This window comes from Neobacillus sp. D3-1R (assembly GCF_052180215.1).
GTDB lineage: Bacteria > Bacillota > Bacilli > Bacillales > Cytobacillaceae > Pseudoneobacillus.
Genome location: NZ_CP197471.1, coordinates 4,439,024 through 4,554,366, shown reverse-complemented (window position 1 = coordinate 4,554,366; position 115,343 = coordinate 4,439,024). Strand labels below are relative to the sequence as shown.

General features: G+C 37.9%; 107 protein-coding genes, 6 tRNA genes, 6 rRNA genes, 1 other RNA gene and 1 other annotated feature (2 of these 121 running past the window's edge). Of the genes, 40 read left to right on the top strand and 80 right to left on the bottom strand.

Annotation, left to right across the window (positions count from 1 at the left end):
• The 10 genes from cysK to spoIIE all read right to left on the bottom strand — a co-directional run.
• On the bottom strand, nucleotides 1–584 hold the 5' portion of the coding sequence (gene cysK / locus ACSBPO_RS22890) for a cysteine synthase A (RefSeq protein WP_442597404.1). Its footprint begins 346 nt before the window's first position; only the first 584 of its 930 coding nucleotides appear in the window; its start codon is at nucleotides 582–584; the stop codon falls past the left edge of the window.
• Nucleotides 585–777: 193 nt separating this feature from the next.
• Nucleotides 778–1,677, bottom strand: coding sequence for a peptidyl-prolyl cis-trans isomerase (locus tag ACSBPO_RS22885; RefSeq protein WP_442597402.1), 900 nt, complete (start codon nucleotides 1,675–1,677; stop codon nucleotides 778–780).
• A gap of 27 nt (nucleotides 1,678–1,704) precedes the next feature.
• Complete coding sequence (gene hslO, locus ACSBPO_RS22880) at nucleotides 1,705–2,583, bottom strand: Hsp33 family molecular chaperone HslO (protein WP_442597400.1); 879 nt, start codon at nucleotides 2,581–2,583, stop codon at nucleotides 1,705–1,707.
• Nucleotides 2,584–2,607: 24 nt separating this feature from the next.
• The gene (locus ACSBPO_RS22875; protein ID WP_442597398.1) at nucleotides 2,608–3,396 is read right to left on the bottom strand and encodes a type III pantothenate kinase; all 789 of its coding nucleotides are present in this window, start codon (nucleotides 3,394–3,396) and stop codon (nucleotides 2,608–2,610) included.
• A 102-nt stretch (nucleotides 3,397–3,498) separates the two neighbouring features.
• Complete coding sequence (gene ftsH / locus ACSBPO_RS22870; protein ID WP_442597396.1) at nucleotides 3,499–5,460, bottom strand: ATP-dependent zinc metalloprotease FtsH; 1,962 nt, start codon at nucleotides 5,458–5,460, stop codon at nucleotides 3,499–3,501.
• 156 nt (nucleotides 5,461–5,616) lie between these two features.
• On the bottom strand, nucleotides 5,617–6,162 hold the full coding sequence (gene hpt, locus ACSBPO_RS22865) for a hypoxanthine phosphoribosyltransferase (RefSeq protein ID WP_442600437.1): 546 nt from the start codon (nucleotides 6,160–6,162) through the stop codon (nucleotides 5,617–5,619).
• 25 nt (nucleotides 6,163–6,187) lie between these two features.
• On the bottom strand, nucleotides 6,188–7,576 hold the full coding sequence (gene tilS / locus ACSBPO_RS22860; protein ID WP_442597394.1) for a tRNA lysidine(34) synthetase TilS: 1,389 nt from the start codon (nucleotides 7,574–7,576) through the stop codon (nucleotides 6,188–6,190).
• Nucleotides 7,577–7,747: 171 nt separating this feature from the next.
• Complete coding sequence (locus tag ACSBPO_RS22855) at nucleotides 7,748–8,746, bottom strand: protein kinase domain-containing protein (RefSeq protein WP_442600436.1); 999 nt, start codon at nucleotides 8,744–8,746, stop codon at nucleotides 7,748–7,750.
• Nucleotides 8,715–9,452 carry a VWA domain-containing protein gene (locus ACSBPO_RS22850; RefSeq protein ID WP_442597392.1) on the bottom strand — a complete coding sequence of 246 codons (738 nt, stop codon included), beginning with the start codon at nucleotides 9,450–9,452 and terminating at the stop codon, nucleotides 8,715–8,717. The genes ACSBPO_RS22855 and ACSBPO_RS22850 overlap by 32 nt, the downstream gene beginning before the upstream one ends.
• A 95-nt stretch (nucleotides 9,453–9,547) precedes the next feature.
• Nucleotides 9,548–12,019 (bottom strand): stage II sporulation protein E, encoded by a 2,472-nt coding sequence (gene spoIIE / locus ACSBPO_RS22845; protein ID WP_442597390.1) that lies wholly within the window; start codon nucleotides 12,017–12,019, stop codon nucleotides 9,548–9,550.
• A 315-nt stretch (nucleotides 12,020–12,334) separates the two neighbouring features.
• On the opposite strand from spoIIE, the gene ACSBPO_RS22840 reads away from it, so the two are divergent.
• Nucleotides 12,335–12,408 (top strand) — tRNA-Met (locus ACSBPO_RS22840).
• Between the two features lie 142 nt (nucleotides 12,409–12,550).
• On the opposite strand, the gene ACSBPO_RS22835 is transcribed toward ACSBPO_RS22840, so the two are convergent.
• The 26 genes from ACSBPO_RS22835 to metG form a co-directional block, all read right to left on the bottom strand.
• Complete coding sequence (locus ACSBPO_RS22835; RefSeq protein ID WP_442597388.1) at nucleotides 12,551–13,024, bottom strand: S1 domain-containing RNA-binding protein; 474 nt, start codon at nucleotides 13,022–13,024, stop codon at nucleotides 12,551–12,553.
• Between the two features lie 86 nt (nucleotides 13,025–13,110).
• A complete protein-coding gene (locus tag ACSBPO_RS22830) occupies nucleotides 13,111–13,497 on the bottom strand; it encodes an FtsB family cell division protein (RefSeq protein ID WP_442597386.1) in 387 nt (128 codons plus the stop codon).
• 11 nt (nucleotides 13,498–13,508) lie between these two features.
• Nucleotides 13,509–14,141 carry a spore cortex biosynthesis protein YabQ gene (gene yabQ / locus ACSBPO_RS22825; protein WP_442597384.1) on the bottom strand — a complete coding sequence of 211 codons (633 nt, stop codon included), beginning with the start codon at nucleotides 14,139–14,141 and terminating at the stop codon, nucleotides 13,509–13,511.
• Nucleotides 14,138–14,440, bottom strand: a complete 303-nt coding sequence (gene yabP / locus ACSBPO_RS22820; RefSeq protein WP_442597382.1) for a sporulation protein YabP — start codon at nucleotides 14,438–14,440, stop codon at nucleotides 14,138–14,140. Before yabP ends, yabQ begins: the two co-directional genes overlap by 4 nt.
• Before the next feature lie 86 nt (nucleotides 14,441–14,526).
• On the bottom strand, nucleotides 14,527–14,796 hold the full coding sequence (locus tag ACSBPO_RS22815; protein WP_442597380.1) for an RNA-binding S4 domain-containing protein: 270 nt from the start codon (nucleotides 14,794–14,796) through the stop codon (nucleotides 14,527–14,529).
• A 29-nt stretch (nucleotides 14,797–14,825) separates the two neighbouring features.
• A complete protein-coding gene (gene mazG / locus ACSBPO_RS22810) occupies nucleotides 14,826–16,292 on the bottom strand; it encodes a nucleoside triphosphate pyrophosphohydrolase (protein WP_442597378.1) in 1,467 nt (488 codons plus the stop codon).
• 6 nt (nucleotides 16,293–16,298) lie between these two features.
• Nucleotides 16,299–17,915: a putative polysaccharide biosynthesis protein gene (locus ACSBPO_RS22805; protein WP_442597376.1), complete on the bottom strand. Its 1,617-nt coding sequence runs from the start codon at nucleotides 17,913–17,915 to the stop codon at nucleotides 16,299–16,301.
• 106 nt (nucleotides 17,916–18,021) lie between these two features.
• Complete coding sequence (gene spoVT, locus ACSBPO_RS22800; protein WP_442597374.1) at nucleotides 18,022–18,558, bottom strand: stage V sporulation protein T; 537 nt, start codon at nucleotides 18,556–18,558, stop codon at nucleotides 18,022–18,024.
• A gap of 971 nt (nucleotides 18,559–19,529) precedes the next feature.
• Entirely contained in the window at nucleotides 19,530–23,069 is a 3,540-nt protein-coding gene (gene mfd / locus ACSBPO_RS22795; protein ID WP_442597372.1) for a transcription-repair coupling factor, read from the bottom strand.
• 167 nt (nucleotides 23,070–23,236) lie between these two features.
• Nucleotides 23,237–23,467 carry an anti-sigma-F factor Fin family protein gene (locus ACSBPO_RS22790; protein WP_442597370.1) on the bottom strand — a complete coding sequence of 77 codons (231 nt, stop codon included), beginning with the start codon at nucleotides 23,465–23,467 and terminating at the stop codon, nucleotides 23,237–23,239.
• A gap of 119 nt (nucleotides 23,468–23,586) precedes the next feature.
• Entirely contained in the window at nucleotides 23,587–24,144 is a 558-nt protein-coding gene (gene pth / locus ACSBPO_RS22785; protein WP_442597368.1) for an aminoacyl-tRNA hydrolase, read from the bottom strand.
• 116 nt (nucleotides 24,145–24,260) lie between these two features.
• The gene (locus ACSBPO_RS22780; RefSeq protein WP_442597366.1) at nucleotides 24,261–24,893 is read right to left on the bottom strand and encodes a 50S ribosomal protein L25/general stress protein Ctc; all 633 of its coding nucleotides are present in this window, start codon (nucleotides 24,891–24,893) and stop codon (nucleotides 24,261–24,263) included.
• Nucleotides 24,894–25,051: 158 nt separating this feature from the next.
• Nucleotides 25,052–26,008, bottom strand: coding sequence for a ribose-phosphate diphosphokinase (locus ACSBPO_RS22775; RefSeq protein ID WP_442597364.1), 957 nt, complete (start codon nucleotides 26,006–26,008; stop codon nucleotides 25,052–25,054).
• A gap of 15 nt (nucleotides 26,009–26,023) precedes the next feature.
• Entirely contained in the window at nucleotides 26,024–27,397 is a 1,374-nt protein-coding gene (gene glmU / locus ACSBPO_RS22770) for a bifunctional UDP-N-acetylglucosamine diphosphorylase/glucosamine-1-phosphate N-acetyltransferase GlmU (RefSeq protein WP_442597362.1), read from the bottom strand.
• A gap of 367 nt (nucleotides 27,398–27,764) precedes the next feature.
• A complete protein-coding gene (gene spoVG / locus ACSBPO_RS22765; protein WP_003347151.1) occupies nucleotides 27,765–28,055 on the bottom strand; it encodes a septation regulator SpoVG in 291 nt (96 codons plus the stop codon).
• A 149-nt stretch (nucleotides 28,056–28,204) separates the two neighbouring features.
• Complete coding sequence (gene ridA, locus ACSBPO_RS22760; protein ID WP_442597360.1) at nucleotides 28,205–28,579, bottom strand: 2-iminobutanoate/2-iminopropanoate deaminase; 375 nt, start codon at nucleotides 28,577–28,579, stop codon at nucleotides 28,205–28,207.
• Between the two features lie 15 nt (nucleotides 28,580–28,594).
• Nucleotides 28,595–29,416, bottom strand: a complete 822-nt coding sequence (purR, locus tag ACSBPO_RS22755; protein ID WP_442597358.1) for a pur operon repressor — start codon at nucleotides 29,414–29,416, stop codon at nucleotides 28,595–28,597.
• Nucleotides 29,417–29,472: 56 nt separating this feature from the next.
• Nucleotides 29,473–30,342: a 4-(cytidine 5'-diphospho)-2-C-methyl-D-erythritol kinase gene (gene ispE, locus ACSBPO_RS22750; protein ID WP_442597356.1), complete on the bottom strand. Its 870-nt coding sequence runs from the start codon at nucleotides 30,340–30,342 to the stop codon at nucleotides 29,473–29,475.
• 425 nt (nucleotides 30,343–30,767) lie between these two features.
• A complete protein-coding gene (locus ACSBPO_RS22745; RefSeq protein ID WP_442600435.1) occupies nucleotides 30,768–30,947 on the bottom strand; it encodes a small, acid-soluble spore protein, alpha/beta type in 180 nt (59 codons plus the stop codon).
• A gap of 135 nt (nucleotides 30,948–31,082) precedes the next feature.
• Nucleotides 31,083–31,346 (bottom strand): biofilm formation stimulator Veg, encoded by a 264-nt coding sequence (gene veg / locus ACSBPO_RS22740; protein ID WP_442597354.1) that lies wholly within the window; start codon nucleotides 31,344–31,346, stop codon nucleotides 31,083–31,085.
• A 252-nt stretch (nucleotides 31,347–31,598) separates the two neighbouring features.
• The gene (gene yabG, locus ACSBPO_RS22735) at nucleotides 31,599–32,462 is read right to left on the bottom strand and encodes a sporulation peptidase YabG (protein ID WP_442600434.1); all 864 of its coding nucleotides are present in this window, start codon (nucleotides 32,460–32,462) and stop codon (nucleotides 31,599–31,601) included.
• A gap of 374 nt (nucleotides 32,463–32,836) precedes the next feature.
• On the bottom strand, nucleotides 32,837–33,715 hold the full coding sequence (gene rsmA, locus ACSBPO_RS22730) for a 16S rRNA (adenine(1518)-N(6)/adenine(1519)-N(6))-dimethyltransferase RsmA (protein ID WP_442597352.1): 879 nt from the start codon (nucleotides 33,713–33,715) through the stop codon (nucleotides 32,837–32,839).
• A complete protein-coding gene (gene rnmV / locus ACSBPO_RS22725; RefSeq protein WP_442597350.1) occupies nucleotides 33,708–34,268 on the bottom strand; it encodes a ribonuclease M5 in 561 nt (186 codons plus the stop codon). Before rnmV ends, rsmA begins: the two co-directional genes overlap by 8 nt.
• A gap of 202 nt (nucleotides 34,269–34,470) precedes the next feature.
• A complete protein-coding gene (locus tag ACSBPO_RS22720) occupies nucleotides 34,471–35,649 on the bottom strand; it encodes a ubiquitin-like domain-containing protein (protein WP_442597348.1) in 1,179 nt (392 codons plus the stop codon).
• A gap of 237 nt (nucleotides 35,650–35,886) precedes the next feature.
• Nucleotides 35,887–36,654 (bottom strand): TatD family hydrolase, encoded by a 768-nt coding sequence (locus tag ACSBPO_RS22715; RefSeq protein ID WP_442597346.1) that lies wholly within the window; start codon nucleotides 36,652–36,654, stop codon nucleotides 35,887–35,889.
• A gap of 186 nt (nucleotides 36,655–36,840) precedes the next feature.
• Complete coding sequence (metG, locus tag ACSBPO_RS22710) at nucleotides 36,841–38,805, bottom strand: methionine--tRNA ligase (protein ID WP_442597344.1); 1,965 nt, start codon at nucleotides 38,803–38,805, stop codon at nucleotides 36,841–36,843.
• A 503-nt stretch (nucleotides 38,806–39,308) separates the two neighbouring features.
• Here metG and ACSBPO_RS22705 point away from each other — a divergent pair.
• Nucleotides 39,309–39,593, top strand: a complete 285-nt coding sequence (locus tag ACSBPO_RS22705) for an AbrB/MazE/SpoVT family DNA-binding domain-containing protein (RefSeq protein ID WP_442597342.1) — start codon at nucleotides 39,309–39,311, stop codon at nucleotides 39,591–39,593.
• Between the two features lie 37 nt (nucleotides 39,594–39,630).
• On the opposite strand, the gene rsmI is transcribed toward ACSBPO_RS22705, so the two are convergent.
• The 23 genes from rsmI to tadA all read right to left on the bottom strand — a co-directional run bounded on the left by rsmI (nucleotide 39,631) and on the right by tadA (nucleotide 58,794).
• Complete coding sequence (rsmI, locus tag ACSBPO_RS22700) at nucleotides 39,631–40,509, bottom strand: 16S rRNA (cytidine(1402)-2'-O)-methyltransferase (protein ID WP_442597340.1); 879 nt, start codon at nucleotides 40,507–40,509, stop codon at nucleotides 39,631–39,633.
• Between the two features lie 53 nt (nucleotides 40,510–40,562).
• Nucleotides 40,563–41,309: a tRNA1(Val) (adenine(37)-N6)-methyltransferase gene (locus ACSBPO_RS22695; RefSeq protein ID WP_442597338.1), complete on the bottom strand. Its 747-nt coding sequence runs from the start codon at nucleotides 41,307–41,309 to the stop codon at nucleotides 40,563–40,565.
• Nucleotides 41,310–41,373: 64 nt separating this feature from the next.
• A complete protein-coding gene (gene yabA / locus ACSBPO_RS22690; protein WP_442597336.1) occupies nucleotides 41,374–41,748 on the bottom strand; it encodes a DNA replication initiation control protein YabA in 375 nt (124 codons plus the stop codon).
• 12 nt (nucleotides 41,749–41,760) lie between these two features.
• The gene (locus tag ACSBPO_RS22685) at nucleotides 41,761–42,588 is read right to left on the bottom strand and encodes a PSP1 domain-containing protein (RefSeq protein WP_442597334.1); all 828 of its coding nucleotides are present in this window, start codon (nucleotides 42,586–42,588) and stop codon (nucleotides 41,761–41,763) included.
• Nucleotides 42,581–43,537, bottom strand: coding sequence for a DNA polymerase III subunit delta' (holB, locus tag ACSBPO_RS22680; RefSeq protein WP_442600433.1), 957 nt, complete (start codon nucleotides 43,535–43,537; stop codon nucleotides 42,581–42,583). Before holB ends, ACSBPO_RS22685 begins: the two co-directional genes overlap by 8 nt.
• 61 nt (nucleotides 43,538–43,598) lie before the next feature.
• The gene (locus ACSBPO_RS22675) at nucleotides 43,599–44,039 is read right to left on the bottom strand and encodes a YaaR family protein (RefSeq protein WP_442597332.1); all 441 of its coding nucleotides are present in this window, start codon (nucleotides 44,037–44,039) and stop codon (nucleotides 43,599–43,601) included.
• Between the two features lie 17 nt (nucleotides 44,040–44,056).
• A complete protein-coding gene (locus tag ACSBPO_RS22670; RefSeq protein ID WP_377877188.1) occupies nucleotides 44,057–44,386 on the bottom strand; it encodes a cyclic-di-AMP receptor in 330 nt (109 codons plus the stop codon).
• A 111-nt stretch (nucleotides 44,387–44,497) separates the two neighbouring features.
• The gene (tmk, locus tag ACSBPO_RS22665) at nucleotides 44,498–45,127 is read right to left on the bottom strand and encodes a dTMP kinase (protein ID WP_442597330.1); all 630 of its coding nucleotides are present in this window, start codon (nucleotides 45,125–45,127) and stop codon (nucleotides 44,498–44,500) included.
• 25 nt (nucleotides 45,128–45,152) lie between these two features.
• On the bottom strand, nucleotides 45,153–46,586 hold the full coding sequence (locus ACSBPO_RS22660; RefSeq protein WP_442597328.1) for an aminotransferase class I/II-fold pyridoxal phosphate-dependent enzyme: 1,434 nt from the start codon (nucleotides 46,584–46,586) through the stop codon (nucleotides 45,153–45,155).
• Nucleotides 46,587–46,747: 161 nt separating this feature from the next.
• On the bottom strand, nucleotides 46,748–48,133 hold the full coding sequence (gene hemG / locus ACSBPO_RS22655) for a protoporphyrinogen oxidase (protein ID WP_442597326.1): 1,386 nt from the start codon (nucleotides 48,131–48,133) through the stop codon (nucleotides 46,748–46,750).
• Nucleotides 48,134–48,447: 314 nt separating this feature from the next.
• Nucleotides 48,448–48,666: a sigma factor G inhibitor Gin gene (locus ACSBPO_RS22650; RefSeq protein WP_442597324.1), complete on the bottom strand. Its 219-nt coding sequence runs from the start codon at nucleotides 48,664–48,666 to the stop codon at nucleotides 48,448–48,450.
• Nucleotides 48,667–48,907: 241 nt separating this feature from the next.
• A 5S ribosomal RNA gene (gene rrf, locus ACSBPO_RS22645) occupies nucleotides 48,908–49,023 on the bottom strand.
• 116 nt (nucleotides 49,024–49,139) lie between these two features.
• Nucleotides 49,140–52,077, bottom strand: a 23S ribosomal RNA gene (locus ACSBPO_RS22640).
• 134 nt (nucleotides 52,078–52,211) lie between these two features.
• Nucleotides 52,212–52,287 (bottom strand) — tRNA-Ala (locus ACSBPO_RS22635).
• A 19-nt stretch (nucleotides 52,288–52,306) separates the two neighbouring features.
• Nucleotides 52,307–52,383, bottom strand: a tRNA-Ile gene (locus ACSBPO_RS22630).
• A gap of 107 nt (nucleotides 52,384–52,490) precedes the next feature.
• Nucleotides 52,491–54,040: ribosomal RNA gene (locus ACSBPO_RS22625) — 16S ribosomal RNA — on the bottom strand.
• Together the 16S, 23S and 5S rRNA genes with 2 tRNA genes alongside form the textbook arrangement of a ribosomal RNA operon.
• 297 nt (nucleotides 54,041–54,337) lie before the next feature.
• Nucleotides 54,338–54,601 (bottom strand): pro-sigmaK processing inhibitor BofA family protein, encoded by a 264-nt coding sequence (locus tag ACSBPO_RS22620; RefSeq protein WP_442597322.1) that lies wholly within the window; start codon nucleotides 54,599–54,601, stop codon nucleotides 54,338–54,340.
• Between the two features lie 75 nt (nucleotides 54,602–54,676).
• Entirely contained in the window at nucleotides 54,677–54,895 is a 219-nt protein-coding gene (locus ACSBPO_RS22615) for a YaaL family protein (protein WP_442597319.1), read from the bottom strand.
• A gap of 23 nt (nucleotides 54,896–54,918) precedes the next feature.
• Entirely contained in the window at nucleotides 54,919–55,515 is a 597-nt protein-coding gene (recR, locus tag ACSBPO_RS22610) for a recombination mediator RecR (protein WP_442597317.1), read from the bottom strand.
• 14 nt (nucleotides 55,516–55,529) lie between these two features.
• Complete coding sequence (locus tag ACSBPO_RS22605) at nucleotides 55,530–55,856, bottom strand: YbaB/EbfC family nucleoid-associated protein (RefSeq protein WP_442597315.1); 327 nt, start codon at nucleotides 55,854–55,856, stop codon at nucleotides 55,530–55,532.
• A gap of 15 nt (nucleotides 55,857–55,871) precedes the next feature.
• On the bottom strand, nucleotides 55,872–57,572 hold the full coding sequence (gene dnaX, locus ACSBPO_RS22600; RefSeq protein WP_442597313.1) for a DNA polymerase III subunit gamma/tau: 1,701 nt from the start codon (nucleotides 57,570–57,572) through the stop codon (nucleotides 55,872–55,874).
• A 361-nt stretch (nucleotides 57,573–57,933) separates the two neighbouring features.
• Nucleotides 57,934–58,197: signal recognition particle sRNA large type (gene ffs, locus ACSBPO_RS22595), an RNA gene on the bottom strand.
• A gap of 75 nt (nucleotides 58,198–58,272) precedes the next feature.
• Complete coding sequence (tadA, locus tag ACSBPO_RS22590) at nucleotides 58,273–58,794, bottom strand: tRNA adenosine(34) deaminase TadA (RefSeq protein WP_442597311.1); 522 nt, start codon at nucleotides 58,792–58,794, stop codon at nucleotides 58,273–58,275.
• Nucleotides 58,795–59,059: 265 nt separating this feature from the next.
• On the opposite strand from tadA, the gene ACSBPO_RS22585 reads away from it, so the two are divergent.
• From ACSBPO_RS22585 to ACSBPO_RS22570, 4 genes are all read left to right on the top strand, one after another.
• Nucleotides 59,060–59,614 (top strand): isochorismatase family cysteine hydrolase, encoded by a 555-nt coding sequence (locus ACSBPO_RS22585; protein WP_442597309.1) that lies wholly within the window; start codon nucleotides 59,060–59,062, stop codon nucleotides 59,612–59,614.
• Between the two features lie 63 nt (nucleotides 59,615–59,677).
• Complete coding sequence (locus ACSBPO_RS22580) at nucleotides 59,678–60,961, top strand: LysM peptidoglycan-binding domain-containing protein (RefSeq protein WP_442597307.1); 1,284 nt, start codon at nucleotides 59,678–59,680, stop codon at nucleotides 60,959–60,961.
• Between the two features lie 271 nt (nucleotides 60,962–61,232).
• Nucleotides 61,233–61,886, top strand: coding sequence for a deoxynucleoside kinase (locus ACSBPO_RS22575; RefSeq protein WP_442597305.1), 654 nt, complete (start codon nucleotides 61,233–61,235; stop codon nucleotides 61,884–61,886).
• Complete coding sequence (locus ACSBPO_RS22570; protein ID WP_442597303.1) at nucleotides 61,870–62,538, top strand: deoxynucleoside kinase; 669 nt, start codon at nucleotides 61,870–61,872, stop codon at nucleotides 62,536–62,538. The genes ACSBPO_RS22575 and ACSBPO_RS22570 overlap by 17 nt, the downstream gene beginning before the upstream one ends.
• A gap of 210 nt (nucleotides 62,539–62,748) precedes the next feature.
• On the opposite strand, the gene ACSBPO_RS22565 is transcribed toward ACSBPO_RS22570, so the two are convergent.
• The 6 genes from ACSBPO_RS22565 to guaB all read right to left on the bottom strand — a co-directional run bounded on the left by ACSBPO_RS22565 (nucleotide 62,749) and on the right by guaB (nucleotide 69,380).
• Nucleotides 62,749–62,841 (bottom strand) — tRNA-Ser (locus ACSBPO_RS22565).
• Between the two features lie 64 nt (nucleotides 62,842–62,905).
• Nucleotides 62,906–64,183, bottom strand: a complete 1,278-nt coding sequence (gene serS, locus ACSBPO_RS22560) for a serine--tRNA ligase (RefSeq protein WP_442597301.1) — start codon at nucleotides 64,181–64,183, stop codon at nucleotides 62,906–62,908.
• 52 nt (nucleotides 64,184–64,235) lie between these two features.
• Nucleotides 64,236–64,451 (bottom strand) — a binding site (T-box leader).
• A gap of 123 nt (nucleotides 64,452–64,574) precedes the next feature.
• Nucleotides 64,575–65,150 carry a pyridoxal 5'-phosphate synthase glutaminase subunit PdxT gene (pdxT, locus tag ACSBPO_RS22555; protein WP_442597299.1) on the bottom strand — a complete coding sequence of 192 codons (576 nt, stop codon included), beginning with the start codon at nucleotides 65,148–65,150 and terminating at the stop codon, nucleotides 64,575–64,577.
• 12 nt (nucleotides 65,151–65,162) lie between these two features.
• Nucleotides 65,163–66,047, bottom strand: a complete 885-nt coding sequence (gene pdxS, locus ACSBPO_RS22550) for a pyridoxal 5'-phosphate synthase lyase subunit PdxS (protein ID WP_442600432.1) — start codon at nucleotides 66,045–66,047, stop codon at nucleotides 65,163–65,165.
• A 180-nt stretch (nucleotides 66,048–66,227) separates the two neighbouring features.
• Nucleotides 66,228–67,535, bottom strand: a complete 1,308-nt coding sequence (locus ACSBPO_RS22545; protein ID WP_442600431.1) for a D-alanyl-D-alanine carboxypeptidase family protein — start codon at nucleotides 67,533–67,535, stop codon at nucleotides 66,228–66,230.
• 375 nt (nucleotides 67,536–67,910) lie between these two features.
• Nucleotides 67,911–69,380 carry an IMP dehydrogenase gene (gene guaB, locus ACSBPO_RS22540; protein ID WP_442597297.1) on the bottom strand — a complete coding sequence of 490 codons (1,470 nt, stop codon included), beginning with the start codon at nucleotides 69,378–69,380 and terminating at the stop codon, nucleotides 67,911–67,913.
• Between the two features lie 117 nt (nucleotides 69,381–69,497).
• Here guaB and ACSBPO_RS22535 point away from each other — a divergent pair, with 117 nt between their 5' ends.
• The gene (locus tag ACSBPO_RS22535; protein WP_442597295.1) at nucleotides 69,498–70,457 is read left to right on the top strand and encodes a YaaC family protein; all 960 of its coding nucleotides are present in this window, start codon (nucleotides 69,498–69,500) and stop codon (nucleotides 70,455–70,457) included.
• Nucleotides 70,458–70,536: 79 nt separating this feature from the next.
• Here ACSBPO_RS22535 and ACSBPO_RS22530 read toward each other — a convergent pair whose 3' ends face one another.
• From ACSBPO_RS22530 to dnaA, 14 genes are all read right to left on the bottom strand, one after another.
• The gene (locus ACSBPO_RS22530; protein WP_442597293.1) at nucleotides 70,537–70,665 is read right to left on the bottom strand and encodes a hypothetical protein; all 129 of its coding nucleotides are present in this window, start codon (nucleotides 70,663–70,665) and stop codon (nucleotides 70,537–70,539) included.
• A gap of 200 nt (nucleotides 70,666–70,865) precedes the next feature.
• Nucleotides 70,866–70,981, bottom strand: a 5S ribosomal RNA gene (gene rrf / locus ACSBPO_RS22525).
• 116 nt (nucleotides 70,982–71,097) lie between these two features.
• Nucleotides 71,098–74,035: ribosomal RNA gene (locus tag ACSBPO_RS22520) — 23S ribosomal RNA — on the bottom strand.
• 135 nt (nucleotides 74,036–74,170) lie between these two features.
• Nucleotides 74,171–74,246 (bottom strand) — tRNA-Ala (locus tag ACSBPO_RS22515).
• A gap of 18 nt (nucleotides 74,247–74,264) precedes the next feature.
• Nucleotides 74,265–74,341: transfer RNA gene (locus ACSBPO_RS22510), tRNA-Ile, on the bottom strand.
• 132 nt (nucleotides 74,342–74,473) lie between these two features.
• Nucleotides 74,474–76,023, bottom strand: a 16S ribosomal RNA gene (locus ACSBPO_RS22505).
• A gap of 390 nt (nucleotides 76,024–76,413) precedes the next feature.
• Nucleotides 76,414–77,502 carry an HD-GYP domain-containing protein gene (locus ACSBPO_RS22500; protein WP_442597291.1) on the bottom strand — a complete coding sequence of 363 codons (1,089 nt, stop codon included), beginning with the start codon at nucleotides 77,500–77,502 and terminating at the stop codon, nucleotides 76,414–76,416.
• A gap of 186 nt (nucleotides 77,503–77,688) precedes the next feature.
• Nucleotides 77,689–80,232 carry a DNA gyrase subunit A gene (gene gyrA / locus ACSBPO_RS22495; protein WP_442597289.1) on the bottom strand — a complete coding sequence of 848 codons (2,544 nt, stop codon included), beginning with the start codon at nucleotides 80,230–80,232 and terminating at the stop codon, nucleotides 77,689–77,691.
• A 122-nt stretch (nucleotides 80,233–80,354) separates the two neighbouring features.
• Nucleotides 80,355–82,283, bottom strand: coding sequence for a DNA topoisomerase (ATP-hydrolyzing) subunit B (gyrB, locus tag ACSBPO_RS22490; RefSeq protein WP_442597287.1), 1,929 nt, complete (start codon nucleotides 82,281–82,283; stop codon nucleotides 80,355–80,357).
• Between the two features lie 85 nt (nucleotides 82,284–82,368).
• On the bottom strand, nucleotides 82,369–82,617 hold the full coding sequence (gene remB / locus ACSBPO_RS22485; protein WP_442597285.1) for an extracellular matrix regulator RemB: 249 nt from the start codon (nucleotides 82,615–82,617) through the stop codon (nucleotides 82,369–82,371).
• Nucleotides 82,618–82,626: 9 nt separating this feature from the next.
• Nucleotides 82,627–83,745, bottom strand: a complete 1,119-nt coding sequence (recF, locus tag ACSBPO_RS22480) for a DNA replication/repair protein RecF (protein WP_442597283.1) — start codon at nucleotides 83,743–83,745, stop codon at nucleotides 82,627–82,629.
• 19 nt (nucleotides 83,746–83,764) lie between these two features.
• Complete coding sequence (gene yaaA / locus ACSBPO_RS22475) at nucleotides 83,765–83,977, bottom strand: S4 domain-containing protein YaaA (RefSeq protein ID WP_442597281.1); 213 nt, start codon at nucleotides 83,975–83,977, stop codon at nucleotides 83,765–83,767.
• A 176-nt stretch (nucleotides 83,978–84,153) separates the two neighbouring features.
• Entirely contained in the window at nucleotides 84,154–85,290 is a 1,137-nt protein-coding gene (dnaN, locus tag ACSBPO_RS22470; RefSeq protein WP_442597279.1) for a DNA polymerase III subunit beta, read from the bottom strand.
• 182 nt (nucleotides 85,291–85,472) lie between these two features.
• Nucleotides 85,473–86,819, bottom strand: coding sequence for a chromosomal replication initiator protein DnaA (dnaA, locus tag ACSBPO_RS22465; protein WP_442597277.1), 1,347 nt, complete (start codon nucleotides 86,817–86,819; stop codon nucleotides 85,473–85,475).
• Nucleotides 86,820–87,618: 799 nt separating this feature from the next.
• Between dnaA and rpmH the strand changes: the two genes are divergently transcribed.
• The 11 genes from rpmH to ACSBPO_RS22410 all read left to right on the top strand — a co-directional run bounded on the left by rpmH (nucleotide 87,619) and on the right by ACSBPO_RS22410 (nucleotide 98,306).
• The gene (gene rpmH / locus ACSBPO_RS22460) at nucleotides 87,619–87,753 is read left to right on the top strand and encodes a 50S ribosomal protein L34 (protein ID WP_007084526.1); all 135 of its coding nucleotides are present in this window, start codon (nucleotides 87,619–87,621) and stop codon (nucleotides 87,751–87,753) included.
• A gap of 157 nt (nucleotides 87,754–87,910) precedes the next feature.
• Nucleotides 87,911–88,264, top strand: a complete 354-nt coding sequence (gene rnpA / locus ACSBPO_RS22455) for a ribonuclease P protein component (RefSeq protein WP_442597275.1) — start codon at nucleotides 87,911–87,913, stop codon at nucleotides 88,262–88,264.
• Between the two features lie 203 nt (nucleotides 88,265–88,467).
• Nucleotides 88,468–89,244, top strand: coding sequence for a YidC family membrane integrase SpoIIIJ (gene spoIIIJ / locus ACSBPO_RS22450; protein ID WP_442597273.1), 777 nt, complete (start codon nucleotides 88,468–88,470; stop codon nucleotides 89,242–89,244).
• Nucleotides 89,241–89,861 carry an RNA-binding cell elongation regulator Jag/EloR gene (gene jag, locus ACSBPO_RS22445; RefSeq protein ID WP_442597271.1) on the top strand — a complete coding sequence of 207 codons (621 nt, stop codon included), beginning with the start codon at nucleotides 89,241–89,243 and terminating at the stop codon, nucleotides 89,859–89,861. The genes spoIIIJ and jag overlap by 4 nt, the downstream gene beginning before the upstream one ends.
• A 459-nt stretch (nucleotides 89,862–90,320) precedes the next feature.
• Nucleotides 90,321–91,706: a tRNA uridine-5-carboxymethylaminomethyl(34) synthesis GTPase MnmE gene (mnmE, locus tag ACSBPO_RS22440; protein ID WP_442597269.1), complete on the top strand. Its 1,386-nt coding sequence runs from the start codon at nucleotides 90,321–90,323 to the stop codon at nucleotides 91,704–91,706.
• 53 nt (nucleotides 91,707–91,759) lie between these two features.
• Nucleotides 91,760–93,640 carry a tRNA uridine-5-carboxymethylaminomethyl(34) synthesis enzyme MnmG gene (gene mnmG, locus ACSBPO_RS22435; RefSeq protein WP_442597267.1) on the top strand — a complete coding sequence of 627 codons (1,881 nt, stop codon included), beginning with the start codon at nucleotides 91,760–91,762 and terminating at the stop codon, nucleotides 93,638–93,640.
• A 31-nt stretch (nucleotides 93,641–93,671) separates the two neighbouring features.
• Nucleotides 93,672–94,388: a 16S rRNA (guanine(527)-N(7))-methyltransferase RsmG gene (gene rsmG / locus ACSBPO_RS22430; RefSeq protein WP_442597265.1), complete on the top strand. Its 717-nt coding sequence runs from the start codon at nucleotides 93,672–93,674 to the stop codon at nucleotides 94,386–94,388.
• A gap of 169 nt (nucleotides 94,389–94,557) precedes the next feature.
• Complete coding sequence (gene noc / locus ACSBPO_RS22425; protein ID WP_442597263.1) at nucleotides 94,558–95,451, top strand: nucleoid occlusion protein; 894 nt, start codon at nucleotides 94,558–94,560, stop codon at nucleotides 95,449–95,451.
• A 190-nt stretch (nucleotides 95,452–95,641) separates the two neighbouring features.
• The gene (locus ACSBPO_RS22420; protein WP_442597261.1) at nucleotides 95,642–96,403 is read left to right on the top strand and encodes a ParA family protein; all 762 of its coding nucleotides are present in this window, start codon (nucleotides 95,642–95,644) and stop codon (nucleotides 96,401–96,403) included.
• Nucleotides 96,396–97,253, top strand: coding sequence for a ParB/RepB/Spo0J family partition protein (locus tag ACSBPO_RS22415; RefSeq protein WP_442597259.1), 858 nt, complete (start codon nucleotides 96,396–96,398; stop codon nucleotides 97,251–97,253). Before ACSBPO_RS22420 ends, ACSBPO_RS22415 begins: the two co-directional genes overlap by 8 nt.
• Before the next feature lie 330 nt (nucleotides 97,254–97,583).
• On the top strand, nucleotides 97,584–98,306 hold the full coding sequence (locus tag ACSBPO_RS22410; protein WP_442597258.1) for a DUF554 domain-containing protein: 723 nt from the start codon (nucleotides 97,584–97,586) through the stop codon (nucleotides 98,304–98,306).
• Nucleotides 98,307–98,333: 27 nt separating this feature from the next.
• Here the strand turns inward: ACSBPO_RS22410 and yyaC are convergent, their stop codons facing one another.
• The gene (yyaC, locus tag ACSBPO_RS22405; protein WP_442597256.1) at nucleotides 98,334–98,951 is read right to left on the bottom strand and encodes a spore protease YyaC; all 618 of its coding nucleotides are present in this window, start codon (nucleotides 98,949–98,951) and stop codon (nucleotides 98,334–98,336) included.
• Nucleotides 98,952–99,175: 224 nt separating this feature from the next.
• On the opposite strand from yyaC, the gene ACSBPO_RS22400 reads away from it, so the two are divergent.
• From ACSBPO_RS22400 to ACSBPO_RS22295, 22 genes are all read left to right on the top strand, one after another.
• Nucleotides 99,176–100,075: a mechanosensitive ion channel family protein gene (locus tag ACSBPO_RS22400; protein WP_442597254.1), complete on the top strand. Its 900-nt coding sequence runs from the start codon at nucleotides 99,176–99,178 to the stop codon at nucleotides 100,073–100,075.
• A 12-nt stretch (nucleotides 100,076–100,087) separates the two neighbouring features.
• Complete coding sequence (locus ACSBPO_RS22395; protein WP_442597252.1) at nucleotides 100,088–100,285, top strand: DUF951 domain-containing protein; 198 nt, start codon at nucleotides 100,088–100,090, stop codon at nucleotides 100,283–100,285.
• 75 nt (nucleotides 100,286–100,360) lie between these two features.
• Nucleotides 100,361–102,367 carry a molybdopterin-dependent oxidoreductase gene (locus ACSBPO_RS22390; protein WP_442597250.1) on the top strand — a complete coding sequence of 669 codons (2,007 nt, stop codon included), beginning with the start codon at nucleotides 100,361–100,363 and terminating at the stop codon, nucleotides 102,365–102,367.
• A gap of 471 nt (nucleotides 102,368–102,838) precedes the next feature.
• Nucleotides 102,839–103,792 carry a sugar-binding transcriptional regulator gene (locus ACSBPO_RS22385; RefSeq protein ID WP_442597248.1) on the top strand — a complete coding sequence of 318 codons (954 nt, stop codon included), beginning with the start codon at nucleotides 102,839–102,841 and terminating at the stop codon, nucleotides 103,790–103,792.
• A 50-nt stretch (nucleotides 103,793–103,842) separates the two neighbouring features.
• Entirely contained in the window at nucleotides 103,843–104,433 is a 591-nt protein-coding gene (gene pduL / locus ACSBPO_RS22380; protein ID WP_442600430.1) for a phosphate propanoyltransferase, read from the top strand.
• A 28-nt stretch (nucleotides 104,434–104,461) separates the two neighbouring features.
• Entirely contained in the window at nucleotides 104,462–105,184 is a 723-nt protein-coding gene (locus tag ACSBPO_RS22375; protein WP_442597246.1) for a hypothetical protein, read from the top strand.
• Nucleotides 105,185–105,188: 4 nt separating this feature from the next.
• Entirely contained in the window at nucleotides 105,189–105,482 is a 294-nt protein-coding gene (locus ACSBPO_RS22370; protein WP_442597244.1) for a EutN/CcmL family microcompartment protein, read from the top strand.
• A 20-nt stretch (nucleotides 105,483–105,502) separates the two neighbouring features.
• Nucleotides 105,503–106,930 (top strand): aldehyde dehydrogenase family protein, encoded by a 1,428-nt coding sequence (locus ACSBPO_RS22365; protein ID WP_442597242.1) that lies wholly within the window; start codon nucleotides 105,503–105,505, stop codon nucleotides 106,928–106,930.
• A 152-nt stretch (nucleotides 106,931–107,082) separates the two neighbouring features.
• Nucleotides 107,083–107,355, top strand: a complete 273-nt coding sequence (locus ACSBPO_RS22360; RefSeq protein WP_442600429.1) for a BMC domain-containing protein — start codon at nucleotides 107,083–107,085, stop codon at nucleotides 107,353–107,355.
• A gap of 16 nt (nucleotides 107,356–107,371) precedes the next feature.
• Nucleotides 107,372–108,202, top strand: coding sequence for a triose-phosphate isomerase (tpiA, locus tag ACSBPO_RS22355; protein WP_442597240.1), 831 nt, complete (start codon nucleotides 107,372–107,374; stop codon nucleotides 108,200–108,202).
• A 12-nt stretch (nucleotides 108,203–108,214) separates the two neighbouring features.
• Complete coding sequence (gene rpiB, locus ACSBPO_RS22350) at nucleotides 108,215–108,679, top strand: ribose 5-phosphate isomerase B (RefSeq protein ID WP_442597238.1); 465 nt, start codon at nucleotides 108,215–108,217, stop codon at nucleotides 108,677–108,679.
• 4 nt (nucleotides 108,680–108,683) lie between these two features.
• On the top strand, nucleotides 108,684–108,965 hold the full coding sequence (locus tag ACSBPO_RS22345; protein ID WP_442597236.1) for a EutN/CcmL family microcompartment protein: 282 nt from the start codon (nucleotides 108,684–108,686) through the stop codon (nucleotides 108,963–108,965).
• Between the two features lie 3 nt (nucleotides 108,966–108,968).
• Nucleotides 108,969–109,244 (top strand): BMC domain-containing protein, encoded by a 276-nt coding sequence (locus ACSBPO_RS22340; RefSeq protein ID WP_442597234.1) that lies wholly within the window; start codon nucleotides 108,969–108,971, stop codon nucleotides 109,242–109,244.
• Nucleotides 109,245–109,246: 2 nt separating this feature from the next.
• On the top strand, nucleotides 109,247–109,513 hold the full coding sequence (locus tag ACSBPO_RS22335) for a EutN/CcmL family microcompartment protein (protein WP_442597232.1): 267 nt from the start codon (nucleotides 109,247–109,249) through the stop codon (nucleotides 109,511–109,513).
• Between the two features lie 192 nt (nucleotides 109,514–109,705).
• Nucleotides 109,706–110,506, top strand: coding sequence for a deoxyribose-phosphate aldolase (gene deoC, locus ACSBPO_RS22330; protein ID WP_442597230.1), 801 nt, complete (start codon nucleotides 109,706–109,708; stop codon nucleotides 110,504–110,506).
• Between the two features lie 152 nt (nucleotides 110,507–110,658).
• Complete coding sequence (locus ACSBPO_RS22325) at nucleotides 110,659–110,859, top strand: helix-turn-helix domain-containing protein (RefSeq protein ID WP_442597228.1); 201 nt, start codon at nucleotides 110,659–110,661, stop codon at nucleotides 110,857–110,859.
• A gap of 393 nt (nucleotides 110,860–111,252) precedes the next feature.
• Nucleotides 111,253–112,353 (top strand): redox-regulated ATPase YchF, encoded by a 1,101-nt coding sequence (gene ychF / locus ACSBPO_RS22320; protein ID WP_442597226.1) that lies wholly within the window; start codon nucleotides 111,253–111,255, stop codon nucleotides 112,351–112,353.
• 162 nt (nucleotides 112,354–112,515) lie between these two features.
• On the top strand, nucleotides 112,516–112,803 hold the full coding sequence (gene rpsF, locus ACSBPO_RS22315) for a 30S ribosomal protein S6 (protein WP_442597224.1): 288 nt from the start codon (nucleotides 112,516–112,518) through the stop codon (nucleotides 112,801–112,803).
• 68 nt (nucleotides 112,804–112,871) lie between these two features.
• The gene (gene ssb / locus ACSBPO_RS22310) at nucleotides 112,872–113,369 is read left to right on the top strand and encodes a single-stranded DNA-binding protein (RefSeq protein ID WP_442597222.1); all 498 of its coding nucleotides are present in this window, start codon (nucleotides 112,872–112,874) and stop codon (nucleotides 113,367–113,369) included.
• Nucleotides 113,370–113,425: 56 nt separating this feature from the next.
• Nucleotides 113,426–113,671, top strand: a complete 246-nt coding sequence (rpsR, locus tag ACSBPO_RS22305) for a 30S ribosomal protein S18 (RefSeq protein ID WP_442597220.1) — start codon at nucleotides 113,426–113,428, stop codon at nucleotides 113,669–113,671.
• 141 nt (nucleotides 113,672–113,812) lie between these two features.
• Nucleotides 113,813–114,754, top strand: coding sequence for a YybS family protein (locus ACSBPO_RS22300; protein ID WP_442597218.1), 942 nt, complete (start codon nucleotides 113,813–113,815; stop codon nucleotides 114,752–114,754).
• Between the two features lie 79 nt (nucleotides 114,755–114,833).
• Nucleotides 114,834–115,343, top strand: the beginning of a protein-coding gene (locus ACSBPO_RS22295) for a DHH family phosphoesterase (protein WP_442597216.1). 1,464 nt of this gene lie beyond the right edge of the window; the window shows 510 of its 1,974 coding nt (coding positions 1–510); the start codon lies at nucleotides 114,834–114,836; the stop codon falls past the right edge of the window.

Sequence of the window (115,343 nt, the reverse complement as noted above, 5' to 3'; positions counted from 1 at the left end):
GGATAGGCTTCCTTTAAAACGGAGCCGGCACCCGTAATTGTACCACCTGTTCCAATTCCAGAAATAAATCCATCTAGTTGTTCTCCCATTTGTTCCACAATTTCTTTTCCTGTTGTACGTTTATGCACTTCAGGGTTTGCATCATTATTAAATTGTTGAGGCATAAAGTAACCATTTTCTTTTGCTAATTCTTCGGACTTGCGGATCGCTCCACCCATTCCTTCCGACCCAGGTGTTAATACAAGATCTGCACCATAAGCACGTAGAAGATTTCTTCTTTCCATACTCATCGTTTCAGGCATGACTAAAATGGCCTTATACCCTTTTGCTGCAGCGACCATCGCTAAACCGATCCCAGTGTTTCCACTAGTTGGCTCAATAATCGTGTCACCTTGTTTAAGTACCCCAGCTTCTTCAGCGGCTTCAACCATTGCTAAAGCAATACGGTCTTTTACACTACTGCCTGGATTCATATATTCTAATTTCAAATAAACATCTGCCATATTTTCATCTACTAATCTGTTAAGCTTTACAATTGGTGTTTGACCTACTAGTTCTAAAATGGAATTTGCTACACGTACCATTTCTTCCACCCCTTTTAACTAAATCTTAATCCGACTAAATTCATTGGTTTTATTATATTATTACAAATCATTATATACAAAGTCAATGAAATTGCTTATCAAAAAACTAAATATTTCCTAATTTTAGGAAATAAAAAGACCATATGTAAGAGTCTTTACTCTTCTATATGGTCACCTTAATAATTTTATTCATTCATTCTTTCTTTTCATAAAACCAATCAACTTTTAGTTCATTCCAGAAGGCTCTTGCAGAAACAGGTGCATCCATTTGCTCCAGGGCTATTTGACGACGAATTTGCCCTTTTACTTGATTAAAGGAGTACTTTTTCCCTTCCAATTTTTGTTGAAGTAAAATTATGGCGTATCCATTTTCAACCTTAAATGGTTTACTCCATTCCCCTTTATCAAGTTTTTTAGCATAATCCATATATTCAGAAGGATACTGGTCATCTTCTTCACTAATAAAACCAATATCTCCTCCTTGATTGGCAGAGAACTCCTCTATAGAACGCTCCATTGCAAGTGCAGAGAAGCTGGAACCACCCTCTAGCTCCTTTTCCGTTTTATCTGCTTCATCCTTTGTTTTTACAATAATGTGCGATAAATGGTAAGAGGTAGGTACATCAAATAGGTTTTTATTTTCTTCAAAGTAATTCTTCATTTCTTTCTCTGTGACAATAGCGTCTTTTGTTAATAATTCCTCCAGTAATAAACTGTAACGAATCTGTTCTTTCCATTTTTCTTCATCTGAACCTTTTACTTGATCATTTGTCCCATACATGGTTTGAATCAAGCGCAACTCATGTTCAATTGCCTCGTCTGAAATTTTGATTTTATACTTATCCGCCAACTGCTCTATTACTTTTTGATCAATTAAATCTTTTAGCACTACTTGACCATAACGCTCTTCCATTTCATTTAGCCAATTTTGACGAGAGACTGTTTCATCCCCAATCGTTGCCACTACTTCGTCCGTTCCCGAAAGAACACTAGACTTTTCGGCCCAATCTGGTCGATTTAAAAAGAAAGCAATGGTTAGACAGTTTAAAAGAAAAAGACCAGCAATAATCATCCATAACTGCTTTTCCTTCACATTTCCTCCCCCTGTTATTGCGAGCTTTTATTTTGCTTGATCTCTTAGCTCTTCTAGTTCTTCTTTTGTATACTGATACTTTGCATTACAGAAATGACAATGCGCTTCTGCCTGTTCATCTTCATCAATGATTTGTTGAATTTCTTCTATCCCCAAACTCACAATAGCATCCGCAAATCGTTCTTTTGAACATGTACACTTAAACATGATCGGCATCTCTTCTAAAATTTTTACATTTTCTTTCCCAAGTAGCTCAAATAAAAGCTCTTCTGGAGTTAATCCTTTTTCGATTAATTTAGAAACTGGAGGAACCGATTTAATACGTTCTTCAATTTCTGTGATCGTAGAATCTTCTGTTCCCGGCATTAGTTGGATTATAAAACCTCCTGCTGCCAAAATGGTATTATCAGGGTTTACTAAAACACCAACCCCAACGGAAGAAGGAACCTGTTCAGAAACAACAAAGAAATAAGTGAAATCTTCCCCTAGTTCCCCTGAGACGATTGGAGTTTGCCCGGTGAAATTTTCACGCATTCCAATATCTTTTACCACCGATAACATCCCGTCTGTTCCAACAGCACGGCGAACATCTAGCTTACCATGTTCGTTTAAGTCGAAATGGGTTTGAGGATTCGAAACATATCCTCTAACTTCTCCTTTGGCATTAGCATCAACGAGGATATTACCAATAGGTCCGCCACCGTTAATTTTAATCGTGAGTTTATTTTCTCCTTTTAACATAGCCCCCATCATTACACCAGCAGACATAGCCCTACCTAAAGCTGCAGAAGCTGTTGGCCATGTATAATGTCTTCTTTGTGCCTCAGAAATGGTCTCCGTACTTCTAACCGCATAAGCACGTACTTGACCGTTAAACGCAATTGCCTTTACTAAATAATCTTTCATTCAGAAGCCCCTTTCTTGATGCTCTTACGATAATTTATTCTTTGCTGCATCCATGTTTCGTTTGTATATAAGCTGTAAACCTTTTAATGTTAAAAATGGGTCAATGACATCGAACACATTTGATTCTTGCGAGATTAACTGGGCTAATCCACCGGTTGCAATGACAGTTGGCTCTATCTTACTTTGTTCTTTCATTCGCTTTACAATACCTTCAACTTGTCCTACGTAACCATAAACAATACCTGCTTGCATCGCGGATACTGTATTTTTCCCAATAACCCCTTCCGGTCGTGTTATTTCAATTCTTGGTAACTTGGCAGCCTTAGAATATAAGGCTTCTGTAGAAATGCCAATTCCTGGTGCAATTGCACCTCCCATATATTGCTTTTGTTCATTTACATAACAATAGGTCGTTGCTGTCCCAAAATCAACAATGATAAGGGGACCGCCATACTCATGAACAGCAGCCACTGCATTGACAATTCGGTCGGCACCGACTTCGCGTGGATTTTCATATTTAATATTAAGGCCTGTCTTCGTACCGGGTCCGACAACAATTGGCTTTTGCTTGAAATATTTCTCGCACATCTTTTCCAAGGCAAACATAATTGGTGGGACAACGGAAGAAATGACAATTCCATTAATTTGCGCAAAGTTTAAACCAACAAAATCAAATAATGATTTAATAATCATGCCATATTCATCATCGGTTTTATTTCGATTCGTTTCTATTCTCCAATGATGCTTTAATTGGTCCCCATCATAAACCCCAAGAACCGTATTTGTATTTCCAACATCAAATACAAAAATCACACTATTTCACCACTTTTTTCATATTTACTGCAAACATCATACCATTATTTATCCTATCAGGGCAAAAACAAAGAGCACCTGATTAGGGTGCCCTTAAAAATTTTACTTTTGAGTTTCTTCGTCTTCTTTTGAAAGAGTAGATGGTGCTTGCTCTTCTTTCTTAGTATGAATGTTTACCTTTACATCGTCAGCCTTTTTTTCATCAAGAATCAGGTCTTGACCAGTTGCGGAACGGTCCGGAAGCGCTCCTGTTTCAACAAGACTGTTAATTTGTTCTGCGTCAAGAGTTTCAACTTCTAATAAAGTAGTAGCAATTAGATCTAATTTACTGCGATTTTCGTTAATGATCTTCGTTGCTCTTTCATAACTTTCTTTAATAATACGTTGAATCTCTAAATCAATTTCATAGGCAATTTTCTCAGAATAATTTTGTTCGTTATTAATATCACGACCTAAGAATACTTGACCTTGAGACTGTCCAAATTGAAGCGGTCCAAGCTTTTCGCTCATTCCGTATTCTGTAACCATTCTTCTCGCAATATTCGTTGCACGCTGGAAGTCATTATGTGCACCGGTACTTACTTCATTAAAAACAATTTCTTCTGCCACACGACCACCAAGTAAGCCAACAATTTTATCAAGAAGTTCTTGCTTTGTTGCAAGGAAACGGTCTTCTCTAGGAAGCATAACCGCATATCCACCCGCTTGACCACGAGGGACGATGGTTACTTTATGAACCATATCGGCTTCGTTTAGAACAACTCCAATAATGGTATGACCCGCTTCGTGGAAAGCAACAATATTTCGTTCTTTCTTTGAAATGACGCGTGTCTTTTTCGCAGGACCAGCAATAACGCGGTCTGTCGCTTCATCGATATCGTCCATTTCAATTTTCTTTTTGTTTTGACGAGCAGCTACTAATGCTGCTTCGTTTAATAAGTTTTCTAAATCTGCTCCTGAGAATCCAGGAGTTCTCTGTGCAATACTCTTTAAATTAACAGCGCTATCAAGCGGTTTATTTCGAGCATGAACTTTTAATACAGCTTCACGTCCTTTTACATCTGGACGATCAACCGTAATTTGGCGGTCGAAACGCCCTGGACGTAAAAGGGCTGGGTCTAGAATATCGGCACGGTTCGTTGCAGCAATCATAATAATTCCTTCATTCCCACCGAAACCATCCATTTCTACTAACAACTGATTAAGGGTTTGTTCACGTTCATCATGTCCGCCACCTAATCCTGCTCCACGTTGACGACCTACAGCATCAATCTCATCAATAAAGATGATACATGGTGCATTCTTTTTAGCGTTTTCAAATAAATCACGTACACGTGATGCCCCTACTCCGACAAACATTTCAACGAAGTCAGAACCACTAATAGAGAAGAACGGTACTCCAGCTTCTCCAGCTACGGCACGAGCAAGTAAGGTTTTACCTGTTCCTGGAGGTCCAACTAATAAAACCCCTTTTGGAATACGTGCACCTAATTCAGCAAACTTGCGAGGGTCCTTTAAGAACTCTACAACCTCCACAAGTTCTTGTTTCTCTTCATCGGCACCAGCAACATCATTAAATCGTACTTTCTTTTTATCATCATTGTAAAGCTTAGCTTTACTCTTTCCAAAATTCATTACTCGACTTCCGCCGCCTTGAGCTTGATTTAAAAGGAAGAAGAATAAAATGAAAATGATGACAAATGGGATAATGGATGTAAAGAAGGTTACCCATCCACTTGTTTCTTTTGCTTTAACAACATCAAGTTTCACCTTGCCAGTAGCAGCTGCTTGATCAATTCGATTTAGCATTGGGTCATTATTTGTCGTATAAGTGACGAAAAACTTTTTCTCATCATACCCTTTAAGCTGTCCTCGAATCTCGTATACCCCACCATCAGGCTGCATCGAAACCGATTTAACATCACCTTTTTCTAAGTGACTAACGAACGTATCATAACTCATATTTTCAGTTGGTTCGTTGCTGCCATTAAAAAAGCTAACAACCCCGATTATGACTAAAAATATTAATAAATAAAATATCGTATTACGGAAGATCCGATTCATCCCTTGCCTCCTCCCACGGTAAACAAACTATACTAAATGTTATCATAGTAAATCATGGTAATTCAAGAAATTAACCTATTTGTCCTTCATTTTGAAATAAAAATGTGTCTTTTCTTTTTTCTATATATACCTTTAAGAAAAAAGTTTTATTCTTTTTTACTCACTTTTTGTGTAAACTTCTGGTTTTAATACGCCGATGTATGGAAGATTTCTATATTTTTCGGCATAATCCAACCCATATCCTACCACGAATTCATCTGGGACGATGAAACCAACATAGTCAGCTTCAATATCTGCTTTACGTCCAGTTGGTTTATCTAAAAGTGTAACAATTTTAATGGATTTAGCTTTACGATAACGGAAAAGTTCAACTAGGTAACTTAACGTTAATCCACTGTCAATAATATCTTCGATGATTAAAAGATCTCTTCCTTCTACTGATGTATCCAAATCCTTTAATATTTTTACCTCTCCAGAAGAGACCGTTGAATTACCATAACTAGAAACATCCATAAAGTCCATTTCTAAATACGTATCCATTCTCTTTAAAAGATCGCCCATAAAAGGCATTGCACCCTTTAAAACTCCAATTGCCAAAGGAAAGCGGTCATGATAATCCTCTGTTAACTGCTTTGCTAATTCCTTTGTTTTTTGTTGGATTTCCTCTTCAGAAAAGAGTATTTTTTCTATATCCTTTTGCATCATCGTTCATTGCCTCCTAGAAGAATCATTGCTTATGATAGGTTAAAAGTAGATAGTGATCTAAAGCTTCCTCACTTGCTTCATCTTTTGACTTCTTTAATTCAGGAATCCACAGAATGGTTCCATTTCCATCTGTAATAATAGGCCATTCCGCACGGGATGACAGTGGAATTTTTTGTTCAATAAATATATCTTTTATCTTTTTTGTTCCACTCATACCTTTTGGTTGTATCCGATCCCCTTTTTTTCTTGTACGTACGATAATAGGAAAAACAATGTTTTGGGGATTTAATAACATGGTATTTAGACCCGTGTTCTCTTCCTTACCCTCTACATACTTAAAAGTAAACGTATTACCATTTGGTAATTTAATTACTTCAGGTCTTTCTAATTCAAACAAGTAAGGTGTTATTTCCTTTTGTTCAAATTGAAAATGACATTTCTGATAAGAGCGGAGGATGTGAAGACCTTCTGGGAAATCAAGATTGCCAGATGGATGAGGATTCTTTATTAAGTCAATAATTAAATCAATATGTATAGCCGCTAAAGACGAAGGTCTTACCTTATAAAGATAGTTTAATATTAGTTGAATCCCTCTTCTTTGTAAAGGCATTGGCATCGCAAGAAACTTTTCGATATTTATCGTGAGTTCAGCTTCATTTCTACTTTCAATAACTGTATTCATTCTTTCAGCTGTTAATTCCTCCAGAAAGCTTTCATCCTGATAAAGTTCCTCACTCATCCTTTGAAACTGTTCATGGACAGCTGGATTTTCTTTCTTTAAAAAAGGGACTACCTCTAATCGAAATCGATTACGACTATAATAAGGTTTTTCATTACTTGGGTCCCTTCTAGGGTCCAACTGATGTTCCTTACAATAATCCTCAATTTCCTGTTTATTTACGGCCAAAAACGGGCGAATAATCTCGCCACTTTGAAAGGTTCTTTTAAAAGCAATTCCAGCTCTAGCTTTACCAGTACTTCCTCGAGTCATTCTCATAAGCATTGTTTCAATCTGATCATCCCCATGGTGGCCAAGTATTAGATAATCGGCTTGATATTTTCCCATCATGTCAGAAAAAAACTGATAACGACATTCCCTTGCTCCTACTTGTACACTTTTACCTGATGATTTCATATATTCTTCCACATTGATTTGAACCCATTCATAATTAACGTTCAATTCTTCACAAAACTCTTTGACAAAGATTGCTTCTTGATAAGATTGTTCACCCCGAAACATATGATCCACATGTGCTGCTGTAATTGTCAGGTCCCATTGTTCTCGTTTTCTCCATAAGAAGTAAAGTAACCCTAAAGAATCTGGTCCGCCGGAAACCCCAACAACTACTTTTTTTCCATATAAGGATAAAGAATGATGGTTAAGAAATGCTTCTACCTTTTGTTCGAACATATCAATTCTTCCTTGTTTTTGATTTTCTTCATAAGAATAACATTTTTCACATCATTCCTCCAAAGAACTAAGCGCTTCATACGACTAATTCCGGAAAAAAGAGATACCTTTTCATTGAGCCCCAACGAGCAAATTATTATACGGATTAAAAATAAAAAGGTTTCAATTATTTTAAATTAATTGTCCTAGGATATAGAAAATATAAAGTAAAGTAACGATAAATATAATTAAGAAGGTTTCTAGAAAACCATGATGTTTCTTGTTTTGTTTATTTACTTGGCGCGAACTAGAATTTTTTATGCTCTGTGTTTTCTGCATTCTGGTCGATTGTGTTTGAACCGTTTTTTTGGTTGATGATGAAGATGGACTATCATTTACAATATTTAACAAATGTTTCCGCATATCTTTTGCACTATTAAAATGTCCATTTAAGGCATAAAGAATGAAGTTTTCATATTTAGCAAGCTCCGGTTTTGCCTTTATCATTTGCGATAGTTGATGAACTCCGCCAACTGTTTTATTAAATCTTTTAGGATAAGCAGTATTTATGAAAATCATCCCTACTGCAAATAAGTCATATTTATAGTCTGCTTTTCTCGAGCCTAAACCCCAATAACCTCTATCATAAAACTCCGTAAATTCCTTGATTGCTCTACCTTGAATTGTCGTACCACCTACATCAATACATCTAATCTTTGGAGGGGGACCTTGAACAATTAAATTTTCAGGTTTAAGATCTCCAAATACCCAACCATTTTCATGAAGTCTTTCTAAATCGGTTAATAACTGTAATACTAAAATCGGAACCCAAGACTTACCTTTTTGTTCAATAAATTCCAAAAAATTTAATCCGTGAATATATTCCATGACATAGAAGGAAACCATACCTGTTCTTCTTACCCAGTCATCTACATCAAGTAAAGAAGGTCCGAGGGTAGACCCTTGGACCTTTGCAAAGGATTTTAATACGTTAACCTCTGAGGTAATGGACATCCCGTTATCACTCATTTTTAATGCTACATACTGACCTTTACTTTTGGCCAAATAAACGATTCCATTTGCCCCAAACCCTAACTCCTTGACAATCGTGTACTGATTTTGATGCCATTTACCCTTAATGACCGTTCCAATATCCAGTTTACACTGATTCTTCAAAGAATGATTCATCATCACGGGATAACAAACTCCTTAATGAACGTTTTTTCTTAAAGGAAGATAAGGCTTCACGAATAGCTGGACCTGTAGGAGTAATACCTCCAGTTGTTAATTTTGGAAAAATACTAGTCAATACTTCAAGCTTTGGAGTCCAGTCTAACAATTTTTCGACATCATTCTTTTTCCCGGGAAATACAAAGACGGAAAATCTATTTTCACCTGACCGAGCATTTAAACTTAGTGATAAATCTAGTAAGGCATCTTTTACAGTAGGTAATTTATGCTTCATACTGGCGCTTGTATCAACCAGTACTAATACATCTAAATCGACCGTTTCCCCTAATTCATCCACCACTTCCATTACCTCTCCTCTTTTTTCAGGCGGTAAATCTTCAACCGTTTTTGAGGAACCTAAAATTTGCTGCAGCTCACGGTTTACAACACCGTGGATAGTTTGGGTCATTGCTTTTCTAGTAACCATTTGTACGGTTTGCGAGAGTTGCTGTGTGTAAACCACTTGGCTTACTCCACCGCCAGATAAAGCAATTCCTTCTATTTCATTCATCCCTTTTTCATCAATTACATCTTGATCCACAACCCCAATGACATTGACGGTTATTCCTTGTTCTTTAGCAAGTGCCGCCATAGCAATAGGGTCTTCCCCCGAATTTGAACATCCATCTGTTATTAATAATATCTGTTTGATTTTACCTGTATTCATATCATAACTCCCCTCCATGGTAGAATTATTACCATTTTCGACGGGAATTTAGGTATTTATACATGAATAATCAAGAAGTTGGTTACATTAAAAGGTTATGCTTTCTTACGCTTTTGTACCGGGATAGTCGCCCATTTTGGTGTATTGTGTTTGATTTTCGCCACCATAACGGTCATATCATCTTCAATCGAACCGGCACGAGAACGGATAACCTCCTCCATAATAAGGTCTGCTATCTCTTGTGGATCATTTGTTTGGATTTCTGTAATTTTTCGTTTCATCCATAAATCAAAGTTCTCAACATGCTTCGGCCCTTCAAATACACCATCACTCATCATAATAAGTAGATCACCAGCTTTTAATTGTTCACTAACTACATCCACTTCAAATTCTTGGATGATGCCCATTGGTAAATTACTAGCTTGGATCTTCGTTACTTTTCCAGCCCTTTTTATAAAGCTTGGAGTAGAGCCAATCTTTAAAAATTTTGCCGTCGCATTCTGTAGATCTAGCATAGCCAAATCTAGTGTAGAGAAGATTTCATCGGTTGTGCGTAAAGAAAGAACAGAGTTGACAGATTTTATGGCAACCTTTTCTTCAATTCCTGATTGTAAAATCTTTTGTAAAAGCTGAAGAGTTTCCTGACTTTCATAATGAGCTCTTTCCCCATTCCCCATTCCATCACTGATGGCGATGGCTAATTTTCCACAGCCAAGCTCAATCATCGAATAGCTATCACCAGATACTAAACCGCCATCCTTGGCAGCATGGGCCACACCGGTATCCACAGCATACGCTTTAGCAGAGCGGAACGTAACGTGACAGAATCCATTTGGATAGGTTGAACATTCCTCTGAATTTACCACGATGGTTTCACCTAAAATGTCCGATAACATTGGCGCTATTAATTTTTCACACTCCCCATGCCCCCCGCAATATGGAATGGTCATATCAATATCTACATTTCCTTGGTCCAAACTGTAAATTTCAACGTTTTCAATATGAATACCAAATTCCTGCAATGCTTCTAATATTTGATCCTCTTGTTTATGGTGGGTTTCTCTTTCTCTTTGAATCTCCTTTGCGAAATCTCCCATTACTTCAGAAACACCTAGTAACTGATCAGCAACAAGACGTCTGCTTTCTTGCACTTGACGCTTTAATTTTTGATTTGCCTGGAAAAGGGTTAATTCCTGCTGCATAGTAGCAATAACCTTCTTAGAATGAATACAATGCTTTTCCCAATTTCGTGATGTTTTAGAAGAAACCGTTCCTACATTTTCATCCATTTCATACATAATTTCTTTCATTTGTTCATAGGTTGTATTAAAGTTCTTTGTCCAACATTGTTCTTTCTTAAAACAGGTTTGGCACGTCTTTTCTGTCACATTACTAAGAAAATAATCCAATTCCTTCTCAGAATCCAATTCGTCTACTTTCCCATCAATGTTTGAAAAACTATTGGATAATGCCTCAAAAACAGTAGAAAACTTAGCAACCCTTTGAGCTGTAACATCTCGCATTTTACGCATATATTGCTGCTGTTCTGCCGCATATTCTGTTGTTCCCGGAATATATTTAGCTACCTTTGAAGTAAATACCTGTGGCGTAAGCAAAAATAGTAGAATCGCAACAGCTGTTTCTAAAAGACTAATGGACAAAGTTCCTGCGCCTTCGCCATACATACCAATGAGTAAAGTTGAAATAAACAAGCCAAGGGAAACACCGATTTTTTTCCCTTCTTTTAATAAACCGCCCAGTACTCCCGAAAAAGCTAATAAACTCATATGATAAAAGCTCGATATATTCGCAAGGCTAAAGATTAATCCTGTAACCACTCCGACTGTGGAACCCATTGTAGCCCCAGCTACAAAGGAAAATACTAAAACTAAGTATCGTGAAAGGATATGTTCAATAGACAGGTCATACACTTTCCAGCCAATGGTTCCTGTCATAACGGAGGCTAACATAATAATTAAGCAAACAATCTCTTCTGTTTTTAAAGCTTGCTTTCGTTTATTCATGGTTAATAAAGGAATACTTTGCAGAAAAATAAGGGTGAGGATAAAACCCAAACTAGCTTCAACACCAGCCATAAGACCATCATAAATAGTTACTTGGCTAGTAAGAATAAAAGCCTTAGCTATTTTTCCAACCAGTAGAATAGAAAAAACCAAAAACGGTAATACCTTTATTTCATTGTTTATCCATCTACTAAAAAGTCTATAAATGACTAGAAATAATGAGATTGTAAAAAATGAATAGCCCGCTTGAATAAATGATAATGTTGCAGCCCCTCCGATTAATCCAATTAAGGCAATAGGTGCTTTATCCCTTCTTATAAAATATACTGCTGCAAAAAACGGAAGACTAAAAGGAGTAAGCTTCGCTAATATTAAGGCTCGTCCTAATAAAAAGCCTATTAAAAGGAGTAGAAAACCCTTTTTAATAAAAAAGGTTTCCAACTTTAGCTGGAACTTTTTTAAACCCTTAGAGAAATCCAAATGAGGACGATCAAAATTTACATCCCCAATCGGTTCAATTAAATTCCTTTCTGCCTTTTCCATTTACTACACTCCTTAAACTGATATCGTTGCCATTTATTATAAAAGTCAAAAAATTAGAAGTTTGTCAAAATACAGGACAAGTATAGGCTTTTTCTTCGACTGATTTCTTGTTTATACCCAATAAGGGAACAAATATCATTTTGTTGCCAAAGTCTAACTGCAACTATTACTCTTTATTCTTCTAAGATTGTATCTCTATTGGTTATTCTCCTTTGTTGCATCTTGACGAAGTAGAAAATTAATGTCGACAATTATTGTGAAATATATTGACATAACAATTATCCGAATGTATTATAGTTCTTGTGTCTTATTTACGGCGGTGTAGCTCAGCTGGCTAGAGCGTACGGTTCATACCCGTAAGGTCGGGGGTTCGATCCCCTCCGCCGCTATAACGTAAAAAGAGGAAATCCATTTTGGATTTCCTCTTTTTTTTCGTTCAAACTTGTCTATTGAATTTTGATAAATATAAAAACAGGTCTGAACTCAGACCTGTTTTTAACTGCCTAATTTGTATATGAAAGAAGCAGCAAGTTAACCGCGTCTAGCTCCTCTACCGCCACGTTTTGATTCTGTATTGCGTTTTAGAGAAGATAAACGATCTTCACTATCCTTTAAGAAGCGAGCCATTTTCGATTCGAAGTTTTCTCGTTGTCCACCCTGTTGGCGATCATTTGATCTGCCTTGACGTGGACGCCCACCGCCACCATGGCCACCACCATATGAAGGTCTTTCTGGTCTTTCTGGTCTTTCCGATCTTTCCGGTTGTGGTCTATCTTTTGCTTTCTTAATAGATAGTCCAATCTTACCATCCTTTTCCACATTAATGACCTTCACTTCAACCATGTCGCCAACTTTTAAATGCTCGTTAATATCCTTAACGTAATTATCAGCAACCTCACTAATGTGAACTAAACCAGTTGAACCTTCCGGTAACTCTACAAACGCACCGAAATTTGTAATCCCTGTTACTTTCCCTTGTAACTTGCTGCCTACTTCGATTGACATAAAAAGAAACTTCCTCCTTAGAGATATAAAAAATCAATATTACTCTATATTATACAGAATGTAAAAAATAAGTGTCAACTTGACAGCTAATCTGATGATTTTTCTTCATCATTTTCTGGAAGATTAAAAATAATTTCATTCTTTTCAGATAAGAAATATTCTTTTCTTGCAAGCTTTGCGATATATTCATCGTCATTTAATTTTACAATATCTTCTTTTAATATTTGCTGTTTCTTTTCTAAGCCTGCAAGCTGTTTTTCTAACTGCTTCTTTTGAGCAACTTTATCCTCTAAGGCAGAAAGTTGTGTCATATAGGTAGTAATCATTAAAAAAGCAACAAAACCAGCAAACAGGGAAAAAACAGTAAGTCTACGATAAAGAAGTTTACGCCTCTTCGTCGAATTCATTTCCATATTCTCATGTTGTATCGCATATTTTGTTTGCAGCTTGGTAATATTCCGCGAAGCGCTCATCCTTTACCTCCTTACTCCTTAGGTTTTTTCCACCTTTGGATCCATCCTTGAAAATAATTCTTTATTAAGGAAAAAATTCCTGCCATTTTATTATATAACTTCTCGACGGATTTTTTAATCTTTTTCGGCATAAGTTTCCAAAAAATTAGTAAAATCCAAAAAATAGGCTTAGAAAGTACAATAATAATCCATTTTACAATGTTAAAAAGAAGTCGAATAAGGGCTATTGAACCTCGATATAAGGCAAATAACAACGAAATGATTAGACTGAATAACCAAAGCAATGGTTTCCAAATAAGCAATAGAAAGGTTTTTTCACCAAAACGATAGGTTGAAATACAAAATTGAATAAACGTTTCTAGCAATCGTAAGTAAAACCTCTTAAACAAACTTTGATAAGCAGCAAACCCACATAACAATGCTAAAAATATATAAAACCTTATTTCACCTTGATTGACTAGAAATAAAGTATAAAAGATAGATAATCCTTGTGATAACCAAAAAAGAATATCATTAATAAATACAAACCATCGTTTTCTTTTGGGGCGATTTAAAAACCTTTGGTAAGTATCTAAGGAGGTACCAAATAGTACCCCCATACCTACCATTGAAAGCATGGTAAGGAATTGTGTTGAAAGTGTCATCGGAATAACTTACTAAAGAACCCTTTAGCTTTCTCCCCATGATGCTCATCTAAATAAACGAGGTCAAAAATCTTCCCTTTAATAGATACAATTCCTTTATCGACATCCAAGTTCTTCATTTGCAGGTTTTGTCCTCTGATCGCTAGAATACCCATTACTGTTTCCAAAAGGAACTCTTCATTATCAAAGCTTTCCACCTGCTTCACGCCTGTGATATCGAGTAAACGCCTGCTTCTCATTATCACATCATGTTCTGGAACAGTACTCTTTTGATTATTCGTATCATAATATTGACTCATTCTAATCCCCCACATTCCTCACAAACTTAACTTTGTACAAGTTTATGAATGGGTTAACCAGATTAGAACAAGCTTTTGTCCATTGGTTACTCCGCTTCTAGTTCCACTCTTTCTTCTTTTATTACGGTATACATCTCTGCTGCTTCTTCTTTTTTACTTGTTTCTTGAATTCGATCAATGCGAACTACTACTCTTTTATTACCAAATTGAACAGCCAGCTCATCCCCTACCTTTACCGTAGAGCTTGCTTTCGCCTGGTTCCCATTTATAGTAATTCGGCCTTGATCGGAAACTTCTTTAGCTAACGTTCTTCTTTTGATTAATCTTGAAACTTTTAAAAATTTATCTAATCTCATTTTTTTCTCAATCCCCTTAATTTCTATTCTTAAAGCCCTTGTCGTTTGGCTTCATCCCAAAATTGGTCTAATTCTTCTAAACTAAAGTCTTGAAACAACTTTCCGCTTTCTTTAACCTTTTTCTCAATAAAGTGGAATCTACGTTTGAATTTTTCATTTGCTTGGAACAAAGCCTCCTCTGGTTGGATTTTTAAAAATCTCCCCACATTGACTAAAGCAAATAAAATATCGCCATACTCCAGGATTAAATGTTCTTGATTCACTTGTTTTTTCGAGATTTCTACTTCTAATTCCTTTATTTCTTCCTGAACTTTTGCAAAAGCAGGTCCAATATCATCCCAATCAAAGCCGACCTTAGCCGCTTTTTTCTGTAATTCATAGGCTCGAATTAAATTAGGTAAGTCAAAACCTACGCCATCCAGGTAAGATTGTACTTCTCCTTGTTTTTCTTCTTTTTTAATGGCATCCCAAATACCTACTACTTCTTCAGCACTTTGGGCAGTTCTATCACCAAAAACATGAGGATGTCTTCTGACCATTTTATTCGAAAGATTTTCAATTACATCATCTACCGAAAAGTAGCCCTCATCCTCTCCAATTTGAGAATGCAGCATTACTTGAAGAAGAACATCTCCCAGTTCATCTATAAGGGAATCAATGTCACCATCGTTAATTGCTTCGATTACTTCATACGTTTCCTCAATTAAGTACTTTTTTAACGATTCATGTGTTTGTTTTTTATCCCATGGGCAACCATTTGGCCCACGGAGCTCGGCAATAATTTCTCTTAGTTTAAAAAATTGTTTTCTTAAAGGAAGATCTTCCTTTACAGGTGGAACATATAAAGAAGTTAAGTTATTTAATGTTACTTCCCGGTCCAATTCGAACAGTGGGACTTCTTTTATGAATTCTTCAGAACTTCCAGCTGCTGTTACAATAGTAACTGGATAATCGTCTGGAAGTTTCTCCATTAGAGTAAGCTTGACCTCAGATGCAACGAAGGAATCATACACTTGTGAAATAATCATGTGTTGTTGAATTTGTAATTGTTCTTTATGTAAAGCAGTACCATCTAGTAACTGAAAACCTTCAACAGGGTCAATTTTTAAAGCCTGAAATAAAGCATCAATGAAACTTTGACCCCCACTAATTTCAATTTCCACTTCTCCTTTTTCTTGCCTATTTATTAAAAGCTGAACCGTTCTTTCTGCCACTAAAGGGTGGCCCGGAACAGCATAAACGACTGGGCCATCCTTTACTTCTTTTAAAAGTTGTAAACAAATCTGTTCATAGACCTCTTCAAATTGGTCATGACTTTCATAAATATGATCAAAGGACGTATAGGTTACTCCTTCTGATTCTAATTCTTTCACTACTGGGTGCTCTTTTGTTCGCAAAAACAATCGGTTTTGCCCAAGAAGCTTTTTATAAACGCCTAAAGGTAATTGGTTTAAATCACCTGCACCTAGTCCAATAATTTCAATTTTATTTTGCATGGATGATTACTCCTTTTTCTTATTTGGAAGCAAGAACATCATTTTACTTCCAAATGGTAGTAACGCAATATCTTCAAAACGGAATACATTTGTTCTCATAATAATCATTATATAAATCATTCCACCGACAACCACACTGCTTAACGATTCAATCGTTGCGAATAATCGGTGGGAGTCTATGAAAAAGAATAAAAACGTGCTTATATATTGATAAATTTTAATACCAATAAACATAGATAATGATGCCAGCACAACTTTTACAAGAAAAATAGTCGGTATAATCGAACCGCTAATACGCCTTTTTAATCTCCACCATAATAATAAAAAGCCTATTGTTAAACTAATAATCGTTGCTAATGCGGCACCATAGGCACCTAAAAAAGGGATTAGACTTATATTTAATCCATATTTTATCGCAAACGAAAGAAGTATGATCCACGCTGGAAAAAACATGACTTCTAAGCCTTGCAGGATGGAAACAACCGTAAGTGTGACAGAACTTATTAGAATAACAAAAGTTAAAATGGCTAATATAGATGAACCATTTTGATTTTCATAGAGCATTTCGTTGGTAGAACGAATAATAGCCAATAACCCCACTGACGCGGCTGCTCCAATGACCAAGCTTGTTTGGATTGCAAAACGGATTTTATCAAATAACTCCTGTTTATTGGCTTTTATCCGCTCGCTTGAAATAAGAGGGACTAACGACAATGACATAGAGGTAGCCACAATGGATCCTAACTGAATAAGGGGCTGACCACGGTCATAAATCCCTTTTAACTCTTTCGCTGATTCTAAACGAATTCCTTTTTCAACTAAAAGGGATAGCATATTCAGCGAGTCACTTAGTTGCATAAAAATAAAAATCATACTACTTATACAAACAGCAAATCCTTGTATGACTAAAATTTTAAACACCTTTCTTAAATCGAAAAAAAGCTGTTGTGTCCATATTGTAGACCATTTATGCTTTTTTATTTCCTTTAGAAAAAATAAAATCAAAATCAGGATGGCTACTAGACCTCCTGTTATTGATCCAAAAGCAGCTCCTCCACCCACTATATAAAGAGAATAACCTCTATTTATTAATAAAATAGCGAGAGTAAGAATGGTCATTACTCTAAATAATTGCTCTGCTACTTGCGAAACGGCAGTCGGAACCATGTTACCCATACCTTGAAAATAGCCTCTTATAATGGAAATGATCGGCATAATGAGGAAAACAACGGAAATCACCTTAAACAAAATAGACAAATTGGGATCATCCATTTGAAGGGCAAGCCAGGAAGAACCATAGTATAATAATAAAAAGGAAATAATTCCGATGGCATATAACACGAAAAAGGATAAGAGTAAAAATTGTATCGCTTTTTCAGCTTGGTTTTTGGCCCTTAATTCAGAAAAATGTTTTGAAATAATGACCGGAAATCCATATGTAGATAAAGCTAATGCTATCCCAAAAAAGGGATATACTTGCTGGTATATATAAAAACCGACATCTCCTACGATATTCTGAAAAGGAACACGATACACAGCGCTTAAAATTTTGGTTATCAAAGCTCCTACTGTTAAAATAAACGCGCCTTTAAACCAGTCACTCGAACCTCTAGTGGGCTTCACTAGCCCAACTCCTTCCAATTTTAAAATTCGAGAGTATTATAGCACACCCTATTAGCAAAAAGACCCAAATCAATAGAAAAAGGTAGCAAAGTTGCTACCTTTTTGATTAATTCTCCATTTGTCTAGCAAGAAAGCCTGCTGCTGTTTCTACTGCCTTTTTTTCTACTTCACCAAGTGTTCCTTCCTTGGCGAAAATGACTACAGCACCAATTGGGTCTCCGTTTGCAATGATAGGTCCAATCGTATAGGAAGATACTGATTCTTCACTCCCGTCAATAATAGAAACATCACCCTGTTGGGTACTTAACACGGAGTTTCTTTCTTCCATCGTTTTTTCAACAAATTCACCAATATTTTTATTTAAATAATCCTTTTTAGAGCTTCCCGCAACCGCAATATATGTATCGCGATCACAAATTAAAATAGGGTTTCCTAAACTGTCATATAGAGCTTCAGCATATTCTTTCGCAAAATCACTTAATTCACTAATAGGGGAGTATTTCTTTAAAATAACCTCGCCATCGCGATCAACAAAAATCTCTAATGGGTCACCTTCACGGATACGTAAAGTTCTACGTATTTCCTTTGGTATTACCACACGACCCAAATCATCAATTCGACGAACAATTCCAGTTGCTTTCATTCAACGTTGCCTCACTTTCATCTGATGATTGTATTTGGAAATGACTTCAAACTTTGTTTTTATTTGAAATCACCACCAGGTTTGAACTTAGTATCTTTCATATGGAAAGTTCTATACACAATCAAATATTTTTTCTCTCATTGTGCAATCTTTTCCAAAATGAAATATCTGCGCAGATAAAATGTTGCTTTGATTTTAAAATACCCTATTTCTTAATTTACAAACATTGGAAGCATTACATTTTCATAACAAAAAAAGGACTTTTCTGCTTAAAATGCAGTTTTTAGACAATAGTTGTCCGTTGATTTCCGCTCCAGGCACTTGCTTTCCGCGGGGAGGGATGGGAGCCTCCTCGGCGCAAGCGCCTGTGGGGTCTCCCACTTCCCTCTTTTTCCCGCAGAAGTCAAGTGCCCTCCACTACAATCAACTCAGATTATTAAAAAGCTTATTTTTCAAAAAAGTAATAAAGCTTACAAAATACCCTTTCTTAAAGATTGTTGTTTTTGAATTAATTTTTTCATCAAACCGTTGACTGGAACGGAAGGTGCGAGACTCCTGCGGGAGCAGCGGGACAGGTGAGACCCCACAGGCGCTAGTAGCGCCGAGGAGGCTCACCGCCCGCCCCAAGGAAGAATTTGCTTTTTGAAAAAGCCGGCAGTAGGGCTTTTTCATAATTCTTCCCGCGGAAAGCGAGCAACCTGGAGTGGAAGTCAACACTACTCTAATAGCAATAATTTATAGTAAAACAGACAAAAAAGCTCCAGCGCTAGGTTAGCTGCTGAAGCTTTTTTTAGGCTCTTTTCTAAAACCTTGTTGCATTTTCTAACTAATAAATAGGCATTTCACAATATAGGGTGTTAAACTAATATGAAAATTAAGAAAAGAGCTGAGCACTTATTAAGAGTGCCTGTAAAAATCCGGCTTTAGGGATTTTTACGAAAACCAAAATCTATAAGAAAAACAAATTTTAATTAAGATACACTTTTATTATGTTCTAATTTTGCTTCAAATACCGTTTTTAACATGTCAAAGGCTATTTGTAACCACTTAGCTGGCTCCAGTCCCTTCGTGCGTAAAGTGATTTTTAGCTTTTTGCCATCCATTCCTAAACCTACTATCCTAGGATACTGATTACCCTTTTGGAAAATTAACGTCCCGTCGATATTGGAACTTGCTTTTTCCGAAGCTAAAATCAAGACTTCATCCTTAGATTGTTTAATTAATTCAACTCCAGATAGGAGGGCATATACCTTCATCTCGGCAATTTGGAATAGATACGCAACCTCGTCTGGGTATTCACCGAAGCGGTCTACCATTTCCTCTTGAAGCTCTTCAATATCCTCTAATGCTGTAACAGCTCTAAATCGTTTATACATTTCAATCTTTTGATGTCCATCTGAAATATAGGTATCGGGAATATAGGCATCTACTTCTAAATCAATTTCGACCGATACTCGTTCTTCTTTATCTTTATCTCCTTTACGCTCTTCAATTGCTTCTTTTAACATTTGAGAATAAAGGTCAAATCCAACCGAATCGATAAATCCATGTTGTTGTGCTCCTAAAAGATTTCCCGCACCCCGGATTGATAAATCTCTCATCGCAATTTTAAACCCTGAACCAAGTTCTGTAAATTCTTTGATTGCCTGCAAGCGCTTTTCAGCTATCTCCGTTAATACCTTATCTTTTCGATAAGTAAAGTACGCATAAGCAACACGATTTGATCTTCCTACGCGACCACGAAGCTGATACAGTTGTGAGAGCCCCATTCGATCGGCATCAAATACAATTAACGTATTTACATTTGGAATATCGACTCCTGTTTCAATAATCGTTGTCGATACGAGAACATCATATTCACCAGAAAGGAAGGATAACATCACCGACTCTAATTCATTTTCGGTCATCTTCCCATGCGCATATGCGACCCTAGCATCTGGGACAAGCATCGAAATCTCCTCCGCTTTCCGTTCAATATCCTCTACACGATTATAAAGGAAATACACTTGTCCATCTCGGGCTAACTCTCTTTCAATCGCCTCTCTAACAAGCGCTCCGTTATATTCCATTACATAGGTTTGGACAGGGAAACGGTTTTCTGGCGGCGTTTCAATAACGGATAGATCTCTTACTCCCAACATCGACATATGTAATGTTCTAGGAATTGGCGTTGCCGTTAAGGTTAAAACGTCAATATTGGTTTTAAGCTGCTTAATCTTCTCTTTATGCGTCACACCAAAACGTTGTTCTTCATCTATAATCAGGAGACCAATGTCTTTATAAATAACATCTTTGGATAACAGTCTGTGTGTACCTACTACAACATCTACCGTTCCATCCTTTAAGCCCTTTATCGTATCATTTTGCTGTTTTCGCGTACGGAAGCGGCTTAATAGCCCAATATTGATCGGATAATCCTGAAACCTTTCTCTCATCGTTTCATAATGCTGTTGAGCTAAGATAGTCGTCGGTACTAAAAAAGCAACCTGTTTTCCATCGGCAATGGATTTAAAGGCAGCACGGATGGCAACCTCTGTTTTTCCGTATCCAACATCCCCACATAGCAGTCGATCCATCGGACGAGGTCTTTCCATATCCTTTTTAATCTCGTTAATGGAACGAAGCTGATCCTCCGTTTCCTGATAAGGGAAGGCTGTTTCAAACTCTCTTTGCATGTCCCCATCTGGTAAAAAGGCGTAGCCAACAGCTGCTTCTCGCTCAGCATACAGCTTAATTAAATCGTCTGCTATATCTTGAACAGAAGATTGAACCTTTTTCTTAACCCGCTTCCAATCCGTTCCCCCAAGTTTGTATACCTTTGGCTCTTTACCTTCAGAACCGACATATTTTTGAACGAGGTCAATTTGGTCTACGGGAACATATAGTTTATCAGAGCCTTGATAACGGATATGCAGATAATCTTTATGAATATTGTTAATGGTTAATGTTTCAATTCCTAAATACTTTCCGATTCCATGGTTTACATGAACCACGTAATCTCCGACTTTTAATTCGGAATAGCTTTTAATTCTTTCCGCATTGGATAGCTTCTGCCTTCTCGTTGATTTCTTTGCTGTCTTTTTATTAAAAAGCTCTTCCTCGGTAATGACTACTACTTTTTGAAGCGGCAGTTCAAACCCGGTATGGAGCCCACCCTGAATAATTTGGACAACTCCTGGGATTAATTCCTTATCTTTTTTGACTGTAGCTGCTTGAATCTCATAGTCTTCCAATACTCTTTCTAATTTCTTTACTCTTTCCTCATCAGAACCTAAAAGGAGCACGGAAAATTTCCCTTTTTTCCAGCGTTCTATTTCCGCCTTTAGAACATTCATTTGACCATGGAAATTCTGCATTTGCTTACAGGAAACATTCAAGATATTTTGCGGATTGGTATTCGGTACATGTCTAAGAAATAAAGATAAATAGACAATAGGCCGTTGTTGTTTATGCACTAATTCGTTTAGCTGATGTGAAATTTTCACATCATGGACCATCATGCCTTCACTTAAGAGAGACGTATACCATTCAGCCTCTTCTTTTTCTAACGAATCGTTCATTTCCTGTACTCTACTAATTTCATCAATAAATATAAGACCATTTTGCGGCAAATAATCTACTAAACTATTTTGCTTTTCATAGGCAAATGATAGATATTTAAATACTTGATCAGGTTTTTGGTTATTCTTTAGTTGTTCTAACTCATATCCAATATTTTGATGCAGCAGCGTTTTTAATTTTGTATCCTTTATTTTTGTCAAACTCGCCGCTAAACTAGCTTCTAGTTTCTGAATGATAGCCTGGAACTGCTCATCTTCCATTGTTAATTCCGAAGCTGGTCCAATTAAGACTTCATTCACCTTGTCTTTAGAACGTTGATCTTCTAAGGAAAAATACCGAATAGAATCTACTTCCGTATCAAAGAGTTCTATACGCACAGGGTCTGCTTCTGTTAAAGGGTATATATCTAAAATTCCACCGCGAACACTAAATTCTCCCGGTGTCGAAACCATTCCGACGCGAACATATCCCATCTTTACGAGCTTTGTTAATAGCTCATCAACATTTATATCCTCACCCATTTTAATATGTAATTGATATCGCGACCATTGTTCTTTCGATGGAAGTATTTTTCTTAAACCGGCAATAGGGGCAATCATAATTCCCTTTTTATTTTTACTCCAGTAATTTAAAGCTTCTATTCTTTGAGCTCTTAATTCTGGACTAGCAATGCTCATTTCGGCTGCAATTAATTCGTTTGCAGGGTACAGATACACTTCATTTTCATCCACTACACTCACTAAGTCTTCATATAATTTTTGAGCTTGTAATAGATTATGTGTGACTATTAAAATGGACTTTTTGGTTTCTTCATAAACGGCTGCTAAAAATAGCGTTCTCGCGGAACCTGAGAGTCCTGCTACTAATTGTTCTCTTAGTCCCTCATTCATTCCATTTATAATCGTTTTTACATCTTCTTGTTGACGAAAAAGGGTGGTGAGTCCCTTCATCTTATTCCCCCCTCTGTTACGGAAATGCGAAAGCATATAGGCAAAGATCATTGAGCTAGAGTCAATGGTCTATTTAATCTACAAAAGTATGAAAAATAAATGATCTACTCATTCTATTAAGTGGAGTAAAAGTAAACGGAAAAATGCTTTGGATTAACTCCAAAGCGTTAATGAATCAAGTAATCGTATTGATGGAAGTCAGGATTTCGTTCTAATGATTCTTGGCAATCCTCACATATAGATTGTACATAAATATCACCTGATGAATGATATTCAACCATATTATTCCGTTCCTCAGGATTTAATTTGTGTAAGCCAAGCTGTTCGGTGTGAATTGAAATATCATTGAGTGAACCTAGCTTCTGACCACAATGACGACAATGATAATGAATCGCCAATTTTGTCCCTCCTGTTCATACATCCAATACTGCTATTATGAACGGAAAAGGAGGAACTTATTCATTTTTAACCATTGTATGTATATCTCTGTAAAAATAGTAGAGCTCTTTTTCTATGTTTAATTAAACTCATTCATGACTTGAAGAAACGGCTTTGTTAACCAGCTTTGACATGCCTCAGCACTTCTTTTTACCACTTCATCAATAATAGGTTGTTCATCGGCAGTAAATCTTCCTAGAACATAATTAGAAACACTCATTCCATTCTGAGGACGATCAACGCCAATTCGTATCCGATTAAATTCTTGTGTACCGATATGGGCAATGGTTGACTTAATTCCATTATGTCCACCGGCACTGCCTTTTTGACGTAGACGCAGTTTACCAACAGGAATATCTAAATCATCATAAATGACAACGATTTCTTCTGTGTCGATATCATAAAAGTCCATGACGGCTCTAATCGATTCACCTGATAAGTTCATATACGTTAATGGCTTTAGTAGAAGAACCTTTTCTGTTCCGACAAATCCCATACCGAATTGACCTTTAAACTTTAATTGGTCCAATGGGATATTGAATTGGTTTGAAAGTTCCTCAATGACATCAAAACCAACATTATGTCTTGTTTTCTCATACTGCTTACCAGGGTTTCCAAGTCCAATAATTAATTTCATTCTACCTTTCCCCCAACTATTTATATACAGAAACTGATTTTTATAGTTACCATTTAAAAACAATTTAAAAGCCTTACCAATATGGTTGGATAAGGCTTTTTTGTTATTAGTATTATTTATTCGATAATCTCGGTCTCTCTTCCTTCTTCATTTTCTGGATGACCTGGTTCTTGTTCTTCACCAGCATTAATTTCTTCTTCTTGTTTAGGAGGAAGAATGGAAGCAATCGTGAGTTCTGGTTCATGATTAATTTCAAATTTACCTTGATATAGAATATCTGCTACTGTAACGGTTTCACCAACTTGTAAGTTCGATACGTCTACTTCAATCGTTTGCGGAATATTATCAGGAGTAGCTGTTACGGATAATTCATGGAATGGTTGTTGTAATACCCCGCCATCCTTTACTCCAGCAGCCTCACCTGTTAACACAACACGAACTTCCACCGTTAGTTTAGAAGACTTGTCAACAGCTAGGAAGTCAGCATGAACAATCTCTTTTTTAATATGATTTTCTTGATATTCTGACAAGATAACATCTTGTTTATTACCACCAATATCTAAAGAAATAACTCCATTACGCCCTACTGTTTTAATCGTTTTAATCAATTCAAGTCCATTTACATAAACGGGTTTGCTATCAACCTTAGAGCCATAAACAATCGCAGGAATATTTCCCTCTTGTCTTATTTTTCTAAGTGCTGAGTTTCTAAATTCAGTTCGCTCTGTTGCTTGTAGTACACTTGTCATCTCTATTGCCCCTTCCTCAACTTGGTCATTTTGTGCGTCTATATAAAAAAATGCCCCAAAACAGGAAGGTCTAAACACAAAACTTTTTATTTAAGAAATGTATTTTTCTAAAAGCACACAAAGGCTTGCTATAAAAGCAAGCCTACTGTGTATATAAATTAATCAAATAATGTACTTACAGATAGTTCTTCATGGACGCGGATGATTGCTTCACCGATTAATGGTGCAACAGAAAGTTCATGAATTTTATCAATCTTCTTTTCTTCAGGTAATGCGATTGTATTCGTCACGACTAATTCTTTAATGTTAGAATTCTCGATTCTGCTGATGGCTGGGCCTGATAGTACTGGGTGAGTACAGCAAGCATACACTTCAGCTGCTCCATTTTCTACTAATGCATTAGCAGCAAGTGTAATAGTACCTGCTGTATCAATGATATCATCAATAAGAATGGCTACTTTACCATCAATATTACCAACGATATTCATAACTTCCGCAACATTTGGTCTTGGACGGCGTTTATCAATGATGGCAATTGGCGCTTTTAAACGCTCTGCTAGTTTACGTGCACGAGTAACTCCACCATGATCTGGGGATACGATGACAATATCTTTATCAAAATCCTTTGTCTTAAAGTACTCAGATAGAATTGGAACACCCATTAAATGATCAATTGGAATATCAAAGAATCCTTGGATTTGCGGTGCATGTAAATCCAGAGTAATCACTCTAGTTGCTCCAGCTGTCTCAAGAAGATTCGCCACTAATTTTGCGGTGATTGGTTCACGTGCACGTGCCTTACGATCTTGACGAGCATACCCATAATAAGGCATAACGATATTAATGGTTTTAGCAGATGCTCTTTTTAAAGCATCAATCATAATTAACAATTCCATCAAATGTTCATTTACAGGTCCACTAGTAGATTGGATGACGAAAACATCACAACCGCGAATACTTTCTTCAATATTAATTTGAATTTCTCCGTCACTGAAACGGGTTACGGAGTTTTTACCTAGCTCTACACCAATTACCTTTGCAATCTCTTCCGCAAGAGCACGGTTGGAATTCATACTAAATAATTTCATCTTAGGATCTAAGTACTGGTTTGCCATCATGAACCTCCAAGTTTATTTCTTTAGGTTTAACTTTTGTACATAGTTTTCTTTATTTACTTGTCGTGCTCTCGCAATCGAAAGGGCATCTCCTGGTACATCATCCGTAATAGTGGAACCTGCTGCAATGTATGCACCATCCCCTATAGTTACAGGAGCAACAAGGTTTGAATTACAACCTACAAAAACTGAATCGCCAATTTTCGTTAAATATTTATTTTTACCATCATAATTCACTGTGATGGATCCACAACCTAAATTTACATTAGACCCTACTTCTGCATCTCCAATATAGCTTAAATGGGATGCCTTACTGCCCTTACCGAACTGTGCCTTCTTAATTTCTACGAAGTTTCCAATTTTCACATCATCAGAAATAGAGGAATCAGGACGTATATGCGCAAATGGACCGATATTTACATGTGATCCAATGGAACTGTTATGAGCGACAGATTGTTTAATTATTGTATCATTCCCAATTTGACATGTATCGATTTCAGAATTTGGACCGATCACACAATCTTCACCGATAACAGTTTGACCTTTTATCGTTGTGCCAGGGTAGATAACCGTATCTCTGCCAATCTCTACACCAGCATCAATATAGGTATTTTGCGGGTCGATAATCGTTACCCCATTACGCATCTGAGCTTCATTAATTCGGCTACGCATAATCTTTTCAGCTTCTGCTAATGCAACGCGGTCATTTACACCTAACGTTTCATGGAAGTCACTTGTTTGATAGGCAGTAACAATTTCTCCCTGTTTTTTTAATATTTCAATGACATCAGGCAAATAATATTCGCCTTGAACATTATCGTTCGATACACTTTTTAAGGCATTAAATAAAGCCTGGTTATCAAAGCAATAGGTTCCTGTATTTATTTCTGCAATTTTACGTTCGTCCTCAGAAGCATCTTTATGTTCTACTATTTTTTCAACATGCCCAGCTTCATTGCGGATGATTCTCCCGTAACCAGTAGGATCCTCGGCTTTTGCCGTTAGAACAGAAGCTTTCGCCTTATTTGACAAATGATGTTGAAATAGATTTTCCATTGTTTCTGCTTTAATAAGGGGAGTATCGCCGCAAACGACGATTGTCACGCCTTCTTTATCCTCTAAAGCATCCTTAGCTTGAATAACAGCATGTGCTGTCCCTAGTTGTTCCTCTTGTAAAGCGTAAGAACTCGTTGTCCCTAATTGCGCTTTCACCTTTTCAGCTCCATGCCCAATAATCGTAACAATTTGTTCTATTTTAAGATGAGAAATTTGATCTACTACGTGTTGGACCATTGGTTTACCGCAAACAGGATGAAGAACTTTATATAATTTTGATTTCATTCTTGTTCCCTGACCTGCAGCTAAAATAATGGCATATCGATTAGACATAATCGTCCTCCAATTCACCTTTTTATCCATATAAAAATATATCTCAAAATTAGGTTTATTTCAAGGACGCAGAAATAGATATACTATTTTGAATAGGAATTGTTTGGAAAATGAGGTTTGAAGTCAAAAATAGGGGGTAAAAGTAAAAAGGCTGTTTTCATATAAGTCAGGGTTTTGGTAAAAATCCCAGAAGCCGGATTTTTACATCTTTCCTTTAAAAGTGAGCAGCTCTTTTCTGGATTTATACATGAGTTTTATCATTCTTCACTTAGAAATCCCTTTTTAGTAAATTAAAAGCCACAAAAATTTAGAAAAGAGCCAAGTAAAAAGAGCCTTACTTATGAAGTAGGCCCTTGTTGTATAAATCTTAGGAAGCACCGGCTTCTTCAAATTCCACTTCTAGTTCACCTAATCGGTGGTATTCTGCCAATACAGCTTCCTGGATTTTTCCGCGTGTACCAGAATTGATAGGATGAGCTATATCGCGGAACTCGCCATCTGGAGTTCTTTTGCTTGGCATCGCAACAAATAATCCATTATTTCCATCAATAACACGAATATCATGGACAACAAACTCATTGTCTAATGTAATTGATGCAATTGCTCTCATACGACCATCTGTGTTTACACGGCGTAATCTAACGTCAGTTACTTCCATTTTGTTCACACCCTTTTCATCGAAGTTAAAATCTAGTTAAATAATTCTACAAAATTTACAAGTTTCCTGCTTGAATTGTAAAATTTTTTTGAAAAATAGGGTAAAAAAGTGAACTTTTTGTACTAGACGCTAAAAAACAGTGTCTTTTTTTATTTTACAAGAGCTATTACTTCTATTTCTACTAAGGCATCTTTTGGTAGTCTAGCAACCTCTACAGTAGATCTGGCTGGTTTATTAGTATGAAAATATTGTCCGTAGACTTCATTTAGATCCGCAAACTGGTCCATGTTTTTAATAAAAACAGTCGTTTTAATCACGGTTTCTAACGATGCACCTGCACTTGCTAATACAGCCTGAAGATTTTTAAAAACTTGGTGTGTTTGTTCTTTAATGTCTCCAGTAACCATTTCCCCTTCAGACGTTAATGGTATTTGACCAGAGCTGTAAAACATATTGTTTACAATAATCCCTTGTGAGTATGGTCCAATTGCAGCTGGAGCTTGATTCGTTTGCACAACTTTCATCTTTATCCCCCTCTACTATGCCTTAAAAAAATTACCAACTTTCACATTGATCGTTTTTTCCTTCTCATCGACATTCTCTAATTGTACTAGAGATAGATAATCATTTATTAATCTTTCTTCTATTTTTTCTTCCGACTCTACTAATACAGCAATACCAGCAACCTTAGCCTTGAATTCTTCCAACATGCTAATCATACCGTTTATGGTGCCGCCTGCTTTCATAAAGTCATCGACAATTAATACCTTTGAGCCTTCAGATAAGCTTCTTTTAGAAAGAACCATTGTTTGTATTCTTTTCGTTGAACCTGACACATAATTAATACTAACTGTTGAGCCTTCTGTTACTTTCGTGTCTCTACGAACAATCACAACAGGCACATTTAACTGTGTAGCAACGGCATAAGCTAAAGGAATACCTTTTGTGGCTACAGTCATAACAACATCAATATCTGTATTAGCATAGGCAGAAGCAATGATTTTCCCCGCCTTTTGTACAATAGACGGATTACCTAAAATATCTGTCATATATAAATAACCACCAGGTAATAATCGGTCCGGACTGGCAATCATTTGACAAAGCTCTGTTACAAAAGGCATAGCTGCCTTTTCACTAATTTTTACCGAATATTTCACTCCACCTGCAGCTCCCGCAATGGTTTGCAGTGTTCCAATTCCTCTTTCCTCAAACGTTTCCTTAATGATGGCTAGGTCTTCACTAATAGAGGACTTGGCGGAACTATATCTTTCTGCAAAAAAAGTAAGTGAAACTAATTGTCTTGGATGATCTAAAAGATAGTTGGTCATATCAATGAGTCTCTCACTTCGACGAAACTTCATGAAGCCCCTCCTTAAACACGAATGTTTTGAGGTAAATATAACACTATTGTACGTATTTAATCAAGGGTGTGTCGTTCCCCCAACATTCTGACAGCAAAGACTTGGTCACAAAATCCTCTTAATCCATTGTAGATTCGATGCATCCGTGAATCGTGTTTCACCAGTCCAAAAACAGTAGGTCCGCTGCCACTCATCAAAACAGCGTCAGCTCCAAATCGTTTCATTTGGTCCTTGATTAAGGCAACCTCAGGATGAATGTTTAATGTAACACTTTCTAATACATTCCCTACATTCTCACATACATGATGATAATCACCTTGATAAATTCCATTTATCATTTCTTTTGTGTTTGGATGATGTATTTGATTTAAATCAAGCTTACGGTAGACATCCGCTGTTGAAACCCCAATAAATGGCTTCGCTAAAATAACCCAACATGTTGGCGGGGCTGGCAGTTCCGTAATTTCCTCTCCTCTGCCTTTTGCTAAGGCCGTTCCTCCATATACACAAAAGGAAACGTCTGAGCCAATCTCTGCCCCAATAGCGGCTAATTCATCTAATGTTAGACCTAAATCCCATAATTGGTTTAGTCCCCGTAATGTGGCTGCTGCGTCGCTGCTTCCACCAGCTAGACCAGCCGCTACAGGAATCGCCTTATCAATGGTTATAGCTACCCCTTTTTTTACTTTGAATCTTTCCTTCAAAAGAAGAGCCGCTTGATAAGCAAGATTTCGTTGATCATCAGGGACAAATCGGTTATGGGAATGAATAACAATTTGATCCTTCTCTAATAATGACAACTCAATTCGGTCAGCTAAGTCGATTGTTGTCATAATCATTTCTACTTCATGATATCCGTCCGGCCTCTTATTTAAAACGTCTAATGATAGGTTAATTTTTGCCGGAGCTTTTACTAAAAGCTTCACTACTTCCACCTCTTTAATCCGTCTGCACATTTTGTCCTATTTTACCACAAAATGCACAAACTAAGACGTTCATTCTTCACTTCTTAGAAATTTAATCTATTTTCCAAGTAAAAAGCTTAAATAACTGCTTGATAACATAAATTTCTCTATTAAAAAAGGCTCTTTTCTGAAACTTTGTTGCTTTTTCTAACTAATAAATAGGCAGTTCCCTATATAGGGTGTTTAACTCATATGAAAATAAAGAAAAGAGCTGAGCACTTATTAAGAGTGCCTGTAAAAATCCGGCTTTAAGGATTTTTACGAAAACCACAATCTATACGAAAACAGCTATTAAAAAAGAACCAAGGTGTTAACCTTGATCCTTACCATGGTGGACTAATTTTAGTTAAATAGTATTCGTTTGAAAACAGCTAACCAAAAGAGATTTAACGTCGTGAATTCAGAAGCTGTTGTTGAGCTAATTCAATTGCCCGTTTAACCATATTCCCGGCATCGCGAGCACGAATGCCGCCCCATCCTTCTTTCTGGACAACATCGTAAAAACCTAAGTCTTTAGCAAGCTCCTCTTTAAAATGATCAGACATCATTCCTCTTCTTCTGCTCAAACCAAACACCCCTTCCGCCACCTTGGCCTCCTTAGTATGTAACAGAAGACGCTTCTTCATTTCTTTGTATAGACTCAAAAAAGATAGACAAAATAAAAAAACAGCAACACCGGGTTACTGTTTTTTTATTTATTATTAGATTAATCCTAAATTTTCTGCTGTTTCATCATAGAAGGTAATTTGAACGGTTTCTGTTAATACATCTGCATAACTATAGGAGACACGTTCAAAGGCATTTTCGTCTTGATTTAATTCGATTACAAATACAGATGGATAGGTTTCAGCTAAAACACCATAACGTTCGATTGTTTTTCTGCGTCCACCGTTCGCCTTAAGCAACAGTTTTTTCCCTAAATTTGAATCCAAAGCCTTTTTAATATCGGCTAATGTTTTTGGCATTCGGTCCACCTCACTGTGTTAAGTATAACACGTTGACATCTATTAGTCAAATAAAAACTATAAATTATATCAGTCCAATAAAATGATTGTCAACGGTTTTTGTTCTACTTTTATTGCCTTTTTTCAACAATTTTATCGTATCCTTGACATTTACATATTATGTATTCTTTTAAAAAATATATGAATTGTGAATTTTTAGGAAAAGTAAACATAAAAATAAAAGGAGTACACGGTTGTGAACTCCTTCTTAGCTTATTCAGTGATTTCTGTTTTGTAAGGCATGCCTGTTCGAAGTACGCCTCTTGTCTCAATCCCGCCAAGACCTTTTTCACCTGTTAAGGTATTCCGTAAAACATCCCATACATTTATTCTATCCATGAAGGGAGTGAAGCTAATTTTAGCAACAATATAGACCGGATCTAGTGCATGAATATTGATTCTTGATGGTGAACTTGCAAAATTTGCACCTGCATGGATCAAAGATTCAAAATGAGATTGACATGCACCTGCAAAAATAACTAGCTGGTCTAAATGTGGAACCTTTTTTCTTGCTTCTCTTACAGTCTGTACAAAGTCCCGTGAGTGCCGATAAGCATTTAAGTCAGAGACCGTGCCTTTTGCCTTTGAATAAGCATCGTGTCCCGTAATGACCAAAATATCTGGCCTATAATAATCAATGAGCTGTCCGACCTTATTTGCCATTTCCTTTTCATTACAATGGACACCATATACGGGAATCCCTATTTTTTCATATACATCGGTGCACTTTTTCAAATAAGATGGATCTCCATCTAAATGAAGTACTTTTCCGGGTATTTGAAAATAGTTTAATTCTTTACTATATCCCCTTGTCACTTCATATTCTTGTTTTTCCTTAATTAATGATATATCTTGGCGGAATAACTCCAGTGACTGCTCCTCAAGGGAACGAAATTCCTTGGAACGCTTTTGAATTTCTTGGGGATCTAGCCTTATTAGGTCTTCATACGGCGCATCTGCTATTAATCGAAAATCCTCACCATACAAAACAGCTATTTTTTTGTTGTTTTCAACCTTGATATCGATAATTCTAAATATGATATCACAGTTATAAGAAAGTCTTCCGACAATATCCATTTTCTCCACTGTCGTCACTCCAAACGAGTTAAACCCTAGAATAGCTTTAAATTGATACTATGCCTTTCATAAACTATGCAAAAACCCACAAGATGGTGACATGGTTGGTTTTTCCAAAGTAAACCATAGTCTATTTTATTTAAAGGCTCTTTTAATCAAAGTTGTTGATTTCCGCTCCAGCCGCTTGCTTTCCGGGGGGCGTTCGTCGAGCCTCCTCGTCGCTTACGCTCCTGTGGGGTCTCGCCTGCAACGCTAATCCCCCAGGAGTCAAGCGTCTTCCACTCCAATCAACAGATTCTCAAAATAAACAATACCTTTTAACACAGCCTATTCAAAATAAAAACCCACCAACTTATGTTGATGGGTAGTACCACTTATTTAAAATGCTCATAAAGTCCATCGCTTAGTTTGGCGAATTCTTCAATGGATAGTGTTTCTCCTCTTCTGGTTGGATCGATTTGAACGGTTTCTAAAACGGAAAGAATTAATTCCTTTTTTTCTTTCCCATTTGGAAGGTGACTTAATAAGTTATTTAATAGGGTCTTCCTTCTTTGGGCAAAGCTCGCTCTAGTAATTTGAAAAAAGAAAGCTTCATCCTTTACGTCAACAATCGGCTTTTCTCTTTTTGTTAAGCGAATAACCGCTGAATCTACATTCGGTTGCGGCATAAAAACAGTTTTAGGTACGATCATCACTGTTTCTGCCTTTGTATAGTATTGAATGGCAATGGATAATGAGCCATAATCCTTTGTACCAGGGGAAGCAGAAATTCGGTCAGCTACCTCTTTTTGAAGCATACAAACGATCCCCCGAATCGGTAAATGATCCTCTAAAAGCTTCATGATGATTGGTGTTGTGACATAATATGGTAAGTTTGCAACAACCATAACATCGTCAATTCCAACAAATTCTTCCTTCATGACAGACAATACATCCGCTTTTAAAATATCTTGGTGGATAACCTTTACGTGTGGATAGGGAGACAGTGTGTCCTTTAATATTGGCAATAGGCGTTGATCGATTTCAAATGCAACAACCTTTTGACTATTTTTTGCTAATTGCTCCGTTAAAGCACCTATTCCTGGACCAATTTCAATAGCACCTGATTGGTTGGTTAAATCTGCATGGTCCACAATTCTTTTTAGTATATTTGTATCTATTAAAAAATTTTGTCCTAAACTTTTCTTAAAAGAAAACCCATACTTCTCAAGGATGGCTTTTGTACGTATAGGGGTGGCAATATCTTTATCCATTTTGTTCCTCCTGCCGAATAATCATTAAGGCATGCTCAAAATCATGTTTACTAATCTGAAACATTAAGAGACGTTTTTGAAGCTGCTTTCCATTTGTATAACCTATTTTAAGTAGTTCACCTAAGCGTTCTCTTCTTGCTTGTGATCTGGGACCACCAATTAGACCAGCTTGAATTAATTCATCTTTGGTTATCTGCTCAACCAGTACATCCTGCATCATGTGAGCCTCTTGTAATGCTTTTCGAATAGAATCTGGTGATGCATGTTCTACCCCAACACCCTTTCCACGTTTATGAAGAGCTTCTCCCTTTGGTAAAAAGGCATGCTTACAACCAGGGACTTGTTCAGAAATGGTATGTCTAATTTTTTCCCCTGGATAATCAGGGTCGGTGAAAATAATGACTCCGCGTGTTTCCTGTGCCAATTTTATTTTATTAATCGTCTGGGCATTTATAGCTGACCCGTTCGTTTCGATTGTATCCGCGTTTACCGATCTCTGAATCGCAACAGTATCATCTTTTCCCTCGACAACAATGATTTCTTTAATTTTCATAAAACCTCCGAAAGACTAAAAGCCAAAAATATTTATTATTTTATTAAAAAGGCTGAAACATTTATGTAATATAAAACGTCTAAATGGGTAGAATGTATTTCATTCGTTATTTATGATGATCAAATGCTAGTATCCCCATTAGTATAAAGAATTTCTATTAAAATGCAAAATGCAGAGGAAAAAAATCCCCTGCACTTAAATACTACTTTAAGATTTTAATTTTGACTGTCTTTCTTCCCCAACGGTAAGCATCCGCCTTAGAAGCAAAGAAGACATCAATTTTGTTGCCTTTTATTGCCGTGCCTGTATCGGCAGCAATCGCATAACCATAACCTTCTACATATACCTTTGTTCCAAGTGGAATCACTCTAGGGTCTACGGCAATTACTTTAATATCAGGATTTTGATGGAGATTAATTCCTGTTGCAGTATGCCCCGAACAACCATTACAATTAGCCGTGTAAGCCGTGGATGACACATAATATTCTACTCCTGTTTCCATACCACGGGATACTTGCCTAGCCATTACTTTGGTTCCAACGGCAACTACTTTATCTTGCTTTTCCTTAACCTTCTTCTCACTGATTAACTTTCTTGATACTTCCTTACCATTTTCTAAAATCACTTCAAATTCTTTAGAGACTAAGCCCTTTTGGCCACTTGAAATGACTTTTTCTTTTCCTTTTAGTAAGCTAGCATCTTTTTTGGTTACAACAGCAAAACTTATTGGTTCTTCCACTACATCGGTGACTTTTTCAATACGTACAACATTAACGACAGCGTTCCCTTTGACGGTTGTGTCTAGAGTAGGTTCTACACGGTCTAATGGTTTAAGTGTAATTCCTTGTTGAGCTAAAAAGTCAGCGACCGTAGTCGAAGTAGTCCAAACCTTTTCCTTTTTCCCACCATTGTTAAGCGTTAATTGAAACGCTTTATGGATGGAGATGTTCATGTTGCTCTTGATTGCTTTCTCCGGTTTTGGATCAACTTCATCATAATCGTTTAAAGCAATATTTTGCTCTTTTAAAGCCTCTGCAACAGTATCTGCTGTTGTCCAAATCGTTTTCTTCTCGTTGTCTACTACCATTTGAACCTGTTTAGCTGGTTTCCATACAACTTTTAAATTGTCTGAAACCTTTGTGCTACCCGAGGGGAACACATAATCTTCAGAGCGAAGTGAAATACCGAGATCATCGAATATTTCCTGGACATTTTTTGCGTGTGTTTTTATTGTCTTTTCTTTTCCGTCAAGTGTTAGTGCAACGGTCTCCTTCGTTCCCTCATAGAATAGAATTCCTAGAGTTGCTGCAAAAACTACAAAACTAGTAGAAATAATAATCCAATTTTTCTTTCTGGAAGACTTAGAAAACAGGTTTTTCATGTTTTGAATTACGATGAAAAACGCCTCCTTTTCTCGGAGTGATTATATAGAACTTTACTGCCGTCTGTCAACCCTTACACATTGGAAGAAGGTATTTCCTATTATGCATATTCGTGGAACGTATGTGAAGGAAAACTTATCGACACGTTTATACTATGAGAAAAGGGAGACATGTAGAACTTTTTATTTTCGGAAAAAATTGGGACAAACTACCTTTTAAATCGACAAATTCCTTTGTCAATTTATGCCGAAAATTCTTTTTGCATTGTCGGAAGTTGCTTGAGCAATTTCTTCTAATGTCATTCCTTTTATCTCTGCTATTTGTTCTGCCACTAATTTTACATAACTGGGTTCATTTCGTTGCCCACGATAAGGGTGTGGTGTCAAATACGGACAATCTGTTTCTATCAATAATTTATTCAAAGGAATTTCTAATGCTACTTCTTTGGGCTTTTTTGCATTTTTAAATGTAACCGGCCCACCTAAAGAGATATAAAAGTTCATTTCTAAGCATTGTTTAGCAACCTCGACACTTCCACTAAAACAATGCATAATTCCACCTACTTCTGCCGCATTCTCTTCTCTTAAAATGTCTACGATATCAGAAGTAGCCTCACGATTATGGATAACAATAGGGAGTTTCACCTTTTTAGCTAAACGTATTTGTTTTCTGAATACCTCTTTTTGGATATCATGAGGAGATTTATCCCAATGATAATCAAGACCCATTTCCCCAATAGCTACTACTTTAGGATGTTTGGCTAACTCCTCAATCCAGTCTAAATCCTCATCTGTCATATCAATGGCGTCTACAGGATGCCAGCCTACACAAGCATAAATAAAATCATGGGCTTCCGCTAATTCCATAGCTTTTGTAATCGTCGGTCGATCAAAACCTACTACTACAATGTTTGAAACCCCCGCCTCTTGTGCTCTTTCCATTACTTCATTTAAATCTTCATTATATTGTTCAGCATTTAAATGTGCATGTGTGTCAAATAACATAGTATGTCTCCTCAAGTCTTATTTTAAGCCATTTTTATATCATAATATTACCTGAAATATGACTATTTATGAACAAAAAGGCTTTGGTACACTTAATAAAAAAACATAGAAATGTCTCACATGTGGATGTTTCATGTGGAACATTTCTATGTAATAATCCAATCTGGGTTCTTCGTTTGATTACTTTTACTTTACCTTCGAACCTATAGGTAGTGATTCAGCAATTGTTGCCAAGGAAAGACTTCCATCTTTGGAACCCGCTAAAATCATACCTTGAGATAGCTCTCCTCTTAATGTAACAGGCTTTAAATTCGTTACACAAATGACTTTTCTTCCAATTAAATCTTCAGGCTTATAGTATTGAGCAATTCCTGATACTACTTGTCTCTTTTCATATCCTAAATCTAATTGTAATTTTAATAATTTGTCAGCCTTTTTTACAGGTTCTGCATGAATGACTTGCGCCACTCTTAAATCGACTTTCATAAAATCATCAATAGAGATTTCTTCTACCTCTGGTTTTTCTTCCACTGGTTTCTCTTCCACAGGCTCGCTCTTACCTTTATTACCTTGCATTTGATTTTTAATATATTCGACTTCTTCTTGGAGTTCTAATCTCGGGAAAATAGGATCACCCTTCGCTGTCTTCATTCCAGCTGGAATAATTCCAAAATCCTTTAAACTTTCCCATGATTGGTATTGTTCATCTGTTAAGCCTAATTGAGCAAAAATTCGATATGGAGTTTGTGTCAAAAATGGCTTTAGGAGTATCGCAGCTCGACGCAGTGATTCAGCTAAATGTGCCATAACACTGCTCAACTTTTCACGATTTGACTCATCCTTTGCTAATGCCCAAGGCTGTGTTTCATCAATGTACTTGTTCGTACGACTAATTAATTGCCACAAGTTTGTTAAGGCTACAGAAAACTCCATGTTTTCCATTGCTTCTTCGTACTTTTCGACCGTACTTTTATTCATCTCAAGTAATGAATCATCAAACTCTGTTACAGAACCTTTATAAACTGGGACTTCACCATCAAAATATTTTTGAATCATCGCAACAGTACGATTCAGTAAATTTCCAAGATCATTGGCTAAATCAAAATTAATTCTTTCGACAAACCCCTCAGGAGTAAAAACACCATCAGAGCCAAACGGCACTTCTCTCAGTAAGTAATAACGAAGGGCATCTAAACCATAACGGTCAATCAACATAACAGGGTCCACAACATTCCCTTTTGATTTCGACATTTTCCCTTCTTTCATTAGTAACCAACCATGAGCAAATACCTTTTTTGGCAATGGTAAATCAAGAGCCATTAACATGATTGGCCAATAAATTGTATGGAATCGCACTATTTCCTTCCCAACTAAATGCACATCTGCTGGCCAGTAATTTAAATACTTTGAATCATCTTCTGTTCCATACCCCAATGCTGAAATATAATTTGATAAGGCATCAATCCAAACATAAATAACATGCTTTGGATTGCCCGGAACTTTAATTCCCCAATCAAAGGTTGTTCTTGATACAGCTAAATCTTCAAGACCAGGCTTAATAAAATTATTTATCATTTCATTTTTACGTGACTCTGGTTGAATGAAAGTTGGGTTTTCTTCGTAAAATTGTAATAGACGGTCTGCATAATTGCTCATTCTAAAGAAGTACGATTCTTCCTTAACCTTTTCGACAGGTCGATTACAGTCTGGACAATTCCCTTCAACTAATTGCCGATCCGTATAGTAGGATTCACAAGGTGTGCAATACCAGCCTTCATAATGGTCGATATAAATATCCCCTTGTTCCATTAATCTTGCAAATATTTTTTCTACAACCTTTTTATGACGGTCCTCTGTTGTACGAATGAAATCATCATATGAAATATCAAGCTTCTTCCATAGATCTTGTATACCCGAAACAATTTCATCTACATAGGCTTGAGGAGAAACACCTTTTTCAGCTGCATTTCTTTGAATTTTTTGACCATGTTCATCCGTTCCAGTTAGGTACATGACATCAAAACCACGTAAACGCTTATATCTTGCCATAGCATCACCCGCTACAGTTGTATAAGCATGTCCAATATGTAAATTTCCACTTGGATAATAGATAGGAGTGGTAATGTAAAATGTTTTTAATTTTTCCTCCATCGAACTTCCTCCTTTAAATAAATCCTCTATCGAAAAGCCCTATTCTGATGTAGAAAGAGCTCATTACAAATGTATTTGTATACGTCATCTTTTCCTCTTATACCAACAAAATATACCTAAAATTCTTAGAATGTGCAACAATGGTCTAACTTACCAATTTCCTATACCCACATATCTATTTGGTTGTACGAATCATATATTGTCGAAAACAACTCGACAATATATGTAGTATTTTGTCGAATAATCATTACGAAGTTTTTATAGAAGGTTATATTTTTTCCAGCTAAATTTTAATATTTTACAAATTTGTGACAGAAACATTACATGAAATGTTGCTACTATCACATTTTCTCGAGAAAGAAAATTATTCCAATATTTTTCACAAAATTACAATTGACGATTATGGGAATGACTGGTATTATAAAGTCAGTGAGAAATTTGTCGAATAATGACGAAACAAACAATAGATATCCTATTTAATTTTTGAGGGGAGAAACAAAAAAATGAAATCTACAGGTATTGTTCGTAAAGTTGATGAGCTAGGTCGTGTAGTTATTCCTATCGAATTAAGACGTACACTTGGTATTGCTGAAAAAGATGCATTAGAAATCTATGTTGACGATGACCGTATCATCTTAAAAAAATACAAGCCAAATATGACTTGCCAAGTAACTGGTGAAGTGTCTGATAGCAATATTGCACTTGCAGGCGGGAAATTAATCTTAAGCCGTGAAGGTGCAGAACAATTATTAAGTGAAATCCAAAATGCATTTTCTGTTGCGAAATAATAAAGCTTTAAAATGATAGCCTCTCCGGTTGGAGAGGCTATTTTTCAATATGATAGGCTTGATAAACATCTCTTTTTTGTAATCCCCTATCTTTGGCTGTTAATTTAATCGCTTCTTTTGAAGGCATTCCTTTTACCGAAACATAGTGTTCGACATGTTCATCAATCGTTAAGGCCTGCCACCAAGTGTTTTCTGTTTGCTCAGAAATTTCATTTGCTCCCTCTATAATTATGCAAAATTCACCGCGTATTTCCCCTTCTGATGTCCATATAATGGCCTCTGAAATGGACCCTCTAATAAATTCCTCAAACTTTTTGGTCAATTCCCGGCAAAGAACGATTTTACGATCTCCTAATGCTTCCTGAAGCATTTCTAAGGTTTCTCTCAATCTATGAGGTGATTCGTAAAGAATTAAAGTGGCCGTAATAGTAGCTAATTGTTCTAATTCCTTTTTTTTCGTTTTCTTTTGTCTTTCTAAAAATCCGTAAAAATAGAACGGATGCGTTTGAATTCCTGAAGCGATTAATGCCGTAAGAGCTGCGTTTGCTCCTGGAAGAGGAACGACTGTTAATTTCTCCTCTATAGCAGAAACAACTAATTCATAACCAGGATCAGAGATGGTTGGCATCCCGGCATCACTCACCAGCGCAATCTTTGCTCCTTCTTTTAACTTCTCGATGATTTTATGACCACTTTGTTGCTTATTATGTTCATGATAACTAATAATTGGTGTTTCAATCTCAAAGTAATTGCATAACTTTTTCGTATTTCTTGTATCTTCTGCTGCAATCCAATCAGCTTCTTTTAATAATCGAATGGCTCGGAAGCTCATATCTTCTAAATTTCCGATTGGTGTTGGAATTAAATATAAAATTCCTTTTACGTTTTCATTTTCAAAGCTTTTTTGCTGCCACATTGAACCCACCCATTTCTTCTGATAAAGCAGTATTCACTAACCACTTTAGAACTCTAAACATTTTCACCGTATAAGATTTTTTTTACCTCATCAGTATATTCATTTTCTTCATTATACACAAATAGCGGTGGTAGGATTTTTAAATCAGGATTCCCATTCTTTGTTGCTTCAATTAATAAGGTGTTCGCTTCCTTACCTTGCTTTGGATAGACAAATTGTATTCTTTTTGGCTCTAACTTATAGTTTCTCATTAAAGAAACAATATCCATTAATCTCCCCGGGCGATGAACAAATGCAACCTTCCCTCCAGCACGGACCAATTGGCTAGACGCTTTGATGGCATCCTCTAAAGTACACAGTATTTCATGCCGAGCAATCGCTAGATGTTCGTTTGCATTCATCTCATCCTGTGATGGAGTTGGAAAATAAGGTGGATTACATGTGACAATATCGAATTTTCCGTGACCAAGCAATTCAGGCATTTCTTTGATATCACCATGAATCATTTTGATTCTTGAACTAAGATTATTATAGTCAATGCTTCGACAAGCCATATCATAAAGTTTTTCCTGAATTTCAACCCCAGTGATATTTCCTTTTGTTCTAGTACTTAAAAATAATGGTATGACTCCATTACCGCTGCATAAGTCAATAAGCTTACCTTTTTGAATTGGAACATAGACAAATTTTGATAACAAGACAGCATCTAATGAAAAGGCAAATACGGAAGGACTTTGTATAATACGTAAATCCTCAGCTAGTAAATAATCTAACCTTTCATCATTCTTTAATAAGACCATGTTATTCTCCTTAGATAAGAAAAAAAGCTGACTCATAAGTTTGAAACTTATGAAACAGCTCTTTTTACTTTTTATTTAAAAATGATAAACAGAAAAGACAGTCTCCCTCTTTACGTGGGCTTCCGAAATGGAGATTACAGATATGAAATCCTTCTTGGTATAGTCTTGCTAAATTATCATAGCCTTCACCAATATCAATAGATTTATCCTCGGTTTCCACTTGATCAAGCTGGACTTTTTCTCCCTTTTTAGAGGGAGTAACAGATTTTGCTGTCGTTTGATCAAGTCGACGTCTTAAATGTTCATTTTCCAGCTTTAAAGAGTTGTTTTCTTCTAGTATCTCTGCTAAATGCTGTTTTAACTCACCAAGCTGAGTATACAAATGGCCAATTTGTGTTTCCATCATAATGACAGAGTCAAAGATTTCTTTTTTATCCACGTTCTCCACCTCTTAATCTGTGGATTGTAATGAAACAGCGCCCTCTTTAATAATTTCATCTATGGTATACTCTAGAACTCGTTCATGGTCTTTTAATTCTACTTGAAGTACTCTTTCTAATATATTTAAACCGACCACTCTACCCTGTCCATGCGGTGTCTCAATCATTTCACCTAAATCTGGAAGCTGTTCTTTTGCTGTTTCATACTCATCATTTTCATACTTTAGACAGCACATTAAACGTCCACATAATCCAGAAATTTTGGTTGGGTTTAATGAGAGGTTTTGGTCTTTTGCCATTTTAATAGATACCGGATCGAAATCTCCAAGAAATGTTGAGCAGCAAAGCATTCTGCCGCAAGGCCCGATGCCGCCTAGCATCTTTGCCTCATCTCTTACCCCAATTTGGCGTAGTTCAATTCGCGTACGGAATATAGCTGCTAAATCCTTAACAAGCTCACGGAAGTCAACTCGTCCATCAGCAGTGAAGTAAAATATCACTTTATTGCGGTCAAATGTGTATTCCACGTCAACGAGCTTCATATCCAGATCATGCTCGTTTACTTTATCATTACATACTTGATAGGCTTCCTCAGCAGCCGCTTTATTTTCTTCCACTATCATCCGGTCTTTTTGGTCTGCGATACGCAAAACCTTTTTTAATGGAAGAACCACATCGTTTTCTCCTACTTGCTTAGGAGCGATGACACATCTACCAAATTCTACACCACGAACGGTTTCTACGATGACAAAGTCATCCTTTTGGATGGAAATTTCGCCGGGATCAAAGTAGTATATCTTACCTGCCTTTTTAAAGCGAACACCTACAACATCATACAAAAGAAGATCCCTCCTGCAAATTCAGCACAAGCTGTTCCATTAATAATTGAGGGTTCATATTTGCCTGAAGCTTTCTTTTAGCTTCTAAAATAGCAGACATTTGCTCCGTTAATGCAGATTGCGAGCAATGTAAAGCAAATTGTTCTAAACGAGGCCTCTCATTAATGAATGCAACTTGGTCTGTTTTCCCAACTTGTATATATAGTAAATCCTTAAAAATTAAAAGAAGTAAATCTAACCCACGATCGATTTGTTCTTTTTCTTTAAAGTGCAAAAACCAATCCTCTTGTAACACTAATAATGCCTCTAGTGGACTCTTTTTTAGCACTTCATATAATTTTACCACTATTTTTTGCGCTTGTGCAAACCAATCGTCACCAGATAAGGCAATTGCTTCATCTAAGTTGTTTGTCATTAATGCTAAAAGCGGTGCTTGGCCTTCACTAACATCTAACTCTACAAGTTTTTTTATCATATTTTCTGAGGAAAGTGGTTGAAAAGATAGGGTTTGACATCTAGATAAAATGGTAGGAAGAATTTGTTGAATTTGTTCCGTCAAAAGAATAGCAACAGTCTGAGAGTTTGGCTCTTCCAGAAATTTCAATAAACTATTAGCCGCATTTACGGTCATTTTATCAGCTTGCGAAATAATATAAACCTTTTGCTTCGACTCTACCCCTGCTTTTGAAAATTCCTCCTGTAAAGCTTTTATTTGTCCTTTTTTAATGGAAAGACCATCTGGCTCTACTAAATGAACATCAGGGTGGTTTCCATGATTGATTCTTTTACAATTTATACAGGATTCACATGGTTTATATTGCTCAATTGGTGAGAGGCAAAACAATGCTTTTGTTAATAATAAAGCACATTCTTTTTTTCCCGTTCCTCTTGAACCCTCAAATAAATAGGCATGTGCGACTCGTTGCTTTTGTAAGCTGTTTTTTAACATTTTTAACGCCACTGGTTGAAGCTCTTGAAGTTGGTCCCAGTTTTTCACCGCTATCACTCTCTTACGTATACAGGTTGATTAACAATCCTTTGATTTCTCCTATTTTCCCTAAGAGATCGATTGAATTTCCTTCTTTTTCAGTTAATTGTTCAGTTAATTCTACTAACTTCTCATCAATGGTTTCGACTATCTTTAAGGATCGTCCTTGCCCGAATTGATTCCAGCTATGTGATTGCTTTAGTTCCATCCCATAATCAACTGTTTCACGGATGAACTTTTTTACTAGAGTTTTAAATTTTGCTAAGTCTTTAAAGGATCTTGAACGTCCTAATCGATCCCCTGCATTAACGACTTCATTCATCAATTTATGAAGCTGTTCCATTTGCATTTTTTGATCATGCTTGGAAACTAATTCTTGAAATCGAGAACTTCCTACTTCTACTTGTCTTTGTTCATTTCGTACTTTATCTACATTCACTCGAAGGTCTTGGTTGATTTTCATAATAGCTAAAGCTCCTACTAAAAGTGATGAAATTGCTCAATCGGTAAAACAAACACGGTTGCTCCACCGACAGCAACCTCCACCGGATATGGAACGTATGAATCTGCATTTCCACCCATTGGAGAAACAGGTGCAACTAGCTGATCCCTAGATTGGCAATTTTCTTTAATAATTTGTAGACATCTATCTACTCGAATATCCTCTGTTCCAATCATAAAAGTAGTATTTCCAGACTTTAAGAAGCCACCAGTACTAGCAAGCTTTGTTGCACGAAAGTTATTTTTAACAAGTGCTGAAGACAATTTATTGCTATCCTGATCTTGCACAACCGCTAAAATTAATTTCATTCAAACCAATCCCTTCTCCGTATGAAAATCGTTACTTTTCCTTTATTATAACAGTTTATGTTAATTCATACAGTGTTTAAGTTGTTGGAAACTACTAATTAATGGATAAGTTTACCTTATTTTTGGAAGAACTAACTCCAAAACTTGTGAAAGAACATCTTCCACAGATTGAGAAGCATCTACTTTTTTTATTCTATCTGGAAATTGATTCAATAATATCTGATAACCTTCTCGTACTTTATGATGAAACTGTAAATCTTCTAGATCCAGTCTGTTCACTTCTCGATTCTGGTGCTGATTGATTCTATCTAAGCCCTCTTTGGGATCTATATCAAAATACAAGGTTAAATTCGGCATTCTGTCCCCAATAGCAAACTGATTAATAGAAAACACATCATCCATCCCTAAACCACGTGCATATCCTTGATAAGCAAGAGAACTATCAATAAATCGATCACAAAGAACAACTTTTCCATCTAGTAATGCAGGCTCAACCTTTTCTACTAAGTGCTGCCTTCTTGCAGCTGCATATAATAAGGCTTCGGTTCTAGAGTCCATTGCCGTATGATTTTTATCTAAAATAACGCTACGAATTTCTTCTGCAATTTCAATTCCTCCAGGCTCTCGAGTTTGTAGCACCTCGTAGCCTAGTTTTTCTAGCTCATTTGATAATCTTGAAATAACCGTTGTTTTTCCAGCCCCTTCAGGACCTTCAACCGTTATAAATACACCCTTATTCATTTCATTTCCTCCAATATTGCATCTATCATTTATATACTTTTAATTTACATTCTGATAGAAATTCACCGCCGTGAAATCTTGAACCCAGATTTACAAGCTGCGTTAATTCCTCTAAAACATCTGCTGTCACTTCTTCCCCTTCCATTAATAATGGAATTCCGGGAGGATAAGGGATCACCATTTCTGCTGAACATCTTCCTACTGTTTCTGAAATCGGAATAATTTCATGGGATCGTTTTAACTGTTCTTTGTAACTAATCGTTAACGCTGAGTAGGAATCTTTCTGTTTATTATGGAAAGTGTCCTTCCAAACAAGATTATTTTCTTTTTTTGCTAAGACCTGCTTTATGCTTTTAATAATTCCTGAAGTTGGAAAAGAATCATTCTTTTTGAGCAATGGAAAGATGATCAGGACATTATTAGGATCAGCTAATTCCGTATAGATTCCTACCGATTCCAATCTTGTTTGCAAATCATACCCACTTAAACCATCCCTTGATTGGATAACTATTTTAAGTGGGTCACCGCTAGTGGAATGAGTAAGCACTTTTAACTGTGGTATTTTATTCAGTTCATGTTTAAAAATCGTTAACTGTTCCATTAAGTAATGTTTATCTTCATCACTATACATGGCAATATAGCTGCGTGCTAAGTCCAATGAGGCCATTAATGGATAGGATGGACTGCTTGATTGTAATATCTGTAAGTAGGCTTTAACCCTCTCTATTGCCACTCGATTACTATTCACATGTAGGAATGAAGCCATCGTCATCGCTGGTAACGTTTTATGAGCAGACTGGACCACCATATCAGCGCCTAGTTTAATAGCTGACAACGGAAAAGGTTCGCCAGCGATAAAATGCGCTCCATGAGCTTCATCCACTAATACGAGCATTTTATTTACATGACAAAAATCGATAATTCCTTTTATATCAAAAGCAAAGCCATAATAATTTGGATAGGTTAGGATTACTCCTTTACCCTCGGGATAAGCTGTGTATGCACTTTGTATAGATTTTAATAATATACCGACTGCTACCTTCCAATCGTCATTCCATTCAGGCTCTATAAAAATAGGCTGAAGCTTTGCTAGCTTTAATCCATTTAGAATGGATTTATGACAATTTCTTTGTACGAATACAACATCCCCCTCTTCGAAGGATGCTAATATCATTGTTAAATTCCCAACGGTGGAACCATTAATCAAAAAAAAGCTCTTGTTTGTATGGTAAGCATTCGCTAATAAGTCTTCAGCCTCACGAATAACACCCTCTGGGGAATGTAAATCATCTAAGCCTGTTAACTCCGTTACATCCATAGACAGAATATCTTGAAAAATTGGTTTCCCCTTATCTAAAAAAACCTGTCCATTTTTATGACCTGGAACATGAAAGGACTTTGGCTTATGCTGGATATGTTTATTTAAAGCATCAAATAATGGTGTATGTTGTTGGTTCATCTAATTACTTCCTTTTAATAGTCCTATCTATTTTAACAAATACACTGGTAAAGGGAAATGTTCTATCTATTTGAAGCATTATATGGACTTATGCGTAACCAAAAAAAATAGGATAGCCCTTATTAGCTATCCTATTCTTTAAACGCTGTCCTATGTCAATTTTAAAGAAGATCCGTAATCCTCTTTGCCGTACGTTCACCATTTTCAATGCAATCAGGAATGCCTACTCCATAATACGAACAACCAGCAATGATAATCCCTGGATAGATGGTTTCCATCTTATTCTCCAGAGCTTTTACAGATTGAGGATGCGTAATTAAATAATTAGGCATGCTCTCTGACCAGACGGTGACTTCACTGGCAAGTAGTTCAGCATTAATGCCAAGGCTTTTGTTGATATCATGAAGTGCTACTTGAAGTAGTTCTTCTTGGCCCATTTGCTGCAATCTCTCATACTCCGCGGAACTGCTTTTATAAAATAATCTCACAAGTAAATTACCACCTGCTGATGTATGGGCCCACTTCCGACTAGTCCACGTACATGCATTACATACTACATCATGACTATTTGCTGTAATAAAACCCGTCCCGTCTGCAGGGAGCATGCTATCAGGAGCATCAAAAGCCATATAAATACTAATGAGAGAACTATTTTTCAACTGAGCAAATTCAGCTTTAACCGTTTGATCATCCAGCAACACCTCTGCAGCTGTATGAGGAATGCTCAAGACTACATAATCCGCTTCGATGAAATCTTGATTATCTAACATGACTTGGTATCGATTAGAGGTCTTTTTAATATTTGTTACCCTTGTATTTTTTAAAATCTCCACATCTTCAAGATTTGCTTCATACGCATCAATAAGTCGACCTAATCCATTCTTAAAGGAGAAAAATTTCTTATCTCCTCCACCTATAAATTTCTTCTTATTTTCCTCAAAGCCTTTCAAAATACTGCCATATTCCTCTTTATATTCAAGGACATAAGGAAGGGTAGACGCGATGGTTAAGTCTTTTAAATCCCCAGAATACACTCCAGAAAGAACGGGAGCTATTTGTTTTTCTACTAATTCTTTGCCAAGAAAATATTCAAGAAAATCACCTATGGAATCATTTTTCGTAAATGTCTCGTTTTTCGTGTAAAAGTCCTTTAATGCCTCTACTTTTCCTTCTGCAGAAACAAGGGTACTCTCAACTAATGATTGCATACTTGCTGGAATTCCAAAAACGGACTCAGTAGGGATTGGCTTAAGCTCACCCTCCGTATAAATAAAGGACCGACCAGTGGCATTGTACACCACTTCTTCTTCTAAACCTAGTTCCTCAATAAAGGACAGCGAATTTGCTTTTCTAGCAACGATCGAATCTGCGCCAGCTTCCATAACAAATCCGTTTGCTTTTTTTGTTCTAATTTTGCCTCCAAGTTCCTCAGAGGCTTCCGTTAAAATTAGGCGGATATCTGACTTATTTTCCTTTTTCCACTTATGTAGCTTGTACATGGCGGATAATCCAGTAACTCCGCCTCCAATAACTAAAATTGTTTTCACTATGTACACCTCAATTTTCGTTCCATTTCATACATTCAAAGTTTACCATATTGCTCTCTTTCAGTGTTTGCACTTTTTCACTGAAAAAAACAATAAATGAAAGTAGGTGCATGTGTTTATAGGACAATAAGAAAAGCGCAAGCGCCTTGATTAGACCCGACAAGCAAATGTTCTCAAGCGTAAGAAGTCTGAACTTTGACTTCTTACGCTTGAGGTTATTTGACCTCGAGGGGCTAGGCGCTGGAGCTAGACAATTTTCGAAGTCCCAAAAAGTTATACTTTCTTACCTATTAAAAAAAGTCCTAAAAAGGACTTTAAGAGAAAATTTCTGGTGTATTTACTTTCTTTAATTGTTTCAAGAAAAATTTATATTTGGGATGATCTGTATCAGTATGAATTAAGTCGTGTTCACAATCAGTACAAATAAATGAAGTATATAAATGAATACCTCTCATCTTCATTTGCTCACAAATCACACATGTTTCCCCAATATGTCTCTCTGTTAATAGCGAACTCAATGACTCCACCTCCATACTTCTTATTCTCTCCAAAGATCTCCATTTGTATGCAATCTTTTGAAAATTCATTTCATAAGTTTAGTTGATTACTATTGTATGATTTAAATGGGCATTAGGTGTATGTCTATTATGGATTTCTTACAGAGATTACTTATCCTTTTTTAGGGATGGATAAAAATTGAAGGATTTTGGGTTTAATCAGGTAGTAAATCCTATAAAACACAAAAGAACAACCCAGTTGGGTTGTTCTTTTGTTGCCTGGCGACGTCCTACTCTCACAGGAGGAATCCTCCAACTACCATCGGCGCTGAGAAGCTTAACTTCCGTGTTCGGTATGGGAACGGGTGTGACCTTCTCGCCATCGCCACCAGACTATTTTGTTGAGGTAAACTCTTTTCACTTACGTGAAAAAGTCTTGTTCCCTCAAAACTAGATAATGTATTAGAAGAAGTAAAAACAAGTTTGCCTTATTTGGATATCCAAATGTTTTGGTTAAGTCCTCGAACGATTAGTATCAGTCAGCTCCACACGTCACCGCGCTTCCACCTCTGACCTATCAACCTGATCATCTTTCAGGGTTCTTACTAGCTTACGCTATGGGAAATCTCATCTTGAGGGGGGCTTCATGCTTAGATGCTTTCAGCACTTATCCCGTCCGCACATAGCTACCCAGCGATGCCTTTGGCAAGACAACTGGTACACCAGCGGTGCGTCCATCCCGGTCCTCTCGTACTAAGGACAGCTCCTCTCAAATTTCCTACGCCCACGACGGATAGGGACCGAACTGTCTCACGACGTTCTGAACCCAGCTCGCGTACCGCTTTAATGGGCGAACAGCCCAACCCTTGGGACCGACTACAGCCCCAGGATGCGATGAGCCGACATCGAGGTGCCAAACCTCCCCGTCGATGTGGACTCTTGGGGGAGATAAGCCTGTTATCCCCGGGGTAGCTTTTATCCGTTGAGCGATGGCCCTTCCATGCGGAACCACCGGATCACTAAGCCCGACTTTCGTCCCTGCTCGACTTGTAGGTCTCGCAGTCAAGCTCCCTTGTGCCTTTACACTCTACGAATGATTTCCAACCATTCTGAGGGAACCTTTGGGCGCCTCCGTTACTCTTTAGGAGGCGACCGCCCCAGTCAAACTGCCCACCTGACACTGTCTCCCACCCCGATAGAGGGGTGCGGGTTAGAATTTCAATACAGCCAGGGTAGTATCCCACCGACGCCTCCACCGAAGCTGGCGCTCCGGCTTCTCAGGCTCCTACCTATCCTGTACAAGCTGTACCAAAATTCAATATCAGGCTACAGTAAAGCTCCACGGGGTCTTTCCGTCCTGTCGCGGGTAACCTGCATCTTCACAGGTACTATAATTTCACCGAGTCTCTCGTTGAGACAGTGCCCAGATCGTTACGCCTTTCGTGCGGGTCGGAACTTACCCGACAAGGAATTTCGCTACCTTAGGACCGTTATAGTTACGGCCGCCGTTTACTGGGGCTTCGATTCAGAGCTTCGCTTGCGCTAACCCCTCCTCTTAACCTTCCAGCACCGGGCAGGCGTCAGCCCCTATACTTCGCCTTACGGCTTCGCAGAGACCTGTGTTTTTGCTAAACAGTCGCCTGGGCCTATTCACTGCGGCTTTTCGAGGCTATTCACCCCAAAAAGCACCCCTTCTCCCGAAGTTACGGGGTCATTTTGCCGAGTTCCTTAACGAGAGTTCTCTCGCACACCTTAGGATTCTCTCCTCGCCTACCTGTGTCGGTTTGCGGTACGGGCACCTTTTATCTCGCTAGAGGCTTTTCTTGGCAGCGTGGAATCAGGAACTTCGGTACTATATTTCCCTCGCTATCACAGCTCAGCCTTCACGGTAACGGGATTTGCCTCGTTACCAGCCTAACTGCTTAGACGCACATATCCAACAGTGCGCTTACCCTATCCTTCTGCGTCCCCCCATTGCTCAAACGATAAAGAGGTGGTACAGGAATATCAACCTGTTATCCATCGCCTACGCCTTTCGGCCTCGGCTTAGGTCCCGACTAACCCTGAGCGGACGAGCCTTCCTCAGGAAACCTTAGGCATACGGTGGATGGGATTCTCACCCATCTTTCGCTACTCATACCGGCATTCTCACTTCTAAGCGCTCCACCAGTCCTTACGGTCTAGCTTCAACGCCCTTAGAACGCTCTCCTACCACTGACACTTTTGCGGTGTCAATCCACAGCTTCGGTGTTACGTTTAGCCCCGGTACATTTTCGGCGCAGAGTCACTCGACCAGTGAGCTATTACGCACTCTTTAAATGGTGGCTGCTTCTAAGCCAACATCCTGGTTGTCTAAGCAACTCCACATCCTTTTCCACTTAACGTAAACTTTGGGACCTTAGCTGGTGGTCTGGGCTGTTTCCCTTTTGACTACGGATCTTATCACTCGCAGTCTGACTCCCACGGATAAGTCTTTGGCATTCGGAGTTTGTCTGAATTCGGTAACCCGATGAGGGCCCCTAGTCCAAACAGTGCTCTACCTCCAAGACTCTTACTACGTGAGGCTAGCCCTAAAGCTATTTCGGAGAGAACCAGCTATCTCCAAGTTCGATTGGAATTTCTCCGCTACCCACACCTCATCCCCGCACTTTTCAACGTGCGTGGGTTCGGGCCTCCATCCAGTGTTACCTGGACTTCACCCTGGACATGGGTAGATCACCTGGTTTCGGGTCTACGACCACATACTCATTCGCCCTATTCAGACTCGCTTTCGCTGCGGCTCCGTCTTATCAACTTAACCTTGCATGTAATCGTAACTCGCCGGTTCATTCTACAAAAGGCACGCTATCACCCATTAACGGGCTCTAACTACTTGTAGGCACACGGTTTCAGGATCTTTTTCACTCCCCTTCCGGGGTGCTTTTCACCTTTCCCTCACGGTACTGGTTCACTATCGGTCACTAGGGAGTATTTAGCCTTGGGAGATGGTCCTCCCTGCTTCCGACCGGATTTCTCGTGTCCGGCCGTACTCAGGATCCACTCAGGAGGGAACGGAGTTTCGACTACAGGGTTTTTACCTTCTCTGACCGATCTTTCCAGATCTGTTCATCTACCCCGTTCCTTTGTAACTCCATGTTGAGTGTCCTACAACCCCAAGAGGCAAGCCTCTTGGTTTGGGCTATGTCCCGTTTCGCTCGCCGCTACTCAGGGAATCGCGTTTGCTTTCTCTTCCTCCGGGTACTTAGATGTTTCAGTTCCCCGGGTATGCCATCAGTACCCTATGTATTCAGGTAAAGATACTACTCCATTACGAGCAGTGGGTTCCCCCATTCGGAAATCTCCGGATCAAAGCTTACTTACAGCTCCCCGGAGCATATCGGCGTTAGTCCCGTCCTTCATCGGCTCCTAGTGCCAAGGCATCCACCGTGCGCCCTTATTAACTTAACCTAAAGGTTAATTCTCTTACTATAAAATAAGAGAGAAACTAAAATGGCAATTACTCGGTTTTTACTTGGTTTCTTCTATACGATTATCTAGTTTTCAAGGAACAAGGAAATGTTTTTTTACTCACGTAAAAAAATTGGTGGAGTCTAGGGGGATCGAACCCCTGACCTCCTGCGTGCAAGGCAGGCGCTCTCCCAGCTGAGCTAAGACCCCATATAAAGTTTAATAAAGATGGTGGGCCTAAATGGACTCGAACCATCGACCTCACGCTTATCAGGCGTGCGCTCTAACCAGCTGAGCTATAGGCCCCCAATACCATCAAATGATGAAAGATTGCTCTTTCAAAACTAAACACCAAACGATTAACACCAAAGATTTTAATATTTTTGTGACCAATGGTCACTTATATTCCTTAGAAAGGAGGTGATCCAGCCGCACCTTCCGATACGGCTACCTTGTTACGACTTCACCCCAATCATCTGTCCCACCTTAGGCGGCTGGCTCCTTACGGTTACCCCACCGACTTCGGGTGTTACAAACTCTCGTGGTGTGACGGGCGGTGTGTACAAGGCCCGGGAACGTATTCACCGCGGCATGCTGATCCGCGATTACTAGCGATTCCAGCTTCATGCAGGCGAGTTGCAGCCTGCAATCCGAACTGAGAATGGTTTTATGGGATTCGCTTAACCTCGCGGTCTTGCAGCCCTTTGTACCATCCATTGTAGCACGTGTGTAGCCCAGGTCATAAGGGGCATGATGATTTGACGTCATCCCCACCTTCCTCCGGTTTGTCACCGGCAGTCACCTTAGAGTGCCCAACTGAATGCTGGCAACTAAGATCAAGGGTTGCGCTCGTTGCGGGACTTAACCCAACATCTCACGACACGAGCTGACGACAACCATGCACCACCTGTCACTCTGTCCCCCGAAGGGGAAAGCCCTATCTCTAGGGTTGTCAGAGGATGTCAAGACCTGGTAAGGTTCTTCGCGTTGCTTCGAATTAAACCACATGCTCCACCGCTTGTGCGGGCCCCCGTCAATTCCTTTGAGTTTCAGTCTTGCGACCGTACTCCCCAGGCGGAGTGCTTAATGCGTTAGCTGCAGCACTAAAGGGCGGAAACCCTCTAACACTTAGCACTCATCGTTTACGGCGTGGACTACCAGGGTATCTAATCCTGTTTGCTCCCCACGCTTTCGCGCCTCAGCGTCAGTTACAGACCAGAAAGTCGCCTTCGCCACTGGTGTTCCTCCACATCTCTACGCATTTCACCGCTACACGTGGAATTCCACTTTCCTCTTCTGTACTCAAGTCCCCCAGTTTCCAATGACCCTCCACGGTTGAGCCGTGGGCTTTCACATCAGACTTAAAGGACCGCCTGCGCGCGCTTTACGCCCAATAATTCCGGACAACGCTTGCCACCTACGTATTACCGCGGCTGCTGGCACGTAGTTAGCCGTGGCTTTCTGGTTAGGTACCGTCAAGGTACCGGCAGTTACTCCGGTACTTGTTCTTCCCTAACAACAGAGCTTTACGACCCGAAGGCCTTCATCGCTCACGCGGCGTTGCTCCGTCAGACTTTCGTCCATTGCGGAAGATTCCCTACTGCTGCCTCCCGTAGGAGTCTGGGCCGTGTCTCAGTCCCAGTGTGGCCGATCACCCTCTCAGGTCGGCTACGCATCGTCGCCTTGGTGAGCCGTTACCTCACCAACTAGCTAATGCGCCGCGGGCCCATCTGTAAGTGACAGCCGAAACCGTCTTTCAGCTTCTCCTCATGTGAGGAAAAGGATTATCCGGTATTAGCTCCGGTTTCCCGAAGTTATCCCAGTCTTACAGGCAGGTTGCCCACGTGTTACTCACCCGTCCGCCGCTAACCTTCAGGAGCAAGCTCCTAAAGATTCGCTCGACTTGCATGTATTAGGCACGCCGCCAGCGTTCGTCCTGAGCCAGGATCAAACTCTCCAATAAAGTGTTTGATATAGCTCATAAAGTTTACTCTGGCTTTTTTTAAAACTTCTATAATAGAAGCCTTACCTTTGTTAATGTTTGGTTGTTTAGTTTTCAAAGAACAATTTGTTAATCGCTCAGAAGCGACTTTATTAATATAACATTTACCTTTTTTAATGTCAACAACTTTTTAAGTTTAATTTACTTAGTTGTTGCGACAACGTTTTATATAATATCACCTTACAAAGAGATGGTCAATACATTTTTTCAAAAAAATAGTTGAAAAGCCATTTTGACTTTTCAACTATTCGATTTCGGTTATAGTACCCATGTTTGAATCGCCACTAAAGCAAATAAACCTGGAATTCCTAAGAATCCGGAAACTGCTGAGGTAATAAAGTTAATGGGAACATGTAGACCAAATTGATTTCCAAATGCATTTAGAAAAAACAAGAATAATGCCCCTATTAAGATCTTTATAATGCCTTGACCTAGAAACTTAATTGGTTTAAAAGGTGTACCCATAAACAATAACAACACTATTAGGACACCTATAATAGAAATGACGACAATAGGCTCCAATCGTTTCCCCCCTAATCATCTTTTCTATTAGCTTATGTACAAGCTTTACAGAAAAGAACGAAAACGGAGTTATCATTATTTTTTTAATGAGATTCGTCGATGTTTCGCTTCTTTAAATAGTAAGAAATATTTAGCTTCCGCAAGCTTTGTATGACATATTACTTCTTCAGAGGGTTCTAGGCATTTTTCAAGCAACTTTTTTTGTTGATGCCAATTCTGTTTAATCTCTTCTAATTGAAGTAATAATTTCTCATCATATTCCTTTCGAAGCCATCCTTTTCTTCGAAAAAACATGGTTGATTCCCCCGAAATAATAATTACACTTCTCTTCTTCCTTCTATAGCCTTAGAAAGGGTAACTTCGTCCGCGTACTCTAAGTCTCCGCCAACAGGTAAACCGTGAGCAATTCTAGTCACTTTGATACCAGATGGTTTAAGGAGACGTGAAATATACATGGCTGTTGCTTCTCCTTCAATATTAGGGTTGGTAGCAAGAATAACTTCCTGAACGGTTTCATCTTGCAGCCTTTTTAATAAATCAGGAATATTAATATCTTCAGGGCCTATTCCATCCATTGGTGAAATAGCTCCGTGCAACACATGATAGAGACCGTTATATTCCCTCATTTTCTCCATTGCAATAACATCTTTTGGATCCTGTAATACACAAATGATGCTCTTGTCGCGTCTTTGGTCCTCACATATATAACATGGGTCCTGGTCAGTTATATGACCGCAGACGGAACAATATGATAAATTTCTTTTTGCATTCACAAGAGCCTTCGCAAAATCTAGGACATTATCTTCTTTCATATTTAGGACAAAAAAAGCCAGACGAGCGGCCGTCTTCGGACCGATTCCTGGCAGTTTCATAAAGCTATCAATCAGCTTTGATATCGGTTCAGGATAATGCATAATGTTTTATCCCCCTAGAACATTCCAGGGAGGTTCATACCCTTTGTAAATTGACCCATTGTATTATTGCTTAATTCTTCCGCTTTCTTCAATGCATCATTGGTTGCAGCTAGAACCAAGTCTTGAAGCATATCGATATCATCCGGGTCAACCACTTCTGGTTTAATATTGACTTCTAAAATTTCTTTATGTCCGGAAATAATGACTGTTACCATTCCGCCACCAGCTGTACCTTCGATTCTTTCTTCTCCTAGCTTAACTTGTGCTTCTTCCATCTTCTTTTGCATTTTTTGCATTTGTTTCATCATATTTTGCATATTTCCCATTCCGCCACGCATCATTATAAATTCCTCCAATTAATCTTTTATTTCAACAAGTTCTGAACCAAACAGCTTTTTTGCTTCAGCAATAAAAGGTTCTTCTTCCTGCTGTTCATTTGTTTGATGATCGGGATCATTTTGTTGATCTTGGATATAACTTTCTCTTATGGAAACCCACTGGTCTTCAGGTACTCCTACAATACTCACCATTTTGTTTGTAAGTTCGTGGATCGTATGAGAGATTGCTTCGATAAAACGACTATTTTCCATGGCCATCTGACAGTGTATTTCATACTTAAATTTAATAATAACTGAATCTCCTGAAGCTGCAACAGGTTCAGCATCATTTAATAATGCTGCTTGAGATCGCATTTGATTTTGAATCAGTTTTGCGATTAGTTGCCCCCATTGCCCTTTGATTTGCTGTAAATCTTGTTTTGTTGCATATTTTAGTATCTCATTAATTCGGCCAACAGGCGCTTGGAATCCCTTACGGCCAGCTCGCTGCGGCGCTTTCGGCTGTGTTGGTTGAGCACTTTCCTGTTGCATGACTGAACCGTTTTCTTTAAGAAACTTTAGTTCTTTTTCCAATTGATTCACTTTTGCGATTAACTGTCCAACCTCATCAGATGTATGACCGCCTGCTTCTTTAGCTTCCGTCTGTGTCAACTTTACGATGGCCACTTCAAGGAAAATTCGAGGATGGTTCGTCCAGCGCATTTCCTGCTGTGTTTTATTTAAGATATCAATTAATTGATAGATTTGTGTTGACGCTACCTGATCAGCTAAGGTTTGAAACTCATTATCGAGCATCACTCTTTCGAAGGTTTCCTCTAAATTAGGCGCCGCTTTATATAAAAGCATATCCCGGTAATAAAGAATGAAATCTTCGATAAATCGAACAGGATCTTTTCCATGTGATAAAAGTTCCCCAACCGTTTCAAGTGCGCTACCGACATCCTTCTGGAGAATAGCGGTTGCCAGTCGATTAAGTAAGTTTTGGGAAACAGACCCCGTAACAGTCAACGCATCCTCGACAGTAACCGAATCTTCACTAAAGGAAATGGCTTGATCTAAAAGGCTCAATGCATCACGCATTCCGCCTTCAGCTGCTCTTGCAATAATATTTAGTGCCTTTTCATCACATTGAACCTTTGTTTCCTCTAGGATTAAATCCATTCGTCTCACAATATCTTGAGGGGTAATCCTTTTAAAATCGAACCGCTGACATCTAGAAATAATCGTCAGTGGTATTTTATGAGGCTCTGTTGTAGCTAAGATGAAAATAACATGTTTTGGTGGTTCCTCTAATGTTTTTAATAAAGCATTGAAGGCCCCAATGGAAAGCATATGCACTTCATCGACAATATAAACCTTATATTTCACAACATTCGGAGCATATTTTACTTTGTCCCGAATATCTCTAATTTCTTCTACCCCATTATTAGATGCAGCATCAATTTCAATGACATCTGGAATCGAACCATCGGTAATACCCAAACATGCTGGACATTGATTACAAGGTTCACTTACAGGAGCCTTTTCACAATTGACCGCTTTTGCTAATATCTTTGCAGCACTTGTTTTACCAGTACCACGCGGGCCAGAAAATAAATAGGCATGTGATATTTTCTGTTGAACTAAGGCATTTTGCAATGTCTTCGTTACATGCTCTTGCCCGACAACGTCAATAAATGCTTGCGGTCGCCATACGCGATATAAAGCTTGATAACTCATTACATTGCCTCCTTACCTTAAGCGAATAGATTTGCAATTGGTATGTATATGAAGGGTCTTTGAAAAAACTCTATTATCCAACTGCTTTTCTATTATAACTTATCCTATTTCTTTTTTACAAAGGCTGTTTTCGTATAAATTGTGGTTTTGGTAAAAATCCCAAAAGCAGGATTTTTACAGGCTCTCGTAATTAAGCGCTCAGCTCTTTTCTTTATTTTTATACGAGTTTTATCATTCTACATGAGAACCCTTTAAATAAATTAGAAAAGCAACGAAATTTTAGAAAAGAGCCTTTTCAAAATAATATACAAAAAACTCACCTCTAAAAATAGAGATGAGTTTTGTTTATGATTTATAAATGCCGTGCACCTTCCGTTGACTCGTATCCATAGGCGTTACTCAAGCAGTTGGCTCGGCCCAGGTAACCCTGCGGCACATGAGAGTGTCCACTTAATGCTGCTTCCTTCCGGACCTGACATGGTTCATGGATTCCCATTGCGCAGGACCCAGACGTCAACACCACTTACTTGAGGCAGCCCTACAGAATACGAGCCTAAGGAAGGAATTCGGCCTCGCTAGAGCGGATTGCGAGTACAGGGCACCGCTACCTCCCCGCTTAGCACGGCAAAGTTGAAACCATCATTAGGCGTCGTACTGACGCATAAACAAGTATACTAAGTTCTACGAAAAAAAGCAATGATTATAGATTGTCAATTCCTTCTTGCTTAACCAATTCAGCTGTCTTCCGTAACTTTTCTTGTTTTTTCCGTTCGCGGATTCCTCTAAAAAAAGCGGAAAGCAAGGAACTGCATTCTTCTTCTAATACTCCTGAGGTAATTTCACTTTTATGATTAAAACGATCATCCTGGAGGAGATTCATTAACGTGCCTGCACATCCTCCCTTCGGATCAGCCGCTCCATAAATAACGCGCTTAATGCGAGATAAGATGATAGCTCCTGAACACATCGGGCAGGGTTCAAGCGTGACATAAAGTTCTGCATTTTCCAAACGCCATGACCCTACATCCTTACATGCCTGTTCAATAGCTAATAACTCAGCATGAGCAATGGCATTTTGCTGACATTCTCGCAGATTATGTCCTCTAGCAATAATTTTACCATCTAAGACGATAATAGCTCCTATTGGAACTTCCGCTTTATCCTGCGCTTTCTTCGCCTCTATAATAGCTTCCTTCATATAATCTTCATCCGTCAATATCATAAAAATTCACACCTATACCTTTTTAAATGGCTATTTTCGTATAAATTGTGGTTTGTAAAAATCCCAAAAGCCAGATTTTTACATTTTTTCTTAAAAAAGTGAGCAGCTCTTTTCTAAATTTTTAGTTGAGTTTTATCATTCTACACTGGGATATATCTTTTAATAAATTTGAATAGCAACAAAGTTTTAGAAAAGAGCTCCATAATACTGTTCATGATAAAAATAGCGTTTATTACTTAAAATAGCAAAAAAGGAGCGAAAAAATATGACTCGAATCCCTTCCAAAACAGCGCTAATTATTATCGATATCATGAATCCATTTGAATTTGAACATGGGAGAACTCTAGCCGAAAAGACCTTGCAAATTCTCCTACCTTTACAACAATTAAAGGCCTATTTTAAACAAAATAGATTACCAATTATTTATGTAAATGACCATTTTAATCTTTGGCAAGCTAACCTCGAAAAAATAATCCAACATTGCCAAAATGACTTAAATCAGACCATTTTACATAAGTTGAAGCCTAGTGAAGAGGATTATTTTTTAATTAAACCAAAGCACTCTGCTTTTTTTGGAACAGCATTACATACATTATTACACCAACTTAAGGTGGAAACCCTCGTTTTAGCCGGTATTGCAGGCAATATATGTGTTCTATTTTCGGCAGTAGATGCTTACATGCGAGAATTCAAGCTAAAAGTACCCTCTAACTGCATAGCTTCTGTTGATGACCAAGATCAAAAGTATGCCTTAACCATGATGAAAAATGTATTAAAAGCAGATATATCTCCATACGTAACAGACAATCTAAAAAAATAATCATCAATATCCTATTCCTTTCATAAAATGGTTGTAACGTTTAGATGGTGAGGAGGACATAGGATGCAAATTCATGTCATACAGAGAGGTCAGTCATTATATACCATTGCCCAAATGTACGGAACAAACGTTAATACCATTGTAGAAGCAAATCAGGTTCCGAATCCGAATAATTTAGTCATTGGTCAAACATTAGTCATACCGATAGTTGGTAGTTTCTACTGGGTCCAATCAGGTGATAGTTTATTTTCTATTGCCAGACGTTTTGGAATATCGCCACAAGAGCTAGCGAGAATAAACGGAATTTCTGCTAATCAATCATTACAAGTAGGGTTTCGACTATATATCCCACAACAAAGAAAAAGAAGAGCTGAATTTAACGGTTATGTGGAACCTCGAGGATCAAGTGTAGCTCCTGCTCTAGAGACTGCTGCAAGAGAAGCAGGTCCATATTTAACCTACCTTGCACCTTTTAGTTTCCAGGCTTTACGTGATGGCACCTTAAAGGAACCGTTACTTAACAATTTCCCATCCATCGCAAAATCTAATAATAATGTGTTAATGATGGTAATCACCAACCAAGAGAATGATCAATTTAGCGATGAACTTGGAAGAATTCTTTTAAATAATATGGCCATTCAAGATAAATTTTTAAATAATATTGTCACAACAGCTAAAAAGTATGGATTTAGAGATATCCATTTTGATTTTGAGTTTTTACGGCCAGCAGATCGAGATGCTTATACTCGCTTCTTAAGAAAGGCGAAGGCTCGATTTAAACAAGAAGGATGGTTCATCTCTACTGCCCTCGCCCCTAAAACAAGTGCCACACAAAAGGGTGACTGGTATGAAGCCCATGATTATAAAGCACATGGGGAAATCGTTGATTTTGTCGTGATTATGACGTATGAATGGGGCTATAGTGGAGGTCCTGCAATGGCTGTCTCTCCAATTGGGCCAGTCAGAAAGGTTCTTGAATATGCTGTCTCTGAAATGCCATCAAATAAAATTTTAATGGGGCAAAATCTGTATGGTTATGATTGGACTCTGCCTTTCGTTAAAGGAACGGTAGCGAAAGCGGTAAGTCCACAGCAAGCCATTCAACTAGCAGCTAGAAATAATGTCCCAATTCAGTATGATGAAAAAGCACAAGCGCCATTTTTTAACTATACAGATTCAGACGGCAAACGTCATGAGGTTTGGTTTGAGGATGCCAGATCGATCCAGGCAAAGTTTGACCTCATAAAAGAGTTGCGCTTAAGAGGTATGAGTTACTGGAAGCTCGGCCTTTCCTTCCCACAAAATTGGTTGTTAATTGTAGATAATTTTAATGTAACGAAAAAATAACCAAGATAAAGCTAGAAGCTTACTGCCTCTAGCTTTTTTACTTTTACAATGGATTAATAAATTTTCTAAATAGTTAATATTTTTAAAAAACAAGTATTATTTCTAACAAAACATTAAATATTCCTTCCCATTTCCATTTCATATTGTGATAAAATAAATTTTGTGTCAAAAACAAAGAATGACATCAACGGACAAAAAGTGACAATATTTTTTCCTAAGTGTAAATAACTTAGTTAAATAGAAATAGGTAGATGGAGAAGGAGGACATGCGATGGAAGGAACACCTTTTATAACGGTTGAAGGTCCAATCGGGGTTGGTAAAACATCTCTCGCCAAAGCCATTTCAAACCACTTCCAGCTTGCATTATTGAAAGAAATCGTGGATGAGAACCCTTTTTTAGGGAAGTTTTATGAGAATATTGAAGAGTGGAGCTTCCAAACTGAAATGTTCTTCCTCTGCAACCGATTTAAACAATTAGGAGATATTAATAAGTACTATTTAAATAGAGATATCCCAGTCGTTGCTGATTATCACATTTTTAAAAATTTGATTTTTGCTCAAAGAACGTTAAGTGGAGCAGAATATCAAAAATATTATAAGATTTATCAGATTTTAACGGAAGATATGCCTAAACCAAATGTAATTGTTTACTTAAATGCTAGTTTAGACACTCTTTTAAAACGAATCGAGATGAGAGGACGAGATTTTGAAAAGAAAATTAGTCCTTTATATTTAGAACAGCTTTCCATTGATTATGAACATCAGATTTCAAAATTCGAAAAAGAACACCCTGAGGTAACGGTATTACGCTTCAACGGGGATGAAATCGACTTCGTTAAAAATGAGGAAGACCTGAAGTTTATTTTAGAGCAATTATCACCATCTTTAAAAAAAGGAGTCTACAATCATGAATCTTCGAAATAAATATGGGATTCCCTCGAGTGCTGTTATTACCATTGCAGGAACAGTTGGTGTTGGAAAATCAACCATGACAAATGCCCTTGCCAATGCACTTGGTTTTCGCACTTCCTTTGAAAAAGTCGATACGAATCCATACCTAGATAAGTTTTATGCTGATTTCGAACGTTGGAGTTTCCATCTTCAAATCTACTTTTTAGCTGAACGTTTTAAAGAGCAAAAGCGCATTTTTGAATATGGCGGCGGTTTTATTCAGGATCGTTCTATTTATGAGGATACAGGTATCTTTGCAAAAATGCATTTTGAAAAGGGGACTATGTCCATAACAGATTATGATACGTATACAAGTCTTTTTGAGGCTATGGTGATGACACCTTACTTCCCTCATCCTGATCTTCTGATTTACCTAGAGGGATCATTAGATGATATTTTAGATCGTATTAAAGAACGTGGACGTCCAATGGAACAGCAAACACCTGTTTCTTATTGGGAGGAAATGCATGGACGTTATGAAAACTGGATTAATAACTTCAATGCTTGTCCTGTTCTTCGCTTGAACATTAATGATTATGATGTAGTTCAAAATGAACAATCAATCGAGCTAATCATTGAACGTATTTCCCACTTTATGAAACAAACCCAACTACTAAAAAGATAGTCGCCGAAAATCGGCGACTTTTTTATTTAGACTCACTTTAACCAATTAACGTACTGGGGGTCTGACCCCCGGTACGTTAATTGGTTAAAGTTATTAATGGAATTTAAGAATTTTTAATGAAAAGAATTTTTAACGAAAAAAAATCCACTACATTTCTGTAGTGGACTGTATCTCCAATTTATGCGCTATGGTAATACATTTTAAAAATGATGGCGGAGGAAGAGGGATTCGAACCCCCGCGCGGTTTAACCCGCCTGTCGGTTTTCAAGACCGATCCCTTCAGCCGGACTTGGGTATTCCTCCGTATCGACAAGGAATAATATATCACCAATATTAATCCATGTCAACACGTATTTACTATTTTTTATTATGGTTTAATCACTTCATGTCTTCCCATATAAGGTCGTAGTACTTCAGGAATAACAACACTGCCATCTTCTTGTTGATAGTTCTCTAAAATGGCAGCTACTGTACGGCCAATCGCAAGACCAGAACCATTTAACGTATGAACATGTTCCGGTTTCCCTTTTGGATCACGACGGAAACGAATATTCGCACGGCGAGCTTGGAAGCCTTCAAAATTACTGCAAGAAGAAATTTCTCGATACGTGTTATAGCTTGGAATCCAAACCTCAATATCGTACTTCTTTGCAGCTGTGAAACCAAGGTCTCCAGTACACATGCTTAATACACGATACGGTAGACCTAATAATTGTAAAACTTTTTCAGCATGGCCAGTTAGCCTTTCCAATTCTTCATATGAATCTTCTGGTTTAACAAACTTTACAAGCTCCACCTTGTTAAATTGATGCTGACGGATTAATCCTCTTGTATCACGTCCAGCTGAACCTGCTTCAGAACGGAAACATGCACTATAAGCAGCATAGCTTAAAGGTAAGTCTTCACCAGATAAGATTTCATCTCGGTGCATATTCGTCACTGGAACCTCTGCGGTTGGAATAAGGAAATAGTCTTCGCTTTCGATTCTAAACGCATCTTCCTCAAATTTAGGCAATTGCCCAGTTCCTGTCATACTCGCACGGTTTACCATATATGGAGGTAGAATTTCCTTATACCCATGCTCATCAACATGTAGGTCGAGCATAAAGTTCATTAATGCACGTTCTAAACGAGCCCCTAAACCTTTGTAAAAAACAAAACGGCTTCCCGTTACTTTTCCTGCTTTTTCGAAGTCTAGAATACCTAATTGATCGGCAATATCCCAATGTGGTTTTGGTTCAAAGCCAAAATCTTTCACTTCTCCCCATTTTCTAATCTCGACATTTTCATCTTCTGTTTCCCCTACAGGAACACTTTCGTGAGGAATATTAGGGATGCTTAATAATAATAGCTCTAACGTCTCTTCTACACCACGAAGTTCGTCATCGATTTCTTTAATCTTATCTCCCACTTCGCGCATTTCTGTAATTAACTGGTCTGCATCCTGCTTATCACGTTTTAAAGCCGCTACTTGTCCTGAAACCTCATTACGTTTGCTTTTTAGTTGCTCAGATTGAACAATAAGCTCGCGGCGTTTCGTGTCCAATTCTTCAAACTTTCCTAAATCCGTTAAATCCTCACCACGATGCTGAAGCTTATTTTTTACTTCTTCAAAGTTGGCTCTTAATACCTTAATATCTAGCATTTTTCTTCCTCCATTCTAAATTTTGACAAATAAAAAACTCCCGTCCCCTATAAACAGGGACGAGAGTTAACCCGCGTTGCCACCCTAATTGAAAGCAAAATGCTTTCCTCTTAGATTCATAACGGCTATTCACCGAAAGTATTTACTCACAAATGCTTTCAATACTTTGCTCAAGGATGGATTCCTAAGTTCTATCCGCTAGTTTGCACCAACCACCAGCTCTCTAAAAGGACGATTTCTTAGTACTATTTCCTCTCAATGCTTTTACACTATTTAAGATTTTTATTAATGTACTATAATTATCAGCAAATTGCAACTGAATTATGCCTACTTTTAGATGTTATTTAATATCTTGTTGATTTGTGCTTCAGGCTGCCTAACATAGCACTCTTTATAAAGATTCTTTCACCATGTTGATGAAGTAAGCAGTCATACGATGGTCATCGGTGAGTTCTGGATGGAAGGAGCAGCCTAAATATTGCCCTTCTCTTGCCGCTACAATACGCCCATCGTATTTTGCTAGAACCTCTACATTTTCACCAGCTTCCACAATATGTGGCCCTCGGATAAATACAGCTGCAAAGTCTTCAGCGACGCCAGCAATAGCAAGACTCGCTTCAAAGCTCTCTCTTTGGCGACCAAAGGAATTTCTTTCAACGGTTACATCCATGACCCCAATATGAGGTGCATCATATCCCACTAATTTCTTTGCAAGAAGAATTAAGCCCGCACATGTACCGAACATTGGCTTTCCGGCTGCGGCAAATGCCTTTAGTTCATCCATAAAGTCATATTTATCGATAAGGCGTCTCATTGTCGTACTTTCTCCTCCAGGGAGAATCAAGCCATCTACTTCTTTCAGTTGCTCTTTTAATTTAATGACAACAGCTTCTTCACCACAAGCTTCTACTGAACGTACATGTTCACGGACAGCGCCTTGCAAGGCTAATACTCCGATTTTAACCATGATTAAAACTCCTTACCAACCACGTTCCTGCATACGATCACTTGGAGATAATGTTGAAATTTCAATACCCTTCATTGCCACACCAAGATTCTTTGAAATTTCAGCGATTAACTTATAATCTTGATAGTGAGTAGTTGCTTCAACAATAGCTCTCGCAAATTTTGCAGGATTATCTGATTTGAAAATTCCTGAACCTACGAACACTCCATCTGCACCTAACTGCATCATAAGAGCTGCATCCGCAGGTGTAGCTACTCCACCTGCAGCGAAGTTAACAACTGGTAAGCGGCCTAAACGTTTAATTTCTAATAATAACTCAAACGGTGCACCTAATAGCTTTGCTTCCGTCATTAATTCATCTTCATTCATTGCTACTACTTTACGAACTTGCGCATTTACTTTACGGATATGACGAACAGCTTCTACAATGTTTCCAGTACCGGGCTCACCTTTTGTACGTAACATGGAAGCCCCTTCACCGATACGACGAGCAGCTTCTCCTAAATCACGGCATCCGCAAACAAATGGAACTGTATATTCACTTTTTAATAAATGGAACTCTTCATCTGCAGGTGTTAAAACTTCACTTTCATCTATGTAATCGACACCTAATGCTTCTAAGACACGAGCTTCCACGATATGACCAATACGGGCTTTTGCCATAACAGGGATGGAAACAGCATTCATCACTTCTTCCACAATACGTGGGTCAGCCATTCTTGAAACTCCACCTGCTGCTCTGATATCAGAAGGAACACGCTCTAAAGCCATTACTGCAACAGCACCAGCTTCTTCTGCTATTTTTGCTTGCTCAGCATTAACAACGTCCATAATGACGCCGCCCTTTTGCATTTCTGCCATTCCACGTTTTACACGATCTGTACCTGTTTTCATTATGTTGCCCCCTTTGATATTACCTTCTGCTAATAAGTAAAAATTTATTATTCAATTCATCATAACAAAAAAATAAAGGAATGATAACTAATTCACTCGGAATTATTCATATCCCTCATGGTAAATAAACAATAAAAAAGGCCTCCTGTCAAGACAGGAAACCTCTTTTTCTTATTTCACTTATTAAAATAAATTAGCAGCACTTTTCCATAAACCACCAAAAAAATCACCAATGCCGCGCATCATTAAAACAAACCAATTTGCCTTTTCAACACTAGAAGCTGCCACTAAAACAACTTTGATTTGATCATCTGCTTTATCAGATAAGAATGAAACTTTATTATCACCTTTTGCTTTAATGGTAACATAACCAACGACATCACCTTTTTTAACTGGAGCTGTCAATTCACCATTTTTATTCAATTTCTTTTTATCTAATACCACAACTGGTTGATATTGGTCCTTTTCACCATTTAAAATAACCATTTCGATCGAATCTTTTGTTGTTAATTTAACCTTATTTCCTTTTCCTTTTGTTACTGGTAGGTTTTCTGTACCTTTAATTTTAGCGTTTTTAGGAAGGAGTTCTTCAATGGAATAATTACTGAATGCATAGTCAAACATTTTTCTAGTTTCATCAAAACGCGCTTTATAATTTCCTTGTCCAGAAGCATTTTTTGCATTCATCACAACCGTAATAAAACGTTTCCCATCACGCATTGCCGTCCCTGTAAAACAGTAACCGGCAAAATCAGTTGTACCTGTTTTAAGGCCATCAACACCTTCATAACCAAAAACTAATGATGGTAACATCCAATTCCAGTTATCCATTTTTATTTCATCATCCGTACCTTCACGGAATTTTTTCTTCGTTGTACTTGCAGTAGCTAATACATCCGGGAAATCCTTAATTAAACGGTAAGCTAACTTAGCAGTTGCGCGAGCAGACATCACATTCTCTTCTTCTGCTCCAGTACCTTCAGGATGAGAACCTTTAAGGTCACGATTATTTAATCCTGTTGCATTAACAAATTTATAGTTTTCTAATCCAAGTTCTTGTGCTTTATCATTCATCATCTTAACAAAATTAGCTTCTGAGCCTGCAATGGTTTCAGCTATCGCAATTGTTGCGCCATTCGCAGAATAAATAGCCATTGCTTCATATAACTCACGAATATTATATTTGCCATCACGACGAAGAGGGACATTGGATAAAGAACGGTCTTGAGAAACCTTCCACACATATTCTGAAACAGAATATTCCTGTTCCCATTTCACTCTTCCTTCTTTAATGGCTTCTAGTAATAAATACTCCGTCATCATCTTGGTCATACTTGCAATACCAAGAACCGTATCTGCATTTTTTTCAAATAAAACTCGACCAGTAGAGGCTTCAACTAAAATTGCAGCGTCCGCTTTCACATCCAGTTGAGCTTGTGCTTTGACAATATTTCCATTTTGAAATAGACCTACTATCAAAACAAATGCCATTAAACTGGCTATATATTTTTTAATGTATTTTTTATTCACCTTTATGCCCCTCCACCTCTTATATTTACACTTTTGTTATTTTAACATATCTCCTATTGAAAAGGTAGGATAGCAAGACCTATCTTATGAAGAAAAGATGATTCCATACTGTACATTTTTTGACAACGCTCTTTTCTAAAACTTTGTTGCCTTTGTAACTAAGAAAGAGAGATTTCTCAATATAGGGTGATAAAAATCTTTTAAAAATCAAGAAAAGAGCTGAGCTCTTATTAAGAGTGCCTGTAAAAGTCCGACTTTTGGGATTTTCACCAAAACCAAAATCTATACGAAAACAGTTTTTACAAAAAGAAAAACAGGGAAACAACTCCCCTGTTTTTATGATTGATATGAATAGTTTGGTGCTTCTTTAGTGATTTGGACATCATGCGGATGGCTTTCTCTTAATCCCGCACCTGTCATTTTCACAAACTGAGCTTTTTCTCTCAATTCAGTTAAGTCCTTTGTCCCACAATACCCCATACCTGAACGTAAACCGCCAACTAACTGGTAAATGGTGTCTGCAAGTGGTCCTTTATAAGCGACTCTACCTTCAATACCTTCTGGAACAAACTTTTTATTATCTTCTTGGAAATATCGATCCTTTGACCCTTTTTCCATTGCAGCTACTGAGCCCATACCACGATACACTTTAAAACGTCTACCTTGGTAAATTTCTGTCTCACCTGGGCTTTCTGTTACCCCTGCAAGTAAGCTACCAAGCATGACCGCATGTCCTCCAGCAGCTAATGCCTTTACAACATCACCAGAATATTTAATTCCGCCATCCGCAATAATAGATTTTCCGTGCTTTCTAGCTTCCGTTGCACAATCATAAACTGCAGTAATTTGCGGAACACCAACACCAGCCACAACACGAGTTGTACAAATGGAACCCGGTCCAATTCCTACTTTTATGATATCAGCACCTGCGTCAATTAAGTCTTTAGTTGCCTCAGCCGTAGCGACATTTCCTGCAATAATATTTAAAGAAGGGTAGGCTTCGCGAATCATTCTAACTGTATCGAGAACTCCTTTAGAATGTCCATGTGCCGTATCAACCACAATAACATCCACATGTGCCTTTACAAGCATTTCTACTCGTTTCATTGTATCAGCAGTCACCCCAACCGCAGCACCTACTAATAAGCGACCAACTGAATCTTTTGCAGAATGAGGGAACTCAATAACTTTCTCAATATCCTTTATTGTGATAAGTCCTTTTAACACACCCTCATCATCAACAAGTGGTAATTTTTCAATTTTATGTTTTTGAAGAATTTTTTCTGCTTCTTGTAAGCTTGTTCCAACTGGTGCAGTGACTAAATTTTCTTTTGTCATCACATCTGAAATTTTTATGGAATAATCTTGAATAAATCGTAAGTCACGATTCGTTAAAATACCAATTAATTTTTGTTCCTCTTCGTTGTTAACAATGGGAACACCTGAGATTCGATATTTACCCATAAGATGTTCAGCATCATAAACCTGATGATCGGGTGTTAAATAAAAAGGATCTGTGATAACGCCACTTTCGGAACGTTTCACTTTTAATACTTGATCCGCTTGTTGTTCAATGGACATGTTTTTATGAATAACCCCTAAACCACCCTGTCTTGCCATCGCAATGGCCATTTCAGCCTGTGTAACAGTGTCCATACCCGCACTAATAAACGGAATGTTTAACTTTACACCCTCTGCTAGTTCAACTTGAAGGTTTACATCTCTAGGAAGCACTTCTGATCTTGCTGGAACTAATAAAACATCATCAAAGGTTAATCCTTCTTTAGCAAATTTACTTTCCCACATTTCAATAATCCTCCCCAAGTGTAAAAAAATATTATTTGTAGGTTATCAATTGGACAAAATACTGTCAAGGAAGAAGTTATTATTTGTATTATTCAATTTATTTGAGGAGAAATCATTATGTATACCCAATATAAGAACTGGACCAATTATTCCATCTTCTTTTCAGCAGAACATACTCAGCAAATGCTAAAAAAATGTTACGACAAAGCACAAATCGAGAATGGAGACCAAAAGAGCTTTGAAAATTGTTACCCGTTTATTTATTACCTAGAGCATGCTAAGACCTATTACGACCAAGCAGAAAAATCTCCTCTTTTAATTCAACCCATTTTATTATTCTATGGCTTTGTTCATTTAATAAAAGCTTGTATTTTAACCATACAACCCAATTATCCTGAGAATACCTCTGTTTTAGCCCATGGTGTATCGACAAGGAAACGTAAAAAACAGCAATATCAATTTTTTCAAGATGAAGTAAAAATACAAAAGAATGGCCTTTTCCCTTTTATTGCTGAAAAAATGTTCCACATGAAACATTTGGAAGGTGAAAAAGCCAATATGGGAGAGTTATTAAAAGAAATACCGGAGTTAAATGATCTTTTCTCTACTTTGGAAGGCAAACAAACTTTTATAAGAGTTAGTCAAAAGGAGGATACAATTCTTTTTTCTAATCAAATCTTAGATAAGTATCACATGACAGAAACACGCTTTCAGGACTTTTATCAGGCAAAATCCCTCTATCCAGTTGAACTAGCTGAAAAGGGGGGAAATGGGACTGCTTTTAAAATAAATATGCATAAATGTATTGATTGTATCCCTCTCAGATATCATTTTGAAGAAGGTAAGTTTTACTTTCCAATGACCAAAAGTGAGCATATACATTATCCTGAAATGCTGATCCATTATTTACTTTTATATAATTTAAGTATGATTGCACGTTATGAGACAGAATGGTGGAGTGAGCTTATTAAGATGATGCCAAATAGGGATTATCCATTTATCAGAAATTTTTTAAATATAGCCGTACACAAAGGTCCATTTTTGATTTATCAATATTTAAATAGTCATTTGAAATAAGGGCTCTTCCCCTCTTTCAATTCAAAAAGCAAAATAAAAACAAGCTCCTAATAAATGGAGCTTGTTGCCATGAATAAATTTACCAGTCCTGTGTTTTTTCTAATAACTTATCAATTTCGACTTTTTTTAGTTTGAATTGATAATCTTCGTCCAATGAATAGGAGGTAAGTTCTAATAATTGATCAATATCTAATTTTACTAAATCCATTATAAAACCTCCTTATATTTGTTTATTATTTACCCTATTTCTTTGATTCTAAACAGAAAAGAGATGTGGTAAAAAATACAAAATTTTAATCTACTATAAGGTTCGTCTTATTATCTTTTCTTATGGGGGTTGTTTTTATTTTTTACTAGATTTCTATTTTTAGAGACAAAAAAAACAACCCTTGTAGGTTGTTCTAATTTGCCTGGCGACGTCCTACTCTCACAGGAGGAATCCTCCAACTACCATCGGCGCTGAGAAGCTTAACTTCCGTGTTCGGTATGGGAACGGGTGTGACCTTCTCGCCATCGCCACCAGACTATTTTGTTGAGGTAAACTCTTTTCACTTACGTGAAAAAGTCTTGTTCCCTCAAAACTAGATAATGTATTAGAAGAAGTAAAAACAAGTTTGCCTTATTTGGATATCCAAATGTTTTGGTTAAGTCCTCGAACGATTAGTATCAGTCAGCTCCACACGTCACCGCGCTTCCACCTCTGACCTATCAACCTGATCATCTTTCAGGGTTCTTACTAGCTTACGCTATGGGAAATCTCATCTTGAGGGGGGCTTCATGCTTAGATGCTTTCAGCACTTATCCCGTCCGCACATAGCTACCCAGCGATGCCTTTGGCAAGACAACTGGTACACCAGCGGTGCGTCCATCCCGGTCCTCTCGTACTAAGGACAGCTCCTCTCAAATTTCCTACGCCCACGACGGATAGGGACCGAACTGTCTCACGACGTTCTGAACCCAGCTCGCGTACCGCTTTAATGGGCGAACAGCCCAACCCTTGGGACCGACTACAGCCCCAGGATGCGATGAGCCGACATCGAGGTGCCAAACCTCCCCGTCGATGTGGACTCTTGGGGGAGATAAGCCTGTTATCCCCGGGGTAGCTTTTATCCGTTGAGCGATGGCCCTTCCATGCGGAACCACCGGATCACTAAGCCCGACTTTCGTCCCTGCTCGACTTGTAGGTCTCGCAGTCAAGCTCCCTTGTGCCTTTACACTCTACGAATGATTTCCAACCATTCTGAGGGAACCTTTGGGCGCCTCCGTTACTCTTTAGGAGGCGACCGCCCCAGTCAAACTGCCCACCTGACACTGTCTCCCACCCCGATAGAGGGGTGCGGGTTAGAATTTCAATACAGCCAGGGTAGTATCCCACCGACGCCTCCACCGAAGCTGGCGCTCCGGCTTCTCAGGCTCCTACCTATCCTGTACAAGCTGTACCAAAATTCAATATCAGGCTACAGTAAAGCTCCACGGGGTCTTTCCGTCCTGTCGCGGGTAACCTGCATCTTCACAGGTACTATAATTTCACCGAGTCTCTCGTTGAGACAGTGCCCAGATCGTTACGCCTTTCGTGCGGGTCGGAACTTACCCGACAAGGAATTTCGCTACCTTAGGACCGTTATAGTTACGGCCGCCGTTTACTGGGGCTTCGATTCAGAGCTTCGCTTGCGCTAACCCCTCCTCTTAACCTTCCAGCACCGGGCAGGCGTCAGCCCCTATACTTCGCCTTACGGCTTCGCAGAGACCTGTGTTTTTGCTAAACAGTCGCCTGGGCCTATTCACTGCGGCTTTTCGAGGCTATTCACCCCAAAAAGCACCCCTTCTCCCGAAGTTACGGGGTCATTTTGCCGAGTTCCTTAACGAGAGTTCTCTCGCACACCTTAGGATTCTCTCCTCGCCTACCTGTGTCGGTTTGCGGTACGGGCACCTTTTATCTCGCTAGAGGCTTTTCTTGGCAGCGTGGAATCAGGAACTTCGGTACTATATTTCCCTCGCTATCACAGCTCAGCCTTCACGGTAACGGGATTTGCCTCGTTACCAGCCTAACTGCTTAGACGCACATATCCAACAGTGCGCTTACCCTATCCTTCTGCGTCCCCCCATTGCTCAAACGATAAAGAGGTGGTACAGGAATATCAACCTGTTATCCATCGCCTACGCCTTTCGGCCTCGGCTTAGGTCCCGACTAACCCTGAGCGGACGAGCCTTCCTCAGGAAACCTTAGGCATACGGTGGATGGGATTCTCACCCATCTTTCGCTACTCATACCGGCATTCTCACTTCTAAGCGCTCCACCAGTCCTTACGGTCTAGCTTCAACGCCCTTAGAACGCTCTCCTACCACTGACACTTTTGCGGTGTCAATCCACAGCTTCGGTGTTACGTTTAGCCCCGGTACATTTTCGGCGCAGAGTCACTCGACCAGTGAGCTATTACGCACTCTTTAAATGGTGGCTGCTTCTAAGCCAACATCCTGGTTGTCTAAGCAACTCCACATCCTTTTCCACTTAACGTAAACTTTGGGACCTTAGCTGGTGGTCTGGGCTGTTTCCCTTTTGACTACGGATCTTATCACTCGCAGTCTGACTCCCACGGATAAGTCTTTGGCATTCGGAGTTTGTCTGAATTCGGTAACCCGATGAGGGCCCCTAGTCCAAACAGTGCTCTACCTCCAAGACTCTTACTACGTGAGGCTAGCCCTAAAGCTATTTCGGAGAGAACCAGCTATCTCCAAGTTCGATTGGAATTTCTCCGCTACCCACACCTCATCCCCGCACTTTTCAACGTGCGTGGGTTCGGGCCTCCATCCAGTGTTACCTGGACTTCACCCTGGACATGGGTAGATCACCTGGTTTCGGGTCTACGACCACATACTCATTCGCCCTATTCAGACTCGCTTTCGCTGCGGCTCCGTCTTATCAACTTAACCTTGCATGTAATCGTAACTCGCCGGTTCATTCTACAAAAGGCACGCTATCACCCATTAACGGGCTCTAACTACTTGTAGGCACACGGTTTCAGGATCTTTTTCACTCCCCTTCCGGGGTGCTTTTCACCTTTCCCTCACGGTACTGGTTCACTATCGGTCACTAGGTAGTATTTAGCCTTGGGAGATGGTCCTCCCTGCTTCCGACCGGATTTCTCGTGTCCGGCCGTACTCAGGATCCACTCAGGAGGGAACGAAGTTTCGACTACAGGGTTTTTACCTTCTCTGACCGATCTTTCCAGATCTGTTCATCTACCCCGTTCCTTTGTAACTCCATGTTGAGTGTCCTACAACCCCAAGAGGCAAGCCTCTTGGTTTGGGCTATGTCCCGTTTCGCTCGCCGCTACTCAGGGAATCGCGTTTGCTTTCTCTTCCTCCGGGTACTTAGATGTTTCAGTTCCCCGGGTATGCCATCAGTACCCTATGTATTCAGGTAAAGATACTACTCCATTACGAGCAGTGGGTTTCCCCATTCGGAAATCTCCGGATCAAAGCTTACTTACAGCTCCCCGGAGCATATCGGCGTTAGTCCCGTCCTTCATCGGCTCCTAGTGCCAAGGCATCCACCGTGCGCCCTTATTAACTTAACCTAAAGGTTAATTCTCTTACTATAAAATAAGAGAGAAACTAAAATGGCAATTACTCGGTTTTTACTTGGTTTCTTCTATACGATTATCTAGTTTTCAAGGAACAAGGAAATGATTTTTTTACTCACGTAAAAAAAATGGTGGAGTCTAGGGGGATCGAACCCCTGACCTCCTGCGTGCAAGGCAGGCGCTCTCCCAGCTGAGCTAAGACCCCATATAAAGTTAATAAAGATGGTGGGCCTAAATGGACTCGAACCATCGACCTCACGCTTATCAGGCGTGCGCTCTAACCAGCTGAGCTATAGGCCCCCAATACCATCAAATGATGAAAGATTGCTCTTTCAAAACTAAACACCAAACGATTAACACCAAAGATTTTAATGTTTTTTTGTGACCAATAATAAAAATATTCATTTTTACTCGGTCACTTATATTCCTTAGAAAGGAGGTGATCCAGCCGCACCTTCCGATACGGCTACCTTGTTACGACTTCACCCCAATCATCTGTCCCACCTTAGGCGGCTGGCTCCTTACGGTTACCCCACCGACTTCGGGTGTTACAAACTCTCGTGGTGTGACGGGCGGTGTGTACAAGGCCCGGGAACGTATTCACCGCGGCATGCTGATCCGCGATTACTAGCGATTCCAGCTTCATGCAGGCGAGTTGCAGCCTGCAATCCGAACTGAGAATGGTTTTATGGGATTCGCTTAACCTCGCGGTCTTGCAGCCCTTTGTACCATCCATTGTAGCACGTGTGTAGCCCAGGTCATAAGGGGCATGATGATTTGACGTCATCCCCACCTTCCTCCGGTTTGTCACCGGCAGTCACCTTAGAGTGCCCAACTAAATGCTGGCAACTAAGATCAAGGGTTGCGCTCGTTGCGGGACTTAACCCAACATCTCACGACACGAGCTGACGACAACCATGCACCACCTGTCACTCTGTCCCCCGAAGGGGAAAGCCCTATCTCTAGGGTTGTCAGAGGATGTCAAGACCTGGTAAGGTTCTTCGCGTTGCTTCGAATTAAACCACATGCTCCACCGCTTGTGCGGGCCCCCGTCAATTCCTTTGAGTTTCAGTCTTGCGACCGTACTCCCCAGGCGGAGTGCTTAATGCGTTAGCTGCAGCACTAAAGGGCGGAAACCCTCTAACACTTAGCACTCATCGTTTACGGCGTGGACTACCAGGGTATCTAATCCTGTTTGCTCCCCACGCTTTCGCGCCTCAGCGTCAGTTACAGACCAGAAAGTCGCCTTCGCCACTGGTGTTCCTCCACATCTCTACGCATTTCACCGCTACACGTGGAATTCCACTTTCCTCTTCTGTACTCAAGTCCCCCAGTTTCCAATGACCCTCCACGGTTGAGCCGTGGGCTTTCACATCAGACTTAAAGGACCGCCTGCGCGCGCTTTACGCCCAATAATTCCGGACAACGCTTGCCACCTACGTATTACCGCGGCTGCTGGCACGTAGTTAGCCGTGGCTTTCTGGTTAGGTACCGTCAAGGTACCGGCAGTTACTCCGGTACTTGTTCTTCCCTAACAACAGAACTTTACGACCCGAAGGCCTTCATCGTTCACGCGGCGTTGCTCCGTCAGACTTTCGTCCATTGCGGAAGATTCCCTACTGCTGCCTCCCGTAGGAGTCTGGGCCGTGTCTCAGTCCCAGTGTGGCCGATCACCCTCTCAGGTCGGCTACGCATCGTCGCCTTGGTGAGCCGTTACCTCACCAACTAGCTAATGCGCCGCGGGCCCATCTGTAAGTGACAGCCGAAACCGTCTTTCAGCTTTTCCTCATGTGAGGAAAAGGATTATCCGGTATTAGCTCCGGTTTCCCGAAGTTATCCCAGTCTTACAGGCAGGTTGCCCACGTGTTACTCACCCGTCCGCCGCTAACCTTTAGGAGCAAGCTCCTAAAGATTCGCTCGACTTGCATGTATTAGGCACGCCGCCAGCGTTCGTCCTGAGCCAGGATCAAACTCTCCAATAAAGTGTTTGATATAGCTCATAAAGTTTACTCTGGCTTTTTTTAAAAAACTTCTATAATAGAAGCCTTACCTTTGTTAATGTTTGGTTGTTTAGTTTTCAAAGAACAATTCATTAATCGCTCAGAAGCGACTTTATTAATATAACATTTTGTTAATCTTACGTCAACACTTTTTACGTTTTTTTATTACTTAATGTTCAATTCGTGTCGACTTGAATTATTATATCAGGCTAACTTTATAAATACAAGTAATAAAACGAAAAAATCTAGTTTTAATGGTTTGCAAATTGATTTAGTTGTATGCGGTTGTCCATCTATGCCTCAACCGCACAAATGGACAGCATCTTAATCTTTTATTTTTATATTCGATATAACTATTTTACTAAAATAATATTATTGAATTTCTTCAATATACAAGTGTCTATTTTTCTCTAAATGAATCATTTCATTGCTATCCATTAATTTTACTAACGGACGAGTAGGATTTTGTTGATCAATAAATACAATCTCTGCTAATTGCCCATCTGAAAGCTTTACTTTACTTCCATTAGAAAAATTCATTAACGCAGAACTTAATACATTCACAACACTTACATCAAATTTCCCAAAACTGTCTTGTAAAATCATTTCTAGGACCTTAAATGGTGATTGTTTTCCTTTATAGACTCTTTCCGCTGTCATTGCATGGAACATATCAGCCACTGCAATAATTTTGGCAAACGGATGTATCTTTTGGTTTGAATCTCCCAACGGGTAACCACTTCCATCAATTCTTTCATGATGTTGAAGGATTGCAATTTTGGCTTCATTCCTTAATGCTGGAATACTTTGTACCAATTTATAACTGTATACGGGATGTTTTTTTACATCTTCATATTCATGGGCTAATAAGGATGTTTTTTTATGTAGGATGGTTGGATTCACCTTTGCCATACCGCAATCGGCTAAGCAGCCAGCTAACGCAATTTGCACCCAATCACCTTTAGGGTAGTTAAGTTTTTTTCCAATAAATCCACTTAATAATCCAACTGTTACTGCATGATGATAGAGATAATCATCTTTTCTGGAAAGGTGATGGAGGTCAAAAATTTCGGAAGGAGATTCCTCTAATTTTTCTAGTAAAGGTAATAATAGAGCACGAATAGGTCCTATTTTAATAGGCATCCCTGACTGCCATGAAGTAAATTCCTTTTTGTAGTCCTGAACAGCCTCTAAATAAAGGTCAACAAAACCTTTCATTACTTTTTCAGTTTTATCTGTTGTATTTGCTTTTTCATCTTCTATTATTTCTGTTGGAATAAAAGGCATACCATTTACTAGTGTTTTTTCTACCGTTACATCTTTTATTAAGAAGGCTTGTAAAACTTCTATCATTTCCTTTGTTAAGACTGTTTTTTTGGCTACAATTGGTTTGTTGGTCCAACAAAATATATCTTTAGTCAAAATACAGCCTTCCTGCAGTTCCGATACTTTAACCCGCAAATCCTCCACCTCATAACTAAAACTTAATTCTTCCTTTTATATAAAATAACAGACTCTCTCTCGCTGTTTTAATAGAGGTTAAGTCAATCTAATTCCCTATCATTTTACCTTATTTTTCAAAAATTGAACATAGTAGAGATTAAGCACAAAAAAAAGAGGAGCACGTTATTTATGCTCCTCTTCCTTTTACTCTGTATCGGTATCTGTATCTGAATCTAGTTCAGAAACTACTTCTGAATCTGTGTTTTCTATATTAGACTCTACTGATTCTTCAGATTCTTCATCTTCTTTTTCTTCTTCTTTTGCAACAATAGCAACTGTTGCTACAAACTCATTTTCATTTTCATCCAAACGGATTAATCTAACACCTTGAGTGTTACGTCCCATGCTAGAAATTTCATTTACATCTAGACGAATAAGGACTCCACCTGTAGTGATAAGCATTAAGTCCTCTTCACCTGTAACAACTCTCATGGCAACTAAGTCACCATTTTTATCTGTTATGTTACAAGTTTTAATTCCTTTACCGCCACGACTTTGGACACGGTATTCCATAGCATCTGTACGTTTACCATAACCATTCTTAGTAACAATAAGAATTTCTGTATTTTCCTCTAGTACTTCCATTCCAACAACTTCGTCATCTTTTCCTAAAGTAATACCTTTTACACCAGTAGCCGTTCTTCCCATTGAACGTACATCTGTTTCAGGGAAGCGAATGAGCATACCATTCTTAGTCCCAATAATCATTTCTTTAGAACCATCAGTTAGTTTAACAGAAATTAATTCATCTTCTTCTCTTAAATTAACTGCAATTAATCCGTTTTGACGAATATTTGCAAAGGAAGATAAAGGAGAACGTTTAGAAATTCCTTCTTTCGTTGTGAAGAATAAGTACCAATCGTCAACAAATTCTTCAATTGGGATAATGGCATTTACCCACTCACCTTTTTCAATTCCGAGTAAGTTTATAATAGGAATCCCTTTAGCTGTTCGGCTGTATTCTGGAATTTCATAACCCTTTGTACGATAGACTTTCCCTTTATTGGTGAAATAAAGAATCGTATCATGGGTAGAGGTCGTGATTAAGTGTTCAACAAAATCATCCTCATTGGTTCCCATTCCTTGAATTCCGCGACCACCACGTCTTTGCGCACGATAAGTAGATACTGGAAGACGTTTAATGTATCCATTATGGGTAAGCGTAATGACGATATTTTCTTGAGGAATAAGATCTTCATCTTCAATGAATTCTAATCCGCCAGAAACAATTTCAGTTCGACGCTTATCATTAAAACGTTCTTTGATCTCTGTTAATTCTTCACGAATTATTTCAAGAACCTTTTCTTCGTCTGCAAGAATGGCTTTTAGTTCAGCAATCAATTTGACAAGGTTTTGATATTCTTCTTCAATTTTTTCTCGTTCTAATCCTGTTAAACGCTGTAAACGCATATCAAGGATTGCCTGAGCTTGTTTTTCAGATAGCTGGAATGTAGTCATTAATCCTTCACGGGCAATATCTGTTGTTTGCGAGCTGCGAATTAAACTAATAACTTGATCTAAATGATCCAATGCTATTCGTAAACCATCTAAAATATGTGCACGAGCTTCCGCTTTACGTAATTCAAACTCAGTTCTTCTTCGAATAACTACTTTTTGATGATCTAAATAATAGACTAAACATTGCTTTAGATTTAACACTTTTGGTTGTCCATCAACAAGGGCTAATGTGTTAATTCCAAAACTAGTTTGAAGAGATGTTTGCTTATATAAGTTATTTAATAGAACATTCGAATTAGCATCTTTTCGGACCTCAATAACGATTCGCATTCCTTTACGGTCTGACTCATCTCTTAGGTCTGTAATACCATCAATTTTCTTGTCACGAGCTAATTCAGCAATTTTTTCTATCAATTTTGCTTTATTTACTTGATATGGTAATTCTCTTACGATGATTACTTCTTTACCATTTGATTTTTGTTCAATTTCTACTTTAGCACGAATGGTTATAGATCCTCTGCCAGTTTCATAGGCTTTACGGATACCACTACGTCCTAAGATAAGTCCTCCAGTAGGAAAATCTGGACCTGGAATAATCTCCATTAATTCTTGTGTAGTCAATTCAGGGTCATGTGTGATGGCTAATACTCCATCGATCACCTCACCAAGTTGGTGTGGCGGAATATTAGTAGCCATCCCTACAGCGATACCAGTTGTTCCATTTACTAATAAGTTTGGAAAACGTGCAGGTAGGACGACAGGTTCTTTTTCCTCACCATCGTAGTTATCTTGATAATCAATCGTATCTTTGTTGATATCTCTTAATAGTTCCATCGAGATTTTAGACATTCTTGATTCTGTATAACGCATTGCCGCCGCTGCGTCACCGTCTACTGATCCAAAGTTCCCATGTCCATCTACGAGCATGTAACGATAGTTAAAATCCTGCGCCATACGGACCATTGTTTCATAAACAGCAGAATCACCATGAGGGTGATATTTACCGATTACATCCCCTACGATACGTGCAGACTTTTTATAAGGCTTGTCCGAATGCATACCAAGGTCATGCATCGCATATAGAATACGGCGATGAACTGGTTTTAATCCATCTCGAACATCTGGCAAGGCACGAGAAACAATAACACTCATCGCATAGTCAAGAAAAGATGATTTCATCTCCTGACTAATATTAATCTCTTTTATTTGAGACTCTGGTGTTTCAGCCATAATTGGTACCTCCTATTTCGGCTGGTGGTAACACTAATTGACCACCACTTGATCTTGGAAAAAGAAAAAGGAGGATAGTGGTCAATCCTCTACCCTTTTTATCCTTTTTCATTGTCTTATTTTTATATATCTAAGTTTTTAACATACTGTGCATTGGCTTCGATAAAGTTACGGCGTGGTTCTACTTTTTCACCCATTAACATTTCAAAGGTTTCATCTGCTTCGATAGCATCTTCTAGACTAACCTGAAGCATGGTTCTAGTTGAAGGATCCATTGTTGTTTCCCATAATTGTTCAGGATTCATTTCACCTAGACCTTTATAACGTTGGATATTCGGCTTAGGCTGACTTGGCAATTCTTCGAAGATACGTTCAAGCTCTTTGTCATTATATGCATACTCTATTCGTTTACCTTGTTGAACTTTATACAATGGCGGTTGGGCAATATAAATATATCCCGCTTCTAATATTTGTCTCATATATCGATAAAAGAATGTTAAGATGAGTGTTCGAATATGAGCTCCATCCACATCGGCATCTGTCATAATAACTATCTTATGATAACGGGCTTTCGAAATATCAAAATCTTCCCCGATTCCAGTTCCAATTGCTGTAATCATTGCTCGAACTTCATTGTTTGAAAGAATTTTATCTAGGCGTGCTTTTTCAACATTAAGAATTTTACCTCTTAACGGTAAAATGGCTTGGAAGTGGCGATCTCGACCTTGTTTTGCTGAACCGCCCGCTGAATCACCCTCAACAATGTATATTTCACTTATAGCAGGGTCCTTAGAGGAACAATCTGCTAATTTACCAGGTAAACTTGATACTTCTAGAGCACTTTTTCTACGAGTGAGTTCTCTTGCTTTTTTCGCTGCAAGTCTTGCTCTTGCTGCCATCAAGCCTTTTTCTACAATTTTTCTAGCAACTGAAGGATTCTCTAATAAAAACTTTTCGAATGTATCAGCAAATACTGTATCTGTAATGGCTCGAACTTCAGAGTTACCTAGCTTTGTTTTCGTTTGTCCTTCAAATTGTGGATCTGGATGTTTAATCGAAATAATAGCGGTTATTCCTTCACGTACATCTTCACCCGAAAGATTAGCATCTGCTTCTTTAAAAATCCCATGTTTTCTCGCATAATCATTAATTACACGAGTTAAAGCTGTCTTAAAACCAAACTCATGGGTACCACCTTCATATGTATGAATATTATTAGCGAAAGAGTAAAGATTACTTGTATAGCCATCATTATATTGTAAGGCTACTTCAACTGTAATACCTTCACGTTCACCCTCCATATAAATCGGTTCGTCATGAATAACTTCTTTCGTCCGGTTTAAGTGTTCTACATATGATTTAATACCGCCTTCATAGCAGTACTCATTCTTTTTATTTTCAGTTCGTTTATCTTCAATCGTTATTTTTAAACCACGATTTAAGAAGGCTAATTCTCTAATTCGAGTAGCAAGAATTTCATAATCATATTCTAAGGTTTCTGTGAAAATCTCACCATCTGGTTTAAAATGGGTAGTTGTCCCTGTACGTTCTGTATCGCCGATAATTTTTAGGTCAGCTGCAGGTACACCCTTTTCAAATTTTTGATAATGAATTTTACCATCACGGTGAACAAAAACCTCTAATACTGTTGAAAGGGCGTTAACTACAGAAGCCCCTACACCATGTAGACCACCTGAAACTTTATAACCTCCGCCGCCAAATTTACCTCCAGCGTGAAGTACCGTCATGATGACTTCAACAGCAGGGCGTCCCATTTTCTCATGTATACCAACTGGGATTCCACGACCATTATCAATAACAGTTATACTGTTGTCAGGTTCGATCACTACGTTTATTTCATCACAATAACCTGCTAATGCTTCATCAATACTATTGTCAACGATTTCCCATACTAAATGGTGCAAGCCTTTTCCACTCGTTGAACCAATATACATCCCAGGACGTTTACGAACAGCTTCAAGACCTTCTAAAACTTGTATTTGATCGGCATCATAGGATTGTTCTTGAATTGCTTTTGGTTCCGTTGTCAAAACAGTCACCCACACTTTCTATTTACATACTTTACTGCAATCTATTTAAATGAAATCAGGAGATTTAGCCTGATTTATGACGTTACTATTGCTCCATTACATATAGCTGTAAGGATCTCTTTTTTAAAGTAGTGGAGGCTAATGGAGAAAGATATACCTTCTCATGTGTAATCACAATCGATTTAAAGGAATTTTTCGAAAGATTTTCTGTTCTTTGTTCATTTTGTTGGAGAAATTCTTGTATATGGTCAGAAGCTTTCACACTGTCTTTGTCAAGAATAGCGATAATATCCTTTGTTTTCACCAACACTTCTTCCCCGATGTGAATGTACATCTTTTCACCTCACTGTACTTTTGCAATTGATCCTGCTTCAACTGTATAGGTTGCAGCCTCTTTAAGCGTTTGATGGTCAATACCTTCTACACTTGTTGTTGTTACGAACGTTTGGACTTTCCCCTGAATTGTATTTAATAAATGGGATTGTCTATAATCATCTAATTCTGATAAAACATCATCCAATAAGAGTATTGGATATTCTTTAATTTCTGCATGAATTAATTCAATTTCGGCTAATTTAATAGATAAAGCTGTCGTTCTTTGTTGTCCTTGTGAGCCAAAAGTTTGAACATCACGATCGTTAACATAAAAAAGTAAATCATCTCGATGTGGGCCAAATAAGGTGACCCCTCGCTCGATTTCTCTATTTTTGACTTTTTGAAATTTTTCCTCAAACCTTTCTATCATTTTCGACAACTCTTGTTCTTCTGATACCTCTACAGAAGGCTTATACTCAATTTTTAAGGTTTCCAGCCCTCTTGAAATTCCAGAATGAATCGGTTTTGCCCATTTCTCTAACAAATGGATAAATTCGAAACGCTTTTGAACAATCTTCGTTGCGACTTGAATAAATTGGTCTGTTAAAATTTCAAGCATCGCTTCATCCGTTTGTTTTTTGATTTGCATCATTTTCAAATAATGATTGCGTTGTTGTAGTATTTTTTGGAATTGACTCATATCGTGTAAGTATATAGGGGAAACTTGGCCAATTTCCATATCAATAAATCGGCGCCTAATTTGTGGACTACCTTTAACAAGGTGGAGATCTTCAGGCGCAAACATGACGACATTCATATTTCCAACATATTGGCTTAACCTTTGTTGTTCAATATGATTGCATTTTGCCTTTTTTCCTTTCTTGGAAATGACTAATTGCATCGGTAACGACCCATAATTTTTTTGAAGTCTACCTTCTATTTTAGCATATTCTTGGTCCCAGCGAATTAAATCTTTATCATTTGTTGTACGATGAGACTTTGCCATAGCCAAAACATAAATAGATTCCATTACATTCGTTTTACCTTGCGCATTTTCTCCAAGGATGACATTAACTTTATTTTCAAAGTTTATTTCTAATTGTTCATAGTTGCGGTAATCTTTTAGAACTAAATGTTCAATATACATGAATTAGACATCCTTTAAGTTAAAGAATTACATATTCTCCAAAACCAGGAATCTTTACATTATCTCCACTTCGGAGCTTTCTTCCTCTCCGTTGGTCTTGTTCACCATTAATAAATACATCATATTCCTGTAAAAAAAACTTTGCCATACCACCTGATTGAATGACATCTGCCAATTTTAAAAACTGTCCCAACGTAATATATTCCGTTTCAATTTTAATTTGTTGACTCACGGATGGCTTCACTCTTTCCTTCTAAAAATATGATCTGTTGTTTTTTACTCCAATACTTTATTTTAACAAATTTGGTGGGGAATACACAAAGAAAACCTAAAAAGAAAATTTTCTTATTTTACAAACATGAAAAAGGGGCAACCCTCAATGGGTTAGCCCCTTCATTTTTATTAAAATTAATACGTTCTTACTGGAAGAATTAACTGCAATATAGATTCATCATGAAGCGGTCTCATAAAGAACGGTCTCATTGCTCCAGTAAAGCTAATTTGAACATCTGTTCCTTCTAGAGCTTTTAACGCATCCATCATGTATTTGGCACTAAAGGAAATTTTCAATTCTTCTCCCTCGATCGTTTGGCTCTGAACTTCTTCTACTACTTTACCGATTTCTGGAGTATTGGAAGATACTTCGATAATTCCATTTTCTAAGGTTGCAAATTTAACGACATTATTTCGGCCGTCTCTTGCTAGTAACGAGGCACGATCAATTGCCTGTAAAAATTCTTTTGTATTTAATACAATATCTGTTTTACTTTCAGTTGGAATTAAGCGAGTTGTATCTGGGTAATTGCCTTCTAATAATCTTGAGTAAAATAACAAGTGCTTCGCTTTAAATAGCACTTGATTTTCAGTAATAACAATTTCTACAAAATCATTATCATCATCAAGAATCTTACTTAATTCATTTAAGCTTTTACCTGGAATCACAACATTGTAATGTTCTTGGTTTTCCGTATCGATTTTAGCTTTACGAAATGCTAGACGATGGCTATCTGTTGCAATACAGGTTAATTCACCTTGTTCCACTTTCCAGTTTACACCTGTCAAGATTGGTCGTGTTTCTGAGGTGGACACTGCAAATACAGTTTGGCGAACCATTGCTTTTAAAAGGTCAATTGGTACTCTGAAAATATTTTCTTCTGATAATTGTGGAAGTAATGGATATTCTTCTGCATCTAAACCATTAAGATGGAATTCAGATTTACCTGAACGGATAACGGTTTCCAATTGATTTTCTACCTCAATTTCAACTGAATCGGTTGGTAATTTTTTAACGATTTCACTAAAAAATCTTGCTTGAAGTACGATAGAACCAGGTTGTTTAATCTCTACAATTTCATCTCCAGCTTCTTCTCTTGGAATAAAGGATTCAATAGAAATATCAGAATCACTACCGGTTAATGTTACTCCCTCATTTGTCGCAACCATTTTAATTCCTGTCAAAATAGGAATCGTTGTTCTTGTAGATACTGCCTTCATTACGTCCTGAACACTTTGAACTAGACGATCTCGTTGGATTATAAATCTCATTTTTTAATCCTCCGTTTGGAATATTTTATGAGTCTATTACATATATTAATATGTTTTAAAAAATAGTAGAAGTACTAGTAGGGCCTGTTAGTATGTGGATAACCTATAATTTCGAAAGGAAACACAGTCTATCCACATGTGGACAGACTGTGTGTAAGTAATAGCAAGTTATACACATAATTTTAAACTTTTAACATATCTTTTATTTCTTTTAATTGTTTTTCAAGTTGAGAATCGGTTTGAAGCAACTTAGAAATTTTTTCATGAGCATGAATGACGGTTGTATGGTCTCTGCCCCCAAACTCTTCACCAATTTTAGGCAAAGAGTAATCGGTTAACTCTCTTGAAAGATACATAGCTATTTGACGTGGAAAAGCCACTGATTTTGTACGTTTTTTAGCCTTAAAGTCTTCCAGTTTAATGCTGTAGGTTTGCCCCACAACTTTTTGAATATCTAAGATTGTAATCACCTTAGGCTTAGAACTTGGAATAATATCCTTTAATGCTTCTGCTGCTAAATCGGCATTTATATCTTTATTTATCAGTGAAGAATAGGCCACTACACGAATTAATGCCCCTTCTAATTCTCTGATATTTGTATCTATTTGATTCGCAATATACAGCATCACTTCATTTGGTATATCTAAACCTTCTGCTTTAGCCTTCTTGCGAAGAATGGCAATCCTCGTTTCCAAATCCGGTGGAGTAATATCAGTAATTAAACCCCATTCAAAACGAGAACGTAATCGATCTTCCAATGTTGGAATTTCTCTTGGAGGGCGGTCACTTGAGATAATGATTTGTTTACTTTCCTCATGAAGTGTATTAAAAGTATGGAAAAATTCTTCTTGTGTTGACTCTTTTCCAGCTAAAAATTGAATATCATCAATAAGTAGAACATCAACATTTCGATATTTGTTACGGAATTCAATGGCTTTATTGTCACGAATGGAATTGATGAATTCATTTGTAAATTTTTCTGAAGATAAATAAACAACTTTAGCGGAAGGATTATGATCCAAAACATAATGACCAATTGCATGCATTAAATGGGTTTTCCCAAGACCTACTCCTCCATAGATAAATAAGGGATTATAAGCCTTTGCTGGTGCCTCAGCCACAGCTAAAGATGCAGCGTGTGCAAAGCGATTACCAGATCCAATAACAAACGTATCAAATAAATATTTAGGATTTAATATGTTTTGAGGATACTCAATCAGTTCGTCCTCTTTTTTTGTCTGCTTCTGAGGCGGTGGAAAATCAAGATCTTCCTCTTTTTGATTTTGCGGGATGATAAATTTAACTGTAAGCTCTTCACCTGTGATCTCAGCTAAAATACTTGAGATTAAATGAGAGTATCTTTCTTCTAGCCAATCTCGTGCAAATTCATTTGGGGCGGTAATCACTAGTAAATCGCCTTGAAGGGAATGAGCCTTTGTCGACTTTAGCCAAGTATCAAAACTTGGTTTGCTGATCTTTTTTTCAATCGTACTTAGTGCAGCATTCCAAAGATCCGCAATATTTTTCAAATAGTCTCCCTCCCTTTTTTAATGAATTTTTTTCTATCTGACTAAGATTATACAGCTTGTACAACCTGTAATTTATAAATATTCATCTCGGTTTATGTGGAAAAACATATAATAATGTAAGAAGTTGGAGTTTCGACAATATCCACCACTTGTGGACAAAGTTTTACATAGGTCTTGAATAACCTGTCCACAACTTATCCACAGTTTGTGGATAATATAAAACTGAGAATGTATTTATCCAGAGTGAAAACACAATAATAATATCAAATAAACTGAAGAGGTGCAATGCTTTTTCTCGTTTTATCCACAACATACATTTCCTATGGATAAAAAATATCCACAGGCGCTGTTTTTGTGAAAAACCTGTAAATAAGGGTTGTGGATAATAAAAATCATGTCGAAAATTATCCACAAACTCATAAATGAACAAAATGGATCAACTAAAATTCTTGGTTATTTTGGCTAAAAGAAATTTTTCTATGTAAATTAAAAATGTAGGTTAAGGAGAAAAAGAAGTTTGTGCTGGTAGCAGGATATGAAGAACATTTCTAATGTCAGTTAGAGGAATTTTGTTGTTCATTGTGCTTATGAAGAACATTTCCCATGTTAGTTAGAAGATGTTTGTTGTTCATCTAGCTCTTCCTCTAAACTTTTTTTAGTTCATGAAATTAGATAGACCTTTTTCGGGAATTGATGGAATTTCCCCAGAATCTTTAGGAGAGAGTTGACAATATTCAGCTTTGGTCTATATAATAGGTAGGACTGTCTGAACAGCAATTCCTCAGGGAGGTGTCATATAATGAAAAGAACGTATCAACCAAATAAGCGTAAACATAGCAAAGTTCACGGTTTCCGTAGTCGTATGAGCAGTGCAAACGGACGTAAAGTTCTAGCTCGCCGTCGTCTAAAAGGAAGAAAAGTATTATCTGCTTAGGCCACTGAAATGTCTCAGTGGTCTTTTTTCTAATATTTATTTATTTTTAAAAGTCTTTAGCGTAAGTTTGTTCTAAGCAAAAGGCTTTTGGTAACACTAGTTTTAGTGGCTTTTATGATCCAAGACCCCGTTATATAGAAAATGCAGGTGTATACATATGAAAAAGACTTTTCGAATAAAAAAGAATGCCGAATTTCAGGAAGTATTCAAAAAAGGGAAATCGGTCGCTAATCGACAATTTGTTGTTTACTGCTTAAGAAGAAGCGATCAAACCAATTATCGTGTTGGACTATCCGTAAGTAAAAAAGTTGGCAATGCCGTAACCCGAAATCGAATTAAACGATATTTGAGACAAACCTTCCTGGAAATTTCAAATCAATTACATAAAGATGTGGAATTAATTGTGATTGCCAGAAAACCTGCCGCCACCATGAGCTTTGCGGAGGTAAAAAGCAGCATGATTCATGTTCTAAAAATTGCTAAGGTGTTAGAAAAAAAATCAGTCGACTAAAACTGAACTTTTTGTGTCCATATCGACATGGAATGGCTTTTTTGTCGGAAGATTATCCTCTCTATGGCATATTTTCCACTTTTTATTCAAGGTACTTATTGGTAAAATACTGTTATGTCAGGGGATAGGGGCTAAATTAAAAATTTATTGGACAAGCTTCTTGTCTATTATTTTTGGATAAATCTAAAAGGAGGAAAAAAGGTTTGAAAAAGAGAATATTTCTTGTAATCGGTCTCATCTCGATAATGTTGTTTTTATCGGGTTGTACGCAAGTAAAACAACCTATTACAGCTGAAAGTACGGGTTTTTGGAATGAATACATTGTTTACCCATTATCTTGGTTTATTGTTAAAGTGGCTGAGACTTTTGGGGGAAGTTTTGGATTATCCATTATATTAGTTACCATTATTGTTCGATTAGCTATCTTACCTTTAATGATTAAGCAAACCAAAAGTTCAAAGGCGATGCAAGCCCTTCAACCAGAAATGGCTGCTTTAAAGGAAAAATATAGTTCAAAGGATCAAAAAACACAGCAAAAATTACAGCAAGAAACAATGCAATTATTTCAAAAACATGGTGTAAATCCTTTAGCTGGATGTTTCCCATTAGTGATTCAAATGCCGGTTTTGATCGGATTTTATCATGCCATTTCTAGAACAAGAGAAATTGCAGAACATAGCTTTTTGTGGTTTGACTTAGGTTCTCCGGATCCTTTTTATATCCTGCCACTTGTCGCAGGGGCAACAACATTTATTCAACAAAAGATGATGATGGCAGGTACAGCTAACCAAAATCCTCAAATGGCTATGATGCTTTGGATGATGCCGATTATGATTATCGTGTTTGCAATCAACTTCCCAGCCGCTTTATCGTTATATTGGGTAGTTGGTAACCTCTTTATGATTGTTCAAACCTACTTTATTAAAGGGCCGGATTTAAAGGCTACGGCTACCGGCAACGCGGGAGGAGCAAAAAAGTGAAACAAGTAACTGCTACAGGACAAAATGTCGAAGATGCAGTAGAATCAGCTTTAGCTCAACTTAAGACAACAAAAGACCGCACAGAAATTTCAATCATCGATGAAGGTAAAAAAGGGATATTTGGTATTTTTGGTTCACGACCAGCTGTCGTAAAAGTAACTGTCAAAGTGGATCCAATTGACGAGGCAAAGAATTTTCTTATAAGTGTTAGTGAACAAATGGAAGTTCCGATTAAAATTGACATAACCCAAGAAGGAAAAAATGTATTATTTAGTCTTTCTGGAGAAAAAATTGCCTTATTAATTGGAAAAAGAGGACAGACTCTTAATTCACTTCAGTATCTTACTCAATTAGTGATTAACCGTTATGCGGACCACTATTTTACGGTAACCCTGGATGCTGAAGATTATCGTAAAAGAAGAAATGATACTCTTATCCAACTGGCAGAACGCTTAGCAATAAAAGCTATCAAAACAGGCCAAAATGTAGCCCTTGAACCAATGCCTTCGTATGAGCGAAAAGTCATTCATACCGCTTTAGTCGAAAATAGAAAAGTAAAAACGTATTCAGACGGAACTGAACCACATCGATTTATTGTGATCACTCCAGTTAAATAAGGCTCTTTTATAAAACTTTGTTGTTTTTAACTAATAAAGAATGATTTTACGTAAGTATTTGATTAAAATTCTTTAGGAAATCAAGAAAAGAGCTGCTCACTCATTAAGGGCAGCTGTAAAAATCCGGCTTTTGGGATTTTTACGAAAACTTCAATCTATACGAAAACCGCCTTAAATAAAATGAAGAAGTCCTCAGTCCAAAAGACTGGGGACTTTTTTTATGGTTAGGTTTCATTTAGTTAGATTTTTTCGATACGGATCCTCATCGTTTTAACTGCTTTTTATATTGAAACTTTTTAAAAATATCCTTAGTCATTGTTTGTTGTTATTCACATGTGGATAAGTTAAAATAAAGAGATTCATTTATTCTTTTGTGGATAATTAATTATCTTCTGATATTGTTGATATTTCATTTATTTAATAAATAGGTTTAAAGGTTTTAGAAAGTAGGTGTGTCACTTGGAAATGGATACAATAGCGGCTATTTCCACTCCGATGGGAGAGGGAGCTATCGCGATCGTCAGACTAAGTGGAGAACAGGCTATAGAGATTTCGGATCGGTTGTTTAGAGGAGTTGGAGGAAAAAGACTGAAGGATGTTGCTACTCACACCATTCATTATGGACATTTAGTAGATCCAAAAACAGAATTGGTTGCAGAGGAAGTAATGGTTTCAGTGATGAAAGGCCCTAAAACCTTTACGAAAGAAGATGTGGTAGAAATTAATTGCCACGGTGGACTTGTTTCGGTTAATCGTGTACTTCAGCTCACTTTAAATAATGGGGCAAGATTGGCTGAACCTGGTGAGTTTACAAAGCGTGCCTTTTTAAACGGTAGAATTGATCTTTCTCAAGCTGAGGCGGTTATGGATTTAATTAGAGCCAAAACGGATCGTGCTATGAATTTGGCATTAGGTCAGATGGAAGGAAGGCTTTCAAGATTAATTCAAAGATTAAGGCAAGAAATATTAGAGACTTTGGCACATGTTGAGGTAAATATTGATTATCCTGAATATGATGATGTCGAAGAAATGACCCATCAATTACTTCTTGATCGAGCAAAGAATGTGAGAATGGAAGTAAAAAATTTATTGCAAACATCGCAACAAGGTAAAATTTTAAGAGAAGGGTTGTCTACTGTTATTGTAGGTCGTCCAAACGTAGGTAAATCCTCTCTACTAAATAGTTTGGTTCAAGAAAATAAGGCGATTGTAACGGATATTCCTGGAACTACTAGGGATGTTATTGAAGAGTATGTCAATGTTCGTGGTGTTCCGTTAAAATTACTAGATACAGCGGGAATTCGTGAGACAGAAGATATCGTGGAACGAATCGGTGTTGAAAAGTCTCGTCAAGTATTAAAAGAGGCCGATTTAATATTATTAGTTCTTAATTATTCTGATGAATTTACTCCAGAAGATGAGAATATTTTTAAAGCTGTTGAAGGTATGGACGTCATTGTCATTATCAATAAAACAGATCTTCCGCAGAAGATTCAGATGGAACAAGTTGAAGAATTAGCGAAGGAGCACAAAATCATTCGCACTTCACTATTGGAAGACCGTGGGGTGGATGAATTAGAAGAGGCTATTGCGAGTCTTTTCTTTGAAGGTTCCATTGAAGCGGGGGATATGACATATGTTTCAAATAGCCGTCATATCGCATTATTACATCAAACGTTACAATCTATTGAAGATGCTATTTTTGGAATAGAATCTGGAACGCCAATTGATATCGTGCAAATTGATTTTACAAGAACGTGGGAACTATTAGGAGAAATTATTGGAGAAAGTGTCCATGAAAGCCTAATCGATCAGCTATTCTCCCAGTTCTGTCTTGGAAAGTAGTTTAATTAATTAGTCATACAGAACCTTTTTAGGTTTTGACAGGAGGTAAAGAAATGCAATACGAGGCAGGGAATTATGATGTCATCGTTATTGGTGCTGGACATGCAGGCAGTGAAGCAGGTCTTGCAGCTGCACGTGTCGGTGCAAAAACTTTAATGATTACGATTAATTTGGATATGGTTGCGTTTATGCCATGTAATCCATCTGTTGGTGGACCTGCTAAGGGCATCGTTGTTCGAGAAATTGATGCTCTTGGTGGAGAAATGGGACGTAATATCGATAAAACCTATATTCAAATGAGAATGTTGAATACAGGAAAAGGTCCAGCGGTAAGAGCTCTTAGAGCACAGGCGGACAAGTTTGCTTATCAACATGAAATGAAAAAGACGATTGAAAATCAACCGAATTTAACCTTATTGCAGGGGATGGTTGAAAGACTTCTTGTGGAAGATGATGTCTGTAAAGGGGTTATTACCCAAACAGGTGCAGTATACCGCTCGAAAACGGTTGTCATTACAACAGGGACTTTCCTTCGCGGGGAAATTATTCTTGGTGAATTAAAATATTCAAGTGGTCCTAACAATCAGCAGCCATCGATTAAATTATCGGAACATCTTCAAGAACTTGGCTTTGATCTTGTCCGTTTTAAGACAGGAACACCCCCAAGAGTCCATAGCAACTCTATTGATTATAGTAAAACGGAAATTCAGCCTGGCGATGATGTGCCAAGAGCCTTTTCGTATGAAACAACCAAATACATTACAGACCAACTTCCATGTTGGTTAACTTATACAAATGAGCAAACTCATTTATTGATTGACAATAACCTTCATCGTTCCCCTATGTATTCAGGCATGATTAAAGGGACAGGTCCACGTTATTGCCCATCCATCGAAGATAAAGTAGTGCGCTTTAATGATAAGCCGCGCCATCAAATCTTTTTAGAGCCAGAAGGTAGAAATACACATGAGGTTTATGTACAAGGACTATCAACAAGTTTACCAGAGGATGTTCAAAATCAAATCCTTAAGACGATACCTGGTTTAGAAAAAGTTCAGATGATGCGTGCAGGCTATGCCATTGAGTATGATGCGATTGTTCCAACACAGTTATGGCCAACTCTTGAAACAAAAAAAGTGAAAGGTTTATATACTGCTGGTCAAATCAATGGTACTTCTGGGTATGAAGAAGCAGCTGGTCAAGGAATCATGGCCGGTATGAATGCTGGATTAAAATCACTTGGTAAAGAAGAAGTGATCTTAAGTCGTTCTGATGCTTATATCGGAGTTCTAATTGATGACCTTGTGACAAAAGGGACAAATGAACCATATCGACTTTTAACCTCAAGAGCCGAGTATCGTTTATTGCTTCGTCATGATAATGCAGATTTAAGATTAACGGAAATCGGACATCGAATCGGTATCATTTCTGATGAGAGATATGAAAAATTTTTAGAAAAGAAAAAGAAGATTGAAGATGAAAAAGAACGTTTAAAGACAATCATCTTAAAACCTTCTGGTGAAGTTCAAGAATTAATTAAACAAATGGGTGGAAGTGAACTGAAGGACGGAATCCGTGCAGCAGATTTATTAAAGCGCCCTGAAATGAACTATAGCCATATCGACCAGCTTGCCCCATCCGAAGTGGAACTTCATGAGGATGTAAAAGAGCAGGTAGAAATTCAAATTAAGTACGAAGGTTATATTGAAAAGTCATTGCAGCAAGTGGAACGTTTGCAAAAAATGGAGGATAAAAAAATCCCTGAAAATATCGATTATGATGCCATTTCTAGTTTAGCAAATGAAGCTCGTCAAAAATTAAAACAGGTTAGACCGATTTCACTTGCACAAGCATCTCGCATTTCAGGTGTTAACCCAGCTGATATTTCCATCTTACTGATCTACTTAGAACAGGGGAAAATTGCTCGTATCTAGTCATAATCAAGAGAAAAAAGGATTGACATAAATGAATGTGAACCAATTTCAAGAGTTATTGGCGGAAAAGGGGATTACGCTTACCGCTGAACAATTAAAACAATATGAAATTTATTATGAAACACTTGTTGAATGGAATGAAAAAATGAATTTAACTGCGATTACTGAAAAAGGTGATGTATATTTAAAACATTTTTTTGATTCTATTTCAGCAGGGTTTTATCACGATTTTACATCACCAATAACTGTTTGTGATGTTGGAGCGGGTGCTGGTTTTCCGAGTATCCCCATCAAAATAGCCTTTCCAAATATTCATGTAACCATTGTAGATTCCTTAAATAAACGAATATCCTTTTTAGAGCACTTGGCAAAGGTGTTACAATTAAAAGATGTTCGCTTTGTGCATGATCGTGCTGAAACCTTCGGGCAGAATAAAGAATTCCGTGAACAGTTTGATTTAGTAACAGCAAGAGCTGTTGCAAGACTCTCGGTTTTAAGTGAACTTTGTCTTCCACTTGTCAAAAAGGGTGGACTATTTATTGCAATGAAGGCGGCAAGTGCAGAAGATGAACTAAAATCTGCCCAAAAAGCAATTCAAACATTAGGTGGGAAAATGATAAAGCAGGAGTCTTTTTTACTTCCAATTGAAAATAGTGAACGAAACATTATTTTTATTCAAAAAGAAAAAAACACTCCAAAGCAATATCCAAGAAAGCCTGGTACTCCTAATAAAACGCCAATAGAATAAAAAAACTGTCGAAAAGAAATTTAGGTATTCTGTTGGAAACGTCGAAAAAGGGATTACAATTTTTACGAATTCATGTTAATTTTGTTTTAAAATGTATTTTAAAGGCAGGACATTGTCATTTATATAAAGAATATGTAATATGGGAGTTTCGTAAAGGTGGTGTAGGGTGATGAAAAATACTTTTTCACGCTTTTTTGGCCTCGGCGAAAAGGGAGATCAAGCTATAGCAGAACAAGAGGTTAATGATCAAGATTTTACCATTGATCAACAAGAACTAGAAGAAGTGCATGAAGAGATTCGTAAAATACCAATTGGTCATATCATTCCCAACCGTTTCCAACCGAGAACGGTATTTGATGATGAAAAAATTGAGGAACTATCCCGGACAATTCATACCCACGGGATCATACAACCAATTGTTGTTCGTGAGCTTGACCATGACAAATTTGAAATCATTGCTGGGGAGCGTCGTTGGCGTGCAATGAATCGCCTTGGCTGGGAAGAAGTTCCGGCTATTATTAAAAATTTAAGTGATACCGAAACTGCCTCTGTTGCATTAATTGAAAATCTTCAACGTGAGGAATTATCACCAATAGAAGAAGCGATTGCTTATGGGAAGTTATTAGAAATTCATAATTTAACCCAAGAAGCACTTGCACAAAGATTAGGAAAAGGACAATCTACTGTTGCGAATAAATTACGTCTTTTGAAGCTTCCTCAAGAAGTTCAAGATGCACTTCTAAATAAATCGATAACAGAAAGACATGCAAGATCCCTTATTCCGTTAAAAAACCCAGAGCTGCAAGTAAAATTAGTAGCTGAAATTATTGAGAAGAATTTAAACGTTAAGCAAACGGAAGATAGAGTCGTAAAATTACTAGAACAAAACAATCCAAAACCAAAGCCGAAACGTAAGGCATTTAGTAAAGATATGAGAATTGCCGTTAATACGATTCGTCAATCGTTATCAATGGTAGCGGATAGCGGAATAAATTTAAATTCGGATGAAGAAGAATTCGAGGAATATTACCAATTCACCATCCGGATTCCTAAGAAAAAATAAAATGATAGAACGGTGGGAAACTAGACTTCTTGGTTAGTTGCTCACTGTTTTTTTATGTAAAATAGAGATTTTAGAAGATTTTAAGATTATTTTTAAAGAAAAAATCATAATTAAAGAATGTTTCATGATAAAATAGGATTTATGACTGTTCATTTTTATAAAAGTCTTTGAGATGAAGGTAGGTGACATCGTGGGGAAAGTATTAGCGATTGCCAATCAAAAAGGTGGAGTTGGAAAAACAACAACCTCTGTAAACCTAGGAGCCTGCTTAGCGTATATCGGTAAAAGGGTATTATTAGTAGATGTTGATCCGCAAGGAAATGCAACGAGCGGAATCGGTATAGAAAAAGCAGAGGTAGATCAGTGTATCTATGATGTTTTAGTAGATGATGTAGAGGCAAAGCAGGTCATTAAGCCAACCTCTGTTGAAAATCTATTTGTTTTACCAGCAACCATCCAGCTTGCAGGAGCAGAAATTGAATTAGTTCCAACCATTTCAAGAGAAGTTCGTTTAAAGCGTGCTTTGGAAGAAGTGAAGGATCAATTTGATTATATTGTAATAGATTGTCCTCCATCATTAGGGTTATTAACGATAAATGCTTTAACAGCTTCAGATGCTGTGTTAATTCCAGTACAGTGTGAGTATTATGCATTGGAGGGGTTAAGTCAGCTTCTTAATACAGTAAGATTAGTTCAAAAACACTTAAATCAAGATTTGAAAATTGAGGGTGTACTATTAACCATGCTAGATGCTCGTACGAACCTTGGTATTCAAGTCATTGAGGAAGTGAAAAAATACTTCCAAGATAAAGTCTATAAAACAATTATTCCTCGAAATATACGTTTAAGTGAGGCACCGAGTCATGGAGAACCCATTATTATTTATGATCCAAAGTCTCGTGGAGCGGAAGTATATTTAGATTTGGCAAAGGAAGTGGTTGCTAATGGCTAAAGGTTTAGGAAAAGGTCTTAATGCATTTTTTGCCAATATAGAAGTAACAAAGGACGAGTCTATTCAAGAGATTCCAGTTAAGGAACTTCGTCCAAATCCTTATCAGCCAAGAAAAACATTTCAACCGGAAGCAATTGAAGAATTGAAAAATTCAATTGTGGAACATGGTATTTTACAGCCAATTATTGCTCGAAAAAGTATTAAAGGCTATGAAATTGTTGCAGGTGAAAGAAGATATAGAGCAGCAAAAGAAGCCAAGCTCGAAAAAGTCCCAGTGGTAGTCCGAGAATTATCCGAACAGCAAATGATGGAACTAGCTGTTTTAGAAAATCTTCAACGTGAAGATTTAACTCCAATCGAAGAAGCCATTGCTTATCAAACATTAATGGAAAAGTTAAAGTTGACTCAAGAAGTGTTAGCGAAACGACTTGGTAAAAGTCGACCGCACATTGCTAATCATCTGCGTCTATTATCTCTACCACCTAAGATTCAAGAAATGATATCTGATGGTAAAATATCGATGGGGCATGGTCGTGCGTTACTGGGTTTAAGAAAAAAGGACCAATTACAGGCTTTAGTAGATAAGATTATGAAAGAAGGCTTAAATGTCCGACAGGTAGAACAATTAATTCAGGAATTAAATGAACATGTTCCACGTGAAACAAAGAAACCACAGCCGGCAAAAGATATCTATATAAAAGAACAAGAAACGGTATTACGTGAACGTTTTGGAACCACTGTCCATATTAAACAATCTAAAAATAAAGGGAAAATCGAAATTGAATTTTTCTCTAAAGAAGATTTAGAACGTATTTTGGAGATTTTAGAACAAGAACGCTCTTCTATTTAATAGGTCCTCCCCTAAGAAATGTATGGCATTCTTAAGGTGTAGGCCTTTTCTTTTTTTGAGGCTCTTTTCTGAAACATTGTTGCTTTTTGTAACTAATAATTAGGCATTTCACAATATAGGGTGTTAAACTCTTATGAAAATGAAGAAAAGAGCTGAGCACTTATTAAGAGTGCCTGTAAAAATCCGGCTGTAGGGATTTTTACGAAAACCACAAACTATACGAAAACAGCTTTTTATGAAGAATCTCCTATACGAAATGATTTTTATATAATATAATCATTAAAAAAGTTAATGTTTCGTTGTTCGAAATAAATGATAGGTGGCAAAATCATGTTTTTATTGGGGACACTTGTAAACGGCTTGTTAATTGTCATTGGTACATTATTAGGGAAACTTTTTCACCGTATTCCTGAAGGTATGAAATCTACTGTTATGCATGCAATCGGCCTTTCGGTAATGGTGTTAGGGCTGCAAATGGGGTTTAAAAGTAATAATTTTTTAATTGTTATTATTAGCTTAGCATTAGGTGCTGTGATCGGAGAGTTTTTTGCGTTAGAGGACAAGCTGAACAAGCTTGGAGATTGGTTAGAAAAGAAAATAGGTTCAAATGGAAATGGGAAAGGTAGTATCTCTGAAGGTTTTGTGACAGCTACATTAATATTTGTTATTGGGGCAATGGCTATCATTGGAGCTTTAGATAGCGGGATACGCGGCGATCATGATGTCTTATATACAAAGGCCATAATCGACGGTTTTACCTCTATCATATTAACGACCTCATTAGGAATTGGTGTTATTTTTTCAGCTATTCCTGTTATGCTATATCAAGGTTTAATAGCAGCGTTTGCGACACAAATTGATCGTTTTATTCCACAAGCTTTAATGGATAGCTTTATATTAGAAATGACCGCTACAGGCGGTATTATGATATTTGCAATCGGATTGAACTTAACAGGTATCATTAAAGTGAAAGTAGCTAATTTGTTACCGGGAATCGTTGTAACACTTATCATCGTTACCTTGATTTATTTATATCAACATATAATTATGTAAAAAGGCCCTTTATGAAAAGAGCCTTTTTTATATAGATTCTTCCATTTTTGTTGTCATTGAGTTCCACTCTGCTTTTTGTACACGATAATGGATACTAGCTTGGTAAATTCCCTCTGAAATGGTTTTGGCCATTTTTAAAACAAGATTTAATCTCGTGTTTTGTAAAACAAAAAACTCCATAAATCCACTTACATTGACGATTCCTGTTAGGTGTATATCACCTACTGCAGGTAACTCCTTATTGACTCCCGCGCCAGGTTTAACAGGTCCATCCGCTAGTTGAATGGAACCTACGCTTTTCAGTTTTCCAAGGCAAGCATCAATGCCAATAATAAATGGGTAGAAGTGCTGCTGTTTAATTTCCTTTAATTTATCCTCTAGATTAACCGCATGAATCGGTTCATCAAGAGTTCCATATACATGAAAAGGACTTGGACCTTTTTCTTCTAATAATGTACCAACTAATGGACCTAAAGAATCACCGGTGGAGCGGTCGGTACCGATACAAACAAAGACAATAGGACGAATAGTATGGGGAGGGAACATATTCATCAATTCTTTGGCTAATAGCTGAACTGCATCTTCTTCATCATGAAAGACTTTTACTCCGCTCCGTCTTTCAAAGAAACTTGGTTTAAGATTCATAGGGTCCACTCCTTTTCATATACAACAGCCTTTGTCTCGTAGGAATCTTTTTAACAGTATACGGATGATTTTGGAAATCTATACGTAAAACTTCCTACTTTCAATAGCAAAAAATAAGGAAAGTTGATTTTATTCATTTCTTCCAATGCAAAAACTTGTTACAATAGTAGCTATCGATTAAGAAGATATAAAAAGGGTAAAAATGGAAAATGAAGGTGATGAAAATGAATTATTTCTATAAAATGTATAAGAAATTAAAGCTAGAACTTTTAAATGAAGATAATTGGATTCATATAGGAGAAATAGCATTAAAAATTGTTGCCATACTCATTTTAGCGAGTATTGTCATACGAATTGGAAAAATCGCTATTCATAACATTTTTAAGGTTAGAAACAGAGCTCCGATTAGAACCTCGGAACGGCGTGAGAATACCTTGGAGAAACTATTAGATAATATCCTTACTTATGTGATATCCTTTATGGCCTTTTTGATGATTTTATCTACGCTAACCATTGATGTGAAGGCTCTGTTAGCAGGTGCCGGTATAGTAGGTCTAGCAGTAGGTTTTGGAGCACAAAGTCTAGTAAAAGATATTATTTCTGGATTTTTTATCATTTTTGAGGATCAATTTTCAGTCGGGGATTTTGTTAGGATTGGTCAGTTTGAAGGGACCGTTGATGAAATCGGACTTCGAACCACCAAATTAAAAACTTGGACAGGTGAAGTTCATATTTTACCAAATGGTAGTATAATTGAAGTAACAAATTTCTCATTAAATAACAGTATGGCGGTACTCGATATTAGTATTGCTTATGAAAGTGATATTGTTAGAGCTGAAGAAGTCATTCAGCAGTTTTTAGAGACATTGCCAGAAAAGTATGAGGATATCGTCAGTCCTCCACAATTATTAGGAATTCAGATGTTGGGTCCATCTGATGTAATATTAAGAATTGCAGCGGAAACAAAGCCAATGCGTCATTTCGGTATCACTCGGATGCTTCGAAAGGATTTAAAGCTCCTTTTAGATGAGCATGGTATTGAAATTCCTTTCCCTCGAATGGTCATGTATTCAAGACAAGAAGAACCGCCAGTGGAAGTTCAAAAAAAATTAGCCAATGAATAAGGGGATTGAAAAATGGAAGAAAAAGAGTTTGGTTTAAATGACATAGTCGAAATGAAAAAACCCCATCCATGCGGAGTAAATCGTTGGAAAATTATTAGACTAGGGATGGATATTCGAATTAAATGCGAAGGCTGTGCGCATAGTGTTCTGATACCAAGAAGAGAATTTAGTCGAAAACTTAAAAAAGTTTTAGTAAAGCATGAAGGCTAACTTCGTGCTTCTTTTTTTTATTAATATATATTATTCTATTGTATAAATAGATTTTTTGAAGGAGAGGTGTGCGAGATGGCCAAAATCTATCAATCTTCTTGTTCCTTAAATTGTTGGGATAATTGTGGATTTGAAGTGACGGTTGAAGATGGTAAGGTTACGAAAGTGGATGGAGCGGCTGACCATCCGATTACAAAGGGGAAAATATGTGGACGTGGAAGAATGTTAGAAACAAGGACTAACTCGACACAACGTTTAGTATATCCTTTGAAAAAAGTAGACGGTGAATTTACACAAATTAGCTGGGAACAGGCACTCGATGAAATAGCTGCTAAAATGCAAGATTATAAAGATACCTTCAGCTCAACCTCTATTTTGCATAGCCATGATTATGCAAATGGCGGTCTATTAAAAAATATAGATCGTCGTTTTTTCAATTGCTTTGGTGGTGTGACGGAACTAATTGGTTCATTATGTTGGGGTTCTGGAATCGAAGCGCAAAAATGGGATTTTGGTGATTCTTATGGCCATGAGCCAGATGATGTTTTTAATAGTAAAAATATTATTATTTGGGGTAGAAATGTAGCACGGACGAATATGCATTTCTATCAAAAGCTTCAACAGGCGAAAAAAGCAGGAGCTACAATTATTGTTATTGATCCAATGTTTAATGCAACTGCCAAAATAGCCAACCAATATATATCCATCAAGCCAGGAATGGATGGTTTTCTTGCAGCAGGCATTATGAAAGAAATACTCCGCTTACAGGGTGAAGACCGCGAGTTTATTGATAACCATTCAGTTGGTTTTAACGACCTGGAAGAGCTTCTCCAATCCATTTCTATGGAAGAGATTATCGAAAAAGCAGAGGTTTCCCGTGAAAATATCGAATTACTGGCGAAGGTTTATTGTGATAAGCCAACCTCCACTTATTTAGGATTAGGAATGCAGCGTTATGAAAATGGCGGAAATACCATTCGTTTAATAGATGCTTTAGTAGCGATAAGCGGCAATGTTGGAGTGGCTGGTGGCGGTGCAAGTTACGGAAACCTGCAAGTGGGCCAAAAGTTCCAATCACCAGCTTTTACACTTGAACATCGAGCAAAGCAAAGTCGTCAGTTTACCATGATGAAACAAGCAGAAGGAATTTTAACAGCTAAGGATCCAGAAATTAAAATGGTTATCGTCACATGTGGAAATCCATTAACACAGGTTCCAGATACAAGCTTAGTAAAAAGGGCTTTTGAATCTGTTGACACATTAGTAGTGATGGAACAGTTTATGACAGATACAGCGAAGCTCGCTGACTATATACTACCTGTGACGACTGTTTTTGAAGAAGAAGATGTTTATTATTCATCCATGTACCATCATTATGTCAATTATGGACCGAAATTAGTAGAAGCACCAGGTGAAGCAAAGTCAGATCTATGGATTTGGACAGAGCTTGCCAAACGTTTAGGTTTTGGAAGTGATTTTGATTTTACAACCGAGCAATGGTTAGAGTTAGGCTTAGCTCCATTAAAAGATCATGGAATCACTTTAGAAAAACTAAGAAATGAAAATTTCGCTGAGCTTCCGGTTCATAAAATTCCATGGGAAAATCACGAATATAAAACCCCAAGCGGAAAATATGAATTTACCTCACAAACAGCTGAAATGAAGGGCTTTGATGGGAAAATTCAATTATCCTTACCAAGTGAGAGTAAATGGACCAATCGAGAGCTGGCTGAAAAATATCCGTATTCATTATTGACGATTCATCCTTTGCGTTCCAATCATTCACAACATTATCATCTATTTGATCCAGCACCAAGATTGAAAGTGGAGATATCCCAGGATATTGCGGTAGGTAAAGACATAGGTGATGGTGATACGGTAAAGGTTTGGAATGATAGAGGTTCTATTGAAGGATATGTCCAAATTTTAAAACAGGCCCATCCACAAACGATTAATATTGATGAAGGGATATGGAGTCAATTTGGAGGATCCGTCAATTTACTAACATCCAACCGGGAATCAGATAACGGACTGGGAAGCACCTTATACGATTGTTTAGTTAATATAGATAAAGTGAATTAAGGATGAGAAGCTGCTGCGTATTGAGTTTAACCCGTACGATTGAGAGGGTTAAACTCAATACGTAATAGCATAGCTTTTGGAGATGCAATTAGCACGCTAATTTGCATCTCTTTTTTTATGCTGGTATATCAATCTCCAATAGCGAAATTTTTGTTAGTTTTATAAAAGGTGCTGAAAATTGGTGAATTTAAAACACAAATAACGAACCCTGTGTCCTATAAAAAATAGAGATAAATTTATCGGACCTACAATCCGTTATGTTCAACAGAGACTATCTATTATATATTTGCTCAGCCTTCTATGAACATTTGTCCCATTTTTTGTAAAAATAGTGGACGATTTATGGAATTATCGAATTTAAAAAATATTTTTGAATATTCTTGCTTGGGTATTGAAAACATATTATACTGAGATTGAACAAATGTTCAAACTGTATTTAACAAAATATCAAAAGGGGTATTTCTATTAAGTATGAAGAACCTAAGTAAATTGATAGAAGTCGCTAGGTTATATTATCAATTTGACCTTAGTCAGCAAAGGATTGCAGAAAAGCTAGGGATTTCAAGACCTTCTGTTTCAAGAATGCTCCAGCAAGCAAAAGAACTAGGGATTGTTCAAATTAAAATTTTTGATCAATTAGAAAGTACAGAAAAACTAGCCAATTCTGTGAAAGAAGCATTTCAGTTAAAGCATTGTATTATCATTCCTGTTCCAGAAGTAAATGAGGAAAGCATGAAAGTGGAACTAGGAAAAGCAGCAGCTGCCTATATTGGAGAAATTGTTCAAAATGGTGATATCATCGGTACGACTTGGGGGACAACTTTATATGAAGTAGCCCAACGAGTAAAACCCAAAAATGTAAAGGGAGTAACGGTGGTTCAACTAAATGGTGGAATTAGCTACTCTGAAACCAATACATATGCGGCTGAAATACTTAATGATTTAAGCGCTGCATTTAACACCTATCCACACTTTCTTCCATTACCAGCGGTTGTGGATCATCCTGTAGTAGCAAGTGCCATCCACTCTGATCAACAAATTAAACGAGTACTTAATTTAGGCAAAGAGTGTGATATTGCACTTTTTACGGTAGGAGAACTTACGAAGGAATCAACTTTATTTAAAGCAGGCTATTTTTCTTCGGAAGACTTTGAACAGTTAAAATCTCAAAATGCAGTCGGTGACATTTGTTCAAGAATTATTGATGTAGAGGGAAATATTTGTAATCAACAATTAGATGAACGAACGATTGGTATCCATTTGTCCGATTTGAAAAATAAGCACTACAGTATCCTTATTGCTGGAGGAATGGAGAAGGTAGATGCCATCATCGGAGCATTAAAAGGCCAATATACAAATGTTCTCATTACAGACCAAAACACTGCTCAAATATTACTCACATTAGATGAGGAGGGAAAAGAGTAGTGGAACAAACAGAGTTAGTTCAACTTATTAGAGAAGTAACCTTGAAAACATTGGCAAAACATCAAAGACAACTAGAAGTTCCTATTGCTGTATCTAATCGCCATGTTCATCTTTCGAAGGAGCATGTAGAAAGATTATTTGGCAGGAACTATCAATTAAATAAATGGAAAGACTTATCACAGCCAGGTCAATTTGCTAGTAAGGAAACGGTTACTTTAATTGGTCCTAAAGGTAAGATTGAAAAGGTTAGAGTTCTGGGACCAGCACGGGGTGACACCCAAGTTGAGATCTCGTTATTTGATGGCTTTACATTAGGAGTGACTCCTCCCATTCGGGACTCAGGAGATATTGACGGAACCCCTTCCATTATCATTCAAGGCCCCCGCGGGCAATTGAAGGTGGAACAAGGCCTTATCTGTGCAGCTAGACATATACATATGAATCCAGAAGATGCCGCTCATTTCAATGTGACAAACGGTGAACGAGTTCAAGTCAAAGTGTTAGGCCAGAGAGGTGTTACCTTTGACCATGTATTGATTCGTGTTTCACCAAGGTACAAGCTTGAAATGCACATTGATTTGGATGAAGCCAATGCTGCACAAATAAAAAGTGGCCAATTGGGTGTGCTTTTAAAAGGATAAAGCATGTTCAAGTAAGGGGGGAATGCGAGTGAAGGAAAAAATTGAATCGATTGTCCGAAGAATGGTCATGGATTACTTGAATAAAGAAAAAAAATCACCTAAAAATAAACGCTTATTGATTATCCTAGACGAACAGAGAACCCTGGATAAAGGCGATGTTTGGATAAAATTGAAAGCGATTGCAGACACCTATCAAGTTACTTTATTGGTAACAAATAGCTGGACTTCGATTCCAGAAGAAATAGGCAATGTAAAAACCGTTCCATTACATGAAGACCATTTAGAGGAAATCATGAATGAAATGCAAAAGTCGGATATCCTGCTTTATGCAACGGCAAGTTACTCCACTCTAGCAAAGCTTTCCTTGACTATGGATGAAGGCTTCCCGCTGTGGATTACGATCCAAATGCAAATGGACGGAAAACAAATCATACTAGCTAGTGATTATCTCACCCCTAAGGGTACTCAAAACATCACTGCTCCCTTTACGGTAACAAGAAGAATTCAAACATACATAAGACAAGTAAGGGAAGATAAAGTTCAAGTTCTGGCTTTATCTAGTATTCGTAAATGGCTAGAGTCCTATTTTAATAGTGTTACAGAAAGTCGTCATGTCGTATTGGCCAAGCATATTGAGGAAGCAGCCAAAATGGGCGAGTCACAATTGGTCGTACCGAAAAACAGTTTAATTACTCCAATGTGTAAAGATTATGCAAGAGAATTAGGGGTCTTAATAAAGCAAAAGGAGTAAAAGCATGATTATAGGGAAAGTAATCGGAAATGTCGTTTCAACTTGTAAAGCTGAAAAGCTTCAAGGCAAAAAGTTATTGATTGTTCAGCCGCTTGATTTCATTTCCATAGAGCCCGATGGCAAGCCTGTGATTGCAATTGATACAGTTGGTTCAGGTAAAGGGGAAGTCGTGATGGTTGTTAGCGGTAGCTCCGCAAGGCAAACTGCTGTAACCAATGGAACCCCGGTGGATGCTGCCATTATTGGAATCATCGATCAAGTGGAAATCGAAGGTAAGTTAACCTTTGAAAAAAAGTAGGATAAAGGGGGGACAAGAACATGCAAGTTAGTGAAAAAGATATTCAAAAGCTAGTGGAACAAGTGCTTGCTAATATTACGGGTCAAGCAGCTAGTAATACAGTATCCTATTCTGCATCTGAAATTGCCCTAGGAGATGGCGTTTTTACTACAGTAGATGAAGCTGTCGCAGCTTCCAAAATTGCTGAAGGGAAAATGCGTCATGTATCTCTTGAAGGTCGTAGAAAAATAATTCAAGCTATGCGCGAAATTAGTATCCAGCATGCGGAAGAATTAGCAAAAATGGCTGTAGAAGAAACAGGTTTAGGCAGAATAGAAGACAAAATGGCTAAGAACCTGCTTGCCGCTAATAAAACACCTGGTGTAGAGGATTTAGTCAGCACGACCTATACTGGGGACGACGGAATGACTCTAGTGGAATATGCTCCATTTGGAATCGTCGGTTCGATTACACCTTCTACGAATCCAGCGGCAACCCTTATTAATAATAGTATTTCAATTGTTGCTGCAGGTAATGTGGTCGTATATAACCCACATCCAAGTGCAAAAAAGGTAAGTCTGCAAACTCTTAAACTATTAAATAGAGCCATTGTTTCTGCTGGAGGGCCTGAAAATGTCTTAACGGCCGTCGCTTCTCCTAATCTTGATACAAGTAAACAAGTAATGGAACACCCAGCGATTCGTGTTCTTGTCGTTACTGGCGGAGGAATCGTGGTAAAGGCTGCTATGAAAACTGGTAAGAAGGTTATTGCAGCTGGTCCAGGTAATCCACCGGTAGTAGTGGATGAAACAGCTGATATTGTCAAAGCAGGTAAGGATATAGTCAGTGGAGCAAGCTTCGATAACAATGTTCTTTGTACAGCTGAAAAAGAAGTATTTGTCGTTGATAAAGTGGCAAATGCACTAAAGCAAGAAATGCTGAAAAATGGTGCAGTCGAGCTAAAAGGCTTTGAATTAGAAAAATTATTAAAAGTCATTTTAGTAGAAAAAGACGGAAAGTATTATCCAAATCGTGACTATATCGGAAAAAATGCTGAGGTTTTATTAGCAGCAATTGGCAAGAAAGTAGATTCGTCTGTCCGCCTAGTCATTGCAGAAACGTCCTATGATCATCCACTGATTTGGACAGAAATGCTGATGCCAATTTTACCGATTGTAAAAGTATCCAATGTAGATACAGCGATTGAAATGGCTGTTAAAGCAGAAAAAGGCAATCGTCATACTGCGATTATGCACTCACAGAATGTGACGAACTTAACGAAAATGGCGCGGGAAATCCAAGCAACTATTTTTGTGAAAAATGGTCCGTCTTATTCAGGGCTTGGTTTCAATGCTGAAGGATTTACGACTTTAACCATCGCTGGTCCAACAGGAGAAGGCTTAACATCAGCTAGAACTTTTAGTCGTCAAAGACGTTGTGTCTTAGTAGATGGATTTAGAATAGTGTAAGCGAGGTCATGTAGATGTCTGAGAAACCAGATCACACAAATCAAGACCCATCCAAAACAGAAAAGAATGGTAAGAAAAAAGGGAGGCCAAAAGCTTCCGCTTCAATAAATAAAAATGCGGCTGAAAATCAGCCAATACAAGGAGGAAATCACATGAAAGAAGCATTAGGAATGATTGAAACAAAAGGTTTAGTTGGAGCAATTGAAGCTGCAGATGCAATGGTAAAAGCAGCAAATGTAACATTAGTGGGTAAAGAAATGATTGGTGCTGGACTTGTAAGCGTTTTAGTACGTGGGGATGTGGGTGCAGTTAAAGCAGCGACTGAAGCGGGTGCAGAAGCGGCTGGACGTGTGGGACAATTAATTTCTGTTCATGTTATTCCAAGACCAAATGGAGAAGTGGAAGGAATTTTACCGAAAGCTTAAGTAGGTGTAAATAGTGATGTCTCAAACCATGCTGGAAAGTTATATCGAAAAAATGGTCAGACAAGCCGTAACTAGTTCTCTTTCAAACCAGTTAGTAACCAATGAAAAGATTAAGCCCATTGTGGTCGCAAATTGGAAAATGAATATGAACTTGGATTCTATTTCGGAGTTTGTCTACGATTTTTCAAAAACGAACGTTCCTGTTGATGTCGTGATTTGTCCACCTGCTCCTTATTTGTATGTCTTAAATGGCTGGCAAATAAAATTAAATGCTCTCTTTTCTATTGGGGCACAAAATGTGCATTCTGAGTCAAAAGGAGCCTTTACGGGGGATGTGTCAGCGGAACAGCTAGTTGATGTTGGCTGTGAGTATGTCATCATTGGACATTCCGAAAGACGTGCAATAGGTGAAACGAACTCTTTTATTCATCAAAAAGTAAAACACGCATTAAATACAGGTTTAATTCCAATCCTTTGTGTTGGAGAATCGGAAGAAGAACGTAAGCAACAAAAAACGAACGTTGTTGTAGAGGAGCAAATTCTCTCGGCACTTCAAAATATACAAGATATTTCACGTGTCATCATTGCTTATGAGCCTGTTTGGGCTATTGGCACAGGACAGTCAGCTGCACCTGAACAAGCGCAGGAAGTACATCATTTTATCCGGTCTGTTTTATCCAAGCATTTTGGTGTGACTGCTGGAAGGACTCCTATTTTATATGGGGGGTCAGCGAAGCCTGAGAATGCAAAGGAATTTAGTGCTATGGCTGATATCAATGGGTTATTAGTTGGTGGAGCTAGCTTAAAAGCAGGCGATTTTTCAAAAATTATTCAGGCGTTTTGTTAAGGGGGGAAAACCATGAAAAAAGTAGCGATCGGTAGTGACCACGGTGGTTTTGAATTAAAAGAAGCCATCAAAAAGCAATTGACCAGTTTAGGTTATCAATATATCGATTTCGGTTGTCACAGCAAGGAAGCGGTTGATTATCCTGATGTTGCCTTCCTTGTTGGTGAATGTGTCGCAACTCATGATGATTATGTAGGAATCATGATTGATGGAGCTGGAATTGGAAGCGGCATGACATTAAATAAAATTCCAGGTGTTCGGGCAGCCGTATGCTGGGATCTTTCCTCCGTCATGAATAGCCGCCTGCATAATAACGCAAACGTACTTTCTATCGGAGGTCAGCTTCTTGGACAAGGATTAGCATTGCAAATGGCTAAAACTTGGTTAGAAACACCTTTTGAAGGTGGTCGTCATGATAAACGCGTGACGAAGATTATGGAAATCGAAAGTCGATTCATCAAGCGCGAAAGCAGGTAATCAGATGTTTATAGGCAAAGTCATTGGGAATGTTGTGTGTACACAAAAGGATGAGAGTTTGCAAGGTCTGAAGTTACTTGTTGTTCAACCCTTAAACGATGATTTAAATCCTAAAGGCAAGCCCATTATCGCGATTGATACCATTCGTCAGTCTGGACAAGGTGATATCGTATATATGGCTAAAAGCAAGGAATCTTCCCTTCCACTTGACCGGGAGCTAACTGCTTCTGATGCAGGTATTATGGGGATTATTGAACACTATCACATACAAAAAATGGAGGAATAATACATGAGTAACGCATTAGGTATGATCGAAACTAAAGGTTTAGTTGGTGCAATTGAAGCAGCAGATGCTATGACAAAAGCAGCTAACGTTACGTTAGTTGGTAAAGTAAATGTGGGTGGAGGCTTAATTTGTGTGATGGTACGCGGAGATGTAGGCGCTGTTAAAGCAGCTACTGAAGCGGGTGCAGATGCAGCTGGCCGTGTAGGTGAATTACTTTCTGTTCATGTGATCCCAAGACCACACTCAGATATTGAGAAAATTTTACCTCAACAAGCTTAATAATGAAAATTGCTAGAGTAATAGGAAATATGGTTTCCACCATTAAAACACCAAGTCATAACAGCCAAAAGTTTATGGTCGTTGAACCAATAGATATCGAAGGTAAAGTGATCGGTGACTCGTTTGTGGCTGTTGATGCAGCCCAAGCAGGTATTGGAGATATCGTCATCATTATAGAAGAAGGCGGCTCTGCACGGGAAATATTAAAAAAACCAGATGCAGCAGTAGATGCCATTATAGTTGGAATCGTAGACTATCTAGAATCATAGAAAAGCGGAGACGGCTTGCTCAGGGGCGACAAGCAATGTTCTCAAACCGATGCAGTCGTTCTTTGACTTCATGGTTTGAGGTTATTTGACCAAGGAAAAATGGTTTTTATTTTTCCCTCGAGCCCCTAGCAAGGAAGAAATGAAGTGCTTTCTTCCCCGTCGGAGCTAGACAACATACGGAGGTGAGTTCAGTTGGACATGGAATTATTGATTAAACAAATTACAGAACAAGTAATGACTCAAATTACGAATGCAGGTGCAAGCCAGCCAGCTCAGGTGGTTAGCACATTAAAACCATCTTACTTTGATAACAAAGTCATTACTGGGCCACAAATTGCCCGACTGATTGATCATACATTATTAAAACCAGAAAGCACGAAAGATCAAATCGTACAGATTTGTAAGGAAGCAATCGAGTACAACTTTGCTACTGTTTGTGTGAATCCATTCTGGGTTAGTACAGCGGCTGAGGTTCTTAAAGGAAGTAAAGTTGGGATTACAACAGTAGTTGGTTTCCCATTAGGATCAACAAGCACATTCTCAAAAATCTCAGAAGCACGTGATGCACTTGCTGATGGTGCAACTGAAATCGATATGGTAATCAATATTGGTGCTTTAAAATCTGGTGACTATGAAACAGTAAAGAAGGACATTGAAGGTGTCGTGTTAGCTGTTAAAGGACAAGCAGTTGTTAAAGTCATTATTGAAACAGGTTACTTAACAGATGAAGAAAAGAAAAAGGCTTGTATGTTATCGAAAATGGCTGGAGCTGATTTTGTTAAAACTTCAACTGGATTCGGACCTGGTGTGGCTACACCGGAAGATATTGCCTTAATGCGTGAAGCAGTAGGGCCAGACATGGGCGTTAAAGCTTCTGCTGGTGTTCGCGATTTAGATACTGCACGTAAATTAGTAGCCGCTGGTGCAACACGTATCGGGGCAAGTGCGGGTATTGCGATTGTTAAAGGTGAAAAAGGTACAGGTAGTTACTAAATAGTTAAGATAAAAAGACCCTAATCGCTAGGGTCTTTTCCCTCCTAAAGTAGCAGCCTAAAGATTCAAAATTATCATTATATTGATAAAAGTTATAGTAGTTTGTATAATGAGGATAGAAAACGCTTACATTTTATGAAAGGTGTGGGGTAATGAATACTATTGGTAAGCAAATCGTACAGATGAGAACATTAAGAGGCTGGGATGTAGACCAGTTTGCTAATGTTGTTGGTTTAGATACGGAAACCGTTCAAAATCTTGAAAAAGGATTACTAGACCCACAGCTATCTATTTTAGAAAAAATCACAAATACCTTAAACTGTAGTTTTAAAATTGGTGATGTTTCTATATAATAATGACACTATAACAGTCTGCAAAAGGTAGACTGTTTTTTTATTTTGTTTTTGTTAAACTTGGTTGTTGATTTCCGATCCAGCCGCTTGCTTTCCGGGGGGCGTTCGTCGAGCCTCCTCGTCGCTTACGCTCCTGTGGGGTCTCGCCTGTAACGCTAATCCCCCAGGAGTCAAGCGGCTTCCTCTCCAATCAACAAATTGTCAAAATCAAAATCAACAATAACCTTTAATACACCTTTATAATTAGAGTGACTTATAAAAAATATTCCCTATTTACTCGATTCTTAATAAGGCTTGTCTTTTTTAGGGCAAATCTCTATAATTGTGAGTGGTTTATAAATGGAAATAACATTTTTGATGACATAGATATTATAAGAAATGAGGAGTGGCAATATGGCTTTAACAGCAGGTATTGTGGGTTTGCCAAACGTTGGTAAGTCGACATTATTTAATGCAATTACACAAGCTGGAGCAGAATCAGCAAACTATCCGTTCTGTACAATTGACCCCAATGTAGGGATTGTAGAAGTTCCTGATGAACGCTTAGTCAAATTAACTGAGCTTGTTCAACCTAAAAAAACAGTTCCAACAGCATTTGAGTTTACAGATATTGCTGGTATCGTTAAAGGTGCTAGTAAAGGGGAAGGTTTAGGTAACAAATTCCTAGCCAATATCCGAGAAGTAGATGCTATCTGTCAGGTAGTACGTTGTTTTGAAGATGAAAACATTACACATGTTTCCGGTAAAGTCGATCCAATTGATGATATCGAGGTAATTAATCTTGAATTAATTCTTGCTGATTTGGAGTCTGTTGAAAAAAGAATCGGCCGTGTTGAAAAAATGGCACGTCAAAAAGATAAAGATGCAATGGTTGAAATCGAAGTATTAACGATGCTTAGAGATGCCTTTGAATCTGAAAAGCCTGCACGTACAGTTGATTTCACTGATGAACAACTGAAAATCGCAAAAGGTCTTCATCTATTAACGATTAAACCTGTTCTTTATGTAGCAAACGTTAGTGAAGATGATGTTGCGGATCCATCAGGAAACGAATATGTACAAAAGGTACGTGAATTTGCAGCTAAAGATAATGCAGAAGTCATCGTTATTTGTGCAAAGATTGAATCTGAAATTGCTGAGCTAGAAGGCGAAGAAAAGACAATGTTCTTACAAGAACTAGGCATTGAAGAATCTGGTTTAGATCAATTAATTAGAGCAGCTTACAGCCTACTTGGACTAGCTACTTACTTTACTGCTGGGGTACAAGAGGTTCGCGCTTGGACTTTCCGCAGAGGAATGAAAGCACCTCAATGTGCTGGAATCATTCACTCTGACTTCGAACGTGGATTTATCCGTGCAGAAACGGTAGCTTATGAAGATTTATTAGCAGGTGGAAGTATGACAGCGGCTAAAGAAGCTGGAAAAGTACGACTTGAAGGTAAGGAATACGAAGTAAAAGACGGAGATATCATCCATTTCCGTTTTAATGTTTAATTAAAATCAGCCCCTTATTTAAGGGGTTTTTCTTATGTATGAAGTGATAGCGAATCATGTCGTTGCTTTTAAGAAAAGACTATGCTATACTTTTACCTTGTGAGTAATGAATAATTGCTCCTTGCCCAATAGGGCCGTTTAGACCAAAAGGAGGTGACAGTGATGAGAAAGTACGAAGTTATGTACATCATCCGCCCAAACATTGAAGATGAAGCTAAAAAAGCTCTAGTTGAGCGTTTCAGTGGAATTTTAACTGATAATGGTGCGGAGGTCGCAGAAGCGAAAGATTGGGGTAAGCGTCGTCTTGCATATGAAATCAATGATTTCCGTGATGGCTACTACCAATTAGTGAAAGTTAACGCTTCACCAGCTGCGGTAGAAGAATTCTCTCGTTTAGCTAAGATCAGCGAAGATATCATTCGCCACATCGTTATTAAAGAAGAAGAATAAGACTTAACATATAATATAAACATCAAAAGTTCCACGTGAAACATGTTAGAAGAGAGGAGTTGGTTCTGATGATGAATCGAGTTATACTTGTTGGAAGATTAACAAAAGACCCTGAACTAAGATATACTCCAAACGGAGTACCAGTTGCCACTTTTACACTGGCAGTAAATCGTACATTTACTAATCAGCAAGGTGAAAAGGAAACGGACTTTATTAACTGTGTTATTTGGCGCCGTCCTGCAGAAAACGTTGCTAATTTCCTTAAAAAAGGAAGCTTAGCTGGCGTTGACGGACGTATTCAAACGCGCAATTATGAAGGACAAGATGGAAAACGTGTATACGTGACAGAAGTTATGGCCGAAAGTGTTCAATTCCTTGAACCTAAGGGTGCTGCATCAGGTGATCGCGGTGAAGGCGGATACTACAATAATCCTCCAAAAGAGAGAGCTCCATTCAGTAACCAGAATCAACAACAATCTAACAATCAAGGTTATACACGTATTGATGAAGATCCGTTTGCAAATAGTGGACAAATTGATATTTCAGATGACGATCTTCCATTCTAATACGAACCTAGTTATAACTGGAACGAAACTATTTTCTTAAAAAGGAGGCGCTTATAATGGCAGGTCAAGGTGGACGCAGAGGCGGACGTGCAAAACGTCGTAAAGTGTGTTATTTCACTTCTCATGGAATCACAAAAATCGATTACAAAGAAGTAGATCTTCTTAAGAAGTTTATTTCTGAACGTGGAAAGATTTTACCACGTCGTGTAACTGGTACAAGCGCGAAATACCAACGTAAATTAACGATTGCTATCAAACGTGCTCGTCAAATGGCTTTATTACCATACGTTTCTGGTGAATAATAACCATTCTAAAAGCAGTAAGGAGAATTCCTTACTGCTTTTTTCTTTTATAAAGATATTTATTCAAGTTGATAAGTTGAACGTTCCATCATTAGGCAGTAAAATAAGTTAAAAACAGAATTTTTTAATTGGGGTGAAAAGGTGAAAAATGCTCGAAGGCTTACGGAAGGGGCTGTTTTATTAGCCGTCTTTGCTATATTGATGCTTTTAAATTTATATGTGCCTGTTTTAGGGCTAGTGATCATATGGTTTTTACCATTACCATTTATTTATTTTTCCTGGAAACATGATTGGAAAGGGATTATCGTATTTTTAGTAGCATCATTAGGATTATCCATGATTGTAGGGTCCTTTCTTGCCCTTCCAATGGCTCTTATATTTGGTACAACAGGAATTGCTTTAGGATACTTAAGTCAAAAAAATAAAAGCAGAACAACTATATTATTAGTTTCATCTATCGTTTTCTTAATCAATTTATTAATTCAATATGGTATTGCTGTAGCCTTCTTTAAATTTAATTTTGTGGAAGAAGCCACAACCATGTTAAAAAAGTCCTTTGATATGTCTTTCAAAATAATGGACACAGTAGGAAATAATGCAGAAGCTGATAAACTTAAAGAACAATTAGATTCTTTTATCTCTATGGTTGATACATTAATGCCGAGTATGTTTGTGATCAGTTCGTTTATTTTTGTTTTCTTGCTTCAATTAATCAACTTTCCAATTTTAAAAAGATTTGGTTTGACGGTTTCTCATTGGAAAGCATTTCGTGAAATCTCCTTACCAAAAAGCATTCTTTGGTATTACTTAATAACAGTTATTTTATCGTTAGTATTAAACCCTGAAACAGGTAGCTATCTTTATTTAGCTTTATGGAATTTAGCTTATATTTTGCAAATCATTTTAGTGATTCAAGGATTATCCTTTGTTTACTTTATCAGCTATCAAAAAGGATGGGCTAAGGCTGTACCTATTTTAATAACGGTGTTTCTATTCATTCTTCCTTTAGTGCTTTATATTATTAGGATATTAGGTATAATTGACTTAGGATTTGACTTAAGGAAAAGATTAGTCAAAAAGTGATGTATTTCTACTCAAGTATGGTAGAGGTGATTGATCAACTTCTCCACTGCTGAAGTTTTACTAAATAGGAGCTGAAGAAATGCCTGCATATTTGGAAAAGCGTTCTCTACGCTACCTATTATATGGGTTAATGGGCTTAACCTTTCTGGTGCTTAGTGTTTTAACCTTTTATAATTGGGTCTTTGGGCTTATTGGATTAATCGCTCTGTTTTTTCCTTACTATTATATTTTTGAAGTGGACCGAAAACAGAGGAAAGAAGTGGAAGACTACATAGCTACCTTATCCTACCGAGTTAAAAAAGTAGGAGAAGAAGCATTAATGGAAATGCCAATTGGAATTATGCTTATTAATGACGACTACTTTATTGAATGGGCAAACCCATTTTTAGCATCTTCTTTTGATGAAGATACTTTAATAGGCAGATCTTTATATGATGTAGCAGATGTCCTGATCCCCCTTATTAAACAAGAGGTAGAGACAGAAAATATCATGCTTCATGACCGAAAGTTTCGGGTTATCCATAAAAGGGATGAACGACTTCTATACTTTTTTGATGTAACAGAGCAATCAGAGATTGAAAAAATGTAT

What these genes read in the sequence shown, in the direction of transcription:
- hslO (WP_442597400.1), bottom strand. Translation starts at nt 2,583, where the DNA reads ATGAAAGATTATTTAGTAAAGGCAATTGCGTTTAACGGTCAAGTACGT.
- ftsH (WP_442597396.1), bottom strand. Translation starts at nt 5,460, where the DNA reads ATGAATCGGATCTTCCGTAATACGATATTTTATTTATTAATATTTTTA.
- hpt (WP_442600437.1), bottom strand. Translation starts at nt 6,162, where the DNA reads ATGCAAAAGGATATAGAAAAAATACTCTTTTCTGAAGAGGAAATCCAA.
- tilS (WP_442597394.1), bottom strand. Translation starts at nt 7,576, where the DNA reads ATGTTCGAACAAAAGGTAGAAGCATTTCTTAACCATCATTCTTTATCC.
- ACSBPO_RS22855 (WP_442600436.1), bottom strand. Translation starts at nt 8,746, where the DNA reads ATGATGAATCATTCTTTGAAGAATCAGTGTAAACTGGATATTGGAACG.
- ACSBPO_RS22850 (WP_442597392.1), bottom strand. Translation starts at nt 9,452, where the DNA reads ATGAATACAGGTAAAATCAAACAGATATTATTAATAACAGATGGATGT.
- spoIIE (WP_442597390.1), bottom strand. Translation starts at nt 12,019, where the DNA reads ATGGAAAAGGCAGAAAGGAATTTAATTGAACCGATTGGGGATGTAAAT.
- ACSBPO_RS22835 (WP_442597388.1), bottom strand. Translation starts at nt 13,024, where the DNA reads ATGTCAATCGAAGTAGGCAGCAAGTTACAAGGGAAAGTAACAGGGATT.
- ACSBPO_RS22830 (WP_442597386.1), bottom strand. Translation starts at nt 13,497, where the DNA reads ATGAGCGCTTCGCGGAATATTACCAAGCTGCAAACAAAATATGCGATA.
- yabQ (WP_442597384.1), bottom strand. Translation starts at nt 14,141, where the DNA reads ATGACACTTTCAACACAATTCCTTACCATGCTTTCAATGGTAGGTATG.
- yabP (WP_442597382.1), bottom strand. Translation starts at nt 14,440, where the DNA reads ATGAGTCAATATTATGATACGAATAATCAAAAGAGTACTGTTCCAGAA.
- ACSBPO_RS22815 (WP_442597380.1), bottom strand. Translation starts at nt 14,796, where the DNA reads ATGAGATTAGATAAATTTTTAAAAGTTTCAAGATTAATCAAAAGAAGA.
- mazG (WP_442597378.1), bottom strand. Translation starts at nt 16,292, where the DNA reads ATGCAAAATAAAATTGAAATTATTGGACTAGGTGCAGGTGATTTAAAC.
- spoVT (WP_442597374.1), bottom strand. Translation starts at nt 18,558, where the DNA reads ATGAAAGCAACTGGAATTGTTCGTCGAATTGATGATTTGGGTCGTGTG.
- mfd (WP_442597372.1), bottom strand. Translation starts at nt 23,069, where the DNA reads ATGAAGGGACTCACCACCCTTTTTCGTCAACAAGAAGATGTAAAAACG.
- pth (WP_442597368.1), bottom strand. Translation starts at nt 24,144, where the DNA reads ATGAAATTAATTATTGGACTTGGAAACCCTGGTAAGCAGTATGAGAAA.
- ACSBPO_RS22780 (WP_442597366.1), bottom strand. Translation starts at nt 24,893, where the DNA reads ATGACAAGTGTACTACAAGCAACAGAGCGAACTGAATTTAGAAACTCA.
- ACSBPO_RS22775 (WP_442597364.1), bottom strand. Translation starts at nt 26,008, where the DNA reads ATGGCAAACCAGTACTTAGATCCTAAGATGAAATTATTTAGTATGAAT.
- glmU (WP_442597362.1), bottom strand. Translation starts at nt 27,397, where the DNA reads ATGTCTAATCGATATGCCATTATTTTAGCTGCAGGTCAGGGAACAAGA.
- spoVG (WP_003347151.1), bottom strand. Translation starts at nt 28,055, where the DNA reads ATGGAAGTAACTGACGTTAGATTACGCCGTGTAAACACAGATGGTCGT.
- ridA (WP_442597360.1), bottom strand. Translation starts at nt 28,579, where the DNA reads ATGAAAGTTGTGCAAACGAATCAAGCTCCAGCTGCAATTGGACCATAC.
- purR (WP_442597358.1), bottom strand. Translation starts at nt 29,416, where the DNA reads ATGAAGTTTCGTCGAAGTGAGAGACTCATTGATATGACCAACTATCTT.
- veg (WP_442597354.1), bottom strand. Translation starts at nt 31,346, where the DNA reads ATGCCAAAAACATTAGCCGATATTAAAAAGGCTTTGGATTCAAATTTA.
- yabG (WP_442600434.1), bottom strand. Translation starts at nt 32,462, where the DNA reads ATGGATATTGTCGGAAGACTTTCTTATAACTGTGATATCATATTTAGA.
- rsmA (WP_442597352.1), bottom strand. Translation starts at nt 33,715, where the DNA reads ATGGATAAAGATATTGCCACCCCTATACGTACAAAAGCCATCCTTGAG.
- rnmV (WP_442597350.1), bottom strand. Translation starts at nt 34,268, where the DNA reads ATGAAAATTAAAGAAATCATTGTTGTCGAGGGAAAAGATGATACTGTT.
- ACSBPO_RS22720 (WP_442597348.1), bottom strand. Translation starts at nt 35,649, where the DNA reads ATGAAAAACCTGTTTTCTAAGTCTTCCAGAAAGAAAAATTGGATTATT.
- ACSBPO_RS22715 (WP_442597346.1), bottom strand. Translation starts at nt 36,654, where the DNA reads ATGTTATTTGACACACATGCACATTTAAATGCTGAACAATATAATGAA.
- metG (WP_442597344.1), bottom strand. Translation starts at nt 38,805, where the DNA reads ATGGAGGAAAAATTAAAAACATTTTACATTACCACTCCTATCTATTAT.
- ACSBPO_RS22705 (WP_442597342.1), top strand. Translation starts at nt 39,309, where the DNA reads ATGAAATCTACAGGTATTGTTCGTAAAGTTGATGAGCTAGGTCGTGTA.
- rsmI (WP_442597340.1), bottom strand. Translation starts at nt 40,509, where the DNA reads ATGTGGCAGCAAAAAAGCTTTGAAAATGAAAACGTAAAAGGAATTTTA.
- ACSBPO_RS22695 (WP_442597338.1), bottom strand. Translation starts at nt 41,309, where the DNA reads ATGGTCTTATTAAAGAATGATGAAAGGTTAGATTATTTACTAGCTGAG.
- holB (WP_442600433.1), bottom strand. Translation starts at nt 43,537, where the DNA reads ATGTTAAAAAACAGCTTACAAAAGCAACGAGTCGCACATGCCTATTTA.
- ACSBPO_RS22675 (WP_442597332.1), bottom strand. Translation starts at nt 44,039, where the DNA reads ATGAAAATCAACCAAGACCTTCGAGTGAATGTAGATAAAGTACGAAAT.
- ACSBPO_RS22670 (WP_377877188.1), bottom strand. Translation starts at nt 44,386, where the DNA reads ATGAAATTAATTTTAGCGGTTGTGCAAGATCAGGATAGCAATAAATTG.
- tmk (WP_442597330.1), bottom strand. Translation starts at nt 45,127, where the DNA reads ATGAATAAGGGTGTATTTATAACGGTTGAAGGTCCTGAAGGGGCTGGA.
- ACSBPO_RS22660 (WP_442597328.1), bottom strand. Translation starts at nt 46,586, where the DNA reads ATGAACCAACAACATACACCATTATTTGATGCTTTAAATAAACATATC.
- ACSBPO_RS22650 (WP_442597324.1), bottom strand. Translation starts at nt 48,666, where the DNA reads ATGGAGGTGGAGTCATTGAGTTCGCTATTAACAGAGAGACATATTGGG.
- ACSBPO_RS22615 (WP_442597319.1), bottom strand. Translation starts at nt 54,895, where the DNA reads ATGTTTTTTCGAAGAAAAGGATGGCTTCGAAAGGAATATGATGAGAAA.
- recR (WP_442597317.1), bottom strand. Translation starts at nt 55,515, where the DNA reads ATGCATTATCCTGAACCGATATCAAAGCTGATTGATAGCTTTATGAAA.
- ACSBPO_RS22605 (WP_442597315.1), bottom strand. Translation starts at nt 55,856, where the DNA reads ATGATGCGTGGCGGAATGGGAAATATGCAAAATATGATGAAACAAATG.
- dnaX (WP_442597313.1), bottom strand. Translation starts at nt 57,572, where the DNA reads ATGAGTTATCAAGCTTTATATCGCGTATGGCGACCGCAAGCATTTATT.
- tadA (WP_442597311.1), bottom strand. Translation starts at nt 58,794, where the DNA reads ATGATATTGACGGATGAAGATTATATGAAGGAAGCTATTATAGAGGCG.
- ACSBPO_RS22585 (WP_442597309.1), top strand. Translation starts at nt 59,060, where the DNA reads ATGACTCGAATCCCTTCCAAAACAGCGCTAATTATTATCGATATCATG.
- ACSBPO_RS22580 (WP_442597307.1), top strand. Translation starts at nt 59,678, where the DNA reads ATGCAAATTCATGTCATACAGAGAGGTCAGTCATTATATACCATTGCC.
- ACSBPO_RS22575 (WP_442597305.1), top strand. Translation starts at nt 61,233, where the DNA reads ATGGAAGGAACACCTTTTATAACGGTTGAAGGTCCAATCGGGGTTGGT.
- ACSBPO_RS22570 (WP_442597303.1), top strand. Translation starts at nt 61,870, where the DNA reads ATGAATCTTCGAAATAAATATGGGATTCCCTCGAGTGCTGTTATTACC.
- serS (WP_442597301.1), bottom strand. Translation starts at nt 64,183, where the DNA reads ATGCTAGATATTAAGGTATTAAGAGCCAACTTTGAAGAAGTAAAAAAT.
- pdxT (WP_442597299.1), bottom strand. Translation starts at nt 65,150, where the DNA reads ATGGTTAAAATCGGAGTATTAGCCTTGCAAGGCGCTGTCCGTGAACAT.
- ACSBPO_RS22545 (WP_442600431.1), bottom strand. Translation starts at nt 67,535, where the DNA reads ATGGCATTTGTTTTGATAGTAGGTCTATTTCAAAATGGAAATATTGTC.
- guaB (WP_442597297.1), bottom strand. Translation starts at nt 69,380, where the DNA reads ATGTGGGAAAGTAAATTTGCTAAAGAAGGATTAACCTTTGATGATGTT.
- ACSBPO_RS22535 (WP_442597295.1), top strand. Translation starts at nt 69,498, where the DNA reads ATGTATACCCAATATAAGAACTGGACCAATTATTCCATCTTCTTTTCA.
- ACSBPO_RS22530 (WP_442597293.1), bottom strand. Translation starts at nt 70,665, where the DNA reads ATGGATTTAGTAAAATTAGATATTGATCAATTATTAGAACTTACCTCC.
- gyrA (WP_442597289.1), bottom strand. Translation starts at nt 80,232, where the DNA reads ATGGCTGAAACACCAGAGTCTCAAATAAAAGAGATTAATATTAGTCAG.
- remB (WP_442597285.1), bottom strand. Translation starts at nt 82,617, where the DNA reads ATGTACATTCACATCGGGGAAGAAGTGTTGGTGAAAACAAAGGATATT.
- recF (WP_442597283.1), bottom strand. Translation starts at nt 83,745, where the DNA reads ATGTATATTGAACATTTAGTTCTAAAAGATTACCGCAACTATGAACAA.
- dnaN (WP_442597279.1), bottom strand. Translation starts at nt 85,290, where the DNA reads ATGAGATTTATAATCCAACGAGATCGTCTAGTTCAAAGTGTTCAGGAC.
- rpmH (WP_007084526.1), top strand. Translation starts at nt 87,619, where the DNA reads ATGAAAAGAACGTATCAACCAAATAAGCGTAAACATAGCAAAGTTCAC.
- rnpA (WP_442597275.1), top strand. Translation starts at nt 87,911, where the DNA reads ATGAAAAAGACTTTTCGAATAAAAAAGAATGCCGAATTTCAGGAAGTA.
- mnmG (WP_442597267.1), top strand. Translation starts at nt 91,760, where the DNA reads ATGCAATACGAGGCAGGGAATTATGATGTCATCGTTATTGGTGCTGGA.
- rsmG (WP_442597265.1), top strand. Translation starts at nt 93,672, where the DNA reads ATGAATGTGAACCAATTTCAAGAGTTATTGGCGGAAAAGGGGATTACG.
- noc (WP_442597263.1), top strand. Translation starts at nt 94,558, where the DNA reads ATGAAAAATACTTTTTCACGCTTTTTTGGCCTCGGCGAAAAGGGAGAT.
- ACSBPO_RS22415 (WP_442597259.1), top strand. Translation starts at nt 96,396, where the DNA reads ATGGCTAAAGGTTTAGGAAAAGGTCTTAATGCATTTTTTGCCAATATA.
- ACSBPO_RS22410 (WP_442597258.1), top strand. Translation starts at nt 97,584, where the DNA reads ATGTTTTTATTGGGGACACTTGTAAACGGCTTGTTAATTGTCATTGGT.
- yyaC (WP_442597256.1), bottom strand. Translation starts at nt 98,951, where the DNA reads ATGAATCTTAAACCAAGTTTCTTTGAAAGACGGAGCGGAGTAAAAGTC.
- ACSBPO_RS22400 (WP_442597254.1), top strand. Translation starts at nt 99,176, where the DNA reads ATGAATTATTTCTATAAAATGTATAAGAAATTAAAGCTAGAACTTTTA.
- ACSBPO_RS22395 (WP_442597252.1), top strand. Translation starts at nt 100,088, where the DNA reads ATGGAAGAAAAAGAGTTTGGTTTAAATGACATAGTCGAAATGAAAAAA.
- ACSBPO_RS22390 (WP_442597250.1), top strand. Translation starts at nt 100,361, where the DNA reads ATGGCCAAAATCTATCAATCTTCTTGTTCCTTAAATTGTTGGGATAAT.
- ACSBPO_RS22385 (WP_442597248.1), top strand. Translation starts at nt 102,839, where the DNA reads ATGAAGAACCTAAGTAAATTGATAGAAGTCGCTAGGTTATATTATCAA.
- ACSBPO_RS22370 (WP_442597244.1), top strand. Translation starts at nt 105,189, where the DNA reads ATGATTATAGGGAAAGTAATCGGAAATGTCGTTTCAACTTGTAAAGCT.
- ACSBPO_RS22365 (WP_442597242.1), top strand. Translation starts at nt 105,503, where the DNA reads ATGCAAGTTAGTGAAAAAGATATTCAAAAGCTAGTGGAACAAGTGCTT.
- ACSBPO_RS22360 (WP_442600429.1), top strand. Translation starts at nt 107,083, where the DNA reads ATGAAAGAAGCATTAGGAATGATTGAAACAAAAGGTTTAGTTGGAGCA.
- tpiA (WP_442597240.1), top strand. Translation starts at nt 107,372, where the DNA reads ATGTCTCAAACCATGCTGGAAAGTTATATCGAAAAAATGGTCAGACAA.
- rpiB (WP_442597238.1), top strand. Translation starts at nt 108,215, where the DNA reads ATGAAAAAAGTAGCGATCGGTAGTGACCACGGTGGTTTTGAATTAAAA.
- ACSBPO_RS22345 (WP_442597236.1), top strand. Translation starts at nt 108,684, where the DNA reads ATGTTTATAGGCAAAGTCATTGGGAATGTTGTGTGTACACAAAAGGAT.
- ACSBPO_RS22340 (WP_442597234.1), top strand. Translation starts at nt 108,969, where the DNA reads ATGAGTAACGCATTAGGTATGATCGAAACTAAAGGTTTAGTTGGTGCA.
- ACSBPO_RS22335 (WP_442597232.1), top strand. Translation starts at nt 109,247, where the DNA reads ATGAAAATTGCTAGAGTAATAGGAAATATGGTTTCCACCATTAAAACA.
- ACSBPO_RS22325 (WP_442597228.1), top strand. Translation starts at nt 110,659, where the DNA reads ATGAATACTATTGGTAAGCAAATCGTACAGATGAGAACATTAAGAGGC.
- ychF (WP_442597226.1), top strand. Translation starts at nt 111,253, where the DNA reads ATGGCTTTAACAGCAGGTATTGTGGGTTTGCCAAACGTTGGTAAGTCG.
- rpsF (WP_442597224.1), top strand. Translation starts at nt 112,516, where the DNA reads ATGAGAAAGTACGAAGTTATGTACATCATCCGCCCAAACATTGAAGAT.
- ssb (WP_442597222.1), top strand. Translation starts at nt 112,872, where the DNA reads ATGATGAATCGAGTTATACTTGTTGGAAGATTAACAAAAGACCCTGAA.
- rpsR (WP_442597220.1), top strand. Translation starts at nt 113,426, where the DNA reads ATGGCAGGTCAAGGTGGACGCAGAGGCGGACGTGCAAAACGTCGTAAA.